This window comes from Mucilaginibacter lappiensis (genome assembly GCF_050433765.1).
GTDB lineage: Bacteria > Bacteroidota > Bacteroidia > Sphingobacteriales > Sphingobacteriaceae > Mucilaginibacter > Mucilaginibacter lappiensis_A.
On record NZ_JBNPWP010000009.1, the window covers coordinates 1 to 115343 of the forward strand.

Below are 115343 nucleotides of genomic sequence, written 5' to 3' on the forward strand. Positions count from 1 at the left end.
TTTTCTTATTTCCAAAACTTATTTTTTTTATTTTTCTAAGTCCCGTTTCCCGCTTTTCAATCCCCTCTTTTCTTCCTTTCTTGCGGGTTGCAAAGGTATAAACCTTTTTCAATTTCCGAAAATTTATTTGAAGTTTTTTTTGGTCTTTATTTTTTCTCTATCTCCTCACTAATCCTGCTTCAAAACCTCTTCACTAACCTTTCTAAGAACAACCCCGCTTCCTCGTTTGCGGGCTGCAAAGGTAGGCAGAGTTTTCAATTATGCAAACCGTTTTAAACAAATATTCAACACGTGTGCATAATGTGTTAAGAATCAGCTGGAAAAATTTTGCCGACGGCCTAAAAGCTAAGCTATCGTGCATAAAAAGTGTCGTTTTATAATTAAGCTGGCTTATATAACTGGCCAATTGAACATTTTTAACTAAAATTGCACTTTACCTGGCTTATACTATATTATATGCAACCTTAAAGCTGATGTCACCATTCGGCCATGGATACAAAACAGGAGTACTCCTTATATATACTATATTACAGTATAACATTAAAGTCCCCCTATCACCGCCAAATGTATATAGCATAGCTGTTCATCAACACCGCACCTCTATATAGTATATGATCAAAAGGATCATCATAAATCATTGAATATACTACAGTAGCCCTCAGTTGAATTTCATTGCCATATACTATATAGTATAAAGCGACTGGCGGTTTGCCGGTATATTACAGGAATGTGTCTATATAACAGATTAACTATCGTACCTTTACATCTCTCAAAAGCGTTAATAGTTAAAAGATGTTAAATACATTAATATATATAACAGGAGCCAAAACCGCGTTATATATTAGCCGATAAATAAATAATTGACTGATTTATATTATTCACCTATCTTTGCAAAATGTTTAAAAAGCAACTTACGTTATTAGCCAGTGTTTTAGCTCTGTTAATTATCACACTTGGTAGTTGTAAAAGCAAATACGAAAAGTTAAAGGCAAGTAACGATTACGCCAAAAAATACCAGGAGGCCATTAAATATTATAACCAAAAGGACTATAATAAAGCTTTAGGTTTATTTGAGGTATTGGTTGAGCGTTACCGTGGGCGTACCGAAGCTGAGGATCTGTTTTATTATTATGCCTTCACCAATTATAAGCTGAAGGATTATACATCTGCAAGATATCACTTTAAAACCTTTGCTGATACTTATCCATCAAGCACAAGGGCCGAAGAATGCCGCTTCTTTTCTGCTTACTGTTATTACCTTGATTCACCTATATTTTCACTTGATCAGGATAATACCTTAAAAGCTATTGAGGCCTTGCAACTGTTTATTAACCTGTACCCTAAAAGCGATCGTGTTACGGAAGCAAGTAAACTGATACAAAACCTGCGCGACAAACTGGAAACAAAAGCTTACGCTAATGCTAAGTTATATTTAACCATCGGCGATTATCAATCGGCAGTAATTGCATTTAACAATGCCTTGCGCGATTATCCCGACACTAAATATGGTGAGGAAATGGAGTACCTGATTGTTAAATCACAATATTTATATGCCAGCCGCAGTTTAGAGTATAAACAAGAGGAACGTTATACCCAGGCTATCGCTTATGCCGATCAGTTTAGTGAAAAATATCCTACCAGCAAATATGGCCGCGAAACCACAGGTTATGCAAAGGACAGCAAACGCGGTATAGATAATGCCAAACGTGTATTGGCCGAAGCCTTAAGTAACGAAAAGGTGGCTAAAAAAATAGCCTCAAAAGACAGTGTAAAAACATTGCCACCATCAGAAAAGAATCAGCAACAAAGAATTCCATATTAAAAAAAATTATATGACAGCAAATAACACCAACAAACCAGCAGTAGCTAACAGCACTGTAACCCGCGATTTACGCGAGCTGGATGTAAACACTCATAATATATATGAGTCGCTTGTAATTATGTCAAAAAGGGCGAACCAGATCTCAAACAATATTAAAGAAGAGTTACACCAAAAACTTTCTGAATTTGCATCATCAAACGATAACCTTGAAGAGGTTTTTGAAAACCGTGAGCAAATTGAGATCTCTAAATACTACGAAAGACTGCCAAAACCATCATTGGTTGCAGTTCAGGAGTTTTTAGATGATAAGGTTTACTACCGTAACCCTACAAAAGAAGCGTAAGCCCCACTACCCCCCTAAAGGGGTAGCAAAAGGATTTATACATGCAAAAGACTCCCGCTAACGGGAGTTTTTTTGTTACTTTTAACTTTTATTCATTATCATTCCCCCTTCAGGGGGTTAGGGGGCTCTATGCTTGAGGGGAAAAACATCATTCTCGGAGTTTGCGGCAGCATCGCTGCCTACAAATCGGCCTTGCTGGTAAGGTTATTAGTTAAAGCCGGTGCGCAGGTACAGGTGGTGATGACTCCCGATGCCACCAGTTTTATAACTCCCCTTACCCTTTCAACACTTTCTAAAAACCCCGTACTGGTTAACTATTTTAAACCGGATACCGGCGAATGGAATAACCATGTGGAACTGGGCCTTTGGGCCGATATGCTGATCATAGCACCTGCAAGCGCCAATACACTGGCAAAAATGGCCAATGGTCTTTGCGATAATTTATTAACGGCCGTTTACTTATCGACCAAATGCCCGGTATATTTTGCCCCTGCTATGGACCTTGATATGTGGCTGCACCCTGCTACCCGCCAAAATGTAGCCAGGTTACAATCTTTCGGTAATACGCTAATAGCCCCCGGCAATGGCGAACTGGCCAGTGGCCTGTATGGCGAAGGCCGGTTAGCCGAACCTGAGGAGATCGTGGATTTTTTATCATCAACCTTAAAAAAAAAACGCCTTTTAGCTGATCAAAAGATCATGGTTACCGCGGGACCAACTTATGAGGCTATTGATCCTGTACGTTTTATTGGTAACCATTCGTCGGGCAAAATGGGATTTGCCATTGCCGATGAACTGGCTTTGATGGGTGCTGATGTTACGCTGATCACCGGACCAACGGCACAGGTAAGCCGGCAGCAAACCGTGAAGCGGATAGATGTAACATCGGCCGCCGAAATGCTGGAGGCCTGTGCAAATAATTTTGAAAATGCCAAAGCCTGTATCATGAGCGCTGCCGTTGCCGACTATACGCCTGCCCAGGTTGCTGCGCAAAAGATCAAGAAGCAAGATGATAGCCTAAACATCGAACTAAAGAAAACCACCGATATTTTAAAGTTTTTAGGTGAACGGAAAGCAGAAGGCCAGATACTGGTTGGCTTTGCCCTGGAAACCAATGATGAAGAACAGAACGCAATGAATAAGCTGCAGCGCAAAAATCTTGATTTTATTGTGCTAAATTCGCTTAACGATGCCGGGGCCGGTTTTAAAAAAGACACCAATAAAATAACCATTATTGACCGCAGCCTGCAAAAAACAGTATTTGAGCTTAAAAGCAAGGATGCTGTGGCACGTGATATTTGCCTTAAAGTAGCTCAACTCATCAACGGATGAAAAAAATATTCCTCTACATGGTTTTAGCCCTGGTAGGTTTCCGGGTTTCGGCCCAGGACCTGAACGCCCGGGTGCAAGTGTTATCGCCTAAGATACAGGGCAGCAACAAGCGTATTTTCCAAACGCTCGAAACGGCCATGAAGGATTTTTTAAATGGCCGCAAATGGAGCGCCGACCCCATATTGCCCCAGGAAAGAATTGACTGCACTTTTGTACTGAACATAACCAACTGGGATGGCAGCAGCAATTTTAGCGGTGAGTTACAGGTACAATCATCAAGGCCTGTTTACAGCTCAACCTATAGTTCAACATTAATAAATATTAATGATAAGGATATTGATTTTATTTACAACGATGGGCAAACCATTGACTATACCGACCAGAGTTTTCAAAGTAACCTGAGTTCGATCATGGCATTTTACGCTTACATTATAGTAGGGCTTGATTATGATACCTTTTCATTGTATGGCGGCTCGCCCTATTTTGCCAATGCGCAAACCGTGATCAATAACGCACAGTCGGGATCATACCGTGGCTGGAAAGCTTTTGATGGCAACGTTAACCGGTACTGGCTATCAGAAAACCTGAATAATAAGCTTTATGCCCCATTACGCAGCTTTATGTATGATTATCACCGCAACGGACTTGACGTTATGGCTGATAATGTTGCCAAAGGGCGTAAAGAGATCACATCGATTTTACCGACATTGCAACAGATAAACAGGCAGCGGGTTGGCTCCATGTTCCCCCTTGTATTTTATACCGCAAAAAGCGACGAACTGGTATCGTTATACGGCAAGGCCGATCCGCAGGAACGCGTACAAGCCATGAACATACTACTGCAAGTCGACCCGGCCAACGGTAATAAATACCAAACGCTACAAAAATAGAGCTGTCGGACCTCCCGAAACACACAACTCGCTACCCGCAACCATTCCCATTTTTAAAAATAATTTCAAAAATATTTGCAAATACGAAATCCATCGTAGATATTTGTACGAAGAAATTCGTATTGAAATAAAATGAATATAAAACCTACAGAAAGCGAGCTGGAAATATTGCAGGTGATCTGGAATAAAGGGCAGTGTACCGTACGTGATGTACATGAAGAACTGGCTAAAACAAAGGATGCCGGTTATACTACTACCTTAAAGCTCATGCAGATCATGCATGATAAGGGTATGGTTGAACGCGATACATCTGCAAAAACCCATTTATATAAAGCATTATTTAGCCAGGAGCAAGCTCAAAGCAACGCTTTGGAAAAAATATTGTCTACTGTATTTAAAGGTTCAACTTCTGATCTGGTGATACAGGCGCTGGGGCAGCACCGCGCATCAAAAGACGAAATTGACGCCATTAAAGATTATCTTAAACAGTTTGATCAGCATAAAAAATAAGCATCATGGAAAATCTGTTCTATAACATAAGCCAGGTTTTAGGTATCACCATTATCCACTCCTTATGGCAGGGATTATTGGTTTGGTTTGCATTGCGTTTGTTATTTACCTGCGTGCCCTCTCTGTCATCTGTAAAGAAACACAATGTGGGTATGGTGGCCATGCTAATTATTAGTGTATGGTTTATATACACCTTTATTACCCAGGTACAAGCGCATGTTTGGGTTGATTTAACCGCAGCAACATCACCGGTTTTTCTACCGCATTTTGCCTTTCCTTTAAACCCGGTTGCGCACACCGCGTCCAACAGCTATTACAATTATGTTATTGAAGGGTATCTTCCTTATGTTTCGGCGCTGTACTTTGCAGGTTTGGTATTTAATTTATTGAGACTTGGTTTAAACTGGCAAAAAATAAGCCTCATCAAAAGAACAATGATACCTGCCGATGAAATACAGTTATATGTTGATAGCTTTTGTCAGCAACTGCAGATCAATAAATACGTAAGTGTAAATTTTAGCCGGTTTGTTGATGTACCCTGCATGATCGGTTTTTTTAGCCCGATCATACTTTTACCCATATCATTAACTACATATCTATCAACCGAGGAAGTAAAAGCTATTTTGCTTCACGAGCTATCGCACATAAAACGTAATGATTACCTGCTCAATTTAGCACAGCAATTTATAACCATATTGCTTTTCTTTAATCCCTTTGCCCAATTAATTAACCGCATTATAAACCAGGAACGCGAAAACCGGTGCGATGACCTGGTTGTGCAAACTACTGCCCAGCCTTTAATATATGCCCAGGCACTTTTAAAACTTGAACAAACCAGGTACGTAAACTTACCCCTGGCCCTGGCAGCTACCGGAAAAAAATACCATTTATTAAACAGAATTGAACGCATCATGAAAACAAAGAAACCAATTGGCAACATACGTCACCTGTTAGTGGCTGTTGTTATAATGGCCGCCAGCATAAGCAGTATCGCGTGGTTAAACCCCACCATCAAAGACGGTAAATTATCTATCAAAAAAGCCGTTTATCCTAAAATTGTTAAAGACTTATTGCTTACTGATACCACTCAAAAAAAGGCAGTTAAAGCGAAAAAAATAGCAGCTGCCAAAAAGTATTCTAAAAGCAAGTCCGATTACCGCAAACAGGCTTATAAAAAAACCTATGATGGCCTTAATGATGCCGAACTTAACAGGCTTACAGCCGAAGTAAACAAACATGCAGAGGCCGTTGGTAAATATTATAACAGCCCGGAGTTTCAAAAGCAAGCCGAAATGTTAGCGCTTAAAGGCAAGGAAATGGAAGATTACTATAACCGGCCCGAAATAAAGAAAATGCAGGAAGATCAGGAAAAGTTAGGCGCTGATTTTGAAAAGAACTGGGGAAGTAACGATGAAACCGAGAAGCTTGGAGAGCAGATGGGTGAGTCGGGTAAAAAAATTGAGAAATATTTTAATAGTCCGGAGTTTAAGCAGATGAATGAGCAACTGGAAAAAAAGTATAACATTCCGCACAATCGTAACTATGTTGATGACAGTAAGGATGAGAATTACAGAAAGTATCAGGCCGAACTGCAAAGCAAAATACCACCCGAAGTAAAGGAGCAAACTGAACAGCTCAAAAAAATGGGTGAAAAAATGCGCAGTCGCTATGACTCGCCCGAGTTTCGTGAAAAAACCAAACAACTAAAGGTCATGAGCGATAGCTTAAGAAAAGCTTTTAACGGTAAAGAGTGGAAACAACAGCAGGCCGATATGAGAAGGGCGAGCCAACAAATGCACGCCTATCAAAATAACCCACAGCTAAAAGACGCACAGGCACAATTAAAGGTGGCAACCAAAAACCTGCGCGAGTATATGATAAGCCCCGCTTTTAAACAGCGCATGGCTGAATACCGCAAACAAGCTGAAATGTCATTCAATTATAAATATGATTTAGATATTAAATCAGATACGGTCCAATAGTTTTTAATTATTGAACCCAATACTTTGAAATTCGTAATTTAGTATCCTTAATAAAATAAGGATACTTTTTTTATGCTTCAAAAGCTAACCATTAATAACTACGCGTTAATTGATAACCTTGAAATAGGTTTTGGCAAGGGGTTAAACATACTCACCGGCGAAACCGGGGCTGGAAAATCGATCATATTAGGTGCTTTATCACTTATTTTGGGGCAACGGGCCGAGAGCCGATATTTTTTTAACCAGCAAAAAAAATGCGTTATTGAAGGCTCTTTTAAAATAGACGATTTCCACTTAAAATCTTTTTTTGAAGATAACGACCTGGATTATGAAGCCGAAACGGTTTTACGCCGCGAAATATCAGCCGATGGTAAATCGAGGGCATTTGTAAATGACACCCCTGTTAATCTGAATGCGCTTAAGCAACTGGGCGAAAAACTGATAGATATCCACTCGCAACACGCCACATTGGAAATCAACGATCCTGAATTTCAATTATTAGTGGTTGATGCTGTTGCCAAACATGATGACCTGCTGAGTGATTATCAAACCAAATTCAGGGCGTATAAAAGAGCAACTACCAAACTTCATGAACTGATTGAGGAAAGCGAAAAAGCAAAAGCTGATCTTGATTATTTCCAGTTTCAGTTTGATGAGCTGGAAAAGGCCAGCTTGAATGCCGAAGAGCAGGAACTGCTGGAAAAAGAACTATATGCTTTAACTAATGCAGAAGAAATAAAACGCAACCTGTTTGGTGCCTATTATTTAATGCAGGAAGGCGAAGCCGCGGCTTTGACACAATTACGCGAAGCAGGGCAGCAGTTAGGTATACTGGAAAAATTCGATCCGCAAATTGAAGAGCTGCACCAGCGTTTAAACAGTACCATCATTGAACTAAAAGATATAGCTGCCGAAATTGAAGTAATTGAACAGCGCACCCATACCAATGATGCACGGGCCGATGAAGTTAACACCCGCCTGAGCCTCCTGTATAATTTGCAAAAAAAGCACCGTGTAAATAGTAATGCTGAGTTATTAGAGATACAGGATGACCTGTCAGACAAGATACAGAAGGTATTGTTTAGCGATGAGGCGGTAGAAAAACTGCAAAAACAATTAGCAGCCGATAAAACTGAACTGGAAAAACTGGCTGGTGAATTAACGGCTAACCGATTAAAAGCTATCCCGGCTATTGAAAAACAAGTACTGGCTACGCTGGCCGAAATGGGGATGGCTAATTCTGCTTTAAAAATTGAATGTGCCCCCCTACCCTCTAAAGTGGGAATTGAAAAAGCAGATCCTGGCAACCCGCCTTCAGGGGGGCTGGGTGCAAACGGGGCCGATCAGATCCGCTTTTTGTTTTCGGCAAATAAGGGGCACGCTTTGGCCGAGATGAGCAAGGTGGCATCAGGTGGTGAGCTTTCCAGGCTGATGCTGAGCATCAAATCGCTCATTGCACAATACACGGCATTGCCTACCATTATTTTTGATGAAATTGATACCGGGGTATCTGGTGAGGTAGCCAATAAAGTTGGGCAGATCATGGAAAACCTGTCTGCTAATCTGCAGGTGATCACCATAACCCACTTGCCTCAAATTGCCAGCAAGGGGCAAAATCATTATTTCGTTTATAAAGATGATACTGCCTCAATCACCTATACCCGTATAAAACAGCTGGACAACCAGGAACGCATACTGGAAATTGCCAAAATGCTAAGCGGCGACAAACCGGGCGAAAGTGCTCTGCAAAATGCGAGGGAGTTGCTGAATAACTAAAGAACATGAAAATATCATTGGTGTTATTCCTGTTAACCTGTGTTACCTATATCAGCCAGGCACAGCTTATTATGGGTACCCCCAAACCCAAGTACAGGACCATAAAACAAGATACCATCAATATCAGTGGTATCGTATATGATGCATACCATCATCCGGTAAGAGGTTTGCGGTTTACATCGAAGAATAAAGAACTGGTATTTGATGGTTATTATATATACACAACCACAGATACCGCAGGAAAATTTAAGCTATATGGTGCATTAGCTTATGATACCCTTAAATATTATTGGGGTAAACGTACCTACCTTATTAATAATGGCAGCCGATTTTTAGAGATTCATTTGCCCCCATTAATAGAAGATGATTACAGGATAAAGGACACCATACAGATGGTCGCTAAAAGAAAGACCGTTAAAAAACCAACAACATTTAAGGTAGTTACCAATGCCGAAATTTACGATTGGTATGGCGTAACGGGTGATATGCCCGTAAAGTTTGCTCCCGCGGCAAAAGGTTTTACAGAATACATCCGGTCAAAAATCACATATCCTGAAAAAGCGATCGTCAATAATATTGAGGGTGATGTTGAAATTGGATTTAATATTGAAAAGGATGGCTCATTAAGCAATTTTAAAATTCTACGAGGCATTGGGTATGGGTGCGACGAAGAAGTTATCAACGCTATCAAAAGCAACAATCATCCTTGGGTTCCATATATTCTTAACGGGCGTCCGTCAGTAAGTGAGTCGTCAGTAACTATCAATTTTAAACTAACTGATAAATAACTATAATTTTACACCCAATTATAAAAACAAAAAACATGGCTTATAATTTATTAAAAGGTAAAAAAGGGATCATTTTTGGCGCCCTTAATGAGCAGTCTATAGCCTGGAAGGTGGCACAGCGCGCAGTACAGGAAGGTGCAGAAATTGTATTATCAAACGCCCCTATCGCGCTACGCATGGGCGAACTCAATAAACTTGCTGAAGAATGCAATGCTCCAGTTATTGCTGCCGATGTAACCAGCAATGACGACATTACCAACCTGTTCACCAAAACCCAGGAACATTTTGGCGGTGGTGTTGATTTTATATTACACTCCATAGGGATGAGTGTTAACGTGCGTAAAAGCATCCATTATACCGAAAACAATTACGATTTTACCCACAAGGGATTAGACATATCGGCCCTGAGCCTGCACCGTGTATTGCAAACTGCCATGAAAATGGATGCCATAAACGAATGGGGATCGGTATTGGCGCTAACCTATATCGCTGCCCAGCGGGTATTCCCTGATTATAATGACATGGCCGATAACAAGGCTTATCTGGAAAGCATAGCCCGCAATTTTGGCTACCAGTATGGTGTAAAAAAACATGTGCGTATCAATACCGTATCACAATCGCCAACCCGTACAACGGCTGGCTCGGGCGTTAAAGGGTTTGATGGCTTTGTAAATTATGCCGAAAAGATGAGTCCCCTGGGTAATGCAGATGCTGACCAGTGTGCTGATTATTGTGTAACCCTGTTTAGTGACCTTACCCGTATGGTTACTATGCAAAATCTTTTCCACGATGGTGGTTTTTCATTTACCGGCGTAACCCAGGCGGTTATTGAACAAATGGAGAAATAGAAATCAACTTTGAACCATAAAAAAAGCGCCATGCAAATTGCACGGCGCTTTTTTTGTCAATACTTTTAGCAATTACTGAGAAGAATCAACCAATACTACTTTTACCTTGATATCATCGGCCGGTGCCTGAGCCAGGTGAGCACCGTTAGCACCTTGTGCAAATATGGTTACTGCCCCAACTTCGCTGGTATAACTGTAAGAAATACCATTATACACCTCAGGAAGTGCCTCGTAAGTAGCTCCTTTATCATAAGAGATATAAACCAATACACCTCCATTTTCCTGAGCAAACTGATCTTGTTCAGGCAAGTCGCTTAAAACTGATGACCATGATTTATTTCCGGCGTCGTCTGTATACACTTTCCAACCGGTAGTTCCGGTAATGGTATAAATTGCAGTAATATTAGCAGGCGTAATATACTTTTTAGTACAAGAAGTTGCTGCCAATAATATAGTGCAGCATACAAGAGTCAAGATTTTTTTCATAAAGCTATGTTTTGTAATTATTGGATAAGACGCTAATTTCCTAAAAAGGTTTAACGTTTTTTTGTTTATTTTATTTTTGAGCATATAAACGGCTTATCCATATTAAAATAAATAAAAAATATTTTTTACAACTAAAGTATTAGTTTATATTTAGCTAATGCTTAGGTTTTCGTTTTTATTTATTTTCTTACTCCCATCAATATGTTTTGCCCAGTTAAAAATTACCGGCAAAATTGTGAATGCAGACGATAAAAAACCGGTAGCTAATGCCAGTGTGTTTTTAAATAATGCCAGTACCGGCAATAAAACTGCCAACGATGGCACATTTACTCTCAACAATGTAAGGCCTGGTCAGTATGATCTTATCGTATCTATTGTGGGTTATGAAACTCACAGCCAGTCAATACTGGTAAACAACAGCAATATCAATTTACCCGAGATAGCGCTTAAATCTAAAACCATTGAACTTAATGAAGTAAAAATTAAACCCGACCCTAACTGGGAAAGATATTATACCCAGTTTAAACGCCAGTTTTTAGGAACAACTGCTAACGCCGCTCAATGCAGGATACTAAACCCCGATATACTCGATTTTCAATACGACAAAAAAACACATACACTCGAAGCATCTTCCTATGATTTTCTGGAGATAGAGAATAAAGCGCTTGGCTACGTTATCAAATACAAACTCAATACATTCAGTTATGACGCCAATAAAGGTTTTATGTATTATGACGGCGTATCGGTGTTTGAAGATATGAAGGGTAACAACGGCAAAATACGTAAATGGCAAAAGCGCAGACAAGATGCCTACCTTGGTTCGCCTATGCATTTTTTGCGCAGCATTGTCAGTAACAGGTTAACACCCGAGGGTTTTGAGGTACTCAAATTAATTCGCAAACCAAATCCTGAGTACAAAGGCGGTTTGTTCGACAATAAGAACAAGTATATACAAATGCTGGTAAAGCAACCACTTAACTTAAGCGAGTTTGCAAAACGCACCGATAACGCCGGTTTGTATGCCCTTGGTTTTACTGACTGCCTTTATATCATGTACAACAAAAAAAACAGCGGTACTTCGGGCGATATTTATCGGCCGCTTGATATGCCCGATTACGCAACATCCATTGCCACCCTCGACGAACATGAAGCCTACGCGTTTTTTGATAACAATGGCATCATCAACAACCCGCGCAGTATTATTTTTGAGGGCGACTGGGGAATTTACCGTATGGCCGAGATGCTCCCTGTAAATTACGAGCCACCTGCACAAGGTAAGTAGCAATGGCCCGCACACCATGTTTCGACGGAGCTCAGCATGACAGCCCTCACCCTTTATTTATTATTCTCCCCCCGTCAGCAGATAAGCTTCAGGTGAAAGCATGCAGAACATGGTGGGCTTGTGTGGCTGTAAGGGCATAGCAAATATTTGCTGAAGCAAGAGCACGGGCGAACGAAGTAGGGCAATTTTTGCAGCCCGTGGTTCTGCCTGCTTTGCAGGGTAAAGGCCCTGAGCGCAAAGAAGCCTCTCTGCTGAAAGCCTTTTTGGTTACTTTTGTGGCGACAAAAGTAACTGGCCCTCCCGCGGCCAAGAGCGGGTATACGACATGCACTATTCGCCCTGTACGGCATAGAGATTGCTTCGTTCCTCGCAATGACGTATTTTTTTCAATCCAACAAAAAAACCCGGCTTGTGGCCGGGTTTTTTTATTATCCAGAAAGATCAATTATTTCTGTTCTTCCTGCTCAGGCTCTTTACTTTCGCCTTTTTTGTCGATGATCTTAATTTCATTGGCTTCTTTGTCATAGTCAACAGCCATGGTATCACCTTCGCTTAGTTCGCCTTTAAGTATTTCTTCAGCAATTGGATCTTCCAGATACTTCTGGATAGCACGTTTTAACGGACGTGCACCAAATTGCGAGTCATAGCCTTTCTCGGCAATAAACTCTTTAGCAGCTTCGGTAAGTTCAATTTTGAAACCTAAACTGTTAACCCTGCTAAACAGATAAGCTAATTCAATATCAATGATCTTGAATATTTCGTCTTTACCCAACGAGTTAAATACAATAACATCATCAATACGGTTCAAAAACTCAGGTGCAAAAGCACGTTTTAAAGCGTTTTCAATAACACCTCTTGAGTGCGTATCGGCCTGTAAAGTTTTAGCATTAGTGCTGAAACCAACACCTTGTCCAAAATCTTTTAGTTGACGGGCACCAATGTTTGATGTCATGATGATAATGGTATTCCTGAAATCAACCTTGCGGCCTAATGAATCGGTCAGCTGTCCTTCGTCCAACACCTGTAAAAGTATGTTGAAAACATCGGGGTGAGCTTTTTCAATCTCATCAAGTAATATTACGGCGTAAGGTTTACGGCGTACTTTTTCAGTTAATTGTCCGCCTTCTTCATAACCCACATAACCCGGAGGCGCTCCTACTAAACGTGATACGGCGAATTTTTCCATGTATTCGCTCATGTCAATTTGTATCAGTGCATCCTCGGTATCAAACATAAAGCGTGCAAGTTCTTTTGCAAGTTCAGTTTTACCAACGCCTGTAGGGCCTAAGAAAATAAATGAACCAATTGGTTTTTTAGGATCTTTTAAGCCTGCACGTGTACGTTGTATGGCACGGGTTAGTTTTTTAATAGCATCTTCCTGACCAATAATTTTGGTACCAACAGTATCTGCCATGTGCAGCAGTTTCTGACTGTCAGCCTGACCAACCCTTTGTACAGGTATACCGGTCATCATAGATACTACCTCGGCAACATTATCTTCGGTTACGGTGTAACGTTTTGATTTTGTTTCGGCTTCCCATAATGCTTTAGCCTGCTCAAGCTCTACCAATAAATTCTTTTCGGTATCGCGTAACTGGGCAGCTTCTTCATATTTCTGGCTGCGTACAACTTTGTTTTTCTCAATCTTGATCTGCTCTATCTTTTGCTCAATATCCAATATGTTTTGAGGCACATGGATGTTGGTTAAGTGAACACGTGAGCCCGATTCGTCCAAAGCGTCAATAGCTTTATCTGGTAAAAACCTGTCAGTAATGTACCTGGTGGTTAAACTAACACAGGCGTTAATTGCCTCTGGTGTATAGGTTACTCCATGATGCTCTTCGTATTTTTCTTTGATCCTGTTCAGTATCTCAATAGTTTCAACCGGAGTTGCAGGCTCAACCATTACCTTTTGGAAACGGCGATCCAATGCACCATCCTTTTCAATATACTGGCGGTACTCATCTAAAGTAGTGGCGCCAATGCATTGAATTTCGCCCCTTGCAAGAGCTGGTTTAAACATATTTGATGCGTCAAGCGAGCCGGAAGCGCCACCTGCACCTACTATAGTATGTATCTCATCAATAAATAAAATAACGTCAGGTGATTTTTCCAATTCGTTCATTACCGCTTTCATACGCTCCTCAAACTGGCCACGGTATTTTGTACCGGCAACCAATGATGCAAGATCAAGCGTAACCACACGTTTGTTAAACAATACACGTGATACTTTACGCTGAACAATGCGCAGGGCCAATCCTTCGGCAATGGCAGATTTACCAACACCAGGCTCACCTATTAATATAGGGTTGTTCTTTTTACGGCGCGATAATATCTGTGATACCCTTTCGATCTCTTTTTCACGACCAACAATAGGGTCAAGCTTACCATCTTCGGCAGCGCGGGTTAAATCGCGGCCAAAATTGTCAAGCACTGGTGTTTTTGATTTAATGTCAGATACCTTTTTAGGCTGACTAAATGACTCTTCTTCTTTAAAGTCGTCATCGCCGCCGGTTGGTGATCCGGGCATTTCGTCAGTTACATCATTTTTGTGTGATTCAACTTCACCTTTAAATACTTCATAGTTTACATTAAACTGCATCAGTATTTGCGAAGCAATATTATCCTCATCACGAAGAATGGATAGCAGCAGGTGCTCAGTTCCAATTACATCGCTTTTAAATATCTTGGCTTCAAGATAAGTTATCTTTAGTACTTTCTCGGCTTGTTTAGTTAATGGGATACTGCCAATATGTACATTTGTTCCAATAGTTCCTTTTACGGCATCTTCAACGGCGCGACGCAGTTTTGCTGTATCAACGTTCAATCCTTTTAGCAATTTAATTGCTACACCGTCTCCGTCCCGGATAAGCCCCAGTAAAAGATGCTCTGTTCCAATATAGTCGTGCCCCAGGCGTAATGCCTCTTCCCTGCTATATTGAATAACATCCTTAACCCTCGGCGAAAATTTAGCTTCCATATATACCTTTCTTATTATGAACGTCCTAATCTATTAATTTTGTTTTTACAAACCACGACGCTTGTCTTAACATTTATCAACAATATTGCCAACATTTAACGGTTTGCAGAAACAGACATTGATATGATACGCAAGCTATTAAAGTTTAGCTTTATTCAATAATTTTTATCAAGAAATTCAACAATCGCTGAATTTTTTTACAATATACAAATGAAATATACCTATTTGATAACAATTATTCAAAATAGTTTAAACAAAATATGCATTATTTTAAAATCAATGCAACAGAACAGGCATTTCGTCATCATGTATGACATTTAGGCATTAAGCTGGTATTTTGGTACTGCTTACTACAATATACGTAAATTTAGTCAAAAAAGTTGCCGCAATGCCTATGTTTAAATGCAATTATAACATAACAAGTATTTGTAACTTTTTATTGTAATTAACAGTTTATTTTTTATCTTAACCATTAAATAAACCAATTGTTACAATTGGCTCCTCATTTATTCCTATGAAAAACCTCATCATAATTTTACTTGGGTTAGTTTCGTTTACGGCCAGTGCGCAAAATAGTAATCCCTCTGAGGCGAAAATTCCACCTCCCGTTTATTTTATTGATTCTGTTAAGATAAGTGATGCCTCTCCGTATCTGACTTATATGAACACTGATGAAGTAGCAAACATCCACGTAGATAAAAATAAAACCTACCCTAATGGCGTAATATTTATTACCTTAAAAGACCACCGCAAATTAGCAGAGATGCTTCAGGATAAACTGTTATCTATAAGCGACATTACAAAAGCAAATATTTCGCCATCTGAAAAAAACAGCCCGGTTATTTACCTGCTCGACGATAAATTACTGACCGATACTGCCGGCATACGCATTCCATCCAAATTTGTAAGGCAGGTAACCCTAACAAAAGCCGACGAAACAGCTTATTTTAAAACAGCGCTGCCCAACGTTTTATTGATGAAAATAGCCACCAAACCACCCGTTATCATGATCAGGGGGCAAGTTGCTGCCCGGTAAACTTTTCCTGCTGATATTAAATTTACCTATTTTACTTGAACACGAATGATAATAATTATCCATTTTAATGGATATTTGCTTCACTAATTTTACTACTAAATGGCAGACGAAAAGATCATATTTTCAATGGCTGGGGTTAGCAAGATCTATCCTCCGCAAAAAACAGTTTTAAAAAATATTTACCTATCATTTTTTTATGGTGCCAAGATCGGCGTTATCGGTTTAAATGGCTCGGGTAAATCGTCCTTATTAAAAATCATAGCAGGCATTGATAAAACCAATATAGGCGAGGTTGTTTTTTCGCCGGGTTATACCGTGGGTTACCTGAGCCAGGAGCCCGAGCTTGACCCTGATAAAACCGTACGTGAAATTGTGGAAGAAGGCGTGGCCGAAACCACTGCCTTATTAAAGGAGTACGAAGAGATCAACGAAAAATTTGGCCTCGAAGAATATTACAGCGATGCCGATAAAATGGATAAACTGATGACTCGCCAGGGCGAGCTGCAGGATCAGATTGACGCGGTAAATGCCTGGGAGCTTGATACCAAGCTGGAACGCGCTATGGATGCACTTCGCTGCCCCGAGCCTGACACTAAAATCTCAGTATTGTCAGGTGGTGAGCGCCGCAGGGTGGCACTTTGTCGTCTTTTGTTGAAAGAACCGGATGTTTTACTGCTGGATGAGCCAACCAATCACCTTGATGCCGAATCAATTGATTGGCTGGAGCAGCATTTACAACAATATAAAGGTACCGTTATAGCCGTAACGCATGATCGTTACTTCCTTGATAATGTAGCCGGTTGGATCCTGGAGCTTGACCGTGGCGAGGGAATCCCGTGGAAAGGAAACTATTCTTCATGGCTTGATCAGAAAGCTAAACGCCTGGCACAGGAGGATAAAACCGAGAGTAAACGTCAGAAAACGCTGGAGCGCGAGCTGGAATGGGTACGCATGGGACCAAAAGGCCGCCATGCCAAATCAAAAGCCCGTTTAGGCAATTATGAAAAACTGGCATCCGAAGAAACCAAAGAAAGGGAAGATAAATTGGAGCTGTTCATTCCACCAGGACCGCGTTTGGGTAATATTGTGATCGAAGCCAATGGCGTAAGTAAATCTTATGGCGATAAATTATTGTTTGATAACCTGAGCTTCTCCTTACCTCCGGCTGGCATTGTGGGTATTATCGGCCCCAATGGTGCTGGTAAAACTACCCTCTTCCGCCTCATTACCGGGCAAGATCAGCCCGATGCAGGTACTTTCCGCGTTGGCGAAACGGTTGCTTTAGGTTATGTTGACCAAATGCATGATGACCTTGACCCTAACAAATCTGTTTGGGAAAACGTAACCGGCGGACTGGAAACCATTATGGTAGGAAACAAGCCGCTTAACTCCAGGGCATATGTATCCAAGTTCAACTTTAATGGTGCCGATCAGCAGAAAAAGGTTGGCGTTTTGTCGGGCGGTGAGCGTAACCGGGTACACCTTTCCATCACTTTGAAAAAAGGATCGAACGTGTTGCTGCTGGATGAGCCAACCAATGATATTGACGTAAACACCCTGCGCGCACTGGAAGAAGCACTGGAAAACTTTGGTGGCTGCGCCGTAGTGATCAGTCACGACCGCTGGTTTTTGGACCGTATCTGTACCCACATCCTGGCCTTTGAGGGCAACTCGCAGGTTTACTTTTTTGAAGGCAACTATTCAGACTATGAAGAGAACCGCAAAAAACGCCTGGGCGACATTGCACCGAAGAGGATTAAATATAAGAAACTGACGGTATAAAAAGCCCCTCTAAATCTCCCCTAAAGGGGAGACTTTTTGATAAGTAACGCCTATCGCGTCATTGCTTCGTACCAATGACGCTTTTTTATATACTTTCTTTTCCCCGTCAGCGGATAAGCTTCGGACGAAAGCAGGCAGAACAATAGTGGCCCGTGTGGTTGCAGGGGCATTAGCAATTTTGCCTGAAGCGATGGATATATGCGAACGAAGTGGAGGCAAAATTAAGCAGCCCGTGGTTCTGACGGCTTTGCCGGGTAAAGGCATGTGCGCAAAGAAGCATTTCTGCTGACTTGATTTTTTGGTTACTTTTGTATCAAGACAAAAGTAACAGCCTCAGCGGCAATTGAGCGTTCTACGATATTATATGTACGCTCGGCTTGTCTGGGATTGCTTCGTACCTCGCAATGACGCGTTTTTTGTAGGGCCTCTCCGCTTCGTTATTCTTCTGTCATAATATGCAGCTCTCCCCAAAAAATACCCTAACTATCAATTCCTTATATCAACTCAGCAAAAAAATTCCTAACTTGCCATTTTCTAAATTATAAATACATAAAGGCCATGACTGAGACGCTGGACATCAAGATCACCAAAACCACTCACTCCCGTTTAGCTGAAACGGATTTTGACAACTTACCATTCGGAAAAACATTTTCTGACCACATGTTTGTGGCCGATTATGCTGATGGTGAATGGAAAAACCTCCAGGTCATTCCCTACGGCGAAATTGGGCTTAGTCCGGCAATTTCTGCATTACACTACGGCCAGGCATTTTTTGAAGGCCTAAAAGCTTATAAACATGCTGATGGTAAAGTAACTATTTTCCGTCCCGATAAAAACGCTATCCGCTTTAACAAATCGGCCGAGCGTTTATGTATGCCGACCTTGCCCGAGGAAATATTTTTACAAAGTATGGCGGCCGTTGTTGATATTGACCGCGACTGGGTACCTTCAAAAGCTAACCACGCATTATATATCCGTCCGTTTATGTTTGCTACCGACCCTTATTTGGGTGTAACACCATCGGCCACTTATAAATACATGGTGCTTGCAGGCCCTGTAGGTCCATATTTTTCAAAAACGCTTCGTGTTAAGATCGAAACATACTACACCCGCGCCGCCGAAGGCGGTATGGGCTTTGCAAAAGCTGCCGGTAATTATGGCAGTTCGATGCTGCCTGCCCGCAAAGCCGCCGAAGAAGGCTTTGACCAATTGATATGGACAGATGCCAAAGAGCATAAATATATTGAAGAAATGGGCGCTGCAAATGCCATGTTCCTGCTTGATGGTAAGCTGATCACCGCCGAAGCTAAAGATACCATACTTGATGGCGTAACCCGCGATACTGTTATCGCCTTAGCTAAGGAATGGGGCATCCCGGTTGAAACACGCAAAGTTTCTGTTGCCGAAATTATTAAAGGTGCTAAAAACGGCAAACTTACCGACGCCTTTGGCGCAGGTACAGCTGCTACTATCGCGTCTGTCGGTTCCATAAGCGTTGATGGTGAGGAGTACTTTTTGAGCGACCCAAAAACACGTGAATTTTCGCAAAAAGTTTTAAAAACGCTTGATGCTGTAAAATACGGTAACGCGCCAGATACCTATGGTTGGAATTACCTGGTATCATAATAAACAATATTGAAGTAAACTAAAAGAGGTGCACCAAATGGTGCACCTCTTTTAGTTATAATAAAAACGTATTCTTTAATCATTAGGAGCCTGCAAAATAGAGTTGTCATGCTGAGCCTGTCGAAGCATGGTGGGCTGGCCTCTACGCGCGACCCTTCGACGAGCTCAGGATGACAAGCTATTCCTTTCCATCCTTTTTGCTCAAAAACTACAGCCTGCAGCCGGGCTTATCCCTTCTTTATCCATGGTCAAAACTGGCATCCCTTTTTTGTAGGTCACTATCCAGATGCTGTCGAAATCATCATCGGGCCATTGCAGGCCTTTAACATTCAGGCCCAGTGCTTTCATGATGGGTTTAATTTTGCTATGCTCCCACACAATAAGTACTGTACCTTTCTTCCCTGCCAGCTCGCTGGTTAAGCCGGCAGCGTCTTCCTCTTCAAAACTGCTGTTAATTGTTAAATTATATTTTATGGCAAAAGGCGAAACTGTTTGAAACATACGCCCCCTGGAAGTTGATTTGCCTAAGTGCAAAGCCGGAACATATACATGATCAGGCAGTCCGAATTTGGCTTTTAAAACTTCGGGTAACTTTAAGGCCCGGTTTAAACCCATACAAGAGAGATTATCGCCATCAGCGGGTTTTTCGGCATGACGGATAAAGATCAGTTTAAGGTTTTTACTTTGAGCTGTAGTGGTACAGGTTGCCAGGCAAATTGCAAGTAAAATTAAAACGGGCAATAATGCTATTCTTTTTATCATATTGAATCAGAATTTAAATTCTAATCTCTAAATTCTAATCCCTAAGTTCTAAATTCTAAAACTCACTTATCAAAACTTAAACTCCCCACCCACTACTCACTACTTTTATTCCACACTAACAGTAAGGCCTTCCTGCTGTAGTATTTTACGGTAAATTTCCATTTCGGTAAACGAACCTTCCAGTACCGCACATTTACCTTCATTATGAACCTTCCAGGCTATTTTTTCGGATTGTGCTTCGGAATAATCAAGGTATTTCATCATGCAATGGATCACATGTTCAAAAGTGTTAAAATCATCATTCCATAATATAAGGCGGTGAACTTCTTTAAGTCCTGCCAGTATCTCTTCGAGCGTGAGCGTTTCTTCTTGGGTTTCGGTTGGCATACGTAACTACAAATTTACTTAAAAACAAATAATAAAAGTGTTAAAATTATGTTTAATGGGCTTAAAAATCATGTTACAATACCCCCGATTAAAAAATCCTAAACACCATAAACTCATGAAAAAAGCCCCTAACTGCTTAATTTTAGCAATCACTATTCAACTGTTAGCAATTGGCATAGCCAATGCACAAACAACCAAACCAACTCAAACTACCTTACAGGCACCACCAACCACTATAACTGTTGACGGCGATTTGAAAGACTGGGGCGATAGTCTGCGTTATTACAACGACGAAAAAAAGATTTATTACACACTGGCAAACGATAAAACTACACTTTATGCCGCCATCCGTATTGATGACAGGATGGACCAGATACGCACTTTAAATGCCGGCATTACTTTAGGCATTGATACAAAGGGCAAAAAGAAGGAAAGTTTTTCCCTCACCTTTCCGCTTGCCGACCCCGGATCGGCACCGGAATTTGGAAAACGCGAGAATGAGAACGGTGAAATTACCAAGGAAGACCGCGACGAACTGATGCGTGAACGCGTAACCAAACTCAGGAACATTAAAGTAGAAGGTTTTAAGGATATTGAAGGCGAGATGATAACCACCTCAAACACTTATGGCATTAAAGCTGCTATTGATTACGATGCTACTGGCAACCTTGTTTATGAAATGGCTATACCACTGCAGTTTTTCCATGTTAATGATGTTACTAAAGGTGAGTGGGCTTTTAATTTTAAAATAAACGGATTACAAAAACCGGCAGGAGCCAGCGCAGCAAGCGGTGAGCACCAGGGTGGCGGTGGTGGCGGTGGCAGAGGCGGTCGTGGTGGTAGCATGGGCGGCGGCGGTGGCATGGGCGGCGGTGGTCGTGGTGGCAGAGGAGGCCGCGGCGGTGGCGGATTTGGTGCCGGAGGCACCGATGGTGCAGCCCGTAGTGAAATGTCGAAATCAGTTGATTTCTGGGAGAAATTCTATCTGGCTAAATAAATTAAAATTCAAATATCTTTCTGTTTGAACGGGATATTTAATGCATCTGGCATTCCATAAAAAAAGCGGTTTATAAACCGCTTTTTTATTTTTAATAATATTGTTGCTACTACTTAACTTTCACGGGTATAGGTTCTACATAAAAAAAAGCGCGGCTGTCAACCTCTTTAATATTTACATCCATTGAGCCCGTACCTTTTGTAATTTTAACATTGATGCTGCCATCGGCATTAACTGGTACATTTACAAAATGCTTACTATCAGCCATTGCGGGATTAATACTGCTTTTAATTAGGTTAGCTGTAAGTGCTGCTGCAATTACGGTTAACATTACTTTTGTGTAAAGGTCGGTTTTCATAATTATCGTTTTTTCTTCTTTTTAAATTGCCATATCATCACTCCACCTTATAATTATAAACCTGATATCCTAATTTACCGTCATTATCAATACCTTGTACTACCACGCGGTATGAACCTTTACCATCGGCATTAAAATATTCAAATGACGCTTTACCATCCTTACCGGTTATAACATCGGGGTTCCAGTAAACGGTTGAGCGCGCATCTCTACTATTTGCAGGTTGCGGTTTGTCATAATTTGGTGAGTAAAACTGTCTTGATTTATAGAAACCTTTAAAGCGATACGTGATTAAACCCAGGGCAGCTTTACGTAAATTAGCATTTTCTCTTCCGGTTTTCCGGGTAATAATTAATGCTCCATTTGGCGCTCCGGTGCCGTAAATAGCTAAATAACCCGCACTGTTTAACACTTCAATCGAATAAATATCATCAGGTGTTATCTCATTAAGATATGTTGCATCCAATTGCATCCCATCAACAAAAACAGCCATTGGGGTATTACCACTATTTATACTTCTGTTCATGGCCCGCCTGCTAAAAGGCAGCCCGTTTATAAATGTTACCCCATTTAGCTTCCCTGCAAGACAATCAGCAAGATTGGTGCAAGCTACTATTGCGCTGCCCATTAAAATCTGATCGGCATTACCGCTTCCGTTTAAATTGGTTGAGTACAGTTTATCCAATTTTTTTGACCCATCACTTTTTAGTTTGCCCTTAATTTTAACCTCCTGAAGCCTGATAATACCAAGTGTATCAAGCCCGGCATTTTCACGCAATACATTCTTTATTTTCTGAGGTATATTTTCAGACTCATAACTATTTAATTTACTTTGTTCAACCTGCGGATAGGTTGGCTCTATAATACGCAGGGAAACATTTCTTTTATCCTTAGCGTCGCGTGCGCTAATTACTATTTTAGCAGTATCGGGCAAATCAACATTTTTTAACTTAAAATCACCATTGGCATCGGTCAGTGTATCTATAGCCGCGTTATATTTTATGGATATCAGCCTTACTTTGCCCCCTGCCACAGGTTTTTCCCAGGATGATCTTACCGTTCCGTTTATTTCTAATGAACCCTGGGGCTGAAAAGCCAGACCGGCATTTTGCTTACCCAATATTTTTTTCCACTCAAACCTGCGATATCCCTGCGTAAGCATCAATGCGTCAAGATCAGCATCGGTTTGCTCACTAACATTGGTAAAATAATAGTTAGGCATTTCAATATAACCTTTCAGGTCTGATGTTAATAGCAAGTCGCTTAGTATAGTATTTTCTGCATTTTCGTCCACTGGCAGTCTTGAATCATTTGTTACCGCTACAGAATAGGTGCCAATGTTTGTTTTATTTTCCTCATCATCCGCACTCAGGTCAAATTTTACCTTTTCTCTTTTTGTATAGGTTTTTTTAGCCGATGTAAGCGCAAGCTTTAGCTGATCAGCATGACGGATAAATACTACCCGCTCATTCAACGGTTCGCCAGAACCAGAGAATAAGGTAAATTGTACAATACCCGTAGGGAAGTGGATTTTAGATATTCGCGTAGTAAAAACAGGGCTTTCCAGTTTACCCTCTGTAGTATAGCATACATTTCCGGCTGATTGGGCCACTAAATAAAATTTGGAATTTTGTTTGGTCGCAAACAATTTACTGTTGGCTACAATTTTCACTAAAACGCTATCGCCCATGTTGCCGTTTACAGCCAAGGTAAAGCCTTCTTCCTGCGCCTTTGGTAAATCAACTGTATATGCAGCCCCGTTAGCGCCGGTTATTTTTGCTTTATAGGTTTTGCCGGGCTGGGGAATAAGCGCGAAAACACCCATGCCCAGGTGTTGTGTTTCAAAACCCGCGGCCTCATTGCCTTCGTTATCAACTACGGTTCCTTTAACATCTGTGCCCGACCCATTTTTGCTCACTACTTTTATGGCTACTTTTGATCTTACCCCGGTTGCCAGGTCGCCTCCCTCCGGGAAAAACCGTATATCTGTTCCGTCAGTAGTTACTATAGTTAAAGAGGTTGCAGTTGGCTTCGCGCCTTTTTTACTTACTTTTTTAGTACTGGCAGTAACTGCCGATAACGGACCTATCCTAACGGGCTGATCAAAAAAGTAATCGGCCCCCGCATTGCGCATATAATTGGTATATGACCTTACATGGTAATCCCCGGGTTCATAGGTATCCGGAATAACAAAGTCAGCATTGGCAAGTCCCGCGTCTAATTGTAACACCAGGCGCGATACAACAGAATCACTTTCGTTAATGAGTTCAGCATATAATACACCACTTAGTGCCGAAAGTTTATGATTCTCGCCCAAAACAGTATATGCTTTAAACCAAATGGTATCACCCGGTGCATAATAAGGCTTATCAAGGTGCAGGTAAACTTTTTCTACAGGATTTGCCTCAGCCTGTTTGGTAAGCGTACTAACTGTACGGATCAATAATGAACTATCGTTTTGTGAATATGCAGGTTTATAAATAAAAAGTAGTGATAAAAGGGTTAGAAGGATGCTAAATTTCATAATGGTTCAGGTAATTAAGCCCTAATATATCATATTAACTATATATTAGATATATCGATAAGAAAATATTATTCTACCTTATACTTATAAACCTGCCGGCCCAAATTACCATCCGCATCTATCCCTTCAATAACAACCCGGTATGTTCCTTTGCCATCGGCATTAAAGAAAGATAAGGATGCATTACCCTCTTTATCGGTAATAACATTGGGACGCCAGTATACGGTTGACCGCAGATCCTGCATCTGTGTGTTTGTTTTAGGATCATCGTACTGAGGCGAATAAAACTCACGTGCTTTGTAATACCCCTTGGGCGAATAAGTCACTATTCCTGGCGCGTACCGGTTATAAACAGAACCTTCATCGCCCCTTTTGGTGGTGATCACCAATAACCCGTTTCCTCCGCGGGAGCCATATATTGCCGTGTTACCTATCGTACGCAAAACTTCAATACTTGCAATATCAGTAGTGTTTATGGTGTTTAAAAAGTCTGAATCTACATAAACCCCATCAATCACCACCTGCATGGCGCCTCCACCACGGGTAGAATAGGGAACATTTCCGCGAAACATCACTCCTAAAAGCCTGCCCTGTAATATAATAGGGAGCGAAATATTACCCATATTTTCAAGATCCTTATAAGTAAGTATCTGATCGGCATTACCTGGCCCGTTCAAGTTGGCAGAATGTTTTACAGCTACTGTCCTGGTATCTTTAATAACCACTTCTTTTAACAATATGGTATGGTTACCGATCCCGTATTTTACCTGCTCACTAAACAACTTTTTACTGTTTTGCAGGTATGGCGACAGCCCATCACTAATATTCACCTGTATATCGGGCGCATTCTTATTTTTTCCTGCCGGCTGGGGTGCGATGTTATCCAATTCAATTTCCAGGTTTTTACGGTCCTTTGCCGTACGGGCCTGAACAACAAATTTTATACTATCTCTAAAAATCAAATTATTGAAGGTAAACTTACCCTGCGCGTCTGATACGGTATCTAAAATAAACGTTCCCCCTGATGTTGTAAACAAAGTTATTTTACCATTTGCAACGGGCTTGCCTCCAAATGTTTTTAAATGACCTGATATTGCCAATGTTTTTTCGGGCTGATAAACTACGGGGGCAAAAGAATCATTTATAAGCGGTTTCCACTCAAAGCGGCGATAGCCCTGCGTTAACATCAGTACATCAAGATCGGCCTTTGTTTTTGCATTATCATTGGCAAAATAATAACCTGGTTTTTCAACATAACCTTTCAGATCAGAGCTGAGCAGTATGTTCGAGAGAATGCTTTCTTCGGCTGTTTCATCAACCGGTACTTTTGACAGATCTGTAACCGCGGCCGAAAAGCTGCCAATAACAGGCTTATTGTCCTTATTTTTAGCATTGAGGCTAATGGTCACCTTTTCGCGCGCACCGTATTTTTGTTTATCACCAGCTACAATAAGCTTAAGCTGGTCGGGGTTCTGAATAAATACCAAACGCTCGTTCAAGGGTTCGCCCTTTGCCGAAAACAAGGTGAACTGCACAATACCTGATGGGAACTTGCTTTTTGGAATAACGGAGGTGAACGTTTTACCGCCATCGGCACTATTACCCGCGTAGTAAATTTCGCCGCCGCTCTGTGCTACCAGCAAGAGGCCGTCGGTAGGTGTCTCGCTATTTAATAAGCCTGCTCCGGGTAATATTTTAACCGTAAGGTCATCATCTTTTGAATTATTAATACTTAAAACATAAGCGTTATCAGTAGCTTTAGGTAAATCAAAATTACCTTCAGAGCCATCTTCATAAATAATGTGGGCTTTGTAAGTTTTACCGCTTTCGGGTTTTAAATCAAACACCCCCATACCCAGGTGGGCACTACCCAATGCAGTAACTACCTGATTTTGACCATCAACAATATTACCTTTTATATTTACACCCAAACCGTCGGCACCAACGGCTTTAAAAGCAACTTTTGAATTAATACCATTTACCAGATTACCGCTCTCCGGGAAAAACTGTACGTCTATTTTGTTTGATACCGCCTTTATGGGCACTACCTTTGTTACTATTTTTTTATCGGCAAGTTTAATATTGGCAATAATAAAGCCCGATGCCGCGGCATTGTTGGTTGAATTAATAAAAGCTACATCAAGGTTACCTTTATCATTGGTTATCCCTTTGCCTTTAAAAACAGTTTTACCATTAAGCTCAACACGGTAGCTTACTTCATTACCAACATAAGGCATACCGCTTAAATCGGTATAATTAATAACCGTATTTACCTTTTGCTTTCCATTTTGATTACTGTAAGTATAACTGGTTTTAGTAAAAACGGTATTATTTATACCGTTAACTATAGTGATGGCTTTATCAAAAAAATAAGCCTCGCCGGCGTTGCGCATCCAGTTGGTGTAGGCCCTTATACGGTAATTACCCTCCTGCATGGTATCGGGTAGTGCAAAATCGCCATATGCCAGGCCGCTTGATAAAGGGAGTTTAATGCTGCGCTTTACAGAATCATTTTCATCAATCAGGTCAACGTTCAATATATCGCTAAAAGCCGATAGCTGATGTTTGCTGCCTATGGTTACATAAGCTTTAAACCAAATATCATCACCAATTGCATAATAGGGTTTATCAAGGTGCAGGTAAACTTTTTCCTGTGGCTGCAAGGCGCGCCATTTATAAAGTTGGTCTACTAATTTACCTAACAGCTCATCTCCCGGACCGGTAAATCCAAGAACTACTGTTACAACTACAGTTATAAGTAAGCCAAGCGATATTTTTTTGTATTTCATCATTTTAAATAAAATTCAATTTACACAAAATATCTTGCAGGCGATGAATTGTGAGGTTATAGGTTTATATAAGATTAACTGTTATAGTGCTGTAAATTAGGCGTTTTAAACCAGATACGTTGTATAATCTCACACTTAGACAAGGTCCCGCCTCAAAGGTTTAATGTTAGAAAAAAATATTAAAACTTATTCTTCCACATCATACTTTCAACCGGGCGTGTGGTGGGATTATTGTATTTGGCGTTGCTTTTTGTATTGTACATGGTTTCAATATCACCTTCAACAACAAAATAAATGAGCTGCCCAATGGGCATACCCGCATAAATACGAACAGGCTGGGCACATGAAATTTCAAGGGTCCAGGTATTACAAAAGCCTACATCGCCTTTACCGGCTGTGGCATGTATATCAATACCCAAACGGCCGGTGCTTGATTTTCCTTCCAGGAATGGTACATGGCTGTGTGTTTCGGTGTATTCCATGGTAACCCCCAGGTAAAGTGTATTGGGCTGCAGTACAAAACCCTCCTTTGGTATCTCAAAGCCATCAATCTCGTTGTGAAGCTTGGCATCCAGAACCCTATCGTGGTAAGTGGCAAGGTGCTTGCCTAAATGTACATCGTACGAGTTGGTGCCCAGGCATTCGCGATTAAAGGGTTCAATAATAATATGGCCTTTTTCAATTTCTTCGAGAATGCGCTTATCTGATAATATCATGGTAGGGCCTAAATTATAATTAATTAAAACAATAGGCAATATGTAGTATCAAGTAATTAGTATCGAGTATCAAGATTTTAATGACAGAATATAAAACCTAAATTGATCGTCTTGATACGTGATACTAACTACTTGATACCAATTACTATATACTAAAATATTTTAATTAAATTTATTTGACATAAGTTTGTCACCTATTTTGCAACTTTACTTATTATGGCTATAGCATACAGGCAGCGGATTGATGACGATACCGAATTTGCGCTCTGGAAAATTGAAGAAGAGGCTGACGACCTGTATAAACAACTACAACTTGATGATGATGAGAAGGCTTATGTTGAAAAACTGAGCAACGGCAAGCGGCATCTGCACTGGCTGGGCACACGGGTTTTATTGCGTAAAATGCTGCGCACTGATGAGTATATTGATTGCAAAGTCGACTCGCATGGCAAACCTTACCTGGTAAACCTTCCCTATCATATATCATTAAGCCACTCGTTTGATTATGCTGCGGTAATGATCAGCAAAACACATAAAGTGGGGATTGATATTGAGCAAATAAAACAAAAGGTTGAGCGTATTGCCAATAAATTTATGCGCCCCGAAGAACTTGCCTTTATTGATCAGCAGCAAAAAATTGAGCAATTATATGTTTGCTGGTGTGCCAAGGAAGCCGTATATAAATGTAATGGCGAAAAAGAAGTATCATTTGCTGATAACATTTTTTTAGATCCTTTTAACTTTAAAACTCCCGGTAAGCTCAATGCTCGTCTTCATAAAAAAGAAACCAGCCTTGACTATACTGTAGGCTACCTGCAATATGAAGATTATATGATTGGTTATGTAAAGGGTTCAATGTAATGAAAAACAAAAAAGTATTTTTCCAGGATTGGGGATTAGTTGATTACCAGCAAGCCTGGGACAAACAAGAAGAGCTGTTTGCCGCTTCGGTAAAAACCAAGTTGAATAACCGGAACACCGAGCTGGCTTATGAAGCAGCTGCAAAAACGTTGGTACCTGCAGACGCCTATGAGCCTTTTGTAGCTGATGAAGTTTTTAACTACCTGGTATTTTGCGAACATCCGCATGTATACACACTGGGTAAAAGCGGCAAACCCGAACATTTACTGCTTGATGAAAACGGATTAAAAGAAAAAGGGGCTGTATATTATACCATTAACCGTGGCGGTGATATTACCTATCATGGTCCGGGACAAATTGTATCGTACCCGATACTGGACCTCGACAATTTTTTTACCGATATACACCTGTACCTGCGCACACTGGAAGAAGCCGTTATATTAACCCTTGCCGACTTTGGTTTAAAGGCAGGCCGTTACCCCGGCTATACCGGTGTTTGGTTTGATGCCGATAATGAAAATGCTCGTAAAATATGCGCCCTGGGTGTACGCTGCAGCCGCTGGGTTACTATGCACGGACTGGCTTTTAATGTGAATACCGACCTCGATTATTTTAATAACATTGTTCCCTGCGGTATTGACGACAAGGCGGTAACCTCCATGCAAAAAGAACTGGGCAGCGTAGTTGATATTAATGAAGTTAAAAAAATCTTAAAACATCATATTTCCGTATTGTTTGGTATGGAAATGTTATGATGAAAGCATTATTTTTAATTTTATTCCCGATAAGCACCCTAACAGCGTGTACAAAACAAAACGACGCTATGCCGCCTAATAATTCTACATCAAGGCCTGTTGTACCAGTAACCGATACATTAAGCTACCTGGCCCTCGGCGATTCCTATACCATTGGTCAATCAGTACCGGCACCGGAGTCATTTCCGTACCAGCTTGCCGGGCAATTACCTGGGCATAAAATAACTGAACCGACCATTATAGCAAAAACCGGGTGGACAACAGATCAGTTAATAGCTGCCATAGATGCAAGCGACATTAATGATAAAACCTATGATATTGTAACATTACTTATAGGGGTAAATGATCAGTACGGTGGTGGCAGCCAGGTTAATTATCGTACAAAATTTGTACAGGTTTTAAACACGGCCATTAAGTTTGCCAAAGGCAATAAGAATCATGTTTTTGTACTATCGATACCTGATTATGGCGTAACCCCATTCGCCCATGGCCAGGAAGCACATATAGGTCCCGAAATAGACCAGTTTAATGATATTAACAGGGATGAAAGCGCTAAAGCCGGTGTTAATTATATTGATATAACTCCCATATCAAAACTGGCTGCAAATAATCTATCCCTCTTAGCCAATGATGGCCTTCATCCATCCGCTACCATGTACCAACTGTGGGTCGAAAAACTTAAACCGGTTATTTTGAATGTGTTTGAAAAGAAATAATTTGCAATTGCAGGACAATTGTCGTAAATTTATTGACAATTAACAAAGCAATCATGAGCACGCCAAAGCCATACAAATTTATTGATGACGATGATATAAACCTAACCAACATGGTAAGAGAAGGTGTGTCATTTACATATCTCAATAAACTTTCAGATCATATACATTTGGGGATAGATGAATGGGCCTCATACCTTCATCTTTCTGAGCGAACCATTCAGCGTTATAAAAAGGAGAAAAAAACCTTTGATCCTATTTACTCAGAGAAAATTGTTTTGATCGAACTATTATATAAAAAGGGTATCGAGGTTTTTGGCGATGAAGAAAAATTTTATGCCTGGATGGATTTTAAAAGTATTCCGCTCGGTGGCGTAAAACCAAAAGAGCTTTTGGATACTTCTTTTGGCATCAGCATGATCCGCGATGAACTGGGCCGTATTGAGCATGGCATATTAGCATGATCGTTTATCGGCTCAGCAAACAATCCTATATTCATGATCTATCCGGCCGGGGTGCCGAAATAAACGGGGGCCGCTGGAACAGCAAAGGTGTGCCTGTTGTATACACGGCCGCATCACGTGCATTAGCCGTTTTGGAAGTGGCAGTACACACACCGCTCGGTATTATACCTACCGATTATTTTATGGCCACAATTGAACTAAGAGATGAAAATAACCTGGAAGCTATTGATATAGCTGATCTACCCCCTAACTGGAACAGCAATCCTATAATAAAAGCCACTCAGTTAATAGGCGATAAATTTGCAAAAATCAATCGTCACTCAGCTTTGCAGGTTCCTTCAGCAATCGTTCCGGGCGATTTCAATTACCTGATAAATCCGATGCATTCGGATTCCAAAACGGTGAAGATCATCAGGACGGAATCTTTTGAGTTTGATTTAAGATTGTTTAAGTAAAGGCTATTTTAGCAATCCGGTAGCTGATAAAGCTAATCAAATTTACTCCCCTTTACGGGGCCGGGGGGCTAACACTCAGGCAAGCTAATAGGTATGTTAATAGCCAACCCCCCATCTGATGTTTCCTTGTATTTGGAGTTCATATCCAGGGCGGTTTGCCACATGGTTTTTACTACGGCGTCTAAGCTTACTTTAGCTTTTTCGGGATTACTTTGCAGGGCCAGCTGTGATGCAGTTATTGCCTTAATAGCGCCCATAGTATTGCGCTCAATGCAAGGGATCTGCACAAGCCCCCCTATAGGGTCACAGGTTAAACCTAAGTGGTGCTCCATGGCTATTTCGGCAGCCATTAAAACCTGCCTTTGTGTACCGCCCATACACTCGGTTAAAGCAGCCGCAGCCATTGCTGATGATACCCCGATCTCGGCCTGGCAACCACCCATAGCTGCCGATATGGTCGCCCCTTTTTTAAATATACTTCCTATCTCTGAAGCGGTAAATAAAAACTGCATGATCTTTTGGTCGCTATCACCATCACAAAATGCAATATAGTATTGCAGTACTGCCGGTATAACACCCGCGGCTCCATTTGTAGGCGCGGTAACCACCCTGCCAAATGAGGCATTTTCTTCATTTACAGCCAGTGCAAAACAACTAACCCAATCCAATATATTTTTAAATCCGTCGCCGGTTTGTCGTATGGCAGCCACCCATTCCTCGTAATTGGTATAGCTGTTATTGCCAATTAATTTACTGTTTAATTTAAAAGCACGCCTGGCTACATTTAATCCGCCCGGCAATTGCCCGGTGGTATGACAGCCACGATAAATACATTCCTTTATGGCCTTAAAAATATTTGAAACGCCCTGCCGGGTTTCCTGCTCGGTACGCCAGGCCAGCTCATTCTCCATCACTACTTCTGATATTTTAAGGCCGGTTTTAATGCACCAGTGCAACAGATCGGCAGCGGTATCAATAGGGAATGGCAGGTCAACCTCTTGTTTGGTTTGGCCCGAACTGCCCTCCTTTACCACAAAGCCACCACCAATGGAGTAAAAAGTTTCTGAAACCGCCTTGCCATTATTTATAAACGCCTGGAAGGTTACCGCATTGGGATGAAAGGGCAAACTTTCATTAAACAAAAACAGCAGATCATCCACTACAGAAAAATCAATTTCCTGAGTACCTGCAAGCAGTAATTTATGTGTATTGGTAATAGCCGCAATTTTAGGCACTATCTGGTCAACCTCAAAGGTTACAGGATCATCACCACTTAAACCTAGCAGTATGGCAATATCGGTACCGTGCCCCCTGCCTGTTTTGGCCAATGAACCATACAACAATATCTTTACCTGCTCAACCAGCGATAATACGCTCTGCTTTTCAAGCCCTTCAGCAAACTGTTGCGCCGCCCGCCAGGGGCCAAGTGTGTGTGAACTTGACGGCCCTATGCCGATCTTGAACATATCAAATACCGAAATTTGTTCCCTTTGCATCAGGTCAAAATTAAGGATAAAATATTATTCCGGCTTTGTAATAAATATGCTATGTTTTTAAACTTTTACTCAAATATTTTATAATTTGCAGTAATTAAAACCCAATAAACCACTTACTTAAACCAAAAAAAACAAATGGAAAACTATGACCCTTCTTCGGCAGCCTCAGCCGGTGCTATTTTTGCAATATTAGCAGCATGCCTTATCCCAGCTTTAATTGTTGGAATTATTTCTATAATTGGCATGTGGAAAGTATATGAAAAAGCCGGCAAACCAGGTTGGGCCGCTATTATTCCAATTTACAGTCATATTGTACTGCTCGAAATTGTTGGAAAACCAATATGGTGGATATTTCTATTTTTAGTGCCATGTGTAAATATCATTTTTGCAGTATGGACCATTAACTTATTAAGTAAAAGTTTTGGTCAAAGCGAAGGCTTTACCGTTGGTTTACTTTTATTACCATTTGTATTCTTCCCGGTTTTGGGTTTTGGTAACTATCAGTATCTCGGCCCATCAGCTCAGGAAGCGGGAGGTTTCAAACCATTTGATCCATCAACCAATTATAAAGACCCTTCTGGTAATCCGCCGCAGGCTTAATGCTATCAAATTATATCACTTTACAAATATTTTGCAGCCGGTTGGGCTTTATCCACTGGCTGCAAAATCATTTAATCCCATGTCCGTTTAAATATCTTACCGGCATTGATTGCCCTGGCTGTGGTTTCCAGCGTTCCCTGCTGGCACTTTTACAGGGCGATATCCAAAAAAGTTTTTCCCTATACCCCCCTGCTATCCCGCTGCTTTTATTTTTCGCCTATGGTATTACCGATAAGTATTTAAAGCTGGATACGCCCAAGTTCGTTGTAAAAAAAACTTTGTTTATAATAACAGGCGGCATAGTATTAGTGAGCTATGGCATTAAAATGTGGGCATTGTATACTCATTATAAAACATCGGCCTGAGCTATGATGTGGCTGTAATCCTTTATAATAGTTTGTAAAAACAACATATCGTTCATTTCGGGAGGGGGACTTACACCTAAAAGATCCTTGATGCGTTGCGCCATATTATACACCAATACGTTGTTACGGCTTTTTATATAGTTATTAATTACTTCGCCTATCAGTTCAATATCCTGCTCACTTAGCCTTGCTGCAGCCGAAAAAACAGGCTGATAATCATCTGCCTCAGGTTTAAAAGTAATATTGTTCATTTTGGTACGCGGACTGGTCTTGATCAGGGTTGTACCGGCTACCATGTCACCAACGCGCTGTGCATTATCTGATACCGCAATACATATCAATCCGCATAAATTGCCGGTTAAAGAAAAATCAACTATCCTGAATAACCAGCGCAGCAAATACTGCCCAAAACGGGGCCGGGTTCCGTCAAGGCTTATTACTTTTATTTTCATTATACGCTTGCCAACACTTTGCCCGTTCATGGCTATTTCACACACCAGATCATAAAACACAAATAGCACCGCATAAATTATTAAAAGCACCCCAATAAAAACTTCCGAGCTTGATGAACGGCCTATTACCCCCATAGTGATCAGGGCAGCAATAAGTATGACCACAAATAACCCTATATCAATTAAATAAGCAACAATGCGTTCTCCCAAACCTGCTACCTCGTAGTCAATATCAATATTTTGTGTGGTGGTTATCTTAATAGTTTGCATACAATCAAATATAAAATCTAAATATGTCTTTTTAGTTGATATATATGTCTTTTGTAATTATTTTAACGGAATATTTAAACCCATCGCAATTCATGCGCGAACCTCTTTTTGTAAAACAAAACTCCCAAAAGTGGAGCAGCTTTGAGCAATCGCCAACAGATGATCCCGATGAGCTTGCAGATCGTTTTATTCAAATTACCGACGATCTGGCATATTCAAAAACGTTTTATCCGAAATCAAAAACCACAGCATATTTAAATGGCCTGGCTGCTGGCCTGCACCAGTCTATCTACAAAAATAAAAGCGAAAAAAGCAACCGGTTCCTAACCTTCTGGAAATACGAATTGCCATTGTTGTTTAAAACCTATCAAAAACAATTGCTTTACGCTTTTTTATTTTTTACTGTTTTTTGTCTGATAGGCGCCTTGTCGGCAAAATATGACGAAAACTTTGTACGCCTTATTCTTGGTGATAGCTATGTGGATATGACCAATGCCAATATTCTTAAAGGCGATCCTTTCGGCGTTTATAAAACAAGTGGTGAGGCAGCTATGTTCTTTTCAATAGCAGCCAATAATATTTTTGTTTCGCTGGTAACATTTGTAAGCGGTATTATATTCACTGTAGGCTCTGTTTATTATTTGTTTCGCAATGGGTTAATGCTGGGTTCGTTCCAGTACTACTTTTTCAGCAAAGGCTTGGGTATAAAATCAATCCTGGTGGTTTGGATACATGGCACTTTAGAAATTTCATCTATCATCATAGCGGGCGCAGCCGGCATTATTTTAGGCAACAGCCTTTTGTTCCCCAAAACCTATAAACGCGTGGTTTCATTAAAAAAGGGGGCTAAAGATGGCATGAAAGTAGCTATTGGCATTGTTCCCATTTTAATTGTAGCCGCATTTTTTGAAGGCTTTGTAACCAGGCATACCGAAATGCCGGTGTGGCTTAGCATCACTATTTTAGCGTCATCACTATTGTTCATTATATGGTATGTAATTATATACCCAAACAAAATTTATAAAAATAACCAAACCCATCATGCAACCAAAAGTTGAATTAGCCAGGATCCGCGATTTTGGCGAAATTATAAATGACACCTTTTTATTTGTAAAGCAGAATTTTAAACCCTTACTAAAGTACTTTTTTATTTTCTGCGGCTTTTTTGTAATCGGCGGTGTGATCAGCGCAAGCCTGCTGCAATTAAAAATGACCAACGCTATGACTAACCTCAGTAGCGGTACTTATAATAGCATGGAGTACAAGCCATCAGTTTGGAGTTTTTTTGGCATAGAGTATTTTTTCACCATTATTTTCGCGCTGTTTAGCTTTGTAACTATTCAGGTTACTGTTTTAAGTTATATCGCCTTATATAAAGAAAAAGAAAAACAGGTGCCTACCACCGAAGAAATGTGGGGCTATATTAAATACTATTACCTGCGGGTACTTGGCAGTACGATATTACTTAACTTTCTTTTAGGCTTTGCCTTCTTGTTTTGCCTGGTTCCCGGTTTTTACCTCGCTCCTATTTTTGCATTAGTATTTCCTATTATGGTGATGGAGAACTCCAGTTTCGGTTATGCTTTTAGTCGCTGCTTTTTTCTAATCAAAGAAAACTGGTGGGTAACTTTTGGTACGCTCATAGTGATATGGATAATTTTTTATGTGTGCATGATGGTAATTACCATTCCTGCAAGCATGATCAATGTGGTAAGTTTACTCCTGCATCCACAAAAAGGATTTTCTTCTCTTTCTGTACCGGCAGCAATAATCACAGCGGTACTGCAGCACCTTTGCCAGATATTCACCATACTACCCATAACCACACTGTGTTTATGCTATTTTAATTTAACAGAAAGCAAGGATGGTACGAGCTTATTAGACAGAATAGATAAGCTGGGTACAACAAACCCTGATTCTGATTTACCTGTTGAAGAATATTAACTATGCCGCGCTTGCTGTTTTCTATCATTTTTGCACTATTTATTCATATAAGCAACGGAGCTGTCCCGCCTAAACTGACTAAAGCGGTAAAGCACCCTTTAACGCTTAAAATGGATAGCACTGAGGTAAATGTGCGCCATTTGGATAGCGCTGCTATAAAAGCTTATAGCAAACTGCCCGAATTTCAATATAAAGATGATATAAAAACAGCGCCATCCTGGTGGACCCGCTTCTGGAACTGGTTCTGGAGCCTGTTTAAACCAATAAATTTTGGCAAGTATAACCTAAGCCCGTTCCTTAAAGCCATAATATATTTTTTAAAATATCTTTTTATTATAGCAGGGCTGGCAGCTGTAGTTTTCCTGGTGCTTAAATTAGTGGAGATAGATATGCTTCATATATTCAGACGCAAGTCAATGACCGCTAACTTGCCTTACTCCGAATCATTGGAGAACATACATGACATAAACTTCGACGGTGAAATAGAAAAGGCCGTAACCCAGCACAACTACCGTTTGGCGGTACGGTTGCTTTATTTAAGATGCTTAAAACAACTAAGCGATGCCGAGCTGATCAAATGGCAAATTGATAAAACAAACAGTGCCTATATCAATGAACTTAGCAACCAGGAGCAACGCAAGGTTTTTAAAACCCTCACCCTGCAATTTGAATACGTATGGTATGGCGAGTTTACCATTGATGCACCTGTTTTTAAAAATATAAACACATTGTTCCAGGATTTTAACAAGGACATAGCATGAAAGATTTTAAAATCTATATCACTATTGCCGGCTTGTTAATGATAGGTTACCTGGTGGCGCAATACAATAAACCCAGCCCGGTTAACTGGCAATCTACCTTGTACCGAAATGATAAGATCCCCTTTGGTACCTATATTTTATATAACCAGTTAAAACAAATATATCCCGGGGCACAAGTAGTTAATACTAACAAATCGGTTTATAATGTTTTTCATAACGATAACCTGCAACAGGGCAACTACATCATCATCGCAAAAAAAATAAGCCTCAACAAGTTTGATTTTGATGAAATGCTGAAATATATCAAGGCGGGCAACTCGGTGTTCATGTCGGCTTTTGAATGGCAGGGCCATCTGGCCGATTCTTTAAAAATTGAAACCTGTGCAGAATATGCTAAAAGAAACGTATCGCTCAACTTTACCAACAGCCAGTTAAAAGCACCCAATAATTATGTTTTTAACCGTGATGTTGCAAACCAATATTTTGCCTCGCTTGATACTGCCAGGGCCACGGTTATAGGTAAAAACTATGCCGATCATTGTACTTTTTCAAGCTATAAATTTGGTAAAGGCACGCTGTACCTTTGTGCTACCCCTGCTGTTTTTACCAATTATAGCCTGTTAACCAAACAAGGTGGCGATTATGCCGAAAAAGCATTATCCTATATGCCTGGCGCTAAATATATTTACTGGGATCAATATCAAAATGGCGATATCCCGGAGGATATATCGCCATTGCGCGTATTTTTCAGCAATCCAAGTTTGCAGTGGGCTTATTACCTGAGTCTTTTCAGTATGGTAGTTTTTATAATTTACGAGGTAAAACGCCGCCAGCGCATCATCCCGGTAATTGAACCTTTACAAAATTCAACTTTGGAGTTTGTTACCGTTGTGGGTCAGGTTTATTATGAAAAACGTAATAATGCTAATATTGCCCACAAAAAAGTGCTCTTTCTTTTAGAACACATCAGAAACCACTACCGGTTAAAAACCAATAAGCTTGATCATGAATTTATAGATACGCTATCTAAAAAAACAGGTATCGACAGTCAGCTTGCTACTAACCTTGTTAATGCTATTAATTATATCAGCGTTCAGCAACAGGTAACCGACTGGGAATTAATTAACCTTAATAAACTTATAGAAAAATTTTACAGCCAATCCGGATATAATGGAAAATGAGAATTTTGAACAAAGAACCGATCTGAGTAAACTCAGTACCGCGGTTGATCAAATTAAACAAACCCTTGCCAAAATTATTGTAGGTCAGCATGAATCTATCGACCTGCTGATAGCCGGTATATTGGCCGATGGGCATATACTGATTGAGGGAGTGCCAGGCGTAGCCAAAACGCTTACCGCCAAGCTTATTTCAAAGGCTATTGACGCCCGTTACTCACGTATTCAATTTACTCCTGACCTTATGCCTTCGGATATATTGGGTACGTCGGTATTTAATCCTAAAAGCACGGAGTTTGAGTTTAAGCAGGGACCTATTTTTGGTAACATCATACTGATAGATGAAATTAACCGCGCGCCTGCCAAAACCCAATCTGCTTTGTTTGAGGTGATGGAAGAACGCCAGGTTACTATTGACGGGCATACCTATAAAATGCAGGAGCCTTTTACGGTACTGGCCACCCAGAACCCCATAGAGCAGGAAGGCACCTATCGCCTGCCCGAGGCCCAGTTGGATAGGTTTCTATTTAAAATAGAGATCAAATATCCATCGCTTGAAGAAGAAATAGCCATTATAACCCAGCAACATCAGCAAAAAACAACCGACCAGTTGAGCCATGTTCAACCGGTTCTGTCGGCGACTGATGTTATTGAATTACGCCAACAGGTAAGAGCCCTGCACGTGGAGGCCAAACTACTGGAATTTACCGCTAAGATCATTTACGAAAGTCGTAACCATAAATCATTATATCTTGGTGGTTCGCCGCGAGCGTCATTGGCTATGATCAATGCCGCAAAAGCCCTGGCCGCCATTAAAGGGCGTGATTTTGTTACTCCCGAGGATATCATATATGTAGCAGCGCCTGTTTTAAGGCACCGCATTATGCTTACGCCCGATAAGGAAATGGAAGGTGTGAGCCCTGATGATGTAGTGGCGCAAATTATACAGAAAATTGAAGTACCACGATAATATACCTGCGTGAAAAATATTATCAGCCTGTTTTATAGAAACCTTTTTTTAACTAACCGCCTGTTCAGCTGTTTGGCCGGCAGCGTGGTATTGTTTGTATTGTCTTTCTTTTTTCCGTGGATGGGCATCATCCCTGAGCTGGTATTTTGGGCACTGGTAGTATTGATCATTATTGATATAATCATGTTGTACAAAACTTCAAAAGGTGTATTTGCCAAACGACATGCCCCTGAACGGCTGAGCAACAGCGATAATAATGAACTGGGTGTATATATCGAAAACTGGTACGCGTTTAATATAAGTGTGGGTATTATTGATGAGATCCCTTTCCAGTTTCAAAAGCGCGATGTTTGGTTTAAAACAAATTTAAAGCCCCGCGAGCGTAAACTAATTAATTACACACTGCGGCCAACCAAGCGCGGCGAATACGAGTTTGGCGATATCAGGGTGTATGCTAAATCGCCATTAGGGTTAATCAGGCGGCGTTATAATTTTAGTCAGGCGAAAACATTGCCGGTGTATCCCTCTTTTTTGCAGATGCGTAAATATGAGTTAATGGCTATCTCCAACCGCTTAACTGATATCGGTATAAAAAAAATACGGCGGATTGGGCACAGCCTTGAATTTGAGCAGGTAAAAACCTACGTTGCCGGCGATGATTATCGCACCATTAACTGGAAAGCTACAGCCAGGCAAAGCAACTTAATGGTAAACTCCTATACCGACGAAAAATCGCAGCATGTGTATTGTGTAATTGATAAATCAAGGGCCATGAAAATGCCTTTTGAGGGTTTAAGCCTGCTTGATTATGCCATAAATGCCAGCCTGGTGCTATCAAACGTGGCTTTGTTAAAAGAGGATAAAGCAGGCTTGATCACGGTATCAGAAAAATTAGGAGCCGTAGTACCGGCAGACCGGCGTCCGGCACATCTGAATAAGATACTGGAGGTTTTATACAAAGAAAAAACGAGGTATCTGGAAACCAACATGGAGCTGCTTTACAGCACCATACGCAAAGTGATCAAACAACGTAGTCTGATTGTTTTTTTTACCAATTACGAAAGCTTAAATGCGTTAGAAAGACAATTGCCCTTCCTGAAAAGGATAGCGAAATATCACCTGTTGTTGGTCGTGTTTTTTGAAAACACTGAATTGAAGAAACTAAGTGAACAACCTGCCGATGATGTAGAGGGCATCTACATAAAAACTATTGCCGAAAAGTTTGCTTATGATAAAAAGCTTATTGTTAAAGAGCTGGCAAAACACGGCATACAATCTATTTTAAGCGCGCCACAAAACCTTACAATCAATACAATAAACCGTTACCTGGAAATTAAGGCTAAGCAGAAGCTTTAGGGAGAACCAAGAGATAAGAGTCGAGATCTTTTTGACTCTCATCTCCCTCTCGTCATTGCGAGGTACGAAGCAATCCCTAACTGTACAGAGCGAATAAATAAGCATAACTGACCTGCCTATGTAGAGATTGCTTCGTACCTCGCAATGACGCGTTGTGTATCTCTTGATTCCTGACTCTAAATTTCCTGGCTCTATAAAAACTATCCTGCCTTAGGAAAATTAACATCCGCTGCTGTAAGGTCTTTTATGATCTTTTCCTGTAGGGCCATTTTAGCTGTTAAAAAATTGGCCGGCTGAACCCATACATTGATGATATATCTGATAGAGTCGATCTCCAGACTATTAATACCCACCTTTGAGGCTGGTGTTTTCAACAAATTAGGGGTGGTGTTTATCGCGGTTTCGATAATCCCCCTTACTTTTTCAACATCATTGGCATAGCCTACTTTCACTTCAAAATCAAGGCGGCGTTTACCTTCGCGGGTAACATTAACTATAACCTCATTAAATAATTTACCGTTGGGAATAATTACGGTCTTGTTATCGGCAGTGAGCAAAACAGTATAAAAGATCTGTATGGATGTCACCCTTCCATCCTGTCCCTGGGCTATAATACTGTCGTCAAGTTCAAAAGGTTTTAGTAGTAAGATAAGTACCCCACCTGCAAAGTTCTGGAACGTTCCTGACAGAGCCAAACCTGCCGCAACGCTAAATGCACCAATAATGGTAGTGAATATGGTCATCTCCAAACCAATAATATTCATTACCCAAATAATCAGCAATACATAAAGAGTAGTGATACTAAGGCTTAAAAAGAAAGGTTGTAATGATGAATGTATGCCTCTTTTGAGCATCCGGGTACGAAGCCGGGCCCGCAGAAACCTTATTACCCAAAGGCCAATAAAAAATATGATTATTCCACCGATGTACTTAGGGCCGTGAGTAATTAGCCAGTTGTGGAAATCTTTGTAAAAGTCTTCTACCTTGTAAATATCCTTGTCTTTCATAAATTATGAAAGCAAAGGTAAAAATTTATTATTTACCGTAAATGGTAACGAACAATTCAGGGCCTTTTATCAGCAACCAATCAACTATGGTACTATGCACTAATTTTGTTTTTTGAACTATGTTTTTCATGATAATGTTTTGTATTCAAACCCTGTGCCTAAAGAACTAAGCTTTCAGAAATTGTTACGCAAAAATAGGTATTAGCGCTACAGCAAATGTTAAAAATTAATCAAATGATTAACTCATGACTATCCGTTTACGTTTACATGACTATAACCGCCTATAAAAACAAAATCCCTGTCTGGAAAACCAGACAGGGATTTGTATATTATGTATATTTCGTACACCCCCTTTAGGGGGCTGGGGGGCTCTTACATCATACCGCCCATACCGCCGCCACCCATTGGTGGACCGCCAGCTGGAGCATCTTCAGGATCGTCAGCCAATACAACTTCTGTTGTTAACAACATAGCTGCAATTGAAGCTGCGTTTTCCAGTGCTACACGACCAACTTTAGTTGGATCGATAACGCCTGCACCAATCAGGTTTTCGTATTTATCAGTACGTGCATTGTAACCAAAGTCACCAGTGCCTTCTTTAACTTTTTGAACTACGATTGAACCTTCAATACCAGCGTTTTCGCAGATCTGACGTAAAGGCTCTTCGATAGCACGACGGATGATCTGGATACCAGTATTTTCATCTTCGTTATCACCTTTAAGGTCAGCTAAAGCAGCAACCGCACGGATGAAGGCAACGCCACCACCTGCAACAATACCTTCTTCAACAGCCGCGCGGGTTGCATGTAAAGCATCGTCAACACGGTCTTTTTTCTCTTTCATTTCAACTTCTGTAGCAGCACCTACGTACAATACAGCAACACCGCCTGATAATTTGGCTAAACGTTCCTGTAATTTTTCGCGGTCATAATCAGATGTAGTTGATTCGATCTGAGATTTGATCTGGCTTACACGGCCTTTGATCTCTTCTGGTTTACCAGCACCGTTAATGATGGTGGTGTTATCTTTGTCGATCAGGATCTTCTCTGCAGTACCTAAGTAAGAAAGGTCAGCATTTTCTAATTTGTAACCTCTTTCTTCAGAAATTAATGTACCACCGGTAAGGATAGCGATATCCTCTAACATAGCTTTACGACGGTCGCCAAAACCTGGAGCTTTAACAGCAGCAACTTTCAGTGAACCACGGATCTTGTTAACTACCAAAGTAGCTAAAGCTTCGCCGTCAAGGTCTTCAGCAATGATCAATAATGGTTTGCCGGTTTGAACTTGTTTTTCAAGGATCGGAAGCAATTCTTTCATCGAAGAGATCTTTTTATCATAGATCAGGATGTAAGGATTTTCCAATTCAACTTCCATTTTATCAGCATTGGTAACAAAGTAAGGAGAAAGGTAACCACGGTCAAACTGCATACCTTCAACAGTTTTAACTTCGGTTTCAGTACCTTTAGCTTCTTCAACAGTAATTACACCGTCTTTACCAACTTTAGCCATAGCTTCTGCAATTAATGAACCGATAACCTCGTCATTGTTAGCAGAAATTGATGCTACTTGTTTTATTTTGTTATTGTCTTCGCCAACAGTTTGTGATTGTGATTTTAAGTTCTCAACAACAACTATAACAGCTTTATCAATACCACGTTTTAAATCCATTGGATTAGCACCGGCTGCTACGTTTTTAATACCAGCAGTAACAATAGCCTGGGCTAAAACGGTAGCAGTAGTAGTACCATCACCTGCAATATCAGCAGTTTTTGATGCAACTTCTTTAACCATTTGGGCACCCATATTTTCTAAAGCATCTTTCAGTTCGATTTCTTTAGCTACAGTTACACCATCTTTAGTGATAATAGGTGAACCGAATTTCTTGTCGATAATTACGTTACGACCTTTAGGGCCTAATGTTACTTTAACTGCGTTAGCTAAAATATCAACACCGCGTTTTAGAGCGTCGCGTGCTTCAACATTGTATTTAACTTGTTTTGCCATGTTTTTTTAATTTTCGATTTAATGATTTATAGAATTATTGATTTGAATAGAAAGAATCAATAACTCAATCCTTCAATAATTCACTAATTGGATTTACAGAATCGCGTAAACGTCAGATTCGCGCATAATTAAATACTCTTTACCTTCATAAGTAATTTCGGTACCTGCGTATTTTCCATATAAAACCTGGTCACCAACTTTTACAGTTAAAGGCTCATCTACTTTACCGTCGCCTACGGCAACAATAGTTCCACGCTGAGGTTTTTCTTTAGCGGTATCCGGGATAATAATTCCCGAAGCGGTCTTCTCTTCGGCTGCTGCAGCTTCCACTACAACCCTGTCGCCGATTGGTTTAATGTTTAATGACATAGTTATATCTGTTTATTTTATTTAAGTTTCGACTGCAATTCCTCATCAATTATGCCAAGCAAACACAATGGCATTTATTGACAGCAAAACTGTTGTAATGTCAGCTAAAGGTTATTTCGTTTTTTAGGCTTAACAATATTTTAACCTTCCAGTGCCATCATGTCAGTCGGAGGTATTCAGCAAAAAAGGCTTTGGAAAGTCTCCAAAGCCTTTTTATATTTTTTTAACGTATAATTATTTAGCAGGCTTATCAGCAGGTTTAGTTGCTGGCGGCGGTGCAGTAGGTAAACCAAGTGGTGCACTTGCCGGCGCTGTTGGTTTTGAGGCTTTCTCAATCTGATCGCGCAGGGCAGGGTTATCACTACTTGATGCTCCGCCTTTTACAGCTACATTAATTGCCAGTGATAAAACCATTACACCTATAGCCAGTACCCAGGTACCTTTTTCTAAAAAGTCGCCGGTTTTTTGAACACCCATCAACTGTGATGAGCTTGAAAAATTTGATGCCAAACCGCCACCTTTAGGGTTTTGGATCAATACGATAAGCCCTAAAAGGATGCAAATGATAATGGTAAGGATAATTAAAACTAAATACATTTCTTTATATTAATTTGTTTTCTTTTCTAACTGTTCAATTTGGCTTGCAAAGTAACGGCTTTTTTCCGGGAATTTCAACATCAATTTTTTATATGTGGCAATTGCCTTATGGTATAGCATTTGGTCGGCATATATTTGGGCCAGGGTTTCGCTTACCAGATCGTTCCTGTCTTCCGAACTTTTTTTGGCTTTGTTTTCGTTATCAAGCTTATCCATTGCCGGTGGCCGTATCTGCGGCTCTTCCTGTATAAACTTTTCAATAATAACATCTTCTTTCCGTTTTATTTCAGGCACATCCGGTATCGGCGTTTTTTCAAGCTCTTCCAGCGATTTTACATGGAAAATGTTTTCAAAATACTGTTGTTGCAACGCATCGGCAGCCTGCTCTTTAAGTTCACCAGCCTGTGCCTGTACCGGCGCCACTGGCGGCGGACTTGAATAAGGCTGATAAGTTGCGGCATACTCCTTACGGGTTTTATCAAGCCACCACATAAAAGTATAAGGCATTTTTTCGTCATTATACTTTGATACATCCTGGTGGTTCTCTGTATCTGCTGTAACATGCTCTTCACTGGCAATAGCAGGTTCAGGCATAGGAGACACTGTTTCTATATTTTCGACCTGGCCATTATTTTTTTGATCAGCTATGGAGTTATCAAACGTAAAGTAATCGCTGCCAGCTATGCTGCCAATGATCCACTTTTCCGATTCAAGGTTAAAGCCAGACTCATCGGCCCAGGATTTTTCATCCTTAACCGCCGCCTCAGTTTTTGATTCATCTTCGTGCCCAGGAAAACTGATGTTTTCAATACCTACAATTTCGTCGTATACTTCATCTTCAATACCTTCATTTGGCTGTTGTACCGCGGCTAAAGAAGTATCGGTATCTTTATTTTCCGGAGTTTTATCCTCTTGTGCCAATAGCTCATCCTGCTGCTCCGCTGTTATATGCGCCTCAATTACTTCCGGCTCGGTTATTATTGATACCTGTTCGGTTTCAGTAACTGAAGGAGGTGTTTCCAGGTCAACGCTGGTCTGGGGTGCTGTTTCAGTTTCATGGGCATTAACCTCCTGCTCATCACTTACAGATGTTTCTGTTTCCTTTGTTAAACCAGTTTCGGCAAATGGTCCTATATTAAAGTAATTTTCGCCGGCTGGCGTACTATCCTGAAAGTGATTGTTAGCTGTATCCTTAAGATGCCCGGCAATTTGAGCTGATGATACTACCGCGAGGCTATCCGCATCATTAATAAGCTTGTGTAATAAGTGCGGATCAAAATAAGCAGCAGCATGTTTTAGTGTACTGCCTTTACCGGCATGTGCAAGCATGGCACGTAGTATGCCACTTTGTGGAAATTCATCAACCAGCTGCTCCAGATCATGGCTATACAGTTGCCCGGTATTGGCCGGATTGGCCAACAATTCCAATAATATTTCGTTCTGCCTGCTATTCAAATTTTGATTCACGTGGTTGAAAGTACGAATTGCCTACCAATTAGAAAAGGCTTTGTTAAAAACATCTTCAGTTATTGCCAATTAGAAAAGGCTTTGTTAAAAACATCTTCAGTTATCTGATCAACTATTGTTTTTATCAGGTTTTGTTCCTGTGATCCAATATCTCCCCTAAAATTAACGAATCCGGGAAAATTTTGCTCAAAATTAATCTTTTTATCCGCTTCGTAAACAAATTTAACCTTCACCGTTATAGTTAGCCTGTTCGCGTCGGCAATAGGTGCCACATTACTGGCTACCGCTTCAATAGAAACTGGTGCTATAGTATAACCCACAATACTGCCCGACATGGTGGCATCACTTTCATTACGTGTAATGCTTAACCGGCTTTGTGACCGGATCCTGTTTTTTAAAGCTTCGGTAAATGTTTGGCTCAGGTTATTCACTACAAGCGGTGCATTATTTTCAAAAAATTGTACATCAATGGTTTTTAAAGCCGGTGGGATGGATGAATTTTTGAGCGTATAGCATGATGATAACATTAAACTTAGCGAACTAACAATAATGATCCCCAGTAATTTTTTCATTTAGCCTATAAGTTTAATTCCTTTATTTTCCTGTATAACGTTCTCTCTGATATGCCCAGTTCGTTAGCAGCCAGCTTTCGCTTTCCTTTGTGTTTTTTTAATGCTTTACGTATCAGGTCCGATTCTTTTTCAATCAAAGAAAGAGATTCTTCAACCTCCTCGGCCTCGTGTGTTATATTATACGAATCATTACTGTTGTTATTGCTGCTATTACTCGTATTAACGGGCTGTTGTAAGGTAAATTGCGCTTCGGGATTTCCCGGGAGCTCAATATCGCGATATAATTGATTAAGTGTTTGTGAATGATTACTATAATTAGCCGCCACACCACCGTGTTCAATAATATCCGCCACCAGTTTTTTTAATTCAACCATGTCGCGTTTCATATCAAACAGCACTTTATACAAAATATCCCGCTCAGAAAAATCCTCTTTAGGCTGGTTATCCAGGCGCATGGGCAAATTACGGTTGCTTGTTTCATGCGGAATGTAAGTAAGCAGGGTTTGTGCTGTTATAATGCGGTCGCGCTCCAGAACGGCCAGTTGCTCGGCCATGTTTTTAAGCTGCCTTACATTACCCGGCCACGAATAATTAATTAATACCTGTTGTGCCTCTTCATCAAGCTGAATGGGTGGCGTACGGTATTTATCGGTAAAATCAGAAGTGAATTTCCTGAAAAGCAGGTAAATATCCTCTTTCCTGTCGCGCATGGGTGGTATCCGTAGCGGAACAGTATTTAAACGATAGTAAAGATCTTCCCTGAACTTACCGCTTTTTACAGCTTCATATACATCAACATTGGTAGCCGCTATAACACGAACGTTTGTTTTCTCGACTTTTGATGAACCTACTTTGATATACTGGCCAGATTCAAGTACCCGCAGCAAACGTGCCTGGGTACCCAAAGGCATTTCGGCTATTTCATCTAAAAATATGGTACCGCCGTTTACGGTTTCAAAATATCCTTTACGCTCGCCAACAGCACCGGTATAGGCACCTTTTTCGTGCCCGAATAATTCTGAATCAATGGTACCTTCAGGAATAGCGCCACAGTTTACGGCAATAAATGGCCCATGTTTACGCGGGCTCATTTGATGTATAATGTGCGAAAACACTTCCTTCCCACTACCGCTTTCGCCGGTAATTAATACAGAAATATCTGTAGGTGCCACCTGATTGGCAATATTTATGGCCCGGTTAAGCAAAGGCGAATTGCCAATGATCCCGAAGCGCTGTTTTATTTCTTGTATATCCATAAGCCCCCTAACCCCCTAAAGGGGGAATTTTAGGTTTTTAATTTTATATTATAGTCGTTTAACTGATCCCTCCCCCTTTAGGGGGTCGGGGGGCTAAACTACCTTCCCTATCAAAGTAGCCGATGTGCTGCGTTCTATCAATACATTTACGTACTGGCCTGGTTTATAATTTTCGCCAACCGGGAATATCACCATGGCGTTTTGATCGCTGCGGCCACAATAGTCTTTATCTGATTTTTTTGAATACCCTTCTATCAGTACTTTTTCAACCTTGCCAATACGAGCCTGCATACGGTAAAAAGAATACTCCTGCTGCTTGGCCACAATTTGCTGTAAGCGGTTTTGTTTTATTTCTTCCGGTATATCATCAGCATAACGTTTGGCGGCTAACGTACCTGGTCTTTCGCTGTATTTAAACATGTAGGCAAAATCGTACTTTACGTAATCCATCATAGTTACAGTGTCGTTATGCTCTTCATCTGTTTCGGTACAAAACCCGGTGATCACATCTGTTGATATGGCGCAATCAGTAATAATACGGCGAATGGCGTCGATCCTGTTAATGTACCAATCACGATCATAAGTACGGTTCATCATTTCCAGTATACGGCTATTGCCTGATTGTACCGGCAAGTGGATATAATTACAAATATTTTCGTACTTGTTGATGGTATGCAGCACTTCGTCAGTAATATCCTTTGGATGCGAAGTTGAAAAACGAACCCGCAACTCAGGGTTAACTAGGGCAACAAGCTCTAATAAGTTAGCAAAGTTGGTAGTGTTGTCGCCTGGGTTGGTTTCTGACTCAGAACTTGGACCTTCAGACTCAGAACCCGCTTTCCATTTATATGAATCCACATTCTGCCCCAGCAAAGTAACCTCACGATAGCCTTTATTGAACAGATCCGTACACTCGGCAACAATTGATTGCGGATCGCGGCTGCGCTCACGACCACGGGTAAAAGGTACTACGCAAAATGAGCACATATTGTCGCATCCACGCATGATGGATACAAATGCATTAATGCCGTTGCTATTTAAGCGTACCGGACTTATATCGGCATAAGTTTCCTCACGTGATAGTAACACATTCACCGCTTTTTGGCCGCTATCTACCTGGTCTATCAAATTAGGCAGGTCGCGGTAAGCATCCGGACCAACAACTACATCAACCAGCTTTTCTTCTTCTAAAAATTTTGATTTTAAGCGCTCGGCCATGCAACCTAATACGCCTACCACTAATCCCGGTTTTTTTACCTTGGCAACCGTAAACTCTTTCAGGCGGTTACGCACTCTTTGCTCCGCATTTTCGCGAATAGAGCAGGTATTTATAAAAATAACATCGGCTACACTATAATCGGCAGTGGTTTCAAAACCTTGTTCCAATAAAATTGATGCAACTATCTCACTGTCAGAAAAATTCATGGCACAACCATAGCTTTCAATATAAAGTTTACGGCCATTGTTTTTACCGGCTGCGGGCTCTAAAACCAAAGCTTCACCCTGCCTGCTCTCATCATGTATCTTATCCGGAATTACCAAATCCATCATTTATTAAAAAATTAGTTTGCAAAAATACACAAAATTTAAATACCTGAATGACATATTGGCAGTATTTAACAAATCAAAGTTTATTGTTATATTCCGCATTGATACATGTAAGCCGCATGGCAACATATCAATGACCGTTAATGACCGGCTAAGTAAGAATAACAATATTTATATAAAATACGTTTTAGATAAAATAACATAAAAAGGGTGCTAAAAAAGGTAGCCAAACAGCAAAAAATAATACAATCATAAAAGAAAACCGGTAAATGAAGCTTAAATTTTTGAAGCAAAGGTGGCAAAGAATAGTATTTAAATTTGTGTTGATACCTGTAATTGCAATTTTGCTCCTGGCTTTAGTTGTTAACCAGTATTGGTCGCCTATTTTAGCTAACAAGGTGCGCGATGTAGTTTTAACAAGCAGTGATAGCCTATATAAAGTTGATTTTTCTGATGCCGAACTTCACGTATTACAGGGCAAAATAGTGATCTATAATTTTAGCCTAAAACCCGATACTGCGGTTTATAACCAAAAAAAGAAACAACGCCTGGCTCCTAATAACCTGGTTGAGCTGCATGTAAAACGGCTTATATTACAGCATGTGCACCCGTTTGGCTTATATTTTAGGCACAAGCTAAATATAGGGCAGGTAGTTTTAAACACACCAGAAGTAAATATCAGTTACCAGCTTAACCATACGAAGGACACTGTTGTAAAAGACCACCGGACTGCCTGGCAAAAAATTTCAAAAAGCCTGCGTTCCATTCATATTGGGCATATTTACCTTAACGATGTAAAATTTAAATACCAGGATTACTCGGGCAATAAAGTAGCCATATCCGAATTAAAGGAGATGAACCTGAACGCTACCGACCTGCTGATTGATTCGGCAACGCAAACAGACAGGTCGCGCTTGCTTTATTGCAAAGATATTGTAACCGAACTGAACAACTATACCGGTAAAACACCAAGCGGGCTTTACGCATACAAAGTAAAATACCTTAAGCTTTCCACCCTGACATCCCAATTAAACGTTATTGGATTGCAGCTTCAACCTGCCAAAACAAATGTATTTTTTAACAAAAGTCAAAGCGATCGTTTTGGCCTGAATATCGATTCGTTACAGCTTAATAATTTTGATTTTTTGAGCTATCATAAATACCGGCGGTTAACGGCATCAAGCCTGATATTAAATACGGGGGCTATCCGGGTGTTTACCAACCCCAATAAAATAAAAAACCCGGCCATTGATAAGGTCATTACCTTCCCGAATGTAATGATCCATAAAATAGGCGCAGATTTGACAATTGATACCCTACGCGTACACCATATAAACGTGGAATACTCTGAGCTTAATAAAAAATCAAATAAAACCGGTACCATCACCTTTAATAATACCAGCGGCCACTTTTATAATGTTACTACCAATGAGGCCGCTATTGCAAAAAATAATGTTACAGCCGTACAGCTTACCACTTATTTTATGAATCGCGGCAGACTTGATGTACAGTTCGCTTTTAATTTAACCGATAAGAATGCTGCGTTTACTTATAAAGGAACCCTGGGTGCTATGGATATGCAGGTTCTTAATCCGGCTATAATGCCACTGGCTATGGTTAAAACTACTTCGGGCACTATTAAGCGGTTTAATTTCGATATACAGGCCAACAGCAAAGTATTTAAAGGCAGTGTAGGCTTTTTATATAATGATTTGAAAGTAAACATATTTCAGGCCGATACCGCGAATGACCGCCTGAAGAAAAAATCATTGATGTCGATATACGCCAACCTGTTTATTATTAAGCATAACAACCCTGATAATGTTGGCGAAACACCCCGGTCTGCTACAGTTACCTATCTCCGCCCTAAAGATTCTCCTTTTTTTAAAACGATGTGGAAAACCCTGTTGGAGGGCTTAAAGCCATGCGTGGGCCTGGATGCAAAAAAACAACAGGAAACAAAAGACCGGATTGAGGAGCACAATATAAACAAACATGAAAGGCTCGTTAAAAAAGCTGAACGAAAAAAGCGAAGGGCCGAACGCAAACTTGAAAAAGAACAGAAGAAACAGTGAATTGTTAATTATAGGAAAACTTAATTCCTTTTTCTTTTACCATGTTTTTAAAATTGGCAGCCGCTTCTTTTGATTCAAAACCATCCTTAGGCAAGTAATAAATAGTCCTGTTTAAATTATACATCAGAAAATATTTTTCCCGTTCCGTAAGCATATTTACATATTGCCAGTTGCTCTTATTAGTAAATGAATCACCTGCAATTTCAATGTTATCTTCATTAATAATATATTGCAATTTTTCCTTAAAATAGGGCGTTCTTTCCATTTGATTTTTACAACCCCAATACATGAGAATCGGCATTATACAATAAATACCCGCAAAAAAGCTAATTAACCAAATCTCATCGTTCCAGCCAACCGGCCCACTTGTAAATAATATAACTTGTGTAAAAACAAACGGTATAAGAATTATCATTAGCGATCTATTTTTAAAATATGTCCTCAAACAAATCTTGTAGTATGTTTTCAGATCTATTGAGCTGGTAATTTTAAAATCTTCCATATAAATAATATAATTTTTATTGCAATAACAATTTCAGATTGATACCGAAGTTAGTAAACGCGGTATTAAAGGTTTGCGAAGTGTATGGCCTGGTGATATTTGAATCGTAAAACAGGTTCAGATTAAAGCGCTGATTAATCACATAATCAATTGATGGGCGTACCGTGATATTTTGAGCCCCGGATGATATTTCGGCAGCTTCCACATCAGCACGGTATATTAATGTTTTATCATCGCGCAGCGAAAAGTCAAGTTTAAAATTAACATCGTTATCCTTGCCGGGCCCGCTAAACCAGCCAAATGGAAAATGGAAATTTTTGGTATGATAGCCAAATCCAAATACAATTATTCTTTCGTTTTGCTGTGCCAGCTGACTATTCAGCAAGCTCAAACTCAATGAGCGGCTTTGCCGGTACTCAATATTAGTGGTCATGCTGTTCTTAAACCGGATGCTGGCACCCAGTAACGGTACAAACTGTTCAAAAATAGTTACCTGCGAAAACTGGTATAATGGCAGAAAGTCATTGTTTAAATCCCTTGAACTGGCTGCACCGCGGGCCTCCTGGTATTGCAACAATGTGGTAAATCCGTTTACGTTATAGGATGACCGGTATCCGTGGCTCAGATCAAAGGAATCAAAAACATCCTGTAAGAAGGGCAACTTGCTTAGGCCATTATAAGTTACCTGCCAGTTTGGTATTGGAATAACCGGGAATTGGGTAAGGCTGCTGCCCGATGCGTTTTTACCCGTATACGCCGCCAAAAAAGCGGGCACCAGTACATTCTGCGAATTTGGCCCGTAACCATCGGCGTAACCATCAGTACTGCCAGATGAATTTGGATTAAGGGCACCCAGTTTTTGTGATATCACCGTACGGCTATCTAATAGTTTCTGGTATACCGGCGACGTATTATTGATTCCCGTTGATTTTTTAAATGCCGTGCCAATGGTTAAAAAAGATATGCTGTAATTACCCGTAGTTACCGGACTTAAAGTTTCAATACTGTTGGTTGATTCGAGGTATTTAAAATTAGCCTGATAATTATGATCCTGTGTTTTAAAGGCTAACAACTCAATACGAAGGCCCTTAACGGGCTCTATGATACCCCTGAAGTGCATATCCTCATTAAGCGTGGTCACATACAGCTGATTCTGCAGGGTATCTTTAGTGATCCAGCCGTTAGCTACAGCTTTGACACGTATATCAGTTTGGCTGCCCAGTAAAAACCCTAATCCGGGAGCGCCATAATTTGCATCAGACCCAAAAAAGCCGGATTGCGGAAGATATCCTGGTAAAAACGTACCCTGCGTTCGGGTATAAGTTCCACTCAGGTTTTTAACGCTGGTTAACAGTCCTATAAAGAACTTACTGGCGCTACCCTTTGTATTTGGATTATTAGCCTTGCGTATAAATGGAAACTTATTATAAAGCGCCTCCATGTTAAAGGTAGGGTTTACTTGTATGGCCCTTGAATTTTGGATACTGTTACCCACATCATATGATGGATCATTTATGGCAAATAAGGGCTGCGTTTGCCAGTTAAAGTGGGCACTGTAGCGGGTTACAACCGCCGCCCAGTCCATACCCGGTATTTTATTAAGCGGTACCGTATAGTTTAGGTTGATGGTATGGTTATAGTTTGTAGTACGGCCAAGTTTTTTAAGGTTATCCCAAAGGGTATCACGCTTTAACCCGTTAATGCGACCTGCAGGTTCATCAACTACCGACAAATTGGTAGCGTCAATATCCAGCTGTAGTGATTTTGAGAGGTTCCATCCAATACCATAAACCCTGGTAATGTTAAAATATTTATTGAATGTGGTGGTTGGTATGGGGATAAAATTATTCGGGTCATTATCTCTCAGCGTGTTCTCTGAGTAAAAACGATCAAAGTTGATACTAAAATTGAGCCGCGAAGGCAATATACTAAAGTTGATATCACGGAATAGGGCCAGCATATTACTCTTGATAATCTTGGCAAACGGACTATAATATTTTGGCTGATTTGTATAATTATAAGCAAGGGTTAAGTGATATGTTTTTTCCAGGTCGCTTTGCGTCACAAAATCATGGTGCGTATATTCGGTATAGGCGTAGGAGGCATTCAGGTTTTCAACATCCCAGATATGGTTTGTAGCGTTAGGATCGGTTTTGGCTTTATGTACGTTGGTAAAATTGTAGCTTTTCCGTATGGTATAATCAACAGCGGCATTTCTTATTGAATCGCGCTCCTGGCTGCTGGTTGCGGCGGCGAGCGATTGTTTAAGTTCTACATCGGGTGACCCAGGATCATACTGGGGCATACTTTTTTGGGACGACAAATTTACATACGCCGGTATATGGATGCCGGTTTTATCAGGAAAGAATTTCCCGAGTTCCAGATTTGCCGATACATCATAGGTTTGGTCATCACTCCGGCTCCTGTCATTCAGTCTGGAATCAAGCGTCCCAAAACCGATAGTAGTTTTACTGCCCGATACGGTAATATCAGCAAAATCAGCAAGCTTGGCATCAACCCTTGCAGTTGCAGCCCAACCACCCCGCTGGTCAAAATCAGTTAAGCGCATCTCATCAAACCAAACAATACCGGTTTTATCCAGCCCATCGTCAAGGTTTGATTGCGAATCTCCCTTATAAGGATTCCGCACCCCCAACATAATGGTACGCAGGCGACTCAAATCGGGCTGGCCCTTAATATATACAACATTATTACCCTCCACATATTTAAATACATCAGTATAAGGCACATTGGAGTGGTTACGCTTGAGTTTTGCCCGTGTAAGCAGGTCCAGCTCCAGGTCAATCGCGTTTACCGCCGGCCATATGGCATCAGGATCACGGGTGCCGGGCTGGGTAACTTTTAAAGGCACCTGAAATTCATAATAGTTGTCCTGGTAATCAACACCTAAGCGTACAAAAGCATTCAGATCATTATCTTTTAGCTGCTCGCCTTCGGCATGTACAAACATTTGCAGGCGCTTGTAGGAGCGCAGATCATTATAAAAGGTTTTAAAAGCAGCTCTGGAATAACCATCCCTCAAGCTTTTAACATCTAACGAAAGGGATTGCTCATTTAATTTGGTATCGGTTTGCAGGTTATTATAATTACGCTGACGCTGAATGCCTGGCGGCACCACATAAGGTATTGGTGTACGGTTACCATTTTGCTCAATGTTTACAGCCTGTACATCAAGGGTTGAATTATCAAGCGGCGGATTTGGAATAGCCGGATCGGCAATTACATTAAGCGGATTTTTTTCGGTATTAAACGTACGCCATTCCCCACGCACCAGTTGCAGCGTTGCAAAACGCAATATCGCGGTATCGGCAAAATTGGTCATGAACATACGCATAAAACGTATGGCTTTAAAATCCTGGATGTTACCTACTTTACTTTGATAATCGGTTATAGGTATCCTAAACTGGTACCAGTTAACCATTTGTGTGGTACCATTGGCCAGTTTCACCGAAGCGGTAACTTTATCGCTGATATAATTTTGCCCTACTATCATATCACCGGGGCGCATGGATACTTTGTATTGAAAGTATGAATCCTCCTGGCTCATGTTATTGTCGCGGTTAATATCCTCACCATCGGGCAGTGATGTGGAGGCCGAATTTTGGATCCCTAATTCCGCCTGCGATTGTTCGGCCGTTTTTGAATTGCCATCTGTACCATTGTATTTACTGTACCTATCCAAAATACTGGCTTTGGCCTGGTCAAGTGCCCGCCCCTGGTAATACTGATAATCATCCGATGATGGATCTGCTGCAAAATTAGTAGCCGCCTGGCCGCTTAACTGACCGCTTACCTGCTGAACTATGGGCGCAAATTTGGTTTTCTCATCGGCATCATTTAAACCATCCAAACCTACATCCTGCAGTTTGCGCGAATCGGGATTATTATCAAAAGCGTTTATTACCGGCTGCAATTTTGATACCCGTCCCCAATTTGTTTCATCCACCTGTGTCAGGTCGCCATTAACGGGCAGGCCATTCTCCAGGCTTTTACGTCCGTCTTTTAATATATCTTCAGATACGCTGCCCAGGTTAAAATACAGATCGCCACCGGGCGAATTTGGTTTGTATATAAAAGGATCAAGCACCCAAAATTCGATATAGGCTACATTTAATGATTCAAAATCATTGGTCTCCAGTTTCCTGAACATACCTCCCCAGCGTGTTCTTGGATTTTGCAGGGTACCATCGTTATTAATGCCTGTAGTTGCATAATTATATGGCCCGCGTACTGTTGGATAAAAGGCCATATTCAATGTGGCCAGGCTTAGCTGCTGCCCTGTTGATGATTGTTTGTATGGAAATACCTCCTGCTCAATTACCTGCCTTACATAATGGTTTGAAAGTTCGGCACGTGAAACCGCGACAGTGCCTACATTGGTATAAAATATAGGGTCGATATTATAAAATGCAAGCCGGGCACGGTTGTACCCATAACTCAGGTCATTAAATGTACCTGATTCTGGAAAAAGCTGTGGTGTACCGGATATTTGCCAGCTGTTTGCACTTTTTACATCAATGATTGATTGGCTGTTCTCAAAATCGTCAAGATATGAAGTGCCATTTTTTGATCCGGCAAAGTTTAGGGCGCCGGGGCTGCCTGGTAACAATTGCGCAAACTCGCCCGAAAAGTTGATTGACGAAGGGACCTTGGTGTGGATAAAAGGGATTTTATCAACCAGCCGGGTAAGCAATCTTGATTCTGAACTGTAATTAGCATCAAAACCCCATATGGTATTGGAGATGGATTCATCGCCCGCTACCTCGTTTTGGGTGAGGGGTTGCTCTGTTAAATGCATAATGGTAGCACCCAAGGCCAGCTTATCATTAACATGATAATCAAACCTTGAACCGTATAGCGATTTTTGTTGAACACCAAACAGCTCATTGTTTTCCAGCTTAACCGTAATGGGTTGGCCCGAAGAGAGCAAAGCCTGGTTCAATATGCGGATACGGCCGGCATTATAATCAACCGTATAATCATTACCTTCCTGCAGTTTTAAAGAGCCGGCAGTTACATTTACGGAGCCCTGAGGTATATTCACCGCGTTAAGCTGATACTCTGATCCTCCCGTTGAAGTATAGGTACCTTTTATTAAATACCGGTTTAAATTAGGGAAGTATTGCTGCGCTATGGTTTTGGTTGAATCATACAAAGGCTGATAAACGTACCGCTTGGTAAGGTCCTGCTCGCCGGCCGTAAATTTTTTGGCCAGATCAGATCCAAAGGGTTCCAGTACCGGGAAAACAATGCGCCCGTTTTGCGAATCAATGGTTACCCCCTCTAAAAAGTCGAAATAGCCATCAGGCTGTTTATCACTCTGCTGATTTAAATTATCCAGTCCGGTTATTTGCAACCAAAGTTTGCCTTTGATGTTCTGCCCCTCCTCCATCACTGTTTTTTCAATACCTGATTTATCATCAAGCCGTGTAACGGTTAATTTAAAATCAGTAGGGCTAACCTGGAAAGCTCCCAGCGAGTAGATGTTTTTCATCATCAGATCCCAGCTGGGCAAATTGGTTTTCAGCAATTCATTCTTCAGCAATTTTACAAATAGTACCTTGGGGGTATTGGGGTCAACAGCTACATCGCTGCTAAATTCACCCACCTGGTACTGTACGCCATTAATGGTATACTGATAAGCCACCGCCAGTACCTCGTCATTATTTAACGGGTAATTGAGTGATATATATCCAAGCTGTGGGTGCAGCGTAAATTCTTTATCAGTAAGCTTGCGGGCATAGGTAAGCTTTGAATAATTATCAGTATTGCCAGTGCTTTGAAAGTAATTGGCTGCCGCGTTAGAGTTGGTTGAGCGGGCATCGGCAGGTAAATTATTTAATAAGGAGTTTGATTGTTGTGCAAATCCCGGACCTTTAAAACCCGCCGGTAATGCACTAAAACCTGGGCCTCCCTGTAATAGTGTTCTATTGTAAGGGGCGTTTTCACCAAGATCTAAAAATGCAAGTATATCTCTTGAGTCGGTGGTAACGTTGGTGCGATTAGTTGTCCAAACCTCAATTTTTGTAATATTTACGTTTGAGCTGATGATGGGGATATTAGCCAGCGCTCTATTATAATTATTACGGAAATACTGCGATAAAAAGAAGTGCTTGTTAGCTTCATATTCGGCCGGGGTAAGCCTGAACTCACCCTGTTGCGAACCATTGGTTATGGTAATGGTTTTTGATTGCGACCGCTGTTGCGACAAAATACTGGTTACATCCAACCGTCCAAACTTCAGTTTGGTTTTTAAACCAAAAAGTGCCTGACTGCCTGTTATCAATGTAGTATTTAAAGGCATACTAACGGTACCTGCCTCTACCTTCTGAATGATCTCATCCGGCGATCCTGTGTAATCAAGTTTTATCTGGTTCTCGAACTGAAACTGGGCGTCGGTATTATAATTGGTTGTTATTTTTAATTTATCGCCTATGTTTCCGGTTACATTAAGCTGTATCTTCTGGTCAAAATTAAAATTAAACTGGCTGCGTTGCCGCGTATTGAATAGTGGGTTTTGGTTTTGATTTATCTGACCGGCCAATATCATCTCGGCCGATCCTTGCGGTCTTATATCAATTGTTTGACCGCCAAATATTTGTTCAAAGGTTCTGCTCCTTACTTTTATGGCTGGTATAAACCCTGGCTGTTGTGAGTCATAGGCATAATTATCTGCCAGTTGTTGATAGTAGGTGCGTTGATTTGATTTTTGTTTAAGTTTTAGGTATTGAGCAAAGGTTAGGTATTGTGGCGGCCGGTATAATAAATTACCAACCCGTTCGTATAATATATATCGGTTTGAGGCTGCGTCATATTCAACTGTACGCACCATGTTGGGAGGGTCCGGATCAAAAATACCTTCCCTTATCCTAACGCTTTTAGGCTCGGTCAGATTTACGGGTGCGCTTACCTGTGTCGTATCTCTTTTACCACCCGGAACGCGTTGTTGTGCATACACACTGCCCAGCCCCCCAAATGCCAAAATGAACAACACACTTATAATAATATTATAAGTAAATATTCTTATCAAAGGTCAAGTAGAAATTTATACGTAATTATAGAGTTTTTAAAGCAAACTTTATGAGTTGCTCAACTGTTAATTCTCCATTATTTTTATTCAATTCCTGATCCAATACTTTTTCGGCCGTATTACGCGCAAAACCGAGCATGACAAGTGCCGAAAGCGCTTCGTCCTTAACTGTTTTGCTTATAGGCACAACAGTTAAAGTATCCGGGCCTTCCTTGCGCAATTTGTCCTGCAGCTCCAGTATTATACGCTGTGCCGATTTGGGGCCAATTCCTTTTATGCGTTGTATTAAAGCAACATTGCCGCTAACAATAGCTGCTTGTATTTCGGCAGGGGTTATTGACGATAACATCATTCGTCCTGTATTGGGCCCTATGCCAGATATGGATACCAGGTGTAAGAACAAGCGGCGCTCACCATCATCGGCAAAACCATATAAAGTAAGCGCATCCTCTTTTACGTGCTGCCAAATAAATAGTTTACAGTTTTCTACTTCGGCCAGCCTGGAATACGTGTTTAACGATATATTTATGTGATAGCCTATGCCTCCGGCGTCTATAACTACATGCGAGGGGCTTTTGAATACAAGCTTGCCACTTATATAATCGTACATATTATTTTAATTTGAAAGTATCAAGTAGTTAGTATCAAGTATCAAGACAGCTGCATCTATTTATAAAAATAGGACTTTCAAAAATCTTGATACTTGATACTAACTACTTGATACTATATATTTATTTTCCTTTAAATTTACTAAAAATCCCCGTTGATTTATGGGCATCGGCTTTTGCCTGCGCATCAACAACCGCTATAGTTACCATGTTTACAATTTCCCGAACCGAACTTCCCAATTGTAACACGTGAACCGGTTTTTTCAGACCTAATAATATAGGCCCTACGGCTTCGGCGCCACCAATTTCCTGCAACAGTTTGTAGGCAATATTTCCCGACTCCAGATTTGGGAATATCAATGTATTGGCGGGTTTTCCGTTCAAGGTTGAAAACGGAAAATTATCAGCCAGCAGATCAGAGTTTAGGGCAAAGTTGGCCTGCATATCACCATCTACTACCATATCGGGGTATTGCTTATGCAGCACCCTTACAGTTTCCCGCGTTTTTTCAGGTATAGGCCCTTCGTTTGAGCCAAAGTTAGAGTAGGAAAGCAATGCTACCCTTGGGGCTATATTAAATTGTTTAACAGAACGCTCAATAAGTACGGTAATATCAACCAATTCCTGTACTGTTGGGTTTTCATTTACGGTAGTATCACCAAAAAACACAGGTCCCTTTTCCGTGATCATCATATACATACCAGCCACCCGGTTCACACCTTCTTCGGTACCAATAATTTGCAACGCGGGTTTAATAGTAGTTACATAATTTTTGGTTAAGCCTGATATCAGCGCATCGGCCCTGCCAAACTGAACCATGCAGGCGCCGTAGTAATTACGATCTATCAATAGTTTCTTCGCCTCAAATAAAGTGATTCCCCTGCGCTGGCGTTTTTTGTACAAATACTCGGCGTATTCTTCCATATTTTCGCAACCCTCGCGCGGGTCTATGATCTGTACATCATCCAGGTCAAGATCATTCTCGCGCATGATTTGCTTTATCCTATCAATATTGCCCAGCAAAATAGGCGTGGCTATACCCTCTTCCTTTACAATTTGGGCCGACCTTAAAATTTTATAATTATCAGCCTCGGCAAAAACCACACGTTTAGGGCTTTGCTTGGCTTTATTGGTAAGATTACGCAACAGTTTATCATTGGTGCCTAACCTTGATCTTAATTCTTCATGATAAGCCTCCCAGTCGGTAATTACCTTACGGGCCACACCCGAATCAATAGCCGCTTTAGCAACCGCTGCTGATACTTCGGTGATCAACCTTTGATCCATTGGTTTGGGGATGATATAATCTTTCCCAAATTTCAGATTGGTGATATTATAAGCCAGGTTTACCGCTTCGGGAACAGGCTTTTTGGCCATTTCCGCAATAGCGTGAATGGCGGCTATCTTCATTTCCTCATTAATGGCGGTAGCACGCACATCAAGCGCGCCCCTGAAAATATAAGGGAAACCTAATACGTTGTTTACCTGGTTAGGATAATCAGACCGGCCGGTTGCCATAATGATATCCTCACGGGCTTTTATGGCCAGATCATAGGTGATCTCTGGCTCGGGATTGGCCATAGCAAATACAACAGGCTTTTTAGCCATCGACTTCAGCATATCAGGTGTAACCACATTACCAGCCGAAAGACCAACAAAAACATCTGCATTTTTCATCGCGTCGGCCAATGTTTTTATATCGGTGCGGGTGGTGGCAAATTCCATCCTGATGTCATCAAGGTCAGTACGCTCAGGAGTTATTAAGCCATTAATATCAAACATCACCAGGTTCTCCTGCTTAACCCCCAATGACAGGTACATTTTTGAGCATGATACCGCGGCGGCACCTGCGCCATTAACTACCATTTTTATTTTATCCAGCTTTTTGCCCTGTATTTCGCAAGCGTTCATTAAAGCAGCTCCCGATATGATAGCAGTTCCATGCTGGTCATCGTGCATCACCGGAATATTCATTTCGGCTTTAAGCCTGCGCTCGATCTCGAAACAGGTTGGAGCCGATATATCCTCCAGATTTACGCCGCCAAAAGTAGGTTCAAGCGCTTTTACAATAGCTACAAATTCATCAACGCTTTTAGCATTTACTTCCAGGTCAAAAACATCAATATCGGCATAAATTTTAAACAGCAGGCCTTTTCCTTCCATCACCGGTTTACTGGCCTCGGGGCCAATATTACCTAAGCCCAATACGGCTGTTCCGTTGCTAATAACAGCCACCAGATTACCTTTAGCTGTATATTTATACACATCCTCCACATTATCGGCAATGCGCAGGCAAGGCTCGGCAACACCCGGCGAATACGCCATGGTTAGGTCACGTTGCGAATTGGTTGGTTTGGTAGGTACTACCTGTATTTTTCCGGGGCGGCCTTGTGAGTGGTAGTTTAAGGCGTCCTGTTTACGGTTGTTCTTGTTCATCTTATAATAAAAATCAAGCACCCAAAATTACAATTCTTTTTAAGGTAAGCTGCATAAAAAAGCCCGGCTTTGAAACAAATCAAAACCGGGCTCTTCATATTCAGGATATTAACCCTTTTAATATTTACAAAGCCTTCTTCGTTCTTTGGCTAACAGATGCACTTGTTGATACTTCTTCGCCCGAAGTTACTTTAATGGTTTGCCCAACCGGGGCTTTATTGCTTTTCAGATGGTTCCAAACTTTCAGATCCTGTACTTCAACACCATATTTATCGGCAATGGCGGCCAGCGTTTCACCTCTTCTAACTTTATGGTGAGTTGGCATCCTGCGCTCAGGTTTACTTTCGGTGTATGAGGCATAAGTTACCTTTGGCTCCGGCGACCCGGCTTCGCCTGTGCCATTTAGTACATTATATAAGGCGGCATAATTCTCTTTGGCGGTTTGCGGTAAAATCAGCCTGCGCGGCGCGGCAGCTGTACCATTCACTATTAATCTTCGGTAGGCCGGGTTCAGTATAGCCAGCTCACTAATGTTTATTTTTAAAGCCTGTGATATATTGCTTAACGTAACATGTTTTTTTACCATGACAGTGTCGGTCTTGGTAGAAAAATTACAGGCTTGTGCAACAATGTTATGCTTGTTATAATAACTCATTACATAGTTCATGGCAATAAAGGCCGGTACATACCCCCTGGTTTCTGAAGGTAAATATTGGCGTATACTCCAAAAATCATTGGCTCCGGCCTTCGCAACGGCGCGTTCTACATTACTTTTGCCGCAATTGTAGGATGCTATGGCCAGTAGCCAATCGCCAAATTCCTGGTAGGCATCTTTTAAATAGGCAGCAGCAGCATAGCTGGCCTGTATGGGGTCACGACGCTCATCAATATAACTATCAATATTTAACCCATACAATTTACCTGTAGTATACATGAACTGCCATAGTCCGGTTGCCCCAACTCTTGATACCGCATTGGGATCAAGCTTTGATTCAACTATCGACAAATATTTTATCTCTTCGGGGATGCCGGCATCGCGGAAAGCTTTTTCATAAATAGGAAAATAGTACTTGGAAAGTCCTACAACCTGCCCCATCTCATCGCGGTTATGCATGTACAGGTCAATATAACTCTGTACGTATTCGTTATAATCAAGCGGGATATCTTTGTGGATAGAATCTAAGCGGCGCTCATAAATACCTCTTTGCATGCCAACCAGTGGCGCGGGCGTATTAATAACCGGAAGCACGATGGTATCGCGGTAATTAATTAGCCTATGAAAGTTTGAGTTTGCAGAAGAAAAAGGGTTAGCATGAACAATTTGCAGTAATAAAAGGCAGATGGTAAGCGTAAATAATCTCTTCATTCTTTAGGGATTTAATTAACTAAAGATGCTGCCAGCATCCGTTATTTTACTAAAATATCAATTTTTTTACAATTCAAGGAAGTATTTGGAAAAATTCAATAGTTCCTGTTCGTTAAAATGTTTAGTAAGTAATTGTAAACCTAACGGTAATCCTTTGCTATTATTGCCGGCAGGCAGTGAAATAGCAGGTACTCCGGTTAGTGATGCTTGTACGGTAAAGATATCCGAAAGATACATTACAATCGGATCTTTTTCCTGGGTACCTAAGGCAAATGCCGGTTCGGGTGCGGTTGGTATCAGTATAAAATCATATTCATTCAGTATCTGATCAGTTTTTTCCCTTATCAGCCTGCGTACTTTTTGGGCTTTGGCATAATAAGCATCATAATAGCCGGCGCTAAGTACAAATGTGCCCAGCATGATGCGGCGTTTTACTTCCTTGCCAAACCCCTCGGAACGCGAGCGTTTATAGGTTGACTGCAAATCCTCAGCCGATGGGCTGCGGTAACCATAATGTACCCCATCAAACCGGGCCAGGTTTGATGACGCCTCGGCCATGGCCAAAATATAATAGGCCGGCACCAGGTAATCCAGTTGATCAAACGCAATGGGCTTTACGGTATGCCCGTCGGCACGCAGCTTATCAATATATTTTACCAGTGTATCTTTTATTTCTACATCAACACCCGGGCTTGAAAGGGCTTCCTGTAAATAAGCGATCTTTTTTTTGCCGGGCTTTTCTATATGGCTTGAAAATGCCGGTACTTCTTTTTGAGCCAGGGTGCTGTCATACTCATCCGGACCGGCCATTATTTCCAACAGCAGGGCGGCATCCTCAACCGACCGTGTAATTGGACCAACCTGGTCAAATGATGATGCAAAAGCAATAATACCATGCCTTGAAATACGGCCATAAGTAGGCTTTAGCCCTATTACCCCACAAAATGAGGCAGGTTGCCTTACTGAGCCGCCTGTATCTGTACCAATAGCGGCATGGCACATACCGGCTTGCACAGCAACGGCCGAGCCACCCGAAGAACCACCCGAAACCCTTGTTTCATCGGCATAATTTTTTACCGGACCATAAAATGAGGTTTCGTTGGCACCGCCCATGGCAAACTCATCGCAATTACAACGGCCAATAATAACCACATCCTGAGCCAACAGGCGTTCAACAATGGTTGAAGAATAAATTGAAGTGAAATCTTTTAATATTTTTGATGAGGCACTTATCTTATGCCCTTTATAGCAGATATTATCTTTTATGGCGATAACCATACCGGCCAGTTTACCGGCGGTACCATTTTTTATGCGGTTGTCAACATTTTTTGCGTTGATCAGTGCTTCCTGTTCAAATACCTCATTAAAAGCATTTAAATGAGCATTTTTTTTAATTTGATCAAGGTAACCTTTTACCAGTCCTTCTACTGTAATTTCCGCACGTTGCAACCCGCTCCTTATTTCACTTAAAGAGGAATAAAATTTAGCCATGGGGCTAAAATAAAAAACTTATCTGTTGAAATACGAAATAATTCATCATAAAGGAGTATCAAGTAATTAGTATCAAAAATCAAGACAGCTAAATCTATTTTTAGAAGCTTTCAAAAATCTTGATACTTGATACTAATTACCTGATACTTAAAACTAAACCTTTGGCTTTTCTTCGGTTGTTGTATTGTTTTCTCCGCTTTGCGCGTCTTTAAACTCTTTAACGCCTTTTCCTAAACCTCTCATTAGTTCGGGTATTTTTTTACCGCCAAACAATAAAAGTATTGCAATGATGATCAGAATAATTTCTGGTGCGCCTAATCCACCCATGATTTTTAAGTTTTATGTTATGTAAATATTATTATGATTTGTATTCTTCTTGTTCTTTTTTAACCGGTTCTGTAGTTTTTTTGGTCAGATCGATATGCGTTTCAGCTGCCGGTTCACTTTCATTACTTGCGTAAGGATCTGATACCGGAATTGTATTTGGAACTTTATTTTGTGCATAAGGAGTGGTATATTCAGGTGTACCTTCTTCGGTAAGCGTAGTTTCATGCTCAACCGTACCTTCTTCAATAACCGGCGTTTCATGTTCAACTGTATTTTCAATCAGCGGAGTTTCTTTTACCTGGGTTTCGGTCTTTTTGTCCTCGTAATTATTGATCTGGTTGTTGATCTCACGCTTAACATCCTCAGATGCATCTTTAAAATCACGAATGCCTTTACCTAAACCACGAGCAAGATCGGGCAGCTTTTCGCCGCCGAAAAGCATTAATGCTGCAAAAAGTATCAGTACCATCTCCCCTGTACCAATATTTAAAAATAAAAAAACTGAACTTAACATAGCATTTTTTTTAAGGTTACAAATATATACAATTAAAATTTCATAAAGTTCATAACTAATTAGTTAGGTGCCAACCATATTTTAGGGTTCACTGCCGATACCCCTTTGTATATTTCAAAGTGAGCTGCAGTTTCGCCGGTTGAAGGATCAGTTGCAACCGTACCTAATGACTGTTTTGTACTAACTTTTTGCCCCCTTGCCACACTAACCGACCGTAAATTGGCGTATACCGTAAAATACTCCCCATGCCTGATCATGACCAGGTAGGTACCGCTTACATCAACCACTTTAATCACATCCCCATCAAATACAGCCCTAACTGAACTACCCTGATTGGTTCTGATATCAACACCTGTACTTTCACTCCTAATACCCTCAGGGGTAGTGTAAACACCAAATCCCTGGGTTATACCACCGTTAGCAACCGGCCATGGCAAACGGCCCCGGTTACCCAAAAAGTCGTTTGATAGTTTAGCTGCTTCAGGGGTAGCATTCAGTATACTTGAGGTACTGCGTACTGCCGGCTTAGCTGCCACAGGCGGCGGCGTCTTGTTTTCGGCTTTAGCCTTTGCTGCTGCTATCCTTGCGGCTTCCCTCGCTTCTTCTTCGGCCTTGCGCCTTGCTTCTTCAATTTCCCTGCGAATGGCTGCACCTATCTCCCTGTTTGTTTTAGCAATTTTTGCCTGCACATCGCGCTGCTGCTGTTTTAGCTGGCCCTGGTGCTGCGACAAATCGCTCACTACTTTTACTTGGTTATTTTTCTCTTTACCCAGGGTTTCCTTTTCTTTTTGCTGATCAGCCAGCAAAGTGCTTTTTTCCTGCTTGCTTCTATCAAGCTCATTTATTTTTACATGCAGTTCCTTTTGTGTTCCCTGTATGTAACCCGCCTGCCGCTCGCGGTAAGTACCAAACTGCTGTAAATATTTTAAACGTTTATAGGCCTGGTTAAAATCTTTCGAAGCAAAAATAAACATCAACTTATTATAAGCGCTTTTATTGCGGTAAGCAAAAAGCACCATGGCTGCATATTCTTTTTTTAGCTGGTCAAGCTGTGTTTGTAAACTATGTACGGTATTATTGCTCTCAGAGATCTGGTTATCTAAATTTCTTACTTCAGAATTAATAATATTTATTTTTTCTTCCCTCAGGTTTATCTGGGCTTTTAACAAACTTAATTGTTTTAAAGTAGCTCTTTTATTATTGGCAGTTTCCTGGTAATCTCTATTTAGCTGCTCCAGCTCGTCTGATAGCCGGTCACGTCTCCGTTTTAATTCGGCACTGCTTTGTGCATGTACATCAACCGTTATAAATACTGCTATTATAAATAATACTACTTTTAAAAATTTCATCAAACAAAAATAATTAATTATTTGGCCGCCTCGTAACTGGCAGGGATACTAAACGGATATTCCTGCTGTACATCATAGTCGGCTTTTGTATAATGCAAATTAACCTGTATTTTTTTATCTTTTACTACTGATGCTATATCTATTTCTGATGGCATAATCCTATTGGTAGCCTGTATAAAGGTATTGTTAACTACCTGTAACGACTGACCCTCATTTTGATTGGATAAATTCGTTTGCGTAACCTTTAAATCGGCACCCACAATCAATTTATACAACAGGTCCTGGAGACTACCGCTTAATGTAGTATTCCCGTCTGCATTCACAACATCTGCTTTCTCATTCAATAACTCGGGTATCGCGTTACCTATCAATAATGATTCGAGCGTTTTATAATTAACCTGGTTGCTGGCGTACTTATACACGTAGCTAAATGGTTTTCTTAAATATACACCCTGCAAGCGGTTTATAAGTAAAATACTATCGGGCGTAATGAGTGCACGTGCTGCTTCAACGCCCAAAATAGCGGTAATGGAAACCCATATCTTTTTATCCCGTTGAATGCGTATGTTTAAGGTAACATCATTGCTGTTGCCATTAATATCAAGCTTGGTTTTGGCTCTGCCGGCAAATGTATTGAAGCTTACCTGTTTTGCCTTTATAGCATCCAGCTTACTACTCACATTATCAAGCGGTTTTGCAGTCGAGTCGGCCTTGCGGCTTACTATTACGTGCTTACGTGCTTTACAACTTATCATTGTCAGCAGGCAGCAAACAATGAGCAGCTTATTCAATATATTTTTTTTCATTTATTTTACGCTCTAATACCGGCGACTGATTACCGTGGTCTTTGGCTTTTTTCCAATTTTGTACAGCATCATCCGTGTTACCCAGGTAAAACAGAATATCGCCATAATGTTCATATTTGGCCGAACTATTGTCCTTATCGTGTGCCAATGCCTTCTCCATCCATACCCTTGCCTCGGTATATTTTTTTTGCTTAAATAATACCCAGGCATAAGTATCCTCGAACGATGCCGTGTTAGGTTGCAGTTCATTAGAACGGGCCGACATTTGCGCAGCCTTATCTAAAGCCTCATTCCTTAACGATAAATAATAGGCATAATTGTTTAACGTAAACGCATTATCCGGATTATAGCTTAATGCCTTATCATAAGCTTCATCTGAGCTTTTATTGTCTTTAAGATCATGGTAACAATCTCCCATTAATGAAAAGCTTAACGAAAGTAAATCCTTATCCTGAATTTCTAATGAAGTTGCATTTTTAACATAGGTCAAAGCTTTTTTAAAATCTTTTTTTTGCGCCCATGCTACGCTTACCATATAATTCATCCAACCCTGGTTGGGGAACAATGAAAGGGCATTTTCGCCATCCTTAATAGTGGCGTCCATATCGTTTTCGCTTAGCTCAATACGCACCAGCTGCTCATGTACCGCATATACCTGCTCATTAAGTTCAATTGATTTTTTGTACGCCTGCCTTGCTTCTTTATTCTTTACATTCTGCAACAGCATATCGCCGTAAATGGCATAGGCTTTGGCGTCGGCGGGGTGGGTAACTGTTAATATGCGGCTAAGCTCAAGTGCGCTGGCTTTAGCATTAGGTTCAGGGAATTTGGGAAAGTAACCTGCAATGATCCTTATTTTTTGATCTATACTGATATCCGGGTTTGAGAATGCCAGGATCAGCTGGTTAAAACTGGCGTCTTTATCTTTTTTATCCCTGTAAATATCGGCAAGGGCAAGGTGCACCATGCCACTATTGCTATTCAGTTTTTCGGCTTGCTGTAAAACCTTCAAGGCTTTGTCATTTAAACCGTTCGAATTATAAATTTCGGATAACAATAAATAGTAGCGTATCTGATCCGGGTTATCGGCTATAGCTTTTTCAAGTTCGGCAGCAGCCTGATCAATCTTGCCCTGTTTCAGATAAATTTTTTGACGACTGGCCAAAATATCATCGCTTGGCCCGGTAAGCTGCTCCAGCTGATTGTACACTTTAAGGGCATCGTCATATCTTTTTAAAAGAAGGTAAGCATTAGCCTTATCAAAATAATAATCAGGTTTATCGGGGTTGATCCTGATCAGTTGATTAAATACGTTTTCAAGTTTATTGATGCTGTTACTTTTTTCATAACTATCGGCAAGCGCTACCCAATACCATTCGTTATCAGGACTAATTGATACGGCTTTTTCCAGCAGTGGTTGGGCACCTGCGTAATTATTTTGCCGCTTTCTAAGATTGGCCAATTCATACAGGGAAGCATCATTTGCAGGATCTGTTTGCAATATCCGCTCAAACATTTCAGTAGCCAGCTTTGTATTATCGATGGTTTTTTCGTGCAGTGCCGAGAAGAAAAGCTGCCTAACCATTGTGCTGTCAAGCGCATTCATGGACTTGGATGCCGGCTTTTGGGCACTGGCTTTCAGAGTTAAGAGACAAGAAACAAGAAACAAGACCGCCATCAAATAATGGATACTTGTTTTATTATTCTGTTTGCCATATCTTAATTCCTGATGCTTCATGTTCTTATCCGGCCTCAACCATTTCCTCTTTATTCCTATTGTCTTTTGTCCTTGCTCTGTATCCTGGCTCTTATCTCTTGATTCTACCCTCCTGATTCTATTTCGAACCAACTCCGGTATGGCCAAATCCGCCTTCGCCCCGGTTAGTTTCATTTAGTATCTGCACATCATCCCAGATCACTTTTTCGTGCCGGGCAATCACCATCTGGGCAATGCGGTCGCCTGTATTGATCTCAAACACATCGGCCGAAAAATTAATGAGCAATACTTTGATTTCCCCGCGATAATCGGCATCAATGGTTCCCGGCGAGTTAACAATACCTATACCATGTTTAAACGCCAAACCACTGCGCGGGCGTATCTGGGCTTCAAAACCTTCGGGCAGTTCTATATGCAAACCGGTAGGGATCAATTTACGCTCCATTGGCTTAAGCAATATAGTTTCATCTGTATTGGCCCGCAGATCCATACCGGCGGCATGTGCCGTTTCATAAGCAGGTAAACTATTTTTTGATCGGTTAATTATCCTGATGGTCATCGTTTACTAAATATAATTTTTAATTCTTTGCGCTCAAAATAAAAAGCGGTAAATGCAAATAACAGCAAAAGACCGTTACCTGCAAATATGTTTCGTTTAAATACTGTAAATGATACAAACACCAACACTATTGATGCAATGATATAAGCGAGGTTCTTTTTAAGATTATAAGGAATGGGATAGTTTTTTTGCCCCCATAAATATGATAATACCATCATGGTTGCATAAGCTGCTAACGAGATCCAGGCCGAAGCCATATAACTGTATTTGGGTATAAATATAAAGTTTAGTATTAAAGTAAGCACCGCGCCAATACCAGAAATATACAGCCCATACCGGGTTTGATCAGACAGGCGGTACCATACCGATAAATTCATATATATGCCTAAACTAACATAACCAAATACCAATGGTGGTACAACGCCCAACCCTACCCAATAATTATGATTATTTACAAAATATTTAAGCAGTTCAATATTGGCTATCAATGCTACAAATATGATGCAAACCGCTATGACAAAATAATCCATAATACGGGCATAGGTTTGCTTGGCATTTTTATTTTTTGAGTGATTAAAGAAGAACGGCTCGGCCCCTAACCTGAAAGCCTGAACGAATATGCTGAGGAACAGCGAAATTTTAGCACAGCCCGAATATATACCTACCGCATTCGCGCTCTCTTTGGCAGGCAACAGTTTACCCAGCAGTAGTTTATCAACGTTTTCGTTAAGTGCATAGGATATGTTGGCTATCATTATTGGCCAACTGTACAACAGCATATCTTTTAATAATACCCAGTTAAATTTGAACCTGAATTTGAGCAGTTCGGGTAATATAAATAGTAACGTTGCGGCACTTGAAATAAAGTTTGACATGAACACATAACCCACCCAACCTGGCCTGAACCACGATCTGATAAAATCGGCACCGGCAAAGTTATGTTTGATCATAAACGGCAGTACATAAATAAAAACCAGGTTACTGCCTACAAAAATAACCACGTTAATAAACTTGATAATACCATAACGGGCCGGGCGCCCATCGGCACGTATTTTAGCAAATGGAATTGCGCTGATAGCATCAAGTACTAAAACCGCAACAAAGTATTTTACATACAAAACATAATCTGCGTGGGTGTTACTGTTACCAATACTAATAGAGGTTGCTACGTTATTAATTAGCGGGAAAACAATAAGTAAAAAAACTACCGATAAAGTTAAAACGGTAGCAAAAGCATTGTCATAAACAGCCTGTTTTTGATCGTCCCTTTTATTAACGTACCTGAAAAAAGTGGTTTCCATACCAAATGCCAGCAGGGGGTTAAGCAGCGACACCCAGCTAAACATCGTAGTGAATATACCATATACCTTTGGTTGATATGCACTTGTATAAATTGGCGTTAAAATAAAACTAAGTACTTTTGATACAATAGTACTTAAACCATATATGGCAGTTTGACCTGCAAATTTTTTAGCGGTAGACAATGTTGATGTATAGGGTAATTAAAATAATAAGCTGTTAAATTACAGGCTCTTTTTTACGACCTCAAAATTACGATAGTTTTTTAATTCGCCCTCATGGGTTTCAACAGAACTTACTTCGGCATCTTGCGGGCCCTCGTTACACCAATCCATAAACATTTCAAGTGTGGTATTATCAGCTTCTGCTGCTATAAAAACATCGCCGTTGGGCTCATTTTTAACAAAACCCCGCACGCCCAACTGGTCGGCCACCGCCTTGGTCGCTTTACGGTAAAAAACGCCCTGAACTTTACCCTTTACAGTGATATCGAGATGTTTGATCATTTTTAATTTGAAAATTTGGTGATTTGAAAATTTTGATTTATCGCCCGCATGCCCGGTTACTTTTCAAATTATGCCAATCTTTTAACCTTACTCTCAGGAGTTATTTTTAATCCGTCTAAACCAGTAATGAGGTTAAGTCCCGGCACTTTGCCCGGTTCAAGTGTACCCTTTTCGTCGTCGATACCTAAAAATTTGGCACCATTTAAAGTACCCCATTCAATTAGTTTTTCAGTACTGATTGCAGGGAACTTTTTTTGAATGGTGCGCATTTCGCTCAATATACACAGACTGCTGTTTGATGCCAGGCTATCGGTACCCAGCGTAATATTAAAGCCCTGATCAATGAAGAGTTGTATTTTAGGAAGACGGTTTTCGATATATAAATTAGCATTAGGGCAAAAGCACCAGTTTATTTTACGATCAAAACGTTTTATAAAGTAAATGTCTTTTAAATTGGTACAGGTATTATGCACCAGCAAAACCTGTTGTTTATTGGTTAGTAGTGGAATAATGGATTGTAAGGAGTTGCGGGCCTGTGGCTTAAAGTGACCGATATCAATACCAAAATGCTCATATAGCCCAATAAAGCCGCCTAACTTATAACGGTAAAACTTGTTTTCGTCCTCGCACTCCTGATTATGGATACTGATCAGATTTTGACCTGAATCGCTATGTTTCCTGATCAACTTAAATAATTCTTTTGACACCGAATAAGGTGCATGAGGTGTAATAGAACAGGATTGCGGTTTAAATTCATTCAGCAATTCCATGGCCTTATTGAAAGTTTCCTCTGCATTTTGAGGTAAAAATCCAAAGGTTTCAACAAAAGTATGATAATATAACTTGCTGGCTGCCTTAACCGGGATACTCAAATTACTGTTTGAAATATCGCCAACTGCCACAATACCATTCGTGTACATTTCGGCATCGGCTTTTTGAATAGCATCCAGTACTTGTTTATCATCGGCTTTTCTGAAACCCTGTACGTCTTTTACAAAATTCACCAATCCGTTGCCGGGTTGTATCTTATCTTTAAGATGTGACAATTCAATATGGCAATGTGTATTTACAAATCCCGGGCAAATAATGCCACTTAACTGCTCAACAGGACCATTGGGAGGATTGTTATGATCTGTAACGGAGATGATCTTGCCGCGGTCATCAATAGTAACTATTCCATTCTTAACAGGATCGGCAAAAACAGGAAAAACGTAATCAGCTTTAAAACTTTTCATTCAATATGTTAACTTAGTATCTGTCTCACAACGTTTTTCATATTACTTCATAAAAACAATTACAATTAACTTTTAGCTATTGTTTTTTTATCCTTAAAAAGAATGACTTTAAAACAAGACGATTTTTTTTAAATTTAAGTACTTTTGCACTGTGAATAATGCAAAAGATAAAATAGATATCCGCAGCCTTAGTCTGGAAGCCTTGCAGGAGCATTTTATCCGGATGGAGGAAAAAAGTTTCAGGGCTAAACAAGTTTATGAGTGGCTTTGGAAAAAATCGTGCTTCTCTTTCAACGAAATGAGCAATATTTCAAAAGAACTGCGCACTAAACTTGATGAAAACTTTGTTATTAACAACGTTAAAATTAATTCATCACAGGTTAGTGCTGATAAAACTATAAAAAATTCTTTTATTTTACACGATACTCACTTAATTGAGGGTGTTTTAATTCCAACACCGGGCCGTATGACGGCCTGCGTATCATCACAAGTGGGGTGCAGTCTTACCTGTAAGTTTTGCGCAACAGGATATATGGAGCGTAAAAGAAACCTTAATCCCGATGAAATTTATGACCAGGTAGTTTTGATTGACAGGCAGGCCCGTGAAAACTATGGCATACCTTTATCAAACATTGTATATATGGGCATGGGCGAGCCACTGCTTAACTATGCCAATATGATGAAATCTGTTGAGCGCATAACCGCCGAAGACGGCTTGAACATGTCGCCCAAAAGAATTACTGTATCAACAGCGGGCATAGCCAAAATGATAAAAAAACTGGGTGATGACCAGGTGAAATTTAACCTTGCCCTATCATTACACGCAGCTAACGACGAAAAGCGGAACACCATAATGCCTATTAACGAGCAAAACTCATTAAAGGCCCTGGCCGAGGCTTTAAAATATTATTACGCCAAAACCAAAAACCCGGTAACTTACGAATACATTATTTTTGATGGGGTTAATGATAGCATTCAGGATGCTATGGAGCTGGCAAAATTTTGTAAACACCTGCCCTGCAAAGTAAATATTATTGAATATAACCCTATTGCCTTTGCCAGCTATATTAATGCAGGCGAAGACAAGGTTGAAGCATTTGCTGATTATCTTCAAAAACAAGGCATTAACACGCATTTACGACGCAGCCGCGGTAAGGATATTGATGCTGCCTGCGGGCAACTGGCTATTAAAGAAAAAGCAAAGGTTGCCGAAGTTTAAAAAATCTGCACTAAATTCATAGCATGAAAATGCTGCGCGGCTATCTGGCCGATTTTGTTTCACTGCTGTTTCCTGAACTTTGCCCGGCATGTGGGGCCAGTCTTGTGGCTAATGAACACATCATTTGTTCAGACTGCCGTTACAATTTACCTTACACCAACTTCCATTTACAGGCCGATAATATTGTGGCCCAGCAGTTTTATGGCAAAATTAATGTAGAGGCTGTATACGCCCTGTACTATTTTAACAAAGGTGGCAAGGTACAGAGCCTGATGCACCATTTTAAGTATAAGGGAATACAACAGATAGGTAATTTACTGGGTAATATGGCCGGCACACAGTTAATGGAAAATCACATTTTTAATACTGCAGACCTGATCATACCAGTACCCCTGCACAAAAGCCGGCTAAAAGAGCGTGGTTACAACCAAAGCACCTGCTTTGCCAATGGCCTGGCGCAAAAATTAAACGCTGTAGTTGAAGATGATAACCTGCAACGTGCTATTGCTACAGCAACACAAACCCACAAGTCGCGTTTTGCAAGGTTTGAGAACATGCAGGAAGTTTTTATGGTTAAACACCCCGAAAGGTTAGTGAACAAACACGTTTTATTGGTTGATGATATTGTAACAACCGGCTCAACGCTTGAAGCCTGCGGAATTGAGCTGCTAAAAATACCAGGGCTTAAATTGAGTATTGCTACTATTGCTTATGCGCAGTAAGGGAAGAAAATTCTAAATTCTAAAAAAAACTAATTCCTAAATCCGAAACGTCGAAGACCTCTTGAACACCATTAAAAACAAACAATGGTGAAAAATCGAACATCCGAAATCCCAAATATCTTATTGGTGTTGGTACCTGCTTAGTTTATCGTACAGCGACTTAGGGTCAAACGGCTTCAGTATATAATCATTCATACCGGCATTACCTATTTCGCCTATTTGGTTACCGAGCATTGATGCTGTTAAAGCAATAATGGGCAATTGTTGAAAGTACGATTCGGATTTTGAACGTATGATCTGGGTAGCCTCGAGCCCTCCCATTTCGGGCATGTGGATATCCATTAATACAACATTATAATTACGGTTGTTTTCTATTTTGTTAATAGCCTCAATACCGTTTTCAGCAAAATCAGCATCAGCGCCCCATTTTTTCAGGATCTTGTTAATTAATAACCGGTTTATCTGATTATCATCAACTACTAAAATATTTATCTTCAGTCCTGCTTCCACATTATTGTTATTACTGCTTAAATAATTATCTGTTTTATTGAAAGTTATCGTGAACCAAAAAGTAGATCCCTGATCTATAACGCTATCCACATTTATCCGGGAGTCATGCAACTCAATTAGCCGTTTACTAATGGCCAATCCTAAACCAGTCCCTCCATATTTACGTGTTGTATCAATTTCGGCCTGCTTAAACTGTTCAAATATGGTACTCAATTTATTGCTGGCTATACCAATTCCGGTGTCCGTAACAGAAAAACGGATACGTACATCCTTTTCCGTTTGCTGAATAACTTTCAGATCAATTTTGATCCCGCCTTTTTCCGTAAATTTAACCGCATTACTTACCAGGTTCAGTAGTATCTGGCACAACCTGGTACGGTCGCCTATTACCATTGGTGGTACGGCATCATCAATACTTTCGCTAAGGTAAATATTTTTTTCATCGGCTTTATACCGCATCGAATTGGTAATACTCTGAATAAGCTCGCGCATGTCAACGTTTACCTTTTCCAGTTCAATATTCCCGGTTTCTATCTTAGTAAAATCCAATACATCATTGATCAGTGTCATTAAATTTTCTGCCGAAAACTTAAGAATGCCCAGGTTCTCCTTTTGCGAATCCATTGGATTATCCTCGAGCAATAAATGCGACATGCCGATAACCGCATTAAGCGGGGTACGTATTTCATGGCTCATAACCGATATAAACATATCCTTGGCCCGGCTTAACTGCAATGCCTCTTCCTTAGCGAGTATCAGTTCAATTTCGGCCTTCTTTTTGGCCGTTATATCAATAATTACTTCAATATACTTATCGACATTGCCATGGCTGTCAATAATTACCGAATTAATGACCGATATCCACAAAGGCTGTCCATCTCTGCGGTAAATAAGCAGATCAACCTCAAACGACTGTTTATTTTTAGAAAGCTCGCGCGCTTTTTGGATACTGGCAACATCAGTAAGTTCGCCTTTAAGTACATCGCCCAGGTGGTTATGGCGTACATCTTCTATGGTATATCCGGTTATTTGTTCAAATGCTTTATTTACCCACTCAACCTTACCATTATTATCATTAATTACAACACCGCTGGTTGTACTGCTGGCCACTAAAGAGAGCTTGGTAAGCTCTTCCTGGCTCTTTTTGCGTTCGGTTATATCAACCATAACACCAATTTGCCGGTCAACCTTGCCCGTTTCATTAAACAGGGGACTATTGGACAAAAATACCCAGCGCGGGGTACCGTCTTTTTTATAGATCTTTATTTCAATTTCATAAGGCTTATTTTCTTTAACCGCTTTTACAGCGCTTTCAAACACCACAAGATCAGTATCTTCACCAATAAGCATTGTGCCCACAACCTTCCCTTCCAGCTCAACAAATGAGTAGCCGATAATATGTTCAAGCGCCTCGTTCATCCATAATACCCGGCCCTGATAATCGCGTATAAAAATGCCACTTGGCGATTTCCTGGCCGCGAAGGATAAAATTTCAAGGTCCTGCTCAATTTTTTTACGCGAAGTGATATCGATAATTACCCTTATAAATTTATCAATCTCTCCTGCTTTATTCCGGATAACCGAGTTGATAACGGTTATCCATATCGGGGTACCATCCTTTCGGTTTATCAAAAGCTCAACTTCGTATGATTCTTTCTTTTTTATGGATGATTCTAATTTTTCAATAGCCGCTTTATCAACCGGCCTACCCTTTAGCGTGGCCGCAATGTGCTTATTTTCAACATCGGCAAAGCTGTAGCCTGTAATATTTTCAAATGCCTCGTTTGTCCACACTACTTCGTCGGCAACGTTGCTTATTACTACGCCATTACTAACTTTGCTGGCTACTAATGATAATTGTTTAAGCTCTTTTACAACCTGTTTCTGATAGCTTACATCCCTGCCGCTGGCAAACCATTTATCATCTTTAAATTTCGCCACCCAGCTTAACCATTTAACAGCATGATCGGGCGTAAAAATGGGCGTTTCAAATTCAAATTTATCCTCGCCGTTTAAACCATTCTGCAGTTGGCTCAGAAACATATCCCTTTCCTTCTCCCTGAAGAAATCCCATATCGGTTTTCCGGTCACCTCATCAGCGTTATAACCTAAAATCGGTTTTACAGACTGGTTGATCCGTTCAATTTTAAAATCGCGGTCTAAAATACAATGAATATCGGGTGAGCTGTCAAAAAGTTCACGGAACTCCTTGTGAAGCGCCAGGCTTTCTTCCAGATCATGTTTTTGCTTGCGCAGTATAAAGTGCGACATTACCTCATCGGCCAATGTCCGTAAGGCATCCCGCTGCTCGGGGCTCAGGTGGTGGGGTACGGTATCAATAACACAGAGCGACCCTAAATGATGCCCGTCCGGATCAATTAATGGCGCACCGGCATAAAAACGTACATTTTGAGTAGTAACAAAAATGTTATCCTTAAAAGTATCATCCTGCAGGGTGTCCTCTATTTCCAGGATATCATCATGGAGGATGGTATGATTGCAAAAAGCGCCGGCACGTGGAATTTCATCCATGCCGGCGCCAAATTTCGATTTAAGCCACTGCCTGTCAGCATCAATTAAAGTGATGAAGGCACCGGGTACATTACATATATAAGATGTGAGGCGGGTAATAGCATCATACTCCTTTTCGGGCAATGTATCTAATACATGATATGACCTCAGGGCTGCTAAACGCTCTTTTTCTGTATTTAAATGTTCCTCCTGCCTGATAACCATTTATTAATCCGAGCCGTTCTCTCTGTACAAAGGGTAGTCGTACATCAGCTTGTGAACCTTTTTACGTATCTTTTTTAAAGAAAGTTCATTTTCAGGGTCGGTAATTACAGCATCTATCAATTCAACAATATGATCCATTTGTTTCTCTTTCATACCGCGGGTAGTAATAGCTGCAGTACCTACACGTATACCCGAAGTTACAAATGGCGATTTATCATCATAAGGCACCATGTTCTTGTTCACAGTGATATCGGCTGTTACCAAAGCATTCTCAGCAGCTTTACCGGTAATATTTTTATTACGAAGATCAATCAGCATTAAATGATTATCGGTACCTCCTGATATGATCTCATAACCGCGCTTAACAAAAGCTTCGGCCATGGCATTGGCATTCTTTTTAACTTGCAGTACGTACTTCATATAGCTTTCGCTTAAGGCTTCGCCAAAGGCTATGGCTTTAGCAGCTATGATATGCTCAAGCGGGCCGCCCTGTGTACCGGGGAAAACAGCCATATCCAGTAATGACGACATCATCCTGATCTCGCCCTTAGGGGTTTTTATACCATAAGGATTCGGAAAATCCTTGCCTAATAAAATAAGGCCACCACGGGGTCCGCGTAATGTTTTGTGTGTAGTAGTAGTAACAATATGGCAATGCGGCAGCGGATCAGTTAATAACCCTCTTGCAATAAGCCCGGCCGGGTGTGCAATATCGGCCAGTACCAAAGCGCCTACCTTATCAGCTACTTTGCGTATAAATTCGTAATCCCAATCGCGCGAGTAAGCCGAAGCTCCGCAAATGATCAGTTTTGGTTTTTCCTGAAGTGCAACCTTTTCCAGTTGTTTATAATCAACCAAACCGGTTTCTTTAACCACGCCATAAAAGTGAGGCTCATATAATTTACCTGAAAAGTTAACCGGCGAACCATGTGTTAAGTGGCCACCATGTGACAGATCAAATCCTAATATTTTATCGCCGGGTTGCAAACAAGCCAGCATAACTGCGGCATTAGCCTGCGCACCTGAATGCGGTTGTACGTTGGCCCACTCCGCATTGAATAATTGCTTAGCTCTATCAATAGCAATGGTCTCAATTTCGTCAACTACCTGGCAACCGCCATAATAACGTTTACCCGGTAAACCTTCGGCATATTTATTGGTTGCAACAGATCCTGCCGCTTCCATAACCTGACGGCTTACAAAATTCTCAGACGCTATCAGCTCAATGCCTTCTTCCTGGCGTTGCTGCTCTTCATCCAGTAGCTTAAAAATTAATTTGTCTCTTTTCATTATATATTATTAAAACGGCCCTAAGTTAGTAAAAAGCCTAAAGCTAAAGGCTAAAAGCTTAAAGCTTTTTTGTATTAGTGATTGATCCTTTGCATATTAAATAAGAAGCATAACGCTAATGGCCTAATACTAAAAGCGCTCTTTCAGCCTACCAATGCTTTTAGCCTTCGGCTTTCTGCTTTCAGCTAATCTCCCTGGCCGATATCCAGAAGTTATTATATCCCAGCCCTATTTGTATATCTATCAGTTCCTGCTGCAGCATTTCTAAAACAGCTAAAAAGTTGTATACAAAATGTACTTTGTTTTCTGACTGCCCGGCAATGGCTTTGAAATCAAGCATTTTATTGATCTTCAACAGATCATCAATAGCCTTTTTTTGTTTTTCGATAGTGTAAGGGTATTGCACTACTGTATGGTGAACCTCCTCGCTGCGGTTCAGGTAATTTTTCATTACCCGCTCATGAACCATCATTAATTTATAAAGACTTATTTCAGATAATTCCTCACCTGGTAATGTTACTTTTTCAACCTGTTCCAGATCATGTTTAATGTTACCACGTTTTTCCTGCTTAAACCGCTCATTTTCAAAAGGTCGCAGTTCATCACATAGTTCTTTGAATTTCTTATACTCTATCAGTTTCCTGATCAGGTTCTCTTTGGTATCGGCTTCGTCGCCTGCCTCATCTGCTTCATACCGGGGCAGCAACATTTTGGCCTTTATACGCATCAGGGTAGCCGCTACAAAAATAAACTCACTGGCCAGCTCCATGTTAAGGCTGGTCATTTGATGTATGTAGTTTAAAAAATCGTCGGTAATACGGGCTATGGGTATATCATGAATATCCAGTTCGTCCCTTTCAATAAAAAAAAGCAGCAGATCAAACGGACCTTCAAACTGGGGTAATCTTATGGCAAAGCTGTCGTCGGTCATAAATATAAGCCCAAAAATAAGATTTTTTAGTATCAAGTAGTTAGTATCAGGTATCAAGACCGTAGTATTTCTTTTCGCAAGCTTTTTAAAGCATCTTGATACTTTATACTAACTACTTGATACCTGATACTAACTACTTGATACTACAATTCGAAACAATAAATACATTTATATGGCCTGTTTTTATAAATAAATAACTTACTTTGTAAGTCAAATATTCTTACAAATGTCAATGCAGGTACCAGCCGGAGATTTGTTGCAAAAAATAAATTATCCATCTGATTTAAAGCAACTTAATGAAAATGAGCTTGAACGGGTTTGCCAGGAGTTGCGCCAGTATATTATTGATGTAGTATCGGTAAACGGCGGCCACTTTGCCGCCAGTCTTGGTGTTGTTGAACTAACAGTTGCCCTTCAATATGTTTTAAATACCCCATACGATCAGTTGGTTTGGGATGTTGGCCACCAGGCTTACGGGCATAAAATACTGACCGGCCGTCGCGAAGCTTTTCATACTAACCGCCTATATAAAGGTATTAGCGGTTTTCCTAAACGATCAGAAAGTGAATACGATACCTTTGGCGTAGGGCACTCCTCTACTTCTATATCTGTAGCTTTAGGCATGGCCGTGGCTTCACATTATAAAGGCGAGACTGACAGGCAACACGTGGCCGTTATTGGCGATGGGGCCATGACAGCAGGTATGGCATTTGAAGCCCTTAACCATGCCGGTATTGAAAGTTCAAACCTGCTGGTGATCCTGAACGATAACAACATGTCTATTGACCCCAACGTGGGTGCTTTAAAAGAATACCTTACTGATATTGCCACCTCGAAGCCTTATAACCGCTTTAGGGATGATATAGCCCATGTGCTGGCAAAGCTATCGGCCATAGGGCCTGATGCCTTTAAAATAGCACAGAAGATTGAAAAAAGCATAAAAGGAACGCTGCTTAAACGGAGCAACTTTTTTGAAGCTTTAAAATTCAGATACTTTGGCCCCATTGACGGGCACGATGTAAATCACCTGGTAAAAGTGCTAAAAGACCTGCGCGATATACCCGGGCCAAAATTATTGCATTGTGTTACGGTTAAAGGCAAAGGGTACGCCTTAGCCGAAAAAGACCAGACCAAATGGCATGCGCCAGGCTTATTTGACAAGATAACCGGCGAGATCAAAAAAACAAAATACGAGAAACCACAGCCTCCTAAATATCAGGATGTATTTGGTCTTAGCATTATTGAACTGGCCGAGCAAAACCCTAAAATTATGGGTATTACCCCGGCCATGCCTTCCGGATGCTCCCTAAACCTGATGATGAAAGCTATGCCAACGCGTGCTTTTGACGTTGGAATAGCCGAGCAACATGCGGTTACTTTTTCGGCAGGATTGGCGACTCAGGGTTTAATACCTTTTTGCAACATATACTCCAGCTTTATGCAAAGGGCGTATGACCAGGTGATACATGATGTGGCCATACAAAAACTAAATGTTATATTTTGTTTGGACAGAGCCGGCGTAGTTGGTGCCGACGGACCAACACACCATGGTGCCTATGACCTGGCCTTTATGCGCTGCATACCTAATATGACGGTATCGGCACCTATGAATGAGGAAGAACTGCGTAACCTGATGTTCACTGCACAACAGGATAATATGGGCCCGTTTGTGATCAGGTACCCCCGTGGTAATGGAGTGATGGTTGACTGGCAGCGTCCGTTTAAGGCAATACCTGTTGGTAAAGGCCGTAAAATATGCGATGGCGATGATGTGGCCATTTTATCAATAGGGGCCATAGGTAACGAAGTGGTAAAAGCTACCGCCGATTTGAATGCTGAAGGTTATTACCCTGCACATTATGATATGCGTTTTGTAAAACCGCTTGATGAAGCCTTATTACACGATGTATTTCAGAAGTTTGATAAGGTGATCACTGTGGAGGATGGCTGCCTTGAAGGAGGAATGGGAAGTGCCATAATTGAGTTTATGGCCGATAACGGTTATCATAAAACCCAGGTAAAACGACTTGGAATACCTGATAAGATCATAGAACACGGCGAACAGCCCGAACTTTGGGCCGAATGCGGTTATGATGCCAAAAGCATTGTTGAGCAAGTTAAAAACTTAGGTGCGAAACGTAATACGCACACTATAGCATCATAAAACAAAAAAAGCGGCTTGGCCGCTTTTTTTGTTTTATGAATAGAGTTCTTTCAATGCGTTTTATAACTCGCTATGTCGTTATAAATACTGCGGAATGAGCTGCGTATACCCAATGTAAGCATAGCGGTTTTATCATGAAACTGGCTATTTTTTTCGGAACGGTACATCCCTCCCAATTCAAAACGCAGGTTATATTTAGGATTAAGCAAATAAGCTACCTTGGTTTCAATGTAAATCATATTGGTGGTTAATCCCTGACCAGTGTAGTTACCCAATGCCCTTGCAGGATCAACATATACCTGGAAAAGATCCTTTCCGTAATTTACATAATCAGTATCTAACCCATAGTGGCCATAATCAACCTCGCCCGAAAAATCAAATCTTTTATAGGAATAGTTCAACAAGCCAACAAATTCGCGAAAATTAGCTCCCCACGGATGTGCCAAAGGCTCACCATTTTCTGCATAGTTAATTACCGAGCTACGTTCTGAATAAGTATAGGGCTTAACATTATTGGTTTCAACCAGGTAATTTAATCCTTGTACACTAAACAGGTTTGCACCCCTCAACCCAAATTGCCACGCATATTTATTGCGTGAGCTGCCGTTGCTCGAAAAAAAGTTTTTGGCCTCAAATTCATCCAGGGCAAACTGGCCATAAGCCGTAATACCATCAGTAAGTTTATATTTACCCGTAAGACCTAACAGCGCATTATCCGGCGATCCGTTTGTTGCCTCAGCAGGCCTCAAAAATATTATAGGGTTTATATAAGTAAAATCAAATCCGCGTGTATGGCCCGCATCATCTTTAGCGGCCCAAATTACAGCATCAAAGAAACCAAATGAAAGCCGGTTGCTCACATTCCAATCCAGGTAATGGAACACACCATACTTTTTACGGTCGCCGCCATCAACTTTAATCGATAATGGGTCATTAAAATAAGCCCACATGGCCATATATTTTACATTACCAAGAGTGGCTGTTAATTTAAAGAACGGGTATGGCGAAGCATAATCAGACAAAAGCTCAGAACGATAACCATCTCCTATAAAGGTTTTATCGCGCCCCCCGGTTATATTCAAATATTTATTAGGGGTGTATGACACTAATCCTGTGATATATGACCAGCGATATTCATTGCCATAAATACCTGCGTAAGCCTGCCCGGGTGCTATGCCTATTTGGTTGGTATAGGTGGCCATGTAACCAGGCAATACCGCCCGGTTTTCGTAAGCACTTATGTTGTAATACAACTTGCTGCCAACTGTACCGCCTAATTGTAAGCCAAGTGTAGCAAAATTGGTATTCCTTTTTCCCTCAAAATCCCGGCTTAGGTTAAAATCAGGTAACAGATCAGTATAAAAAGTATAACCGTCCCCTTTAACATCAATCTGGTGCTGATTAAAAAACTTTCCCTTAAGTCCATTGATGTTCATTAAAGAATCGTAATGATACTTTAACAGGGAATCATCAGCAAACATTGGTTTTAATGAGCTATGTACCCGGGTTTTGGTTGAATAAACGTCGGCGTTAAGTTTTTGGTAAAATTGATAGGAATACGGCTGATATACTGATTGTGCTTTTACAACTTCGCTTATCAAAAGTAATAGTATAACGCTGGTAAATATTTTCCTCATATATAGAATTGGTAATATAAATAAAGGTTATTCAAAATAATTAAGCGTTTTAAAACCACCCTTTTTTAGATATTCGTCTTTTTTAACCAAATGCAAATCTGACTGCATCATATCAGTAACCAGCGCCTGCAGGCTATATTTAGGTTTCCATCCCAGTTTTTCAAAAGCTTTTGATGCGTCGCCAATTAACAAGTCTACCTCAGTAGGTCTGAAATATTTAGCATCAACCTTAACAACGGTTTGCCCAAATTTCAGGTTATCCATATTTAAACCCAGTTCGGCAGCTTTTTGCTGGTCAATATCAATAATCACGCCACGTTCATGCTCATCTTTCCCGCTAAATTCCACTTCAATACCTAACTCATTGAATGCCATCTTTATAAAATCGCGCACGGTGGTAGTAATACCGGTGGCAACAACAAAATCATCGGCCTTGTCCTGCTGCAGCATTAGCCACATTGCTTCAATATAGTCTTTGGCATGTCCCCAATCGCGTTGCGCAGAAAGATTACCTACGTAAAGGCAATCCTGCAAGCCGAGGGCAATTTTTGCCGCGGCACGTGTAATTTTACGGGTAACAAAAGTTTCGCCCCTGATAGGGCTTTCGTGGTTAAACAAAATACCGTTGCAGGCATACATCCCATATGCTTCACGATAATTTACAATTATCCAATAACCGTATAGCTTGGCTACTGCATAAGGCGACCGGGGGTAAAACGGGGTGGTTTCACTTTGCGGAACAGCCTGTACCAAGCCATATAGCTCTGATGTTGATGCCTGGTATATACGTGTTTTTTTTGTCAATCCTAATAATCTAACAGCTTCTAAAATTCTCAGGGTTCCTATTCCATCGGCATTTGCAGTATACTCAGGAGTATCAAAACTTACCTTTACATGGCTTTGAGCTGCCAGGTTATAAATCTCATCAGGTTGTACTTCCTGTATTAATCTTATTAAGTTGGTTGAATCTGTAAGGTCGCCGTAATGTAGTTTAAACTTTACATTAGGTTCATGCGGGTCATGATAAAGATGATCAATCCGCTCCGTATTAAATAATGACGACCGCCGTTTTACACCATGTACCTCATATCCTTTTTTAAGTAGAAATTCGGCCAAATATGCTCCGTCTTGTCCTGTTATACCTGTTATTAAAGCTGTTTTCATTAATTTTAATACGCTAAACTTATATTATTACAATATTATCCAAATTAATTGTAAAAACTTGTTTAATCAGGGATAAAAGTACTATAGGTAATAACTGACCCGGCAAAAATTACAATTATGTTTAGCGTGGTTAAATACCAGAAACTTCATTTTCCAGTTCCTGATACCATTCCTGCCCATACTTGCGTATAAGCGGGTCTTTTAAAAATTCGTGTACACGAACCTTAAGTTCATCACCAAATGAGCATGCAGGGCTACAAATGCTCCAACGGTCATAGTTCAATACATCAAACTCTGGGTATGTGGTGATACGGATAGGATATAAATGACAGGAGATAGGTTTTTTCCAGGTGATGGCGCCCTGCTCATATGCTTTTTCGATACCACATTTGGTAATACCGTTTTCCCATATTACATAAGCGCACTCTTTATTTACATCAACGCAGGGGGTGGTATAATCACCTTCAAAATCCTTTACATGGGTACCTACTTTTTCAATAGTTCTGATACCTTTTTCGGTAAGATAAGGTTTTACCTTAGGATATATTTCTTTTAAAATATCAAGTTCATCGGCATTTAGCGGCGCGCCCGAATCGCCTTCCAAACAACAGGCGCCTTTACATTTGTTCAGGTTACAAACAAAATTTTCCTTCACTACATCCTCATGCACCAATACGTTACCAACCTCGATCATATTTTTATTTACTTTTTTTTATAGGGTTTAAAGGATACTTAAGGCCGGTAGCGTCCTGCAGATCCATTGTTATACTACCTAAGATTACTTCCACATGGGCCTTTACGGGTATCCTGTTGCCATCATTAGTTATCCAAAGGTACAATTTACTATCCTTCCTGAAAATACGGCCCGGAATAATGGTTGGATTAAATTTAAGACAATCAAACTTACCCATAGAACAGTCCACCACCTCCGTACCAACATAGGTTATACCCATAGAGTGAAAGCCGTCCTCTAAAAAGTATTGCATCTCAAACCTATCACCGATCTTCATTTTTGAAACATCAATAGTACGGGCAAAATAATAGGCCGATACAAAATCAAATGTTTTCCCTTTATATGGAAATGTACCTTTATTGGCAGTCACTTTATCGGTCTTATGATCAAAGCTCACATTATCGGTATGCTTCCACTTTCCTTCGCGCCTGTTCTCTGTATAAAAATAAGGCTCCAACGTATTTTGATCAACGTATGACTCATACTTGTTGCGCACCTTATAAAAAAAATCAAACGAGCCTGCCGTTTTACCTTCGGCAATCAAGTGAAATGCAGATTGTCCGGTAAACTTTTTATCACTTGCTTCAACCCGTATATTGGCTTCGGCAGCAGTAAAAATCCCGTATTTCATTTTATAGCTCAGCTTTTCGCCTACCTTAAAAACAGGTTCACTTATTTTTGTAAGTTCCTGCGAAAAAGCATTACTATAACAGGAAAGTAAGAATAAGGTATAAAAAAAGTATTTTCTCATTAGCACAGCTTGCTTTAATAAATATGGCCTGGCATTATTGGCGTGAAGATATGACAACTGCTACTATAAATGGTTTAAATCCATTTTTATTGCGCTGACCTATAAATACCGCTTTGACAGGTACATTCATTAAAAAAAGCAAGCCCTTAATCTTTCCGCTTATAGATAGGTACGGTTGAGCAAGGTTCGCCAAACATGAGGCTTTTTACTATAGGTGTGAGTTTTTTAGTTAGTTCAACATAAGCCGAAACAGGTACAGCAGTATCGCCGCAGCCTTTTAATACTATACGCTGATCACGATATTGTTCAAAATCGGCTTTTGACATCTCTTTTTCAAACAACACTGTTTCCAAAACATCCTGATCACCAAAAACAACTTCGCGGGCATATGGGGCCATCCGGTTAGCCAGCAGCATATAGGCCCATGCTGGCACAATGGCATCAGCGGTACAGGTAATTCCTACGTTTTTACCAGCATACTGTGTCCAGTCGTGTTCTTTTATAAAATCCCTGAAATCTTTTTCACGTAATATAAGGCCATGGAACAAGTTATCTTTAATATCATAAATAACACGGTCGCCGGCAGGATAAAAAGCAGCAGGATCTAAAGTGACCAAACCACTTTGAGCCACTTTATTCACTATATTTTCCTGTATATCCATAATTATAAATGCTAAATCCGAAATGCTAAACTCTAAATCCGAAATCGAACATCCGAAACCAAAATAATTCCTAAATAAAAAATCCGGGAACACCTTTAAGTTGATCCCGGATACAAAATTACTTTAAAATTTCCTTATAACAGTTTAGCCCTGTTATCTTTTACATTAGCATTATCTTTCAGCGCCTCCAGTATTTGTCCTTCTGAACGCTGTAGTAAAGTTTGTGCTATTTGTTGTTTCTCTCTTACATTATTGGTAAGTGCTGCAGGATTAGTAAAGCCATCCACAACATATACATAAACACCTTGCTGTCCGTTAACTGGTTTTGAAAGTTTGTTTACCTGTGAACCAAAAATAGAGCCAATAACTTTATATTCAATTGACGCGCCAGGGATAACCGGATTTGCAAACACAATGTTCTGTACAGGAACAACCTTGCTGCCCGCTTTTTGAGCCACCTGATCAATTGTTGAAGACCCGTTCAATGCAGCCTGGAATTTTTCGTTCAGCTGTTTAGCTTTTACCTCGTTACGTACAGCCGGTTCAATTTGCTTTTTAACTGCATCAAGCGGTAATACACCTTTAGGTTTAATTTGGCTTAAACGGGTAATGATATATTGATCGCCAACAGTAAATACCTTATCGGTAATATCACCTTTTTCAGCTTTGTATGCCCATCTAACCACATCTCTTGCATTATCCAAACCTGGCAGGCTTGTAGCCACACCGGTAACATCTTCGGCAGTTTGCTTTTTCAAGCCTTCTTTTTTAATCTCGGCATCAAAGTTATCCTTTGTTAAGGCACCTAAAAATGCCTGAGCTTTGCTGTAAGCTATTGTTTGTGTTTTACTGCTGGCCTGTATTGGCTTATCAACTACCGCAACTTTTACCACTTTTACTGATCCTTTTTGATCTTCGATCTGGATAAGATGTACTCCAAATTGTGAGGTAACTACAACCAGATCGCCTTTATGGGCATTAAAAGCCGCATTGGTATACTCAGGAGTAATTTGTCCCTGGCCACCGCCCATTGCACCATTAACATCAAATGCAGGTATTTCTCCGCCTTTAGCGCCACTTCCCTTATCAACTGAAAAAGTTAAAGCCAGTTCGGCAAATGATTTGCCACCCTGAATTAGTTTTTTCAGGGAATCGGCTTTAGCTATCGCTTTATCAATACCGCCTTCGGTAGCCGGGTTAATTAATATATGCTTTGTTTTTACCGAATCAAAGGTGGTTTTAACATCTGTAAGCTTAGCTAATTTATAGCTGCCGTTTGATATATACGGACCATAAACAAATCCTTTAGCCGCATTAAACATCAAAGTATCAAGCTTTGGCTCAAGCGCGCCTTTTTTCTGAAAAGCAACAGGCGTTTTTGTTTCAGCGTTTATTTGAACAAAAAGTGAGTCATTGGTACTGGTTTTAAAACTTTCAGCAAGTTTATTAACCTCCACTTTTAAAGCTGCGCTATCTTCTTTTGAAGGTGCAGCATTAAAGCTTACATACTCAAATGACCTCAGATCCTGCTGATTTTTAAACTCAGCTTTATGGGCGTTGTAATACGTGTTATAGTCATCATCAGTTAAAGTAACCTTAGCATCAGGGATCGAAGCATAATCAAGTGTGGCATACTTAAAGTTTACCAGCTTATTTTTAGCTTCGTAATCATCCTTAGCTTCCAGCGAGTTAACATACAAGCCACTGGTAACCAAAGCCATGTACTTTGTTGCCTTTTTTGCTTCGATCAATTGTATTAAGAAATCGGTCCAGGCTTGTTTTTGTGTAGGATCGGCTTTGCCTGATTGTAAATAGCTCAAAAACTGGTTAAGCTTGTTTTTATCAAAAGCCCCTGTTTGAGGATCTGAAAACTGACGTGCAATCTGAGGGTCAGGATTGTTACCATTAACCATCGATGCGCTTTCGTCGCCACCAACCACAATACCTACCTTTTCAATCTCCTTGTTAAGAAGAATCTGGCTCAGATACTGGTTCCAGGTTGTTTCCTGAATGTAACTGGTGATCTGCGGCGAGATATTTTGCCCCGACTGTTTAAACTGTGCAGTGTTCTGCTCCAGTTTTTTATTAAATTCATCATAAGGAACTTTTTCGCCATTTACTACGGCCAATTCATTACTATCGTCCCTAAAAAAAGACCCGCCAGACCTTACCACCTCGCTTATAATAAAAGCAAGAAGCGCGAAACCAATAAAAAATGCGAGAATCTTCCCCATTCTTTCGCGCAAATAACCCATTATACCCATATACTTTTTATAATTATTTTTCTATCCTTCAAAAGAGGGCGCAAGATACAATTTTTAGTAAAATTCTATAACACAAAATTTTCCTGAAAAAAAAGCACTATTGCGTTGCATTTTCATCTACATGAAATATACCCTTGCTGTTCCTAAGCGTAGGGTGCAGAAACTTGTCGTCGCTCTCAAAATTATCACCATTCATTATATTCCCTCCATTCATGGTAACTTCTACATTTTTGTGGGAGTATACTTTTTTTGTTCCTGCATTCCAGAATAATTCTTCTGATTTGTAGGTTTCGCCTTTGGCATTGGTGGCCACCACATTTTTATGAAACTCATATAACTTATCGTCCTCATGCAATATGCCCGTATCGGCCACAATGTTACCCGATTCCTTTTGAGTTACCTTATCATAAAATACTATCCTGATCCCTTTTGGTGCAACCTTATACGGTTTTTTGGTTTGGTATTGCAATAGCAGGGGAGCTGTTAAATGCAACTGAACTTTTGCCGAGTCGCTCATAATGAGGTCGACTCCGGTGGTAGGTTCCACAATTATACCAACCTCGTTTGATGCTATTTCTTTAACCTTATTCAGGTCATTCTCGCACGATGATATAAAAAGGGCAAACATGGGCAATAACAACAGGCATAAGCCATGTAAATGTTTCACCCGGTTATACATAACGCTGCTGATTAATCAAATTTATATTTTTGGAACCACCTGTCATTAAGTGTAAAGCCCAAATGAATATTAACATAATTTTCCCTCACCAGGCCATTCACCAACGAACCTCTTTTGCCTACCTCGGCCGAAATGTTGATCTTATAAAAACTACCGTTATTAGGTCTCAAAGGTAAGCCTAAACCTGCGGTAACAGCATATCTTTTAATTTGGGTATTATTAACGGTCATATAGGTTTCGTCATATATAGCACCTAAACGATAATCAACCGAGGCCAGGTAATTACGGAGTGTTGCAATATTGGGGGTATACTGCCCGCCAATGTTAAATGTTTTGTTATTCTGCAATCCCTGGTTTACACCTGCTATACTAAGATCAGACCATTTACCCATAGAATAGTCGGCTCCAACCAAAAACTTTCCGTCGCTTTGAAATGATATACCAAAACGGTTTATCTGCGGAAGTTTTATTTTTGATTTAGGATCCTGTCTGTTTATAAGGCTATCGGCAGCAACGTTCTGATTGCCACTGCCGTCATTATAATACTGGCTTACAATAAAGCTGCTTTGTGTATTAAGTTTTGAGCCGGCTGATGCTGAGTATCCCAATACCAGGTGTTTTGTTTCTGAAAAATCAAACGAGTACTGAACCCCATAATCATAATTTAAACCACCAATGGAATTACTTTGTTCGATTTTTGAATTTATAGTTCCTACAAGATTAGGTATCTCTGTAGTACTGATATCTTTTAAAGTACCAAATATATAGGATACGTTACCACCTAATAAAAGGTGTTTACCTATACCAAATCCGTAACCCAAATAAGCCTTTGACAGACCACCATCGCCGCTATAGGTATAATTAGTAATGTTGGTATCAGCTGGTGATGTAATACCGGTGCCTTTAACAGATTTTGTATAGTTATAGCCTCGTTCGCTGTAAGGAAGCAAGCCAAAGCTAAATGCCGAACGTTTTGACACCGGTATAGCAAAAGCTATGTGATCAAGCCTGAAATTACTATTTTTTTGACTTGTCGAGCCAGTTTGGTTCAGGGTTAAAAAGTTACTGTAAACACCTATATCAATTGTAGTAAAGGTGATGGCACCGTACGAAGCCGGGTTAATAATATTGATATTATTAAATGGATTAACAGAATTGGCAGTATTAGAAACACCTATCCGGTTGGTAGCTACACCAATACCACCCATACCTAAGCTTTGGATTGATGCCTGTTGATCAATATCGCCAATACCGTACCTTGAATATGGAGAACTTGAAGTTGCTGTTGATTGGGAATGTGCTGCAAATGCAATAACAGCAAATAAAAGTGTTATAAAAAACCTGGTATATTTAATCATTATGCTTTTGTATAGCTGCGTTTAATCCTTTTAAAACCAAATAAGGTTCATTTTTAATATAGGGGGCAAAGATGCTATTTTTCAATAGAGTATCAAAAAAAATACTGTCGCCCCCGCTTAGTATAATATTCAGTTGTTGACTATTATTTTTATAGCTTTCAATAAAGCCTGTTAGTTCATATTTTATTCCGTTTTGCACTCCTGAACGTATAGCAGTTTCTGTATCGTTTCCGTATGCGGTATTAAAGGCTGCATCGGTATTAATTAATGGTAAGCCGGCTGTATAATAATTTAAAGCCTTATAACGCATATTTAAACCCGGCGATATGCTGCCGCCAAAATAATTTCCGCCGGCATCAATATAGTCATACGTTATACAGGTACCTCCGTTAATCACCAGGTTGTTTAAGCCGGGATAAATATGATTTGCACCTATAACTGCAGCTAAACGATCAGTACCAAGTGTTTCAGGGGTTAAATAATGGTTTTGTATGTTGCTTTTTATTAAGGCAGTGAAATAGGTAAGCGGAATTTTTGCTCCCAAACCAATTTGCCACGGCTCGATATGCTTCTTAACCGACGAGATTATCGCTCTGCCAACTTTATAATTATTCAAAAAACTATCCAGCGTATTCGCGTCAACAGTTTCAAACTGTTCAACTACCAACAGCTCATCCAGCTTAAAAACTGCAATTTTTGTATACGTATTACCAATATCGATAACCAGATTGGTCATCAGGCCCTAACTAATGATAATATGGATTCAAAAATAGCCAATCCGTCTTCGTTGGCCAGCAAGCTATCGGCGGCACGTTCAGGATGCGGCATTAACCCAAACACATTCCTGTTTGCATTGCAAATACCGGCAATGTTCTCTAATGATCCGTTAGGGTTAGCTTCTGCCACAATGTTACCGGCCTCGTCGCAATATCTGAACAATACCTGCTCATTATCGTTAAGGGCCTTTACTACATCAGCATCAGCAAAATAATTACCTTCGCCATGGGCAATAGGAATTTTATATGCCTGCTCCTGCACTAATTGCGCGGTAAGCAATGATTTGGTTGTTTGTGGTTTTAAATAAATATTGCGGCAAATAAACTTACGGTTCTCGTTGTGCAATAAAGCACCATCCAACAGGCCGGCTTCTGCCAATATCTGGAAACCGTTGCAAATACCCATTACATAACCACCTTTTGCAGCAAATTGTATAACTTCCTGCATAATTGGTGAAAAACGGGATATTGCTCCCGAACGCAGATAATCGCCAAAAGAAAAACCACCTGGCAAAACAACAAAGTCAACACCCTGCAAATCATGGTCTTTATGCCATAACCTTACTACCTGCTGACCCATTATTTTTTCTAATACATATATGATGTCTTCATCACAATTAGATCCGGGAAATATAACTACTCCAAATTTCATGTTACAAAACTAATATAACCGCTGAAATTTGAACGAATGTAAAAGTTAAAAATTGTTAAACTGAAAGCAGATGATGCTGATTAGCAGCAATAAAAACAGGCTTTCGTAAAACCATTTTTTGGTGGCATACAGAAAATAATAGGCAAAAAACACCGCGGCAGGCGCTATACACAATAAAAAGTGGTTTAAATGGAACGCGGCATTTACATAAAATGAAAACGCCCCTATTAAAAAAATAAAAAATAACAGCTGGAAAGATTTACGTGTTTGCACATAACTTTTAAAGAAATTCTTCTGTAATTTAAAAAAACAGAGTACCAATATCATTATTACAGGTATAAGCAGCAGGTAATTATAGGAGTTTATGCTGATGTGATCAGGAAATTTTTTACCTAACGGAAGCCAGATGTTGTAAAACCCCTTTAGGCGATCATTCAGGTAATAAAAAACCGCCAGGAAAAAAAATATGGTGACATAACCCAATATACCGGCTATCCACTCGCGCCAGTTAAAGGGTTTAAAAAGTACCAGCGCTATCCATATCACTAAAAACAGATAAATAAAGGGCAAATAGATCAGGGAGCCCAATGCCACAATCATGCCCATATCGTAAACGGTTGATTTGGCATCATCCCCCTTATACAAACTAAATAGCTTGAACAACATCCATATAATCAGAAAATTACAGATGAGCGGGGCACTCAACATTAAAAATGGGGTAAACAAACCCGACAGGGTTATGTACATTAAGGCCGGTAAAAAGGTAGGCTTGCCCAGTAAGTTATAAAAGTTGATGAGGTAATTAAGCAGCAAAGCCTGTATAAACACTAATACAGCAGCCAATAATACATTTGAAGCAGGCGAAAAAGCATATTCGTACGAGATAGGTACCAGCAGCCTGGCAAAGGGCTCCACAAAAATAAACTCCAGCTTATCGGGCACATGAAACAAATAGCCTATGCGCGACAGTAACAATACAATTGCCAGCCACAAAACATTCAACGGATTAAAGGCTCTGAAAATATTGATCATAAAGGCGCGCTATTTTGCGGCGTAAAATTAGCAGAAAAACCTTTTATGCTACAATGCTTTGTGGCTTTGCGTACTGCTTTATTAAATTGTCAACTATCCGGGCGGTTTCATCAGGAAAATTTACAATTACTTTTTTGTCGTCCTGTATCCAGTTATTGAGGTGGGCTGTAAATTTTTCATTTATCTCATTAATAACCGGCACACCCATTTTTGATGCGGCCAGGGCGTTACACTGCTGCTCATACTGCCCCTTCATGGGTATCATCAACACTTTCTTTTTCAGGAACAAGGCTTCGGCCGGTCCTTCAAAGCCACCGCCGGTTAGCAGCCCTTCGCAATTGGCAAGACTTGTATTAAAAGCCTCGTTATTTACCGGAAATATCTCCACATTGCCCGATTGATAAGGTATTTTTTGGCGTTTTGAAAAAATTTGCCATTTAGCATCAGTTACCTTGCTTAAATGTTTTAACAGCGTTTTATCATCATAAGCAGGCAGATAAACTGTATAATGCCCCAGGTTGGCCGTTTCCATTTCACGGATGCCGCTCCTGATCACCGGGGTATGTATAAAATCATCATACCGGTCAAAATGGAAACCTACATGATAGGTAGTAGGCGAATAATATTTAAACAGCCACTCCGCATAGTTCCACTTAGCGGGCCGCGGTGTTTTTGGCGACACAAATGAACACTGATGACTTAACGATACCGACGGTACCTTTTGCAGCCGGCACGCCCAGGCGCTTACGGGTTCAAAATCGTTTATAATAAGATCATAGTGGTTCAGGGGCAGGCTATGCATATCTCGCCAAAGCTGGCGTAGGTTCATGATTTTAAATGTGGCCCAATTATCTACGCCGCCATTGGTACCAAACACAAAGCTAAAGCCATGAAATCTGTATTTAAGAGGCTGTGTTAATGAAACCTCGGCCTCGGTACCGCTTATTAACAGATCAACCTCGCCATATTGTTGCAATAGAGGCACAATTTCGCGGGCCCGGCTAATATGTCCGTTACCGGTTCCCTGTATAGCAAAAAGTATTTTCATGGTAGTAAGCGTGTTCAAGCCCGAAACTGAGATAGCAGATCATCCATCTCCGTTAGGTTTTAAACGTCAATTTTCACAGTTTAATTTGTGGGGGTCAAGTTAGTAATTAGTATCAAGTAGTTAGTATCAAGTATCAGGATTTCTTGTGAACAGCAGATAGCCTTTTAAGTCGTGATACTTGATACTAACTACTCGATACTATTAATGAGGTTCCTGTTTAAAACGTTCAAGCAGGCTTTTAACATCCAGCTTGGCGTCCAGATCTTCGGCATCGGTTTTATCGTCTTCGTCGGCATCGGTTTTAAAATCATCAGGGTTGTATTTGAATATTTTCCATTCGCCTTCATAATACTCCAACGCGGTAAGGCTCTCTACCCAATCGCCCGAATTTAAATACAGTACAGAACCTGTTTGTTCGGTATTTGTTATTTCCCTGATCTCGGCATGGTGTATATGCCCGCATATTACATATTTATAATCTTTATCTACAGCCAGGTCGGCAGCGGTTTGTTCAAACTGGTTTATAAATTTTACCGCTTCCTTAAACCGGGCTTTTATTTTTTGCGAAAAGCTCATTTTTTGACGCCCAAGGGCGGTTAAAAACCAGTTGGATAAGCTATTGATCAGGATAAGGGTATCATACCCTACCGCGCCCAATTTGGCCAGCCATTTGGAGTGCTGCATGGTTACATCAAATATATCGCCGTGAAATATCCATGCTTTTTTGCCATCAATGTTTAATACAATTTTATTGAGCAGCTGAAACGACCCCAGGTTAAAATCGGTGAATTTGCGCAACATTTCATCATGGTTCCCGGTTAAGTAATGTACAGGTATGCCGTCTGTAACAAACTTAAGTATGCGGCGCACCACCTTCATGTGGGCCTCGGGCCAGTACGATTTACTAAACTGCCATATATCAATAATATCACCGTTTAGGATAAGCATTTTAGGTTTTACGCTTTTTAAATATTTAAGCAGCTCTTTGGCGTGACAGCCATATGTACCAAGGTGCACGTCAGATATTACTATGATATCAACTTCACGTTTCGACATTAAAATTGGGGGGGTTACATTCTCATCCGGCAAATAATACCGGTTAATATTTACATTTGAAATGTTGAACAAACGATTACTCGTCGTCTTCGTCTTCATTAACATTCAGTTCATAAGGGCTGATATAAAAGGCGCCAACTAAAAGCAGCAAACCCATAACAACCAAATACGCATATTCAAAATTCATCATTAAATGATTTTAACAAATGTCGGTAAACTAAATTATTTAATTGTTAAGACTCTGTTAAATGTAAAAGGTTTCAAGCAATGTGAAATTTTCTTTTTATCTGCTCCAATTGCTTTAAATGGTGCTGCAAGTGTATCCTGGTGAACCTGAACCATTGCCGGGCATTAAGCATACCCAAACGCGGGTGCTTATAACGGATATCGGCCGGTGCATTTGCAATGAGCGGCATGATGGTTTCAACACGCTGGCGGCATTTAATAATTAAGTTCCGGGCATCTTCCTTACTGATCTTTTCAACGATTATGCCATCGAGCGATTTGATCCTTACCGGCGGGAAACATCCAAACAACAGCGTAAAGCGCCCCTGTATTGATAACCCCTGATTGGTAGGGGGGCAATTACTGTGTGCGCAACGCTCTATGGCAATTGAAGAACGTAAGGTGGCTTTCATGACATGACTGTAAACTTCGGCCGGGGACCAGCCGCCACCTGATGGGGTTTCTGTAAATAATTCATCAATAATGGTATCTAACCATTCACGGTAATTATCAAATGCGATTTCAATGGCCCTGTGCTCCTTTGCAATGCTCATAATAATAAAGTTAGCGCTTTTAAATAATAAATAATGTGCCGTTAAATATTATCCATGTGTTTTTGAGCAACAGGGGCTTTTTACTTTAAACAAAAAAGCCTCATGTCATTTCGAACCCTTGTGTGTAGGGTACAGCATAGAGAGGGTGAGAAATCTTTTACACCCATAAATGCATGGCATATAAGATTTCTCCTCGCGCCACCGGCACTTCTCCCTACACATGCTCGTCGAAATGACATTGTTTTATAATATGGTGATCAACTCCTTTAAATGAGTTATCTGCACAGGCACGTCATCCGGTTTGGGTGCGTTAAACGGATTAAAATAAATAGCATCCATTCCAAAATTCAATGCCCCGTATATATCAGCTTCCAGGCTGTCGCCTATCATCAGGCTTTCATGTTTATTTGCACCGGCCAGGTTAATAGCGTATTCAAATATGGCCTTATCAGGTTTATTTACGCCAACATCTTCTGATATGATGATATGCTGAAAATAGCCTTCCAAATTTGTGCCTGCCATTTTTAATTTTTGCGATTCTTTAAAACCGTTTGAAATTAAATGCAAGGTGTATTTATCCTGCAGATATTGCAGTGTTTCATGCGCGTGAGGGAACAAGTTGGTTTTAGTAGGACAAAGCTTTACATAAGCGTCTTCAAAATCAGCGGGGATTGTTTCGGGGCGCAAGCCAAGTTCTATAAATGTCTTTTTAAAGCGGGCTTCACGCAATTCGTCTTTGGTGATCTCCCCAACATGATATTGCGCCCAAAGCTGGTGATTATGGCGGGTATAAGTTTCAATGAATAAATCGGCCGATGTTAGTCCGATAGTATGCAACTGGTGGATATGGTAAAGCTCCTGCAGGGCCTCTTCGGCATTTTTATCAAAATCCCAGATGGTATGGTCAAGATCGAAGTAGATATGTTTGTATTGTTTCATTTTGATTTCGGAATTCGGATGTTCGATTTGGGATTTATTTCTAGATTTAGAAATTCAATCAGCCATCATTAAAATAAATCCAAAATTAAACAATCCAAATTTCTAATTCAGAAATTGAACATTTTGATTTCGGAATTCGGATGTTCGATTTGGGATTTATTTCTTGATTTAGAAATTCAAAATCAGCCATCATTAAAATAAATCCCCAATTAAACTATTCCCTACATAAATCCGAAATCATTCAGGCTTTTTCCCCAAAAGCCAGATCACCGGCATCGCCCAGGCCTGGTACTATATAAGCTTTGCTAGTCATTTCATCGTCAATGGCGCACAGCCATAATTTGGCTTTGGGCAAATTGGCACGTACATGGGCCACACCTTCGGTACTGGCAATAACGGCGGCAATGTGCAGCTCTTTAATTTTATATTGGGCCATTAACTCCTTACAAACCGCTACAATGCTTTGCCCGGTGGCCAGCATGGTATCGCACAAAATAAATATCTTATCATCAAGATTTGGGGTTGATATATGATCAACCTGAATTATAAAATCTCCGGTCCGTTTTATTTTACGGTAAGCCGTAATAAACGCTGATGGCGACTGATCAAAATACTGCATAAAACCCTGGTGAAAAGGCAAGCCCGCCCGCAAAATAACGCCCAATGCAGGCTGCTCTGCAGGTACACTTATAGCGGCTGTTCCCAACGAAGTTTGCACTTCTTTAATGTCATATTTAAGGGTTTTACTAAGCTCATAAGCCAGTATCTGGCCCAGCTTTTCCTGGTTGCACCTAAAGCGTGCTTTATCCTGCTGAATATCTGCATCCCGTAATTCGGCCAAGAATTGGTTGGCAATGGTATTGGTTTTGTTCAGGATAAAAATCATGATTAAATTTAATTCTTTTAAACCACAATTAACGTATTATATAATTGAAAATATATAAAGGTGGCCTTCCACTATAAAAGCCCCCTTTCCCCGTCATGGTTTTGTTATATTTTAAAATTCAATTTGGAATATATGTAGTTAACTACGTAGATTTGTACATAAATTATTTTTTTATGGATACTGATTTTGTTATTACCTCATTAAACAATACTTACTGCCAGCAAATAATTGATATTATTTTAACTATACAGCAAACGGAGTTTAATCTCCCTGTCACATTGAAGCATCAGCCCGATTTGCTGGATATTGAAACAAACTATCACCAAACCGGTGGCAATTTTTGGGGCGCTAAAATTAACGGACAACTTGTTGGCACAATAGGATTAATTGTTACCGATGGTAAAATAGGTACCATCCGCAAAATGTTTGTACGCAAGGAATACCGGGGCAAAGAGTTTGGTATTGCGCAGGCACTCCTCAATAAACTAATTGACCATTGCAAACAAAACCAAATTGCCAACGTGTATTTGGGCACGGTTGAAGCCCTGAAAGCCGCTCACCGTTTTTATGAGCGAAATGGTTTTACCCGGCTTGACAAATCCAAACTGCCGGCTTCATTCCCGTTAATGCTTACTGATACTATTTTTTATCAATTACATTTGAATAATTAACCACAGGTTTACAGATGAATGTTATAGATGAATCGGGCATTTTAGCTATCTCAACAAGGTTACAGCGCCTAAGCGACCAGTTACGTAAGGATGGCACGCTAATATATAAAGCCAACGGCATTGATTTTGAACCCAAATGGTTCCCGGTTATTTATACTTTGCACTTACGGTCTGTTTTAAGTGTAGTTGAAATTGCCAATGAAATTGGCTACACCCATCCTTCCACAATAAGCCTTTTAAAGGAGCTCGAAAAAGAAAAACTGATCCGCTCCAAACGGGATAAAGCAGATGAAAGAAAACGTCTTATCCAGTTAACGGCTAAAGGCCAGGAGCTTATTGATCGTATGAAACCCGTTTGGGAGGTGATGATAGAGGCCTTAACAGAGCTCGCTAAAACACAAAACAACCTGATGCAGGCTATAGGTGAGGTGGAGGAGCAAATGAAAAGGCTAAGCTTTTTTGAACGCGCCAAGCGCATCAGCTCCTCAAGCTAATGCCGGTTATTTTGACTGTATGTAAATATTTATACCGTTTCGTCCCCTCAGGGTCTTCTGCGAGAGACCCTGAGGTATCCCGCCTGTTAATATTAATGCCGTTAAAACACTGTTGACATACGGTTGTCATTATCATGTACTTATTTTGATTTACAAACCCTATTGCAGGATTATTTGTATTTTTACATAACAACATGGATTTTAATTTAACCTCCCAATACTTCCCCACCGGCGATCAGCCTGAAGCCATAAGGCAACTGGTTGAAGGTGTAAATAACAACGATCCTTTTCAAACCCTGCTGGGTGTTACCGGATCAGGCAAAACATTTACCGTGGCCAATGTTATACAGCAAACGCAAAAGCCTACGCTGATATTGAGTCATAATAAAACCCTGGCAGCGCAGCTTTACGGCGAGTTTAAGCAGTTTTTTCCGGAGAACGCGGTGAACTATTTTGTGTCGTACTATGACTATTACCAGCCCGAAGCATTTATACCTACCACCAATACCTATATTGAAAAGGATCTGCAGATAAACGAAGAAATTGAAAAACTGCGTTTACGCACTACATCAGCTTTAATGTCGGGCCGCAGGGATGTTATTGTGGTATCGTCCATATCCTGTATTTATGGTATGGGTAACCCTGACGACTTTGCCGATTCGGTTTTTAAGTTTGCCGTAGGTACACGAATCAGCCGTAATGCATTTCTGCACCGGCTGGTCGAAATTTTATATGCCCGCACCACTGCCGATTTTAAACGCGGAACTTTCAGGGTGAAGGGCGATGTGGTTGATATTTTCCCGGCCTATCTTGATTATGCCTACCGTATTTCTTTTTTTGGCGATGATATTGAAGAATTGAGCGCCTTTGACGTAAGCACCGGGAAAACCATCGAGAAAATGACCCACATGATCGTGTACCCGGCTAACCTGTACGTAGCCCCGCGCGAACGTTTCCTGCAATCCATATGGGCCATACAGGAAGAACTGGAAACACGCAAAAAACAGTTTATTGGTGATGGCCGTTTCCTGGAAGCCAAACGGCTGGAAGAAAGGGTTAACTACGACCTGGAAATGATTCGTGAACTGGGTTACTGCTCGGGGATCGAGAATTATTCGCGCTTTTTTGATGGCCGCCTGCCGGGGGCACGTCCTTTCTGTCTGCTGGATTATTTTCCGAAGGATTACCTGATGGTGATTGACGAAAGCCACGTAACTGTGCCGCAGATCAGGGCCATGTATGGTGGTGACCGTTCCCGTAAAATATCATTGGTTGATTATGGCTTCCGCCTGCCGGCCGCTTTGGATAACCGCCCGCTCAATTTCCAGGAATTTGAAGGTCTTGCACCTCAAACCATTTATGTAAGCGCAACCCCTGCTGATTTTGAGCTGGAAAAATCGGGCGGTGTGGTGGTTGAACAGGTGATACGCCCTACCGGATTACTTGACCCGGTTATTGAGGTACGCCCGGTAATAAATCAGGTTGACGACCTGCTTGATGAGGTTGATAAAACTATAAAAATGGGCGACCGTATATTGGTTACTACCCTTACCAAGCGCATGGCCGAGGAACTGGCAAAATACATGGACCGCTTAGGTATCAAATGCCGTTATATACACTCCGAAGTAAAAACCCTGCAAAGGGTGGAAATTTTAAGGGGACTGCGCCTGGGCGAGTTTGATGTGCTGATAGGAATTAACCTGCTGCGCGAGGGGCTTGACCTGCCCGAAGTATCACTGGTAGCTATCCTTGATGCTGATAAAGAAGGTTTCCTGCGTTCAGAAAGGTCATTGATACAAACCATTGGCCGCGCGGCCCGTAATGACCGGGGCAGGGTTATTATGTATGCTGATAAGGTAACAGATTCCATGCAGATAACCATGGATGAGACCAACCGCCGTCGTGATATACAAATAGCCTATAATGCCAAACACGGTATAACACCTACAACAGTTGGTAAATCGCGAGAGGAAATTATGGAGCAAACATCGGTTGTTGATTTTAAAGGTGGCGTGCAGCAAGCCTATGTAGAAGCCGACGTAGTAACATTGGCAGCCGACCCAATTGTACAATACATGACCAAAGCCGACATGAAAAAATCAATAGACAATACTAAAAAAGATATGCTCGCGGCAGCCAAGAATATGGACTTCTTACTGGCTGCCAAATTACGCGATGAAATGTTTGCTTTAGAAAAAATGATGGAGGAGAAGTTTTAGATGTGCAGATTTCAAATGTGCAGATATGCAGATTAAAAAACAATCGTGTGATTATAGTTTTCATTTACACATTTGAAATCTGTATCCTACACATCGATAAATCATTTGCACATCTGTAATCTGCACATTTGCACATCAATAACATCATAATAAAACAATTTTAACGTTATATACTTATATTTGTAAGCTAAAAGTAAATGAGATGCTTCTAATTCGTTTTTTACTCATATCAATTTGCATATTATACATAATACGCAGTTTAATGCGCTATTTAATACCTGTACTTTTTGAAAGCGTGGTAAATAAAGCGCAACAGCAACACCAGCAACAACAACGTCAGTCAAGAAAACCTGAGGGCGCTATTAAGGTAGATTATATTCCGCAAGGTAAAAAGAGCACCGTACCTGACTCCGAAGGCGAGTTTGTTGATTATGAAGAAGTAAAAGAAGAAGTAAAATAGTTAAACATGCTACCTAAAGAAGTATTTAACAGGAGAAGAACCCACAACAACACCCCCGAGTCTGTTATGCTTATCTTTGTTAACTTCATTGTAATGGCCGTAGCCGTACAAGTTTTTGCCCTGTGCGATAAGATAGGTTGGTTTTTTTGGGCAATAGTTGCCGGGCTGGCATTATATAATTTTTTCACCATCCGCAGAAACTATGAACAATATAATAAAGCCACTATTATTGCTTATGCCATAAGCATAGCCAGCATAATTGGCCTGTTTTTGTTTTTCCGTTTAAGGCCCCACAACTGCTAAGTAATTCCTTTATAACTAATAATTCCTATTCTCATTCAAATTTCTATTTTTGAGGAATATATATTATCCATTTCAACAAACTTAAATGAACAACTGGTTTAAACGTAATGGTACTCATCTGGCCGTTATTGCATTTTTTTTAGCTATATGCTTTTTTTTCCTTACACCTGCTTTCCAGGGTAAAACATTAGGCCAAAGTGATGTTCTTGGAGCCCAATCAACTCAAAAAGAGATAATGGATTACCGTGCAAAGGATACAACTATCCTTTGGACCAACCAGATATTCGGTGGCATGCCTGCATTTCAGATCTGGGCACCATATCCTGATAATATAACCACACACATTATAACGGCGTTAAAAGTTACCTTCCCTAACCCAGTTGATACTTTGTTGTTGCTTTTACTGGGCAGTTACTTTTTGTTTATCGTGCTTAAATTAAACCCCTGGCTTGCTGCCGCGGGCGCCGTTGCGTTTACATTTTCGTCGTATAATATTATTCTGCTTGTCGCTGGACACTCCAACCAGGCCTTTGCCATAGCGTTTTTTGCACCCATATTAGGCAGTATTATCTTAACGCTAAGAGGAAAACATATATTGGGTGGCTCGTTAACAGCGTTTTTCCTGGCCATGGAGATCAGGGCGAATCACGTACAAATGACTTATTATTTGCTGCTATCGCTGATCATACTTGTAGGTATCGAGCTGTACCATGCGTTCAAAGCTAAAAAAGTTCAACCTTTTTTAAAATCATTAGCCTATATAGGAGGTGCTACTTTACTTGCGCTTGCTGTCAACGCGTCGAGCTTATGGAGCACCTATGATTATGGCACCGAAACCATACGTGGAAAATCAAATCTTACACAAACAAGCAGCGAGCCCAGTAATGGCCTTGGCAGGGAATATGCCTATCAATGGAGTCAGGGTGTTGGTGAATGTTTTACCTTCCTGATCCCAAATGCATACGGAGGAGGCTCGGGCACCGAGGTACTTGACCAAAACTCAGAAACCGCGAAGGCATTAATAGCAAAAGGCGTTCCGGAAGATCAGGCAGTTAACTATACCCGCCAGATCACAGCATCGGTACCTGGCATGACAACCTATTGGGGTAATAAACCAGGCACATCAGGGCCTTATTATTTTGGCGCCGTAGTTTGCTTCCTGTTCTTATTCGGGCTACTCATTATCAAAAACCGTATTAAATGGTGGTTACTGGCTACAGTGATATTAACCATGCTGCTTTCATTTGGCAGAAACATGCCATTCCTGTCCGACATATTTTTTAACTATTTCCCGTTGTACAACAAATTCCGTGCTGTTGAATCTATATTGGCTGTAGCCAGTATTTGTTTTCCAATACTGGCGTTCCTGGCAATTCAGGAAATTATTGATGCCAAAGATAGGAACGTTATACTTAAAAAGTTACTGTTGTCGCTTTATATTGTTGGTGGCCTAACCTTGTTATTTATTGTATTACCCGACCTTATTCTAAGCTTTAGGGCCGAAGACCAGGCTACCGGCATCACCTACCTTACTCAGGCGTTCCAGAATAATGCGGCCATGGCTAATGATGTTGCCAATGCCATTGTTAAAGACAGGATATCCCTGGCCCGTGCAGACGCCATCAGGACACTGATATTTGTGCTGCTTACTTTTGGTATAGTTTGGGCATTTATTAAACAGAAAATAAATATACTTACACTTTCAATAGCCTTACTTGCCTTAACATTGATTGATATGTGGCAGGTAGACCGGCGTTATTTGAAGAATGAGAACTTTCAGGACAAAATGGAAGCTGCCCAGGCGATTAAACCACGGGAGGTTGACCAGTTTATCATGAAGGATAAGGACCCTGATTATCGGGTATTTGACGCGACAGCCGATTTCCGCTCAGATTCTTTTAACCCATTTTTCCATAAATCTATTACCGGCTATTCTGCCGCAAGGTTAAAAAGGTACGAAGAACTATTTTTAAGCCAGTTTACCAAAAGCATTAACCAGGATGTACTGGATATGCTGAACACCAAATATATTATTTCGGCCGATCCTAAAACACAAAACGTGAGTATGCGTGTAAATGAAACCGCATGCGGCAATGCCTGGTTTGTAAAAAGCATTAAATACGCCGAAAATGCCGATCAGGAAATGCAGGCTATCAGCAGCTTCGACCCTAAAAATGAGGCCATTGTTGACAAGCAATACAAGAGCGTTATTGACGAAAAACAATTGGGAAGTAACCCGGCAGGTAAAATTGATCTGGTAAGCTACTCGCCTGATCACATGATATATCAAAGTGGTTCAACCGCATCGCAAATAGCAATTTTCTCAGAAATATATTATAACAAAGGCTGGAAAATGCTGATTGACGGTGTTGAAAAACCATACTTCCGTGCCAACTATGTTTTACGTGCGGCGCAGATACCTACAGGAAACCACAAAATTGAATTTATATTCCACCCAACATCGTACTATGCCGGCGAAAATATTTCTTTAGCCGGATCTATCTTGTTGGTACTGGCCCTGGGCGGTGCTATTTATACCGAAAACAAAAAGAAACCGGTAGCTAAACCAGCCGCAAAGCCAGCTGATAAAAAAGCATAACGGTTTATATACATTCAAAAAAAAGGCGATGAGTTTAAAACTCATCGCCTTTTTTTTGTGGGTTAAATTCTAAAATTCTTCAAATGAAGGCTATCTTATACCGCTATCTTTTTAAAAATGTCATTTCGATAAGCAGGGGTGATTGTGTAGTGGGGCGAAGAGAAATCTTGTATGCCACGCATTTCACACGTTCGAAACAGGATGTATAAGATTTCTCACCCTCTCCCTGCTGTACCCACCCCAGCAGTGTTCGAAATGACAACGTTTTTATTTCTTCCCAACACCTGTGGTCACAGACGAGCGCAAGTCTTATTTTGTACGCTCTACCTAATATCGATTTTCCTTTATCGATGCATTTTCCAAAATCTCCAGGATACCTTCATTTTTGAAAATGAAAAACCCCAATGTTTCGTCCGAGATGCCTTCCTTTATCTTATATTCAAAAACTAATTTGCCGTCCTCAACTCCCGAAGCAAAATATCGAAACGAGATATTGTTATATTGTTTAAGTGCTACAGCTATTTCAACAATATGGGTCGAGATCAGGAACGCGCTATTCCTGATCTTCGATAAGGCCGTAATGGTTGCCAGCGATGCGTCATAGGCATCCTTTACGTTGGTTCCACGAAATAATTCATCAAAAATGATGAACATATTATTATGCTCCAGTATCTTACCGGCGGTTTCCTTTACCCTTTTAACTTCGCTATAGTAATGACTGTAACCACTACTCATATTGTCAGACAGGTTGATGGTGGTGATCAATCCGTTAAATACACTGGTTTGCATAGTATCTGCGGGTATCGGAAAACCGATATGCGCCAGATACACAGCCAAACCCAATGATTTTAAAAAAGATGATTTACCAGCCATATTAGCACCAGTTAAAAAAACAAGATTCTTTTCCCGGTCAATACTGACATCATTTTTAACCGCATTTTTTATACAGGGGTGATGCAATTCAGTGATCTGAACATAGGCATTTTTACTATCGCAATATTCCGGAAAACAGAAATTGTTGCGGGTTGCTGCTTCGGCTACCGTAATATAAACATCTAATTCATAAACAATATTGATCACCGACTTTAGAGCCCGCAATTCCTGTTTCCTGAATAAATTATCGTAATAACCGACCTCGAAATAGTTTAGTTTCTTGTCGGCATCTGCGGTTATGAGCCTTTCTATACCCTTTATTGCAAAAAATTCTTTCAGCCTTTCAACAATGGCAGCAATATGCAAAGGAAGTTTTTTATCCAACAGCCCGTTATAAAATTGCCGTATGGCCCTTAGTAACCTGGAAACATCATCAATGCCCTTTGTTACCACATAATAATCATTATTATGGCTAAATTTATAGCTAATCCCCTTTGCAAAAGCATCTACAATATTGGTACTCATAGCCCTAACATTAAAAGCAAGGTAGTGCTCAATAAAATCAAGATCATTTTTACTTAAAGGAAGCAAGGGTTGGTTATCATAAAAATATTTGATACAATCGCGTCGGGAATTGAGCACCCGGATATCATTTGACGGAGTGCTCATCAACTCGGTCAGCTTCCTGCTTCCCCCAAACGTACTTGCGTGATCAAAAAAGTTATAAACGGCTATTTTATGCCGGGCATTATTAAATATCTGCAGGTCATTAATGGTTTGCTTGTCGACCTCGAACTGAGCCATTGATTGCGGTTATTTAGGTTAATCATTCGTCCGCTTATTTTTGAGCCAGTACCAGCCCAGGTTAAAAGCGATCACGAAATGATTTAAAACGGTGGGAACCAGTCCGTAGTATCGTTTCATAATATTAAAACGCTCCTGCAAACTTTGGCGGTGTTTCTTTTTCGACATCCCCCCTACCAGGTATTTGGCAACGTACTGGTTTACGTTCACAATTTTACGGGCCTTTTTCGCGGCGCTGATAATCCAGTCTATATCTGCGCTGAGCTGGTACCGGCTATCATAGGGCTCCGTTAATGTCCGCCTGATGTATATAGCCTGGTGACTGATGCTCATGCCATATTTAAAATCGCGCCAGGTAAACGCGACAGGTGCCTGATGCCTGCGCTGCCCCAGGCTTTGGCCGTTATCGTCAATCATTTCGGTTTCGCCATAATAAATATCGGCATCATCGGCAGCGGCAAAAACATTGGCTACGGTATCAGCAGCATAAAACTCATCGCCCGAGTTCATGAAGATAACATAGTCGCCGGTAGCTACAGCCAAACCTTTATTCATGGCATCATAAATACCATTATCCTTTTCACTGATTAACTTGCTAATGCGGTCCTGGTATTTATTGATCACCTGCAGCGTGCCATCGTTTGACAGCCCATCTACAATAATATATTCGATGTTAGTATAGGTTTGCCCAAGAACAGAAAGCATGGTGCGCTCAATATCGCGCACGTTATTGTACACTATGGTGATAACGCTTAGTTTGGGATTAAACATCAGCACCTCCCGCTCCCTTATTATTTAATAAACTTTCGTAAAGCGTTATATGTTTTTTGGCGACAATCTCTTCCGAAAAAGTATCTATTACCGTTTGCCTTGCCTGTTGCTGAACTTGCGCGCTGTCCGGGTGTTTGATGACCCACTCCATACCATCTGCAAAGCTCTCTGCCGAACGATAGGTTGCCAGGTAGCCATTGTATTCATGCTGTACCATATCGGGTATTCCACCTGTGGTAAATGCTATTACCGGCGTTCCGCAGGCCAGGCTCTCCATTACGGTATAAGGTAAGTTATCTTCCAGCGACGGGATCAGGAAAGCATCGGCAGCGGCATAGTATTGTGCCAGTTGCTCATCGTTATTAATAGTACCTAAAAAACTGGTCTTGAACGGAAAATCGGGTACACCTTCGATGCCTCGGTTACCAAATACTACCAGCTCTATATTATCGGCAGCAGCACCTAAACGCTGCTTTAGTAGCTCCATACTTTCCAGCAGGTATTGTGTGCCTTTATGCAGATCCTTGCGCGAGGGCATAAATCCGCTCAGGAAAATAAACTTATCTGTTGGCAAGCCGGTTTTTTCCTTTGCCTGTTTTTTGTCGGCAGGTTTAAAAATATCGGTTTCAAGCGTGTTGGGGATCTGATGTACATTCCTGCCCTGCATCAGGCTGCTCATTTTTACGGATGCTTGCATCCATGAACTGGGAGCTGCAATGGCAAAATCCAATACCTCATAAGCTTTGTGTTTCTGTTTCCAGATCTGGTGCGATATATCATTATCAGATGCATGAATAAGCAGCGGGCAGTTACCGCATTGGCGCTTATAATGATCACAGGTATAACGAACGTGACAGCCCCCGGTAAAAGCATTGCTATCATGAAACGTCCATACAACGGGTTTATTCAATTTAGCGATCTCGGCAATATGTTTTGGATCTAAAAACCCGTGGTTGATCCAGTGCAGGTGGATAATATCTGCATTTTTAACATCGGGATGATGAATAACCGAGTGGCCAAACCAGGCGAATGAAAACGGGGTGCGTTGTAATGGCTTTAAATATCGTTTGGCCAATAAGCGTTCTAAAATGATGGTAGCCGCTGTATATGACTTTTGGATCAGGTTGGAGTTGAAAGTTCTGATCAGTGGGTTTTTCCCGAATTTATAATGAACTACGATCTTCGAATCAATATTTTGGCTAAGCAGTGCACGGTTAAGGCGCATACAGCCCCTGCCTGCTCCGCCATTTCCGTCATAGGTATTCAGATGCACTACTTTCAACATGCCTCAAAAATACATTTATTCATCTGAACCTAAATAACCGAAATTAGCGCATCCGCTGTTTAACAAATCGTACGGCGCGTTGCAGTAAATTACCCTTACGGTGTGCCAAAAAGTATTTTATAGCATGATACGCCCGTTCGTCTTCCTCAATTACATCGGGGAATTTTTTAACAGGTTGCTGCGAAATATGCACATCATACATGTTCTCTCTATTAGAATGCACACCCGTACCATCATGCCCAATATTATTGATAAAGGAACGTGACGGATTTAAAGTAAGACCGCCCTTTAAAAAGATAGACGCATACCAGCGTATGGCCCATGAATTGTTTTTACCTGCCTTAAATTCCTGCACCTGTCGCCAAAAGTTCATTTTGCCTTCAATAGAAAAGCGAATGATATCTAACGTATCAAACTGTGCTATCAATTTGTCAATATCTGGCTCAAAATTATTCCAGGCACGGGCCCAGGTGGCCCATCCCCAGCTGCTGGCAGCGCGGTAAAAAAAAGACTCGGGCAAACCTTTATCCTTTAAATTATACATATAAGCGCCTATATGCATCACTTTTTCTTCGTTGGCATAACGGGTTAGCGCTTCATTAAAATATTGCAGGGCGTAAGGCGACGACAGCAGATCGTCCTCAAAAACAATTACTTTACCATACTCATATACCAACTGAGTAACCCCGCTGATGATGGATTCGGCCAGCCCCAGGTTATGACTCCTTTCAATTACCTTTACCGATTTAAAACCGGTAGTTTCTTTGGCCAACTGCCTTACCTGCTCCACTTTGTCGCGGTCGGCATCGGTTTTGGCGGCATCACAAAAAATATATAATCTCGACTCATCTGCCAGTGTGTTTTTTTGCAAATGGATCAGGGTACGGCGCATGTGGTCGGGCCGGTTATAAACAAATAAGGCAATAGGGGCAAGTTGCTGCATGGGTATAAAAGATCAGAATAGTTCGGGTTGCTGGCTGGCTTTTTTACACAAAACGGTATAAGCGTTCGCAAATTGTTCACTTACCTTTTTTCCGAAAATTTTTCCTAAACCCTGCTTAACTGCAAACTCGGCTGTGATACGCAAATTGCTGACAAAGCTCTTTGGTTTTTTTTGATTAACATAAGTATTAAACCGGGTTACTTTAGGTTCGGTCATGGATACAAGATCATTTTCAATTTCAAAACCTTCGGTACGCAGCAAATAACGGAGCGATGTTGGGGTATATACATTGATATGCCCATAAGCCAAAAAATGCTTTATACGCCTGTCAACACCTGCCCTATAATCACGCGGTACTTCAATAACACATTGTTTGGCTACCCGTTTAATTTCGCGCAGCAGCATGCGTTCATGCTCCACATGCTCCAACACATGCGACAGGATGATCAGATCAAAGCTATCATCGTCAAAGGGCAGTTTATAACCATCAAATACCTGTACAGCTTTTAAATTTTTTATATCGCGCGATTTAATGTATTCAACCCCGCTTGCTGATATTTCAACCGCCTGATATTCGGGAGCAAAATTTTGATCCGACAAAAATTTCAGGATACTGCCATCGCCGGCGCCAACCTCCAGAACATTAGTAAAGGTTAGTCCACGGCACACCTCTATAATATGCTGAGCCTTGTATTCAGCGCTCATCATACGCCAGGCTTCATCGTGCTTTTGATAAAATTGATCGTATGCGGTTTTAACGTTTCCGCTTATAATTGATTCCTGCATAGTTTACGAAGGTAAAACTATAGCTTTTTCATTCAAAGAAACAATCTTTTTTATTTAAAGAATGCTAATTTATTTAACGACTGTAACATTAAACTATTTTATTTTAAAACCTTGGGCAAACCCGTGCCGGGTTAGCAATACCCTTGCCCAAAATATAACTCACTGATAGCTCAATGCCCCCTTGCCCGGAAGTTGCACTGCTAAGCGCTGATGAATTAAAATCATAACTAACACCTATCACCATGTTTTTAAAATGATAACCCGCATCAGCAACAAAAGCATCATTTAGCCTGTACATTCCTCCTAATATCAAACCTTGGTCATCTTGAACTTTCAGCTCTGAATATATGCCTAAAGCCCTGATCTGCGTTTTTTGTTGTTTTATATAGATAGCATGGGGTGTTATATCAAAAAATTCTGACGCTTTAACGCGTACTCCCCCGTGAATGGTATACCTTACCGGTAGCTTACTGTTAACCCCTTCTGCTGTAAATGGATCTTTTACCCGGTTAAGATGCGCTATACTTACACCGCCAAATACATTTGCCGTATTTAATGGATCTTCATCATCGTAAAAAACACCAACATTTGCATCAAATACCGTAGCGCTTGTTGTGGTAAAGTTTTCAAAGTTTGGCACATTCGGATCAAACCCGTTTATCGGACCATACTGATTATCAAACTGTAATTTATTAGGATCAAAGCTCCTATTAATAACACCCGCCTGCAAGCCAAAGTGAAGTTTTTGATAACCGTTTGGTGATATACTTATGCCATAACCAAAAGAACCATAAGCGGCAAAATAATTATACCCGGCGGTACCGGCGGCCTGATTAATAATGTTAAATCCTATACCTACCTTTTCTGACGAGCGAAAATCGGCTGATAATGCCCCGGTTTTATACGCCTTGTTTATAGTTGGCCATTGTTCCTTAAAATTGCCGGTTAAGCGCATATCTCCGTCAATTACTCCGGTTAACGCGGGGTTAAGCCATAAGGGATAAGCATAATATTGAGAAAAATGAGGATCTACCTGTGCCTGCAACCTCTCCGCCAATCCAATCAAGAGCAGCATTATTATACTAATTAATGTTTTTTTCACCTTAACAATGTAATAGTACCTTTCTTAGTCAGTTGTTGTCCGTCGTTCATAATTGCTTTAACATAATATACATAAACTCCTACCGGTTGTTGAGTGCCTTTATAATAACCATCCCAGCCTTGAGCCTGGCTGATTGAAGTAAATAGCAATTCGCCCCATTGGTCATATACATAAAAATTTAAGTTTTTTATATTTTCACTATGAACGTACACGATATCATTATTACCATCGCCATTGGGTGTAAATGCATTGGGTACAAATATCTGATTACCTAAGGGACTGGCCGCGGTACCAATAACCGCTATTGAACTACCGCTTAGTTCACAATCAGTATTACCAACCGTGCGTACAATAATGCTAACCTTCTGCAGCAAATTAAGACCGCTAACCGTATGTTTTACACCTGTACTGCCCGAACTTGGATCAGTAAACGGGCCATTGTCAACACTAACCTGGTAACCCTTTGCTCCGGTAATTGGGGTCCACTTAAAGCTTACTGAAGTTGGCGTAGTTCCATCAACACTTACCGCTGGGGTACTTAACGGATGCAACATTTGCACCTGCACTTTAGTACGCACGGGCGGAGCACAATTATCCACACTTTTTGCTTCAACATAATAATCCGCAGCCGAATTTAAAACTGGTGTGGTAAACGTTTGTGTTGTACCTAATTGTAACGGAGTACCCCCAATTGCGTCGGCATACCATCCTATTTCTGCATTTTGATCGGTTATTGCAGTTAGCGTTGCACTGTTGCCAGGGCAAATAGATGTACCCTGTACCATGACCTGCAGCGGTTGATTAATTAATATATTAACAGCTTCTCTTGTTGCCGAATTGCAATCATTATTATTTACTGCCTCCGCATAATAAGTTACATTTGATGTTATTTTCGTTGTTGTAAAATCAACTCCAGAATGCACTGGTACCGTACCGGTTGCAGAGGTGTACCAGTTATAAGTTAGCCCAGCCTGTGGGCTTAAAATGCTTAATATGGTTACGGAGCCTGTGCAAACCTGTATATTATTCTTAACCACCTTTGGTACTGCAGGTAGAGAGATCATATTTACCTGCGCACTTGCCAATGTCGTACTGCTACAGTTATTACTTACTGCTTCGCAATAAAATGTTGTATTATTGTAAAGCTGGGCCGTTACATATGTACTTCCAGTATGCAATAAACTGGTTCTTGCAGGAGAGTCATACCAGTTATAAACAATACCTGTTTGTGGTTGATTAATAACTAACGTTGCAGTACTACCTAAGCAAACATCCTGCGACAATAATTGCGGCACCGGAGCTATAGGTGTTGGTATTATAATTATACTAACCGAATTACTTGCAATAGGAACTATGCAGGCACCTGATGTTACAACACGCTTATAATAAGTGGTAGATGTTAACACCGGCGGATCATAATCTTTTTTAATTGCCCCGTTTATATCAACGAAAGTTACGTTATCTGTTGAGTTTTGCCATTGGTAATTATAGGTATTGTTTCCTCCCGAAGGCATGCTACCGGTTATTAAAGACGGATCGCCGGTAACACAAAAACTGGCAACGCCAGGTGCCGTTATAATGTTGTTTGATGGCGTTATCTGTACTTCAACAGCTATTATATTACTAAAATTAGGTGCCAAACATGCTGCATTTGTAACTGCTCTGCGATAGTATGTGGGGCTGGTTATAACTGATGGATCATAATCTTTTTGAATTGCTCCTGTAATATCAACAAATGATATACCATCCGCTGATTTTTGCCATTGATAAGTGTAAGTGCTCCCTCCTGTAGGCGTAGTACCAATAATATTTGAAGGATCTCCGGTTGAGCAGAAAGCCGGAGATGGGGTAGCCTGGCTAATAACATTGTTACCAATTGCATTGTTTACTACTATTACGTCTTCGGCCGTCGCGGTTTCACCGTTATAATTTGAACCGGGCACTGTTCCTGATGATATTGTTTGATAGGTTGTATTTGTACCCTGAAATGCGTTTATTTTCGCTGTGATTTTTCGGGTTGGATTGGTATAATCACGGGTAGGATCAAGATAGATTGCCTGTACACTGCTATTGTATTGACCTGATATTATACAATCTATTTTAACAGTAAGATTAATAGTGACCACCCCATCAGCAGGGATATTAAAATCGCCCAGTAATGGCCTGGTAGCGGTACCCTGATTAGTAATGGCAGCCGGTCCATCAGCAGATCCGGAATAAGTTGCCGTTGCCGATTGAAATGAGAACCCTGCAGGTAAAGCGCAATCTGCCTGAACCCCTCCGGCATTACCACTCGCTGCCTTGTTGGTAATTTTGATAATATAAATTGCAGTACCCCCTACAGGTTTAGCTATAGAAGGGTCAATAACGCTCATTGTTGTTGTAAGCTCCGGAAAGCATATAGTACCGCCGCCTAACAAATAAGGTGGTAATGCAGTTACATCAAAATGAATTGTACTACCTGGAGCACCGCCGCCGGCATTATGAGTAATACCATTACCGTTCTCGGTTTTACCGGGGTTACCTCCTGATACATCGCTGTGAACAACGCCTGATGGAATGTTATAAAAAATTATACCTCCGGAGCCGCCGCCGCCCGGTCCATGTGGTTGAACTCCGTTATTAACAGGCGAATCGTTTTCCGTATTTCCGCCCTTGCCACCAATGGCATGCATCGTAATATTGGCAGTAGGACTTGCATTTGAAATTTTCAAGAATATGCTTC

96 protein-coding genes (1 of these 96 running past the window's edge) are annotated in these 115343 nt (G+C 40.7%); 37 read left to right on the plus strand and 59 right to left on the minus strand.

The genetic code is table 11. From position 1 onward, the window contains the following. The first annotated feature begins 895 nt into the window (after positions 1-895). The 9 genes from M2273_RS22875 to M2273_RS22915 all read left to right on the plus strand — a co-directional run bounded on the left by M2273_RS22875 (position 896) and on the right by M2273_RS22915 (position 10291). The gene (locus tag M2273_RS22875; protein WP_429400103.1) at positions 896-1822 is read left to right on the plus strand and encodes an outer membrane protein assembly factor BamD; all 927 of its coding nucleotides are present in this window, start codon (positions 896-898) and stop codon (positions 1820-1822) included. Positions 1823-1832: 10 nt separating this feature from the next. Further along, positions 1833-2165: a DNA-directed RNA polymerase subunit omega gene (locus M2273_RS22880; protein WP_429400104.1), complete on the plus strand. Its 333-nt coding sequence runs from the start codon at positions 1833-1835 to the stop codon at positions 2163-2165. A 129-nt stretch (positions 2166-2294) separates the two neighbouring features. After that, positions 2295-3497, plus strand: a complete 1203-nt coding sequence (gene coaBC, locus M2273_RS22885) for a bifunctional phosphopantothenoylcysteine decarboxylase/phosphopantothenate--cysteine ligase CoaBC (protein WP_429400105.1) — start codon at positions 2295-2297, stop codon at positions 3495-3497. After that, positions 3494-4387 (plus strand): DUF4835 family protein, encoded by an 894-nt coding sequence (locus tag M2273_RS22890; RefSeq protein ID WP_429400106.1) that lies wholly within the window; start codon positions 3494-3496, stop codon positions 4385-4387. The genes coaBC and M2273_RS22890 overlap by 4 nt, the downstream gene beginning before the upstream one ends. 132 nt (positions 4388-4519) lie before the next feature. Next, on the plus strand, positions 4520-4897 hold the full coding sequence (locus M2273_RS22895) for a BlaI/MecI/CopY family transcriptional regulator (protein ID WP_429400107.1): 378 nt from the start codon (positions 4520-4522) through the stop codon (positions 4895-4897). A gap of 5 nt (positions 4898-4902) precedes the next feature. Then, a complete protein-coding gene (locus M2273_RS22900) occupies positions 4903-6879 on the plus strand; it encodes a M56 family metallopeptidase (protein ID WP_429400108.1) in 1977 nt (658 codons plus the stop codon). Positions 6880-6951: 72 nt separating this feature from the next. Further along, positions 6952-8655 carry a DNA repair protein RecN gene (recN, locus tag M2273_RS22905; protein WP_429400109.1) on the plus strand — a complete coding sequence of 568 codons (1704 nt, stop codon included), beginning with the start codon at positions 6952-6954 and terminating at the stop codon, positions 8653-8655. 5 nt (positions 8656-8660) lie between these two features. Further along, on the plus strand, positions 8661-9443 hold the full coding sequence (locus M2273_RS22910) for an energy transducer TonB (RefSeq protein WP_429400110.1): 783 nt from the start codon (positions 8661-8663) through the stop codon (positions 9441-9443). A gap of 35 nt (positions 9444-9478) precedes the next feature. Beyond that, positions 9479-10291: an enoyl-ACP reductase FabI gene (locus tag M2273_RS22915; protein ID WP_429400111.1), complete on the plus strand. Its 813-nt coding sequence runs from the start codon at positions 9479-9481 to the stop codon at positions 10289-10291. A 72-nt stretch (positions 10292-10363) separates the two neighbouring features. Here the strand turns inward: M2273_RS22915 and M2273_RS22920 are convergent, their stop codons facing one another. Beyond that, the gene (locus M2273_RS22920) at positions 10364-10777 is read right to left on the minus strand and encodes a hypothetical protein (protein WP_429400112.1); all 414 of its coding nucleotides are present in this window, start codon (positions 10775-10777) and stop codon (positions 10364-10366) included. 157 nt (positions 10778-10934) lie between these two features. Between M2273_RS22920 and M2273_RS22925 the strand changes: the two genes are divergently transcribed. After that, positions 10935-12059, plus strand: coding sequence for a carboxypeptidase-like regulatory domain-containing protein (locus M2273_RS22925; protein ID WP_429400113.1), 1125 nt, complete (start codon positions 10935-10937; stop codon positions 12057-12059). 445 nt (positions 12060-12504) lie between these two features. Here M2273_RS22925 and M2273_RS22930 read toward each other — a convergent pair whose 3' ends face one another. Continuing rightward, on the minus strand, positions 12505-15039 hold the full coding sequence (locus M2273_RS22930) for an ATP-dependent Clp protease ATP-binding subunit (RefSeq protein ID WP_429400114.1): 2535 nt from the start codon (positions 15037-15039) through the stop codon (positions 12505-12507). Between the two features lie 514 nt (positions 15040-15553). Here M2273_RS22930 and M2273_RS22935 point away from each other — a divergent pair. The 3 genes from M2273_RS22935 (at position 15554) to M2273_RS22945 (ending at position 19483) form a co-directional block, all read left to right on the plus strand. After that, a complete protein-coding gene (locus M2273_RS22935; RefSeq protein ID WP_429400115.1) occupies positions 15554-16075 on the plus strand; it encodes a hypothetical protein in 522 nt (173 codons plus the stop codon). Between the two features lie 99 nt (positions 16076-16174). Further along, on the plus strand, positions 16175-17857 hold the full coding sequence (ettA, locus tag M2273_RS22940; RefSeq protein ID WP_429400116.1) for an energy-dependent translational throttle protein EttA: 1683 nt from the start codon (positions 16175-16177) through the stop codon (positions 17855-17857). 558 nt (positions 17858-18415) lie between these two features. Next, on the plus strand, positions 18416-19483 hold the full coding sequence (locus M2273_RS22945; RefSeq protein WP_429400117.1) for a branched-chain amino acid aminotransferase: 1068 nt from the start codon (positions 18416-18418) through the stop codon (positions 19481-19483). Between the two features lie 201 nt (positions 19484-19684). On the opposite strand, the gene M2273_RS22950 is transcribed toward M2273_RS22945, so the two are convergent. Both M2273_RS22950 and M2273_RS22955 read right to left on the minus strand, forming a co-directional pair. After that, the gene (locus M2273_RS22950; protein WP_429400118.1) at positions 19685-20245 is read right to left on the minus strand and encodes a histidine phosphatase family protein; all 561 of its coding nucleotides are present in this window, start codon (positions 20243-20245) and stop codon (positions 19685-19687) included. Between the two features lie 105 nt (positions 20246-20350). Continuing rightward, positions 20351-20632: an ATP-dependent Clp protease adaptor ClpS gene (locus tag M2273_RS22955; protein ID WP_429400119.1), complete on the minus strand. Its 282-nt coding sequence runs from the start codon at positions 20630-20632 to the stop codon at positions 20351-20353. Between the two features lie 115 nt (positions 20633-20747). Here M2273_RS22955 and M2273_RS22960 point away from each other — a divergent pair, with 115 nt between their 5' ends. Next, entirely contained in the window at positions 20748-21629 is an 882-nt protein-coding gene (locus M2273_RS22960; protein WP_429400120.1) for a hypothetical protein, read from the plus strand. 109 nt (positions 21630-21738) lie between these two features. On the opposite strand, the gene M2273_RS22965 is transcribed toward M2273_RS22960, so the two are convergent. The 4 genes from M2273_RS22965 to dcd all read right to left on the minus strand — a co-directional run bounded on the left by M2273_RS22965 (position 21739) and on the right by dcd (position 28016). After that, complete coding sequence (locus M2273_RS22965) at positions 21739-21987, minus strand: hypothetical protein (protein WP_429400121.1); 249 nt, start codon at positions 21985-21987, stop codon at positions 21739-21741. A gap of 37 nt (positions 21988-22024) precedes the next feature. Beyond that, entirely contained in the window at positions 22025-24511 is a 2487-nt protein-coding gene (locus M2273_RS22970; RefSeq protein ID WP_429400122.1) for a TonB-dependent receptor plug domain-containing protein, read from the minus strand. A 68-nt stretch (positions 24512-24579) separates the two neighbouring features. Beyond that, the gene (locus tag M2273_RS22975) at positions 24580-27303 is read right to left on the minus strand and encodes a TonB-dependent receptor plug domain-containing protein (RefSeq protein WP_429400123.1); all 2724 of its coding nucleotides are present in this window, start codon (positions 27301-27303) and stop codon (positions 24580-24582) included. 176 nt (positions 27304-27479) lie between these two features. Then, positions 27480-28016: a dCTP deaminase gene (gene dcd, locus M2273_RS22980; RefSeq protein ID WP_429400124.1), complete on the minus strand. Its 537-nt coding sequence runs from the start codon at positions 28014-28016 to the stop codon at positions 27480-27482. A gap of 216 nt (positions 28017-28232) precedes the next feature. On the opposite strand from dcd, the gene M2273_RS22985 reads away from it, so the two are divergent. Genes M2273_RS22985 through M2273_RS23005 form a run of 5 tightly spaced genes read left to right on the plus strand, consistent with a single transcriptional unit; the run spans position 28233 to position 31264 of the window. Further along, entirely contained in the window at positions 28233-28877 is a 645-nt protein-coding gene (locus tag M2273_RS22985) for a 4'-phosphopantetheinyl transferase family protein (RefSeq protein WP_429400125.1), read from the plus strand. Next, positions 28877-29632: a lipoyl(octanoyl) transferase LipB gene (gene lipB, locus M2273_RS22990; RefSeq protein WP_429400126.1), complete on the plus strand. Its 756-nt coding sequence runs from the start codon at positions 28877-28879 to the stop codon at positions 29630-29632. Before M2273_RS22985 ends, lipB begins: the two co-directional genes overlap by 1 nt. Next, complete coding sequence (locus M2273_RS22995) at positions 29629-30348, plus strand: SGNH/GDSL hydrolase family protein (RefSeq protein ID WP_429400127.1); 720 nt, start codon at positions 29629-29631, stop codon at positions 30346-30348. Before lipB ends, M2273_RS22995 begins: the two co-directional genes overlap by 4 nt. A 53-nt stretch (positions 30349-30401) precedes the next feature. Continuing rightward, on the plus strand, positions 30402-30809 hold the full coding sequence (gene parS, locus M2273_RS23000) for a type II RES/Xre toxin-antitoxin system antitoxin (RefSeq protein ID WP_429400128.1): 408 nt from the start codon (positions 30402-30404) through the stop codon (positions 30807-30809). Continuing rightward, entirely contained in the window at positions 30806-31264 is a 459-nt protein-coding gene (locus M2273_RS23005; RefSeq protein WP_429400129.1) for an RES family NAD+ phosphorylase, read from the plus strand. Before parS ends, M2273_RS23005 begins: the two co-directional genes overlap by 4 nt. A 68-nt stretch (positions 31265-31332) precedes the next feature. Here the strand turns inward: M2273_RS23005 and M2273_RS23010 are convergent, their stop codons facing one another. After that, positions 31333-32760: an L-serine ammonia-lyase gene (locus M2273_RS23010; protein WP_429400130.1), complete on the minus strand. Its 1428-nt coding sequence runs from the start codon at positions 32758-32760 to the stop codon at positions 31333-31335. A 135-nt stretch (positions 32761-32895) separates the two neighbouring features. On the opposite strand from M2273_RS23010, the gene M2273_RS23015 reads away from it, so the two are divergent. Further along, complete coding sequence (locus M2273_RS23015) at positions 32896-33360, plus strand: DUF5684 domain-containing protein (protein WP_429400131.1); 465 nt, start codon at positions 32896-32898, stop codon at positions 33358-33360. Next, positions 33360-33725 carry a DUF2752 domain-containing protein gene (locus M2273_RS23020; RefSeq protein WP_429400132.1) on the plus strand — a complete coding sequence of 122 codons (366 nt, stop codon included), beginning with the start codon at positions 33360-33362 and terminating at the stop codon, positions 33723-33725. Before M2273_RS23015 ends, M2273_RS23020 begins: the two co-directional genes overlap by 1 nt. On the opposite strand, the gene M2273_RS23025 is transcribed toward M2273_RS23020, so the two are convergent. Continuing rightward, positions 33707-34447: an RDD family protein gene (locus tag M2273_RS23025; RefSeq protein WP_429400133.1), complete on the minus strand. Its 741-nt coding sequence runs from the start codon at positions 34445-34447 to the stop codon at positions 33707-33709. The genes M2273_RS23020 and M2273_RS23025 overlap by 19 nt on opposite strands. A gap of 44 nt (positions 34448-34491) precedes the next feature. Here M2273_RS23025 and M2273_RS23030 point away from each other — a divergent pair, with 44 nt between their 5' ends. Genes M2273_RS23030 through M2273_RS23055 form a run of 6 tightly spaced genes read left to right on the plus strand, consistent with a single transcriptional unit; the run spans position 34492 to position 40656 of the window. Then, positions 34492-35505 carry a stage II sporulation protein M gene (locus tag M2273_RS23030; RefSeq protein ID WP_429400134.1) on the plus strand — a complete coding sequence of 338 codons (1014 nt, stop codon included), beginning with the start codon at positions 34492-34494 and terminating at the stop codon, positions 35503-35505. Next, positions 35489-36391: a hypothetical protein gene (locus M2273_RS23035; protein ID WP_429400135.1), complete on the plus strand. Its 903-nt coding sequence runs from the start codon at positions 35489-35491 to the stop codon at positions 36389-36391. Before M2273_RS23030 ends, M2273_RS23035 begins: the two co-directional genes overlap by 17 nt. A 2-nt stretch (positions 36392-36393) precedes the next feature. Beyond that, positions 36394-37152, plus strand: coding sequence for a DUF4129 domain-containing protein (locus M2273_RS23040; RefSeq protein ID WP_429400136.1), 759 nt, complete (start codon positions 36394-36396; stop codon positions 37150-37152). After that, complete coding sequence (locus tag M2273_RS23045) at positions 37149-38333, plus strand: DUF4350 domain-containing protein (RefSeq protein WP_429400137.1); 1185 nt, start codon at positions 37149-37151, stop codon at positions 38331-38333. The genes M2273_RS23040 and M2273_RS23045 overlap by 4 nt, the downstream gene beginning before the upstream one ends. Then, positions 38323-39300, plus strand: a complete 978-nt coding sequence (locus M2273_RS23050) for an AAA family ATPase (protein WP_429400138.1) — start codon at positions 38323-38325, stop codon at positions 39298-39300. The genes M2273_RS23045 and M2273_RS23050 overlap by 11 nt, the downstream gene beginning before the upstream one ends. Positions 39301-39309: 9 nt before the next feature. Further along, positions 39310-40656: a DUF58 domain-containing protein gene (locus tag M2273_RS23055; RefSeq protein ID WP_429400139.1), complete on the plus strand. Its 1347-nt coding sequence runs from the start codon at positions 39310-39312 to the stop codon at positions 40654-40656. A 200-nt stretch (positions 40657-40856) separates the two neighbouring features. On the opposite strand, the gene M2273_RS23060 is transcribed toward M2273_RS23055, so the two are convergent. The 8 genes from M2273_RS23060 to miaB form a co-directional block, all read right to left on the minus strand. Further along, positions 40857-41663 (minus strand): mechanosensitive ion channel family protein, encoded by an 807-nt coding sequence (locus M2273_RS23060; RefSeq protein WP_429400140.1) that lies wholly within the window; start codon positions 41661-41663, stop codon positions 40857-40859. A 372-nt stretch (positions 41664-42035) separates the two neighbouring features. Next, positions 42036-43670 (minus strand): chaperonin GroEL, encoded by a 1635-nt coding sequence (groL, locus tag M2273_RS23065; protein ID WP_429400141.1) that lies wholly within the window; start codon positions 43668-43670, stop codon positions 42036-42038. A 93-nt stretch (positions 43671-43763) separates the two neighbouring features. Then, complete coding sequence (gene groES / locus M2273_RS23070) at positions 43764-44039, minus strand: co-chaperone GroES (protein ID WP_183564502.1); 276 nt, start codon at positions 44037-44039, stop codon at positions 43764-43766. Positions 44040-44273: 234 nt separating this feature from the next. Beyond that, complete coding sequence (gene secG, locus M2273_RS23075; RefSeq protein ID WP_429400142.1) at positions 44274-44636, minus strand: preprotein translocase subunit SecG; 363 nt, start codon at positions 44634-44636, stop codon at positions 44274-44276. 9 nt (positions 44637-44645) lie between these two features. Next, a complete protein-coding gene (locus M2273_RS23080) occupies positions 44646-46103 on the minus strand; it encodes a hypothetical protein (protein ID WP_429400143.1) in 1458 nt (485 codons plus the stop codon). Between the two features lie 59 nt (positions 46104-46162). Continuing rightward, positions 46163-46675, minus strand: a complete 513-nt coding sequence (locus tag M2273_RS23085) for an LptE family protein (RefSeq protein ID WP_429400144.1) — start codon at positions 46673-46675, stop codon at positions 46163-46165. A 5-nt stretch (positions 46676-46680) separates the two neighbouring features. Then, positions 46681-47931, minus strand: a complete 1251-nt coding sequence (locus M2273_RS23090) for a sigma-54 interaction domain-containing protein (RefSeq protein WP_429400145.1) — start codon at positions 47929-47931, stop codon at positions 46681-46683. Between the two features lie 93 nt (positions 47932-48024). Then, positions 48025-49482, minus strand: a complete 1458-nt coding sequence (gene miaB, locus M2273_RS23095; RefSeq protein WP_429400146.1) for a tRNA (N6-isopentenyl adenosine(37)-C2)-methylthiotransferase MiaB — start codon at positions 49480-49482, stop codon at positions 48025-48027. Between the two features lie 266 nt (positions 49483-49748). On the opposite strand from miaB, the gene M2273_RS23100 reads away from it, so the two are divergent. After that, complete coding sequence (locus M2273_RS23100; RefSeq protein WP_429400147.1) at positions 49749-51554, plus strand: hypothetical protein; 1806 nt, start codon at positions 49749-49751, stop codon at positions 51552-51554. A 4-nt stretch (positions 51555-51558) separates the two neighbouring features. Here the strand turns inward: M2273_RS23100 and M2273_RS23105 are convergent, their stop codons facing one another. From M2273_RS23105 to M2273_RS23175, 15 genes are all read right to left on the minus strand, one after another. Beyond that, a complete protein-coding gene (locus M2273_RS23105) occupies positions 51559-52056 on the minus strand; it encodes a YcxB family protein (RefSeq protein WP_429400148.1) in 498 nt (165 codons plus the stop codon). Between the two features lie 16 nt (positions 52057-52072). Continuing rightward, a complete protein-coding gene (gene sprA / locus M2273_RS23110; RefSeq protein WP_429400149.1) occupies positions 52073-59107 on the minus strand; it encodes a cell surface protein SprA in 7035 nt (2344 codons plus the stop codon). A gap of 25 nt (positions 59108-59132) precedes the next feature. After that, positions 59133-59717 (minus strand): Holliday junction branch migration protein RuvA, encoded by a 585-nt coding sequence (gene ruvA / locus M2273_RS23115; protein WP_429400150.1) that lies wholly within the window; start codon positions 59715-59717, stop codon positions 59133-59135. A gap of 121 nt (positions 59718-59838) precedes the next feature. Beyond that, positions 59839-62151 (minus strand): NADP-dependent malic enzyme, encoded by a 2313-nt coding sequence (locus tag M2273_RS23120; protein ID WP_429400151.1) that lies wholly within the window; start codon positions 62149-62151, stop codon positions 59839-59841. 124 nt (positions 62152-62275) lie between these two features. Further along, positions 62276-63517: a transglycosylase SLT domain-containing protein gene (locus M2273_RS23125; RefSeq protein WP_429400152.1), complete on the minus strand. Its 1242-nt coding sequence runs from the start codon at positions 63515-63517 to the stop codon at positions 62276-62278. A 66-nt stretch (positions 63518-63583) separates the two neighbouring features. Then, entirely contained in the window at positions 63584-65008 is a 1425-nt protein-coding gene (gene gatA / locus M2273_RS23130; RefSeq protein ID WP_429400153.1) for an Asp-tRNA(Asn)/Glu-tRNA(Gln) amidotransferase subunit GatA, read from the minus strand. 153 nt (positions 65009-65161) lie between these two features. Further along, on the minus strand, positions 65162-65335 hold the full coding sequence (locus tag M2273_RS23135) for a Sec-independent protein translocase subunit TatA/TatB (RefSeq protein WP_429400154.1): 174 nt from the start codon (positions 65333-65335) through the stop codon (positions 65162-65164). Positions 65336-65366: 31 nt separating this feature from the next. Next, complete coding sequence (locus M2273_RS23140; RefSeq protein WP_429400155.1) at positions 65367-65849, minus strand: Sec-independent protein translocase subunit TatA/TatB; 483 nt, start codon at positions 65847-65849, stop codon at positions 65367-65369. A 59-nt stretch (positions 65850-65908) separates the two neighbouring features. Next, positions 65909-67198, minus strand: coding sequence for a murein hydrolase activator EnvC family protein (locus tag M2273_RS23145; RefSeq protein WP_429400156.1), 1290 nt, complete (start codon positions 67196-67198; stop codon positions 65909-65911). Positions 67199-67215: 17 nt separating this feature from the next. After that, on the minus strand, positions 67216-68004 hold the full coding sequence (locus M2273_RS23150) for a DUF4292 domain-containing protein (RefSeq protein ID WP_429400157.1): 789 nt from the start codon (positions 68002-68004) through the stop codon (positions 67216-67218). Then, on the minus strand, positions 67982-69742 hold the full coding sequence (locus M2273_RS23155; protein WP_429400158.1) for a tetratricopeptide repeat protein: 1761 nt from the start codon (positions 69740-69742) through the stop codon (positions 67982-67984). The genes M2273_RS23150 and M2273_RS23155 overlap by 23 nt, the downstream gene beginning before the upstream one ends. Positions 69743-69839: 97 nt before the next feature. Then, entirely contained in the window at positions 69840-70280 is a 441-nt protein-coding gene (gene dut / locus M2273_RS23160) for a dUTP diphosphatase (protein ID WP_429400159.1), read from the minus strand. Then, on the minus strand, positions 70277-71764 hold the full coding sequence (locus M2273_RS23165) for a lipopolysaccharide biosynthesis protein (RefSeq protein WP_429400160.1): 1488 nt from the start codon (positions 71762-71764) through the stop codon (positions 70277-70279). Before M2273_RS23165 ends, dut begins: the two co-directional genes overlap by 4 nt. A gap of 39 nt (positions 71765-71803) precedes the next feature. After that, the gene (locus M2273_RS23170) at positions 71804-72085 is read right to left on the minus strand and encodes an acylphosphatase (protein WP_429400161.1); all 282 of its coding nucleotides are present in this window, start codon (positions 72083-72085) and stop codon (positions 71804-71806) included. Between the two features lie 68 nt (positions 72086-72153). Then, a complete protein-coding gene (locus M2273_RS23175; RefSeq protein ID WP_429400162.1) occupies positions 72154-73320 on the minus strand; it encodes an amidohydrolase family protein in 1167 nt (388 codons plus the stop codon). A 151-nt stretch (positions 73321-73471) separates the two neighbouring features. Between M2273_RS23175 and rlmN the strand changes: the two genes are divergently transcribed. Both rlmN and M2273_RS23185 read left to right on the plus strand, forming a co-directional pair. Then, positions 73472-74539, plus strand: a complete 1068-nt coding sequence (gene rlmN, locus M2273_RS23180) for a 23S rRNA (adenine(2503)-C(2))-methyltransferase RlmN (RefSeq protein WP_429400163.1) — start codon at positions 73472-73474, stop codon at positions 74537-74539. Positions 74540-74562: 23 nt separating this feature from the next. Then, a complete protein-coding gene (locus M2273_RS23185; RefSeq protein ID WP_429400164.1) occupies positions 74563-75261 on the plus strand; it encodes a ComF family protein in 699 nt (232 codons plus the stop codon). 120 nt (positions 75262-75381) lie between these two features. Here M2273_RS23185 and M2273_RS23190 read toward each other — a convergent pair whose 3' ends face one another. From M2273_RS23190 to M2273_RS23200, 3 genes are all read right to left on the minus strand, one after another. Beyond that, a complete protein-coding gene (locus tag M2273_RS23190; protein WP_429400165.1) occupies positions 75382-78507 on the minus strand; it encodes a PAS domain S-box protein in 3126 nt (1041 codons plus the stop codon). A gap of 3 nt (positions 78508-78510) precedes the next feature. After that, positions 78511-79797, minus strand: coding sequence for a serine hydroxymethyltransferase (gene glyA / locus M2273_RS23195; RefSeq protein WP_429400166.1), 1287 nt, complete (start codon positions 79795-79797; stop codon positions 78511-78513). Positions 79798-79978: 181 nt separating this feature from the next. Further along, positions 79979-80728, minus strand: coding sequence for a segregation and condensation protein A (locus M2273_RS23200; RefSeq protein WP_429400167.1), 750 nt, complete (start codon positions 80726-80728; stop codon positions 79979-79981). A gap of 232 nt (positions 80729-80960) precedes the next feature. Here M2273_RS23200 and dxs point away from each other — a divergent pair, with 232 nt between their 5' ends. Further along, positions 80961-82892 carry a 1-deoxy-D-xylulose-5-phosphate synthase gene (gene dxs, locus M2273_RS23205; RefSeq protein WP_429400318.1) on the plus strand — a complete coding sequence of 644 codons (1932 nt, stop codon included), beginning with the start codon at positions 80961-80963 and terminating at the stop codon, positions 82890-82892. A gap of 50 nt (positions 82893-82942) precedes the next feature. Here the strand turns inward: dxs and M2273_RS23210 are convergent, their stop codons facing one another. The 16 genes from M2273_RS23210 to upp form a co-directional block, all read right to left on the minus strand. Beyond that, positions 82943-84529 carry a gliding motility protein RemB gene (locus M2273_RS23210; RefSeq protein ID WP_429400168.1) on the minus strand — a complete coding sequence of 529 codons (1587 nt, stop codon included), beginning with the start codon at positions 84527-84529 and terminating at the stop codon, positions 82943-82945. A 27-nt stretch (positions 84530-84556) separates the two neighbouring features. Beyond that, a complete protein-coding gene (gene gmd / locus M2273_RS23215; RefSeq protein ID WP_429400169.1) occupies positions 84557-85693 on the minus strand; it encodes a GDP-mannose 4,6-dehydratase in 1137 nt (378 codons plus the stop codon). Positions 85694-85823: 130 nt separating this feature from the next. Beyond that, positions 85824-86387 (minus strand): DUF3109 family protein, encoded by a 564-nt coding sequence (locus tag M2273_RS23220; protein ID WP_429400170.1) that lies wholly within the window; start codon positions 86385-86387, stop codon positions 85824-85826. A 4-nt stretch (positions 86388-86391) separates the two neighbouring features. Then, positions 86392-87177: a DUF3108 domain-containing protein gene (locus M2273_RS23225; protein ID WP_429400171.1), complete on the minus strand. Its 786-nt coding sequence runs from the start codon at positions 87175-87177 to the stop codon at positions 86392-86394. 146 nt (positions 87178-87323) lie between these two features. Next, complete coding sequence (locus M2273_RS23230) at positions 87324-87839, minus strand: DUF2480 family protein (RefSeq protein WP_429400172.1); 516 nt, start codon at positions 87837-87839, stop codon at positions 87324-87326. A gap of 134 nt (positions 87840-87973) precedes the next feature. Then, positions 87974-90103, minus strand: a complete 2130-nt coding sequence (locus M2273_RS23235) for a SurA N-terminal domain-containing protein (protein WP_429400173.1) — start codon at positions 90101-90103, stop codon at positions 87974-87976. Between the two features lie 97 nt (positions 90104-90200). Continuing rightward, positions 90201-90782, minus strand: coding sequence for an LPS export ABC transporter periplasmic protein LptC (gene lptC, locus M2273_RS23240; protein ID WP_429400174.1), 582 nt, complete (start codon positions 90780-90782; stop codon positions 90201-90203). 11 nt (positions 90783-90793) lie between these two features. Further along, positions 90794-92140 (minus strand): hypothetical protein, encoded by a 1347-nt coding sequence (locus M2273_RS23245; protein WP_429400175.1) that lies wholly within the window; start codon positions 92138-92140, stop codon positions 90794-90796. Further along, on the minus strand, positions 92133-92876 hold the full coding sequence (locus M2273_RS23250; RefSeq protein WP_429400176.1) for a type III pantothenate kinase: 744 nt from the start codon (positions 92874-92876) through the stop codon (positions 92133-92135). The genes M2273_RS23245 and M2273_RS23250 overlap by 8 nt, the downstream gene beginning before the upstream one ends. After that, entirely contained in the window at positions 92876-93568 is a 693-nt protein-coding gene (purQ, locus tag M2273_RS23255; RefSeq protein ID WP_429400177.1) for a phosphoribosylformylglycinamidine synthase subunit PurQ, read from the minus strand. The genes M2273_RS23250 and purQ overlap by 1 nt, the downstream gene beginning before the upstream one ends. A gap of 45 nt (positions 93569-93613) precedes the next feature. Beyond that, on the minus strand, positions 93614-94600 hold the full coding sequence (locus M2273_RS23260) for a DUF6427 family protein (RefSeq protein ID WP_429400178.1): 987 nt from the start codon (positions 94598-94600) through the stop codon (positions 93614-93616). A gap of 43 nt (positions 94601-94643) precedes the next feature. Then, positions 94644-95648, minus strand: a complete 1005-nt coding sequence (locus tag M2273_RS23265) for a glycosyltransferase family protein (RefSeq protein ID WP_429400179.1) — start codon at positions 95646-95648, stop codon at positions 94644-94646. Positions 95649-95849: 201 nt separating this feature from the next. Further along, positions 95850-96704 (minus strand): UDP-2,3-diacylglucosamine diphosphatase, encoded by an 855-nt coding sequence (locus tag M2273_RS23270; protein WP_429400180.1) that lies wholly within the window; start codon positions 96702-96704, stop codon positions 95850-95852. A 260-nt stretch (positions 96705-96964) separates the two neighbouring features. Continuing rightward, positions 96965-97483 (minus strand): DinB family protein, encoded by a 519-nt coding sequence (locus M2273_RS23275; protein WP_429400181.1) that lies wholly within the window; start codon positions 97481-97483, stop codon positions 96965-96967. 243 nt (positions 97484-97726) lie between these two features. Further along, positions 97727-98422, minus strand: coding sequence for a YjjG family noncanonical pyrimidine nucleotidase (locus M2273_RS23280; protein WP_429400182.1), 696 nt, complete (start codon positions 98420-98422; stop codon positions 97727-97729). A gap of 241 nt (positions 98423-98663) precedes the next feature. After that, positions 98664-99308 carry a uracil phosphoribosyltransferase gene (gene upp / locus M2273_RS23285; RefSeq protein ID WP_429400183.1) on the minus strand — a complete coding sequence of 215 codons (645 nt, stop codon included), beginning with the start codon at positions 99306-99308 and terminating at the stop codon, positions 98664-98666. Positions 99309-99481: 173 nt separating this feature from the next. Between upp and M2273_RS23290 the strand changes: the two genes are divergently transcribed. From M2273_RS23290 to M2273_RS23315, 6 genes are all read left to right on the plus strand, one after another. Then, complete coding sequence (locus tag M2273_RS23290; RefSeq protein ID WP_429400184.1) at positions 99482-99979, plus strand: GNAT family N-acetyltransferase; 498 nt, start codon at positions 99482-99484, stop codon at positions 99977-99979. 14 nt (positions 99980-99993) lie between these two features. Next, complete coding sequence (locus M2273_RS23295) at positions 99994-100473, plus strand: MarR family winged helix-turn-helix transcriptional regulator (protein ID WP_429400185.1); 480 nt, start codon at positions 99994-99996, stop codon at positions 100471-100473. Positions 100474-100667: 194 nt separating this feature from the next. Beyond that, positions 100668-102692, plus strand: a complete 2025-nt coding sequence (uvrB, locus tag M2273_RS23300) for an excinuclease ABC subunit UvrB (RefSeq protein ID WP_429400186.1) — start codon at positions 100668-100670, stop codon at positions 102690-102692. 262 nt (positions 102693-102954) lie between these two features. After that, positions 102955-103152 carry a DUF4834 domain-containing protein gene (locus tag M2273_RS23305; protein WP_429400187.1) on the plus strand — a complete coding sequence of 66 codons (198 nt, stop codon included), beginning with the start codon at positions 102955-102957 and terminating at the stop codon, positions 103150-103152. Positions 103153-103158: 6 nt separating this feature from the next. Continuing rightward, the gene (locus M2273_RS23310) at positions 103159-103455 is read left to right on the plus strand and encodes a hypothetical protein (RefSeq protein WP_429400188.1); all 297 of its coding nucleotides are present in this window, start codon (positions 103159-103161) and stop codon (positions 103453-103455) included. An 85-nt stretch (positions 103456-103540) separates the two neighbouring features. After that, positions 103541-106054 (plus strand): YfhO family protein, encoded by a 2514-nt coding sequence (locus tag M2273_RS23315; protein WP_429400189.1) that lies wholly within the window; start codon positions 103541-103543, stop codon positions 106052-106054. Positions 106055-106381: 327 nt separating this feature from the next. Here M2273_RS23315 and M2273_RS23320 read toward each other — a convergent pair whose 3' ends face one another. The 7 genes from M2273_RS23320 to M2273_RS23350 form a co-directional block, all read right to left on the minus strand. Next, complete coding sequence (locus tag M2273_RS23320; protein WP_429400190.1) at positions 106382-107731, minus strand: MutS-related protein; 1350 nt, start codon at positions 107729-107731, stop codon at positions 106382-106384. 18 nt (positions 107732-107749) lie between these two features. Then, positions 107750-108502, minus strand: a complete 753-nt coding sequence (locus M2273_RS23325) for a glycosyltransferase family 2 protein (RefSeq protein ID WP_429400191.1) — start codon at positions 108500-108502, stop codon at positions 107750-107752. Next, the gene (locus tag M2273_RS23330) at positions 108495-109787 is read right to left on the minus strand and encodes a glycosyltransferase family 4 protein (protein WP_429400192.1); all 1293 of its coding nucleotides are present in this window, start codon (positions 109785-109787) and stop codon (positions 108495-108497) included. The genes M2273_RS23325 and M2273_RS23330 overlap by 8 nt, the downstream gene beginning before the upstream one ends. Before the next feature lie 43 nt (positions 109788-109830). Next, complete coding sequence (locus M2273_RS23335; protein WP_429400193.1) at positions 109831-110730, minus strand: sugar transferase; 900 nt, start codon at positions 110728-110730, stop codon at positions 109831-109833. 12 nt (positions 110731-110742) lie between these two features. Further along, complete coding sequence (locus M2273_RS23340; RefSeq protein WP_429400194.1) at positions 110743-111516, minus strand: class I SAM-dependent methyltransferase; 774 nt, start codon at positions 111514-111516, stop codon at positions 110743-110745. Positions 111517-111619: 103 nt separating this feature from the next. After that, positions 111620-112618, minus strand: a complete 999-nt coding sequence (locus M2273_RS23345; RefSeq protein ID WP_429400195.1) for a PorP/SprF family type IX secretion system membrane protein — start codon at positions 112616-112618, stop codon at positions 111620-111622. Next, a protein-coding gene (locus M2273_RS23350) for a gliding motility-associated C-terminal domain-containing protein (protein WP_429400196.1) crosses the window boundary here: on the minus strand, positions 112615-115343 show its 3' portion. 1321 nt of this gene lie beyond the right edge of the window; the window shows 2729 of its 4050 coding nt (coding positions 1322-4050); its start codon lies off the right edge, out of view — the gene reads right to left on this strand; it ends in the stop codon at positions 112615-112617. The genes M2273_RS23345 and M2273_RS23350 overlap by 4 nt, the downstream gene beginning before the upstream one ends.

Coding starts and splice junctions, on each gene's coding strand:
- M2273_RS22975 (WP_429400123.1), bottom strand. CDS start 27,303: ATGATGAAATACAAAAAAATATCGCTTGGCTTACTTATAACTGTAGTT.
- M2273_RS23025 (WP_429400133.1), bottom strand. CDS start 34,447: ATGCAAACTATTAAGATAACCACCACACAAAATATTGATATTGACTAC.
- M2273_RS22945 (WP_429400117.1), top strand. CDS start 18,416: ATGACTGAGACGCTGGACATCAAGATCACCAAAACCACTCACTCCCGT.
- M2273_RS22960 (WP_429400120.1), top strand. CDS start 20,748: ATGAAAAAAGCCCCTAACTGCTTAATTTTAGCAATCACTATTCAACTG.
- M2273_RS23305 (WP_429400187.1), top strand. CDS start 102,955: ATGCGCTATTTAATACCTGTACTTTTTGAAAGCGTGGTAAATAAAGCG.
- groL (WP_429400141.1), bottom strand. CDS start 43,670: ATGGCAAAACAAGTTAAATACAATGTTGAAGCACGCGACGCTCTAAAA.
- M2273_RS22950 (WP_429400118.1), bottom strand. CDS start 20,245: ATGATAAAAAGAATAGCATTATTGCCCGTTTTAATTTTACTTGCAATT.
- gatA (WP_429400153.1), bottom strand. CDS start 65,008: ATGGCTAAATTTTATTCCTCTTTAAGTGAAATAAGGAGCGGGTTGCAA.
- uvrB (WP_429400186.1), top strand. CDS start 100,668: ATGGATTTTAATTTAACCTCCCAATACTTCCCCACCGGCGATCAGCCT.
- M2273_RS23265 (WP_429400179.1), bottom strand. CDS start 95,648: ATGAAAATACTTTTTGCTATACAGGGAACCGGTAACGGACATATTAGC.
- M2273_RS23135 (WP_429400154.1), bottom strand. CDS start 65,335: ATGGGTGGATTAGGCGCACCAGAAATTATTCTGATCATCATTGCAATA.
- M2273_RS23105 (WP_429400148.1), bottom strand. CDS start 52,056: ATGGAAGATTTTAAAATTACCAGCTCAATAGATCTGAAAACATACTAC.
- recN (WP_429400109.1), top strand. CDS start 6,952: ATGCTTCAAAAGCTAACCATTAATAACTACGCGTTAATTGATAACCTT.
- lipB (WP_429400126.1), top strand. CDS start 28,877: ATGAAAAACAAAAAAGTATTTTTCCAGGATTGGGGATTAGTTGATTAC.
- M2273_RS23040 (WP_429400136.1), top strand. CDS start 36,394: ATGCCGCGCTTGCTGTTTTCTATCATTTTTGCACTATTTATTCATATA.
- M2273_RS23225 (WP_429400171.1), bottom strand. CDS start 87,177: ATGAGAAAATACTTTTTTTATACCTTATTCTTACTTTCCTGTTATAGT.
- M2273_RS23175 (WP_429400162.1), bottom strand. CDS start 73,320: ATGAAAAGTTTTAAAGCTGATTACGTTTTTCCTGTTTTTGCCGATCCT.
- M2273_RS23275 (WP_429400181.1), bottom strand. CDS start 97,483: ATGAGCATTGCAAAGGAGCACAGGGCCATTGAAATCGCATTTGATAAT.
- M2273_RS22925 (WP_429400113.1), top strand. CDS start 10,935: ATGCTTAGGTTTTCGTTTTTATTTATTTTCTTACTCCCATCAATATGT.
- M2273_RS22995 (WP_429400127.1), top strand. CDS start 29,629: ATGATGAAAGCATTATTTTTAATTTTATTCCCGATAAGCACCCTAACA.
- M2273_RS22985 (WP_429400125.1), top strand. CDS start 28,233: ATGGCTATAGCATACAGGCAGCGGATTGATGACGATACCGAATTTGCG.
- parS (WP_429400128.1), top strand. CDS start 30,402: ATGAGCACGCCAAAGCCATACAAATTTATTGATGACGATGATATAAAC.
- upp (WP_429400183.1), bottom strand. CDS start 99,308: ATGATTTTTATCCTGAACAAAACCAATACCATTGCCAACCAATTCTTG.
- M2273_RS22895 (WP_429400107.1), top strand. CDS start 4,520: ATGAATATAAAACCTACAGAAAGCGAGCTGGAAATATTGCAGGTGATC.
- M2273_RS23185 (WP_429400164.1), top strand. CDS start 74,563: ATGAAAATGCTGCGCGGCTATCTGGCCGATTTTGTTTCACTGCTGTTT.
- M2273_RS23030 (WP_429400134.1), top strand. CDS start 34,492: ATGTCTTTTGTAATTATTTTAACGGAATATTTAAACCCATCGCAATTC.
- M2273_RS23325 (WP_429400191.1), bottom strand. CDS start 108,502: ATGTTTAATCCCAAACTAAGCGTTATCACCATAGTGTACAATAACGTG.
- M2273_RS22900 (WP_429400108.1), top strand. CDS start 4,903: ATGGAAAATCTGTTCTATAACATAAGCCAGGTTTTAGGTATCACCATT.
- M2273_RS23170 (WP_429400161.1), bottom strand. CDS start 72,085: ATGATCAAACATCTCGATATCACTGTAAAGGGTAAAGTTCAGGGCGTT.
- M2273_RS23330 (WP_429400192.1), bottom strand. CDS start 109,787: ATGTTGAAAGTAGTGCATCTGAATACCTATGACGGAAATGGCGGAGCA.
- coaBC (WP_429400105.1), top strand. CDS start 2,295: ATGCTTGAGGGGAAAAACATCATTCTCGGAGTTTGCGGCAGCATCGCT.
- M2273_RS23320 (WP_429400190.1), bottom strand. CDS start 107,731: ATGGCTCAGTTCGAGGTCGACAAGCAAACCATTAATGACCTGCAGATA.
- M2273_RS22930 (WP_429400114.1), bottom strand. CDS start 15,039: ATGGAAGCTAAATTTTCGCCGAGGGTTAAGGATGTTATTCAATATAGC.
- dut (WP_429400159.1), bottom strand. CDS start 70,280: ATGACCATCAGGATAATTAACCGATCAAAAAATAGTTTACCTGCTTAT.
- M2273_RS23290 (WP_429400184.1), top strand. CDS start 99,482: ATGGATACTGATTTTGTTATTACCTCATTAAACAATACTTACTGCCAG.
- M2273_RS23310 (WP_429400188.1), top strand. CDS start 103,159: ATGCTACCTAAAGAAGTATTTAACAGGAGAAGAACCCACAACAACACC.
- M2273_RS22955 (WP_429400119.1), bottom strand. CDS start 20,632: ATGCCAACCGAAACCCAAGAAGAAACGCTCACGCTCGAAGAGATACTG.
- M2273_RS23315 (WP_429400189.1), top strand. CDS start 103,541: ATGAACAACTGGTTTAAACGTAATGGTACTCATCTGGCCGTTATTGCA.
- M2273_RS23270 (WP_429400180.1), bottom strand. CDS start 96,704: ATGTCGAAACGTGAAGTTGATATCATAGTAATATCTGACGTGCACCTT.
- M2273_RS22965 (WP_429400121.1), bottom strand. CDS start 21,987: ATGAAAACCGACCTTTACACAAAAGTAATGTTAACCGTAATTGCAGCA.
- M2273_RS22880 (WP_429400104.1), top strand. CDS start 1,833: ATGACAGCAAATAACACCAACAAACCAGCAGTAGCTAACAGCACTGTA.
- M2273_RS23190 (WP_429400165.1), bottom strand. CDS start 78,507: ATGGTTATCAGGCAGGAGGAACATTTAAATACAGAAAAAGAGCGTTTA.
- M2273_RS23120 (WP_429400151.1), bottom strand. CDS start 62,151: ATGAACAAGAACAACCGTAAACAGGACGCCTTAAACTACCACTCACAA.
- M2273_RS22890 (WP_429400106.1), top strand. CDS start 3,494: ATGAAAAAAATATTCCTCTACATGGTTTTAGCCCTGGTAGGTTTCCGG.
- miaB (WP_429400146.1), bottom strand. CDS start 49,482: ATGATGGATTTGGTAATTCCGGATAAGATACATGATGAGAGCAGGCAG.
- M2273_RS23035 (WP_429400135.1), top strand. CDS start 35,489: ATGCAACCAAAAGTTGAATTAGCCAGGATCCGCGATTTTGGCGAAATT.
- dxs (WP_429400318.1), top strand. CDS start 80,961: ATGCAGGTACCAGCCGGAGATTTGTTGCAAAAAATAAATTATCCATCT.
- gmd (WP_429400169.1), bottom strand. CDS start 85,693: ATGAAAACAGCTTTAATAACAGGTATAACAGGACAAGACGGAGCATAT.
- lptC (WP_429400174.1), bottom strand. CDS start 90,782: ATGTATAACCGGGTGAAACATTTACATGGCTTATGCCTGTTGTTATTG.
- ruvA (WP_429400150.1), bottom strand. CDS start 59,717: ATGTACGATTATATAAGTGGCAAGCTTGTATTCAAAAGCCCCTCGCAT.
- M2273_RS23155 (WP_429400158.1), bottom strand. CDS start 69,742: ATGAAGCATCAGGAATTAAGATATGGCAAACAGAATAATAAAACAAGT.
- M2273_RS23295 (WP_429400185.1), top strand. CDS start 99,994: ATGAATGTTATAGATGAATCGGGCATTTTAGCTATCTCAACAAGGTTA.
- secG (WP_429400142.1), bottom strand. CDS start 44,636: ATGTATTTAGTTTTAATTATCCTTACCATTATCATTTGCATCCTTTTA.
- M2273_RS23230 (WP_429400172.1), bottom strand. CDS start 87,839: ATGGATATACAGGAAAATATAGTGAATAAAGTGGCTCAAAGTGGTTTG.
- M2273_RS23020 (WP_429400132.1), top strand. CDS start 33,360: ATGCTATCAAATTATATCACTTTACAAATATTTTGCAGCCGGTTGGGC.
- M2273_RS22910 (WP_429400110.1), top strand. CDS start 8,661: ATGAAAATATCATTGGTGTTATTCCTGTTAACCTGTGTTACCTATATC.
- M2273_RS23140 (WP_429400155.1), bottom strand. CDS start 65,849: ATGTTAAGTTCAGTTTTTTTATTTTTAAATATTGGTACAGGGGAGATG.
- M2273_RS23335 (WP_429400193.1), bottom strand. CDS start 110,730: ATGCAGCAACTTGCCCCTATTGCCTTATTTGTTTATAACCGGCCCGAC.
- purQ (WP_429400177.1), bottom strand. CDS start 93,568: ATGAAATTTGGAGTAGTTATATTTCCCGGATCTAATTGTGATGAAGAC.
- M2273_RS22875 (WP_429400103.1), top strand. CDS start 896: ATGTTTAAAAAGCAACTTACGTTATTAGCCAGTGTTTTAGCTCTGTTA.
- M2273_RS23090 (WP_429400145.1), bottom strand. CDS start 47,931: ATGGATATACAAGAAATAAAACAGCGCTTCGGGATCATTGGCAATTCG.
- M2273_RS23250 (WP_429400176.1), bottom strand. CDS start 92,876: ATGACCAATCTGGTTATCGATATTGGTAATACGTATACAAAAATTGCA.
- M2273_RS23045 (WP_429400137.1), top strand. CDS start 37,149: ATGAAAGATTTTAAAATCTATATCACTATTGCCGGCTTGTTAATGATA.
- dcd (WP_429400124.1), bottom strand. CDS start 28,016: ATGATATTATCAGATAAGCGCATTCTCGAAGAAATTGAAAAAGGCCAT.
- M2273_RS23280 (WP_429400182.1), bottom strand. CDS start 98,422: ATGAAACAATACAAACATATCTACTTCGATCTTGACCATACCATCTGG.
- M2273_RS23235 (WP_429400173.1), bottom strand. CDS start 90,103: ATGGGTATAATGGGTTATTTGCGCGAAAGAATGGGGAAGATTCTCGCA.
- M2273_RS22970 (WP_429400122.1), bottom strand. CDS start 24,511: ATGAAATTTAGCATCCTTCTAACCCTTTTATCACTACTTTTTATTTAT.
- M2273_RS23200 (WP_429400167.1), bottom strand. CDS start 80,728: ATGACCGACGACAGCTTTGCCATAAGATTACCCCAGTTTGAAGGTCCG.
- M2273_RS23015 (WP_429400131.1), top strand. CDS start 32,896: ATGGAAAACTATGACCCTTCTTCGGCAGCCTCAGCCGGTGCTATTTTT.
- M2273_RS23245 (WP_429400175.1), bottom strand. CDS start 92,140: ATGATTAAATATACCAGGTTTTTTATAACACTTTTATTTGCTGTTATT.
- M2273_RS22915 (WP_429400111.1), top strand. CDS start 9,479: ATGGCTTATAATTTATTAAAAGGTAAAAAAGGGATCATTTTTGGCGCC.
- M2273_RS23005 (WP_429400129.1), top strand. CDS start 30,806: ATGATCGTTTATCGGCTCAGCAAACAATCCTATATTCATGATCTATCC.
- M2273_RS23060 (WP_429400140.1), bottom strand. CDS start 41,663: ATGAAAGACAAGGATATTTACAAGGTAGAAGACTTTTACAAAGATTTC.
- M2273_RS23340 (WP_429400194.1), bottom strand. CDS start 111,516: ATGCAGGAATCAATTATAAGCGGAAACGTTAAAACCGCATACGATCAA.
- M2273_RS23150 (WP_429400157.1), bottom strand. CDS start 68,004: ATGAAAAAAAATATATTGAATAAGCTGCTCATTGTTTGCTGCCTGCTG.
- M2273_RS22920 (WP_429400112.1), bottom strand. CDS start 10,777: ATGAAAAAAATCTTGACTCTTGTATGCTGCACTATATTATTGGCAGCA.
- ettA (WP_429400116.1), top strand. CDS start 16,175: ATGGCAGACGAAAAGATCATATTTTCAATGGCTGGGGTTAGCAAGATC.
- groES (WP_183564502.1), bottom strand. CDS start 44,039: ATGTCATTAAACATTAAACCAATCGGCGACAGGGTTGTAGTGGAAGCT.
- M2273_RS23125 (WP_429400152.1), bottom strand. CDS start 63,517: ATGAAGAGATTATTTACGCTTACCATCTGCCTTTTATTACTGCAAATT.
- M2273_RS23085 (WP_429400144.1), bottom strand. CDS start 46,675: ATGAAAAAATTACTGGGGATCATTATTGTTAGTTCGCTAAGTTTAATG.
- M2273_RS23145 (WP_429400156.1), bottom strand. CDS start 67,198: ATGAAATTTTTAAAAGTAGTATTATTTATAATAGCAGTATTTATAACG.
- M2273_RS23100 (WP_429400147.1), top strand. CDS start 49,749: ATGAAGCTTAAATTTTTGAAGCAAAGGTGGCAAAGAATAGTATTTAAA.
- M2273_RS23220 (WP_429400170.1), bottom strand. CDS start 86,387: ATGATCGAGGTTGGTAACGTATTGGTGCATGAGGATGTAGTGAAGGAA.
- glyA (WP_429400166.1), bottom strand. CDS start 79,797: ATGAAAAGAGACAAATTAATTTTTAAGCTACTGGATGAAGAGCAGCAA.
- M2273_RS23210 (WP_429400168.1), bottom strand. CDS start 84,529: ATGAGGAAAATATTTACCAGCGTTATACTATTACTTTTGATAAGCGAA.
- M2273_RS23260 (WP_429400178.1), bottom strand. CDS start 94,600: ATGATCAATATTTTCAGAGCCTTTAATCCGTTGAATGTTTTGTGGCTG.
- M2273_RS23010 (WP_429400130.1), bottom strand. CDS start 32,760: ATGCAAAGGGAACAAATTTCGGTATTTGATATGTTCAAGATCGGCATA.
- M2273_RS22935 (WP_429400115.1), top strand. CDS start 15,554: ATGAAAAACCTCATCATAATTTTACTTGGGTTAGTTTCGTTTACGGCC.
- M2273_RS23050 (WP_429400138.1), top strand. CDS start 38,323: ATGGAAAATGAGAATTTTGAACAAAGAACCGATCTGAGTAAACTCAGT.